Source organism: Flavobacterium cyclinae, from assembly GCF_021172145.1.
Taxonomy (GTDB): domain Bacteria; phylum Bacteroidota; class Bacteroidia; order Flavobacteriales; family Flavobacteriaceae; genus Flavobacterium; species Flavobacterium cyclinae.
Genome location: NZ_CP089095.1, coordinates 864,137 through 979,479, shown reverse-complemented (window position 1 = coordinate 979,479; position 115,343 = coordinate 864,137). Strand labels below are relative to the sequence as shown.

Annotated in this window: 117 protein-coding genes, 3 tRNA genes and 2 rRNA genes (2 of these 122 running past the window's edge); 47 read left to right on the top strand and 75 right to left on the bottom strand. The window is 31.2% G+C overall.

Annotated elements, in window-relative coordinates:
- The 5 genes from LOS86_RS04665 to LOS86_RS04645 all read right to left on the bottom strand — a co-directional run.
- Positions 1-160: ribosomal RNA gene (locus LOS86_RS04665) — 23S ribosomal RNA — on the bottom strand; it reaches 2,721 nt to the left of the window's first position.
- A gap of 134 nt (positions 161-294) precedes the next feature.
- A tRNA-Ala gene (locus tag LOS86_RS04660) sits at positions 295-368 on the bottom strand.
- Positions 369-460: 92 nt separating this feature from the next.
- Positions 461-534: transfer RNA gene (locus tag LOS86_RS04655), tRNA-Ile, on the bottom strand.
- Between the two features lie 91 nt (positions 535-625).
- Positions 626-2,141 (bottom strand): 16S ribosomal RNA (locus LOS86_RS04650).
- The 16S and 23S rRNA genes sit together here with 2 tRNA genes alongside, the layout of an rRNA operon.
- A gap of 339 nt (positions 2,142-2,480) precedes the next feature.
- A complete protein-coding gene (locus LOS86_RS04645; RefSeq protein WP_231843470.1) occupies positions 2,481-2,780 on the bottom strand; it encodes a hypothetical protein in 300 nt (99 codons plus the stop codon).
- A gap of 416 nt (positions 2,781-3,196) precedes the next feature.
- Between LOS86_RS04645 and thrS the strand changes: the two genes are divergently transcribed.
- The 4 genes from thrS to rplT all read left to right on the top strand — a co-directional run bounded on the left by thrS (position 3,197) and on the right by rplT (position 6,499).
- Complete coding sequence (gene thrS, locus LOS86_RS04640; protein WP_231843469.1) at positions 3,197-5,137, top strand: threonine--tRNA ligase; 1,941 nt, start codon at positions 3,197-3,199, stop codon at positions 5,135-5,137.
- Between the two features lie 82 nt (positions 5,138-5,219).
- Positions 5,220-5,714 (top strand): translation initiation factor IF-3, encoded by a 495-nt coding sequence (gene infC / locus LOS86_RS04635; protein WP_231843911.1) that lies wholly within the window; start codon positions 5,220-5,222, stop codon positions 5,712-5,714.
- A gap of 102 nt (positions 5,715-5,816) precedes the next feature.
- Positions 5,817-6,014, top strand: coding sequence for a 50S ribosomal protein L35 (rpmI, locus tag LOS86_RS04630; protein WP_026726127.1), 198 nt, complete (start codon positions 5,817-5,819; stop codon positions 6,012-6,014).
- Between the two features lie 140 nt (positions 6,015-6,154).
- Positions 6,155-6,499: a 50S ribosomal protein L20 gene (gene rplT, locus LOS86_RS04625; protein ID WP_231843468.1), complete on the top strand. Its 345-nt coding sequence runs from the start codon at positions 6,155-6,157 to the stop codon at positions 6,497-6,499.
- 149 nt (positions 6,500-6,648) lie between these two features.
- Here rplT and LOS86_RS04620 read toward each other — a convergent pair whose 3' ends face one another.
- Both LOS86_RS04620 and LOS86_RS04615 read right to left on the bottom strand, forming a co-directional pair.
- Entirely contained in the window at positions 6,649-7,137 is a 489-nt protein-coding gene (locus LOS86_RS04620) for a hypothetical protein (RefSeq protein WP_231843467.1), read from the bottom strand.
- 60 nt (positions 7,138-7,197) lie between these two features.
- Positions 7,198-7,995 (bottom strand): hypothetical protein, encoded by a 798-nt coding sequence (locus LOS86_RS04615; protein WP_231843466.1) that lies wholly within the window; start codon positions 7,993-7,995, stop codon positions 7,198-7,200.
- Positions 7,996-8,160: 165 nt separating this feature from the next.
- On the opposite strand from LOS86_RS04615, the gene rlmF reads away from it, so the two are divergent.
- A complete protein-coding gene (rlmF, locus tag LOS86_RS04610) occupies positions 8,161-9,066 on the top strand; it encodes a 23S rRNA (adenine(1618)-N(6))-methyltransferase RlmF (RefSeq protein ID WP_231843465.1) in 906 nt (301 codons plus the stop codon).
- A gap of 252 nt (positions 9,067-9,318) precedes the next feature.
- Positions 9,319-9,777 (top strand): DUF1569 domain-containing protein, encoded by a 459-nt coding sequence (locus tag LOS86_RS04605; protein ID WP_231843464.1) that lies wholly within the window; start codon positions 9,319-9,321, stop codon positions 9,775-9,777.
- Between the two features lies 1 nt (position 9,778).
- Here LOS86_RS04605 and LOS86_RS04600 read toward each other — a convergent pair whose 3' ends face one another.
- The 9 genes from LOS86_RS04600 to tgt all read right to left on the bottom strand — a co-directional run bounded on the left by LOS86_RS04600 (position 9,779) and on the right by tgt (position 19,817).
- On the bottom strand, positions 9,779-11,056 hold the full coding sequence (locus tag LOS86_RS04600) for an asparagine synthetase B (protein WP_231843463.1): 1,278 nt from the start codon (positions 11,054-11,056) through the stop codon (positions 9,779-9,781).
- Between the two features lie 351 nt (positions 11,057-11,407).
- Positions 11,408-12,073, bottom strand: coding sequence for a response regulator transcription factor (locus tag LOS86_RS04595; RefSeq protein WP_231843462.1), 666 nt, complete (start codon positions 12,071-12,073; stop codon positions 11,408-11,410).
- Entirely contained in the window at positions 12,073-12,867 is a 795-nt protein-coding gene (locus LOS86_RS04590; protein WP_231843461.1) for a sensor histidine kinase, read from the bottom strand. The genes LOS86_RS04595 and LOS86_RS04590 overlap by 1 nt, the downstream gene beginning before the upstream one ends.
- A gap of 621 nt (positions 12,868-13,488) precedes the next feature.
- Positions 13,489-13,797 carry a hypothetical protein gene (locus LOS86_RS04585; RefSeq protein WP_231843460.1) on the bottom strand — a complete coding sequence of 103 codons (309 nt, stop codon included), beginning with the start codon at positions 13,795-13,797 and terminating at the stop codon, positions 13,489-13,491.
- Between the two features lie 108 nt (positions 13,798-13,905).
- On the bottom strand, positions 13,906-15,453 hold the full coding sequence (dnaB, locus tag LOS86_RS04580) for a replicative DNA helicase (protein WP_231843459.1): 1,548 nt from the start codon (positions 15,451-15,453) through the stop codon (positions 13,906-13,908).
- A gap of 143 nt (positions 15,454-15,596) precedes the next feature.
- The gene (locus LOS86_RS04575) at positions 15,597-16,550 is read right to left on the bottom strand and encodes an acetyl-CoA carboxylase carboxyltransferase subunit alpha (RefSeq protein WP_231843458.1); all 954 of its coding nucleotides are present in this window, start codon (positions 16,548-16,550) and stop codon (positions 15,597-15,599) included.
- A gap of 63 nt (positions 16,551-16,613) precedes the next feature.
- Entirely contained in the window at positions 16,614-17,507 is an 894-nt protein-coding gene (locus tag LOS86_RS04570) for a DMT family transporter (RefSeq protein ID WP_231843457.1), read from the bottom strand.
- The gene (locus tag LOS86_RS04565; protein WP_231843456.1) at positions 17,494-18,582 is read right to left on the bottom strand and encodes an LptF/LptG family permease; all 1,089 of its coding nucleotides are present in this window, start codon (positions 18,580-18,582) and stop codon (positions 17,494-17,496) included. Before LOS86_RS04565 ends, LOS86_RS04570 begins: the two co-directional genes overlap by 14 nt.
- Positions 18,583-18,686: 104 nt before the next feature.
- Positions 18,687-19,817 (bottom strand): tRNA guanosine(34) transglycosylase Tgt, encoded by a 1,131-nt coding sequence (gene tgt / locus LOS86_RS04560; protein ID WP_231843455.1) that lies wholly within the window; start codon positions 19,815-19,817, stop codon positions 18,687-18,689.
- Positions 19,818-20,347: 530 nt separating this feature from the next.
- Here tgt and LOS86_RS04555 point away from each other — a divergent pair.
- The 3 genes from LOS86_RS04555 (at position 20,348) to LOS86_RS04545 (ending at position 23,531) form a co-directional block, all read left to right on the top strand.
- Positions 20,348-21,193, top strand: coding sequence for a transketolase (locus tag LOS86_RS04555; protein WP_231843454.1), 846 nt, complete (start codon positions 20,348-20,350; stop codon positions 21,191-21,193).
- Between the two features lie 57 nt (positions 21,194-21,250).
- Positions 21,251-22,204: a transketolase family protein gene (locus LOS86_RS04550; RefSeq protein WP_231843453.1), complete on the top strand. Its 954-nt coding sequence runs from the start codon at positions 21,251-21,253 to the stop codon at positions 22,202-22,204.
- 187 nt (positions 22,205-22,391) lie between these two features.
- Complete coding sequence (locus LOS86_RS04545) at positions 22,392-23,531, top strand: T9SS type A sorting domain-containing protein (protein WP_231843452.1); 1,140 nt, start codon at positions 22,392-22,394, stop codon at positions 23,529-23,531.
- Between the two features lie 33 nt (positions 23,532-23,564).
- On the opposite strand, the gene menD is transcribed toward LOS86_RS04545, so the two are convergent.
- Positions 23,565-25,217, bottom strand: coding sequence for a 2-succinyl-5-enolpyruvyl-6-hydroxy-3-cyclohexene-1-carboxylic-acid synthase (gene menD / locus LOS86_RS04540; protein WP_231843451.1), 1,653 nt, complete (start codon positions 25,215-25,217; stop codon positions 23,565-23,567).
- A gap of 77 nt (positions 25,218-25,294) precedes the next feature.
- Here menD and LOS86_RS04535 point away from each other — a divergent pair, with 77 nt between their 5' ends.
- Positions 25,295-25,789 carry a GNAT family N-acetyltransferase gene (locus tag LOS86_RS04535; RefSeq protein ID WP_231843450.1) on the top strand — a complete coding sequence of 165 codons (495 nt, stop codon included), beginning with the start codon at positions 25,295-25,297 and terminating at the stop codon, positions 25,787-25,789.
- A 67-nt stretch (positions 25,790-25,856) separates the two neighbouring features.
- Here the strand turns inward: LOS86_RS04535 and LOS86_RS04530 are convergent, their stop codons facing one another.
- From LOS86_RS04530 to LOS86_RS04520, 3 genes are all read right to left on the bottom strand, one after another.
- Positions 25,857-26,450: a glutathione peroxidase gene (locus LOS86_RS04530; protein ID WP_231843449.1), complete on the bottom strand. Its 594-nt coding sequence runs from the start codon at positions 26,448-26,450 to the stop codon at positions 25,857-25,859.
- A gap of 91 nt (positions 26,451-26,541) precedes the next feature.
- Entirely contained in the window at positions 26,542-29,700 is a 3,159-nt protein-coding gene (locus tag LOS86_RS04525; RefSeq protein WP_231843448.1) for a cytochrome c biogenesis protein CcsA, read from the bottom strand.
- 105 nt (positions 29,701-29,805) lie between these two features.
- Positions 29,806-30,537: a biotin--[acetyl-CoA-carboxylase] ligase gene (locus LOS86_RS04520; RefSeq protein WP_231843447.1), complete on the bottom strand. Its 732-nt coding sequence runs from the start codon at positions 30,535-30,537 to the stop codon at positions 29,806-29,808.
- 85 nt (positions 30,538-30,622) lie between these two features.
- On the opposite strand from LOS86_RS04520, the gene rsfS reads away from it, so the two are divergent.
- The 9 genes from rsfS (at position 30,623) to LOS86_RS04475 (ending at position 37,858) form a co-directional block, all read left to right on the top strand.
- Positions 30,623-30,994 (top strand): ribosome silencing factor, encoded by a 372-nt coding sequence (rsfS, locus tag LOS86_RS04515; RefSeq protein WP_231843446.1) that lies wholly within the window; start codon positions 30,623-30,625, stop codon positions 30,992-30,994.
- Between the two features lie 7 nt (positions 30,995-31,001).
- Positions 31,002-32,948 carry an ATP-dependent zinc metalloprotease FtsH gene (ftsH, locus tag LOS86_RS04510; protein WP_231843445.1) on the top strand — a complete coding sequence of 649 codons (1,947 nt, stop codon included), beginning with the start codon at positions 31,002-31,004 and terminating at the stop codon, positions 32,946-32,948.
- A gap of 103 nt (positions 32,949-33,051) precedes the next feature.
- A complete protein-coding gene (locus LOS86_RS04505) occupies positions 33,052-33,657 on the top strand; it encodes an LUD domain-containing protein (protein ID WP_231843444.1) in 606 nt (201 codons plus the stop codon).
- A gap of 2 nt (positions 33,658-33,659) precedes the next feature.
- Positions 33,660-34,466 (top strand): phosphatidate cytidylyltransferase, encoded by an 807-nt coding sequence (locus LOS86_RS04500; protein ID WP_231843443.1) that lies wholly within the window; start codon positions 33,660-33,662, stop codon positions 34,464-34,466.
- A complete protein-coding gene (locus LOS86_RS04495; protein WP_231843442.1) occupies positions 34,456-35,109 on the top strand; it encodes a phosphatidylserine decarboxylase family protein in 654 nt (217 codons plus the stop codon). Before LOS86_RS04500 ends, LOS86_RS04495 begins: the two co-directional genes overlap by 11 nt.
- 6 nt (positions 35,110-35,115) lie before the next feature.
- Positions 35,116-35,397, top strand: coding sequence for an acyl-CoA-binding protein (locus LOS86_RS04490; protein WP_231843441.1), 282 nt, complete (start codon positions 35,116-35,118; stop codon positions 35,395-35,397).
- Between the two features lie 12 nt (positions 35,398-35,409).
- Entirely contained in the window at positions 35,410-36,183 is a 774-nt protein-coding gene (locus LOS86_RS04485; RefSeq protein WP_309508785.1) for a superoxide dismutase, read from the top strand.
- A gap of 34 nt (positions 36,184-36,217) precedes the next feature.
- A complete protein-coding gene (locus tag LOS86_RS04480) occupies positions 36,218-36,769 on the top strand; it encodes an STM3941 family protein (protein ID WP_231843440.1) in 552 nt (183 codons plus the stop codon).
- A 546-nt stretch (positions 36,770-37,315) separates the two neighbouring features.
- Positions 37,316-37,858, top strand: coding sequence for a DUF4468 domain-containing protein (locus LOS86_RS04475; protein WP_231843439.1), 543 nt, complete (start codon positions 37,316-37,318; stop codon positions 37,856-37,858).
- A 164-nt stretch (positions 37,859-38,022) separates the two neighbouring features.
- Here the strand turns inward: LOS86_RS04475 and carB are convergent, their stop codons facing one another.
- Both carB and rpmH read right to left on the bottom strand, forming a co-directional pair.
- On the bottom strand, positions 38,023-40,878 hold the full coding sequence (gene carB, locus LOS86_RS04470; RefSeq protein ID WP_231843438.1) for a carbamoyl-phosphate synthase large subunit: 2,856 nt from the start codon (positions 40,876-40,878) through the stop codon (positions 38,023-38,025).
- 168 nt (positions 40,879-41,046) lie between these two features.
- Positions 41,047-41,208: a 50S ribosomal protein L34 gene (gene rpmH, locus LOS86_RS04465; protein WP_007136275.1), complete on the bottom strand. Its 162-nt coding sequence runs from the start codon at positions 41,206-41,208 to the stop codon at positions 41,047-41,049.
- Between the two features lie 166 nt (positions 41,209-41,374).
- Between rpmH and LOS86_RS04460 the strand changes: the two genes are divergently transcribed.
- Positions 41,375-41,890, top strand: a complete 516-nt coding sequence (locus tag LOS86_RS04460; protein ID WP_231843437.1) for a DUF2892 domain-containing protein — start codon at positions 41,375-41,377, stop codon at positions 41,888-41,890.
- 44 nt (positions 41,891-41,934) lie between these two features.
- Here the strand turns inward: LOS86_RS04460 and LOS86_RS04455 are convergent, their stop codons facing one another.
- Genes LOS86_RS04455 through LOS86_RS04445 form a run of 3 tightly spaced genes read right to left on the bottom strand, consistent with a single transcriptional unit; the run spans position 41,935 to position 43,867 of the window.
- A complete protein-coding gene (locus LOS86_RS04455; protein WP_231843436.1) occupies positions 41,935-42,303 on the bottom strand; it encodes a sulfite exporter TauE/SafE family protein in 369 nt (122 codons plus the stop codon).
- 7 nt (positions 42,304-42,310) lie between these two features.
- On the bottom strand, positions 42,311-43,189 hold the full coding sequence (locus LOS86_RS04450; protein WP_231843435.1) for a lytic transglycosylase domain-containing protein: 879 nt from the start codon (positions 43,187-43,189) through the stop codon (positions 42,311-42,313).
- Between the two features lie 15 nt (positions 43,190-43,204).
- Complete coding sequence (locus tag LOS86_RS04445; protein WP_231843434.1) at positions 43,205-43,867, bottom strand: alpha/beta hydrolase family protein; 663 nt, start codon at positions 43,865-43,867, stop codon at positions 43,205-43,207.
- A gap of 52 nt (positions 43,868-43,919) precedes the next feature.
- Between LOS86_RS04445 and LOS86_RS04440 the strand changes: the two genes are divergently transcribed.
- Positions 43,920-44,201 carry an N-acetyltransferase gene (locus LOS86_RS04440; RefSeq protein ID WP_231843433.1) on the top strand — a complete coding sequence of 94 codons (282 nt, stop codon included), beginning with the start codon at positions 43,920-43,922 and terminating at the stop codon, positions 44,199-44,201.
- 48 nt (positions 44,202-44,249) lie between these two features.
- On the opposite strand, the gene mtaB is transcribed toward LOS86_RS04440, so the two are convergent.
- Positions 44,250-45,578 (bottom strand): tRNA (N(6)-L-threonylcarbamoyladenosine(37)-C(2))-methylthiotransferase MtaB, encoded by a 1,329-nt coding sequence (mtaB, locus tag LOS86_RS04435; protein ID WP_231843432.1) that lies wholly within the window; start codon positions 45,576-45,578, stop codon positions 44,250-44,252.
- A gap of 832 nt (positions 45,579-46,410) precedes the next feature.
- Here mtaB and LOS86_RS04430 point away from each other — a divergent pair.
- Positions 46,411-46,710 (top strand): hypothetical protein, encoded by a 300-nt coding sequence (locus tag LOS86_RS04430; RefSeq protein WP_231843431.1) that lies wholly within the window; start codon positions 46,411-46,413, stop codon positions 46,708-46,710.
- On the opposite strand, the gene LOS86_RS04425 is transcribed toward LOS86_RS04430, so the two are convergent.
- Both LOS86_RS04425 and LOS86_RS04420 read right to left on the bottom strand, forming a co-directional pair.
- Positions 46,711-47,886: a GlmU family protein gene (locus LOS86_RS04425; protein WP_231843430.1), complete on the bottom strand. Its 1,176-nt coding sequence runs from the start codon at positions 47,884-47,886 to the stop codon at positions 46,711-46,713.
- 142 nt (positions 47,887-48,028) lie between these two features.
- Positions 48,029-48,280: a type B 50S ribosomal protein L31 gene (locus LOS86_RS04420; protein ID WP_231843429.1), complete on the bottom strand. Its 252-nt coding sequence runs from the start codon at positions 48,278-48,280 to the stop codon at positions 48,029-48,031.
- Positions 48,281-48,508: 228 nt separating this feature from the next.
- Here LOS86_RS04420 and LOS86_RS04415 point away from each other — a divergent pair, with 228 nt between their 5' ends.
- The 5 genes from LOS86_RS04415 to LOS86_RS04395 all read left to right on the top strand — a co-directional run bounded on the left by LOS86_RS04415 (position 48,509) and on the right by LOS86_RS04395 (position 54,454).
- Positions 48,509-49,036 carry a DUF4199 domain-containing protein gene (locus tag LOS86_RS04415; RefSeq protein WP_231843428.1) on the top strand — a complete coding sequence of 176 codons (528 nt, stop codon included), beginning with the start codon at positions 48,509-48,511 and terminating at the stop codon, positions 49,034-49,036.
- Positions 49,037-49,040: 4 nt separating this feature from the next.
- Positions 49,041-49,982, top strand: coding sequence for a glycosyltransferase family 2 protein (locus tag LOS86_RS04410; RefSeq protein WP_231843427.1), 942 nt, complete (start codon positions 49,041-49,043; stop codon positions 49,980-49,982).
- Between the two features lie 64 nt (positions 49,983-50,046).
- Positions 50,047-51,774 (top strand): phospho-sugar mutase, encoded by a 1,728-nt coding sequence (locus tag LOS86_RS04405; protein WP_231843426.1) that lies wholly within the window; start codon positions 50,047-50,049, stop codon positions 51,772-51,774.
- The gene (locus LOS86_RS04400) at positions 51,775-53,607 is read left to right on the top strand and encodes an ABC transporter ATP-binding protein (RefSeq protein WP_231843425.1); all 1,833 of its coding nucleotides are present in this window, start codon (positions 51,775-51,777) and stop codon (positions 53,605-53,607) included. It abuts the gene before it with no gap.
- Positions 53,608-53,752: 145 nt separating this feature from the next.
- A complete protein-coding gene (locus tag LOS86_RS04395) occupies positions 53,753-54,454 on the top strand; it encodes a hypothetical protein (RefSeq protein WP_231843424.1) in 702 nt (233 codons plus the stop codon).
- Between the two features lie 242 nt (positions 54,455-54,696).
- On the opposite strand, the gene LOS86_RS04390 is transcribed toward LOS86_RS04395, so the two are convergent.
- Genes LOS86_RS04390 through LOS86_RS04380 form a run of 3 tightly spaced genes read right to left on the bottom strand, consistent with a single transcriptional unit; the run spans position 54,697 to position 59,614 of the window.
- Positions 54,697-55,410 carry a hypothetical protein gene (locus tag LOS86_RS04390; RefSeq protein ID WP_231843423.1) on the bottom strand — a complete coding sequence of 238 codons (714 nt, stop codon included), beginning with the start codon at positions 55,408-55,410 and terminating at the stop codon, positions 54,697-54,699.
- 43 nt (positions 55,411-55,453) lie between these two features.
- Entirely contained in the window at positions 55,454-57,922 is a 2,469-nt protein-coding gene (locus LOS86_RS04385) for a carboxypeptidase-like regulatory domain-containing protein (RefSeq protein WP_374107584.1), read from the bottom strand.
- Positions 57,923-57,931: 9 nt separating this feature from the next.
- Positions 57,932-59,614, bottom strand: a complete 1,683-nt coding sequence (locus LOS86_RS04380) for a M23 family metallopeptidase (RefSeq protein ID WP_231843421.1) — start codon at positions 59,612-59,614, stop codon at positions 57,932-57,934.
- Between the two features lie 192 nt (positions 59,615-59,806).
- Between LOS86_RS04380 and LOS86_RS04375 the strand changes: the two genes are divergently transcribed.
- The 3 genes from LOS86_RS04375 (at position 59,807) to rny (ending at position 62,172) form a co-directional block, all read left to right on the top strand.
- Positions 59,807-60,097: a hypothetical protein gene (locus LOS86_RS04375; protein ID WP_231843420.1), complete on the top strand. Its 291-nt coding sequence runs from the start codon at positions 59,807-59,809 to the stop codon at positions 60,095-60,097.
- Between the two features lie 7 nt (positions 60,098-60,104).
- Complete coding sequence (locus tag LOS86_RS04370) at positions 60,105-60,398, top strand: cell division protein ZapA (RefSeq protein WP_231843419.1); 294 nt, start codon at positions 60,105-60,107, stop codon at positions 60,396-60,398.
- Between the two features lie 211 nt (positions 60,399-60,609).
- Positions 60,610-62,172: a ribonuclease Y gene (rny, locus tag LOS86_RS04365; protein WP_231843418.1), complete on the top strand. Its 1,563-nt coding sequence runs from the start codon at positions 60,610-60,612 to the stop codon at positions 62,170-62,172.
- 173 nt (positions 62,173-62,345) lie between these two features.
- On the opposite strand, the gene xerD is transcribed toward rny, so the two are convergent.
- The 5 genes from xerD to LOS86_RS04340 form a co-directional block, all read right to left on the bottom strand.
- Positions 62,346-63,245 carry a site-specific tyrosine recombinase XerD gene (gene xerD / locus LOS86_RS04360; protein WP_231843417.1) on the bottom strand — a complete coding sequence of 300 codons (900 nt, stop codon included), beginning with the start codon at positions 63,243-63,245 and terminating at the stop codon, positions 62,346-62,348.
- Between the two features lie 79 nt (positions 63,246-63,324).
- The gene (locus tag LOS86_RS04355; protein ID WP_231843416.1) at positions 63,325-63,954 is read right to left on the bottom strand and encodes a porin family protein; all 630 of its coding nucleotides are present in this window, start codon (positions 63,952-63,954) and stop codon (positions 63,325-63,327) included.
- 29 nt (positions 63,955-63,983) lie between these two features.
- Positions 63,984-64,484, bottom strand: a complete 501-nt coding sequence (locus LOS86_RS04350; protein ID WP_231843415.1) for a hypothetical protein — start codon at positions 64,482-64,484, stop codon at positions 63,984-63,986.
- A gap of 115 nt (positions 64,485-64,599) precedes the next feature.
- A complete protein-coding gene (locus LOS86_RS04345) occupies positions 64,600-65,229 on the bottom strand; it encodes a porin family protein (RefSeq protein WP_231843414.1) in 630 nt (209 codons plus the stop codon).
- Between the two features lie 146 nt (positions 65,230-65,375).
- The gene (locus LOS86_RS04340) at positions 65,376-66,002 is read right to left on the bottom strand and encodes an outer membrane protein (protein WP_231843413.1); all 627 of its coding nucleotides are present in this window, start codon (positions 66,000-66,002) and stop codon (positions 65,376-65,378) included.
- A gap of 385 nt (positions 66,003-66,387) precedes the next feature.
- Between LOS86_RS04340 and LOS86_RS04335 the strand changes: the two genes are divergently transcribed.
- The 5 genes from LOS86_RS04335 (at position 66,388) to LOS86_RS04315 (ending at position 71,637) form a co-directional block, all read left to right on the top strand.
- On the top strand, positions 66,388-66,942 hold the full coding sequence (locus LOS86_RS04335; protein WP_231843412.1) for a porin family protein: 555 nt from the start codon (positions 66,388-66,390) through the stop codon (positions 66,940-66,942).
- 75 nt (positions 66,943-67,017) lie between these two features.
- Positions 67,018-67,431, top strand: coding sequence for a type II 3-dehydroquinate dehydratase (aroQ, locus tag LOS86_RS04330; protein ID WP_231843411.1), 414 nt, complete (start codon positions 67,018-67,020; stop codon positions 67,429-67,431).
- A gap of 600 nt (positions 67,432-68,031) precedes the next feature.
- A complete protein-coding gene (locus LOS86_RS04325) occupies positions 68,032-68,403 on the top strand; it encodes a GxxExxY protein (protein WP_231843410.1) in 372 nt (123 codons plus the stop codon).
- Between the two features lie 292 nt (positions 68,404-68,695).
- Entirely contained in the window at positions 68,696-71,161 is a 2,466-nt protein-coding gene (locus tag LOS86_RS04320) for a DUF5686 and carboxypeptidase regulatory-like domain-containing protein (protein ID WP_231843409.1), read from the top strand.
- A 56-nt stretch (positions 71,162-71,217) separates the two neighbouring features.
- Positions 71,218-71,637 (top strand): hypothetical protein, encoded by a 420-nt coding sequence (locus LOS86_RS04315; protein ID WP_231843408.1) that lies wholly within the window; start codon positions 71,218-71,220, stop codon positions 71,635-71,637.
- A 73-nt stretch (positions 71,638-71,710) separates the two neighbouring features.
- Here LOS86_RS04315 and LOS86_RS04310 read toward each other — a convergent pair whose 3' ends face one another.
- The 6 genes from LOS86_RS04310 to LOS86_RS04285 all read right to left on the bottom strand — a co-directional run bounded on the left by LOS86_RS04310 (position 71,711) and on the right by LOS86_RS04285 (position 75,389).
- Entirely contained in the window at positions 71,711-71,983 is a 273-nt protein-coding gene (locus LOS86_RS04310) for a type II toxin-antitoxin system YafQ family toxin (protein ID WP_231843407.1), read from the bottom strand.
- Entirely contained in the window at positions 71,983-72,168 is a 186-nt protein-coding gene (locus tag LOS86_RS04305) for a hypothetical protein (protein ID WP_231843406.1), read from the bottom strand. Before LOS86_RS04305 ends, LOS86_RS04310 begins: the two co-directional genes overlap by 1 nt.
- A gap of 69 nt (positions 72,169-72,237) precedes the next feature.
- Positions 72,238-73,005 carry a sulfite exporter TauE/SafE family protein gene (locus LOS86_RS04300; RefSeq protein WP_231843405.1) on the bottom strand — a complete coding sequence of 256 codons (768 nt, stop codon included), beginning with the start codon at positions 73,003-73,005 and terminating at the stop codon, positions 72,238-72,240.
- A 71-nt stretch (positions 73,006-73,076) separates the two neighbouring features.
- Positions 73,077-74,387, bottom strand: coding sequence for a UDP-N-acetylglucosamine 1-carboxyvinyltransferase (gene murA / locus LOS86_RS04295; protein ID WP_231843404.1), 1,311 nt, complete (start codon positions 74,385-74,387; stop codon positions 73,077-73,079).
- A gap of 8 nt (positions 74,388-74,395) precedes the next feature.
- Entirely contained in the window at positions 74,396-75,097 is a 702-nt protein-coding gene (locus tag LOS86_RS04290) for a DUF4290 domain-containing protein (RefSeq protein WP_231843403.1), read from the bottom strand.
- A 7-nt stretch (positions 75,098-75,104) separates the two neighbouring features.
- Entirely contained in the window at positions 75,105-75,389 is a 285-nt protein-coding gene (locus LOS86_RS04285) for a DUF493 family protein (protein ID WP_231843909.1), read from the bottom strand.
- 126 nt (positions 75,390-75,515) lie between these two features.
- Between LOS86_RS04285 and LOS86_RS04280 the strand changes: the two genes are divergently transcribed.
- The 5 genes from LOS86_RS04280 to LOS86_RS04260 all read left to right on the top strand — a co-directional run bounded on the left by LOS86_RS04280 (position 75,516) and on the right by LOS86_RS04260 (position 80,060).
- The gene (locus tag LOS86_RS04280; protein WP_231843402.1) at positions 75,516-76,055 is read left to right on the top strand and encodes an AAA family ATPase; all 540 of its coding nucleotides are present in this window, start codon (positions 75,516-75,518) and stop codon (positions 76,053-76,055) included.
- A gap of 36 nt (positions 76,056-76,091) precedes the next feature.
- Positions 76,092-77,978, top strand: coding sequence for a RecQ family ATP-dependent DNA helicase (locus LOS86_RS04275; RefSeq protein WP_231843401.1), 1,887 nt, complete (start codon positions 76,092-76,094; stop codon positions 77,976-77,978).
- Complete coding sequence (gene fmt, locus LOS86_RS04270; protein ID WP_231843400.1) at positions 77,978-78,925, top strand: methionyl-tRNA formyltransferase; 948 nt, start codon at positions 77,978-77,980, stop codon at positions 78,923-78,925. The genes LOS86_RS04275 and fmt overlap by 1 nt, the downstream gene beginning before the upstream one ends.
- 176 nt (positions 78,926-79,101) lie before the next feature.
- Positions 79,102-79,377, top strand: coding sequence for an HU family DNA-binding protein (locus LOS86_RS04265; protein ID WP_008256752.1), 276 nt, complete (start codon positions 79,102-79,104; stop codon positions 79,375-79,377).
- Between the two features lie 122 nt (positions 79,378-79,499).
- Complete coding sequence (locus LOS86_RS04260; RefSeq protein ID WP_231843399.1) at positions 79,500-80,060, top strand: YqgE/AlgH family protein; 561 nt, start codon at positions 79,500-79,502, stop codon at positions 80,058-80,060.
- Here LOS86_RS04260 and LOS86_RS04255 read toward each other — a convergent pair.
- Complete coding sequence (locus LOS86_RS04255) at positions 80,053-80,892, bottom strand: aminotransferase class IV (RefSeq protein ID WP_231843398.1); 840 nt, start codon at positions 80,890-80,892, stop codon at positions 80,053-80,055. The two genes, LOS86_RS04260 and LOS86_RS04255, sit on opposite strands and share 8 nt — an antisense overlap.
- A gap of 52 nt (positions 80,893-80,944) precedes the next feature.
- Positions 80,945-81,337, bottom strand: a complete 393-nt coding sequence (locus tag LOS86_RS04250) for an START-like domain-containing protein (RefSeq protein WP_231843397.1) — start codon at positions 81,335-81,337, stop codon at positions 80,945-80,947.
- A 154-nt stretch (positions 81,338-81,491) separates the two neighbouring features.
- Between LOS86_RS04250 and LOS86_RS04245 the strand changes: the two genes are divergently transcribed.
- From LOS86_RS04245 to LOS86_RS04215, 7 genes are all read left to right on the top strand, one after another.
- A tRNA-Met gene (locus LOS86_RS04245) sits at positions 81,492-81,565 on the top strand.
- Between the two features lie 67 nt (positions 81,566-81,632).
- The gene (locus tag LOS86_RS04240; protein WP_231843396.1) at positions 81,633-82,856 is read left to right on the top strand and encodes a tyrosine-type recombinase/integrase; all 1,224 of its coding nucleotides are present in this window, start codon (positions 81,633-81,635) and stop codon (positions 82,854-82,856) included.
- A 124-nt stretch (positions 82,857-82,980) separates the two neighbouring features.
- A complete protein-coding gene (locus LOS86_RS04235; RefSeq protein WP_231843395.1) occupies positions 82,981-84,057 on the top strand; it encodes a helix-turn-helix domain-containing protein in 1,077 nt (358 codons plus the stop codon).
- Positions 84,054-84,554 (top strand): PIN domain-containing protein, encoded by a 501-nt coding sequence (locus LOS86_RS04230; protein ID WP_231843394.1) that lies wholly within the window; start codon positions 84,054-84,056, stop codon positions 84,552-84,554. Before LOS86_RS04235 ends, LOS86_RS04230 begins: the two co-directional genes overlap by 4 nt.
- A gap of 246 nt (positions 84,555-84,800) precedes the next feature.
- Positions 84,801-85,496 carry a multiubiquitin domain-containing protein gene (locus LOS86_RS04225; RefSeq protein WP_231843393.1) on the top strand — a complete coding sequence of 232 codons (696 nt, stop codon included), beginning with the start codon at positions 84,801-84,803 and terminating at the stop codon, positions 85,494-85,496.
- A complete protein-coding gene (locus tag LOS86_RS04220) occupies positions 85,471-86,646 on the top strand; it encodes a ThiF family adenylyltransferase (protein WP_231843392.1) in 1,176 nt (391 codons plus the stop codon). The genes LOS86_RS04225 and LOS86_RS04220 overlap by 26 nt, the downstream gene beginning before the upstream one ends.
- Complete coding sequence (locus tag LOS86_RS04215; RefSeq protein WP_231843391.1) at positions 86,630-86,986, top strand: ubiquitination-like system serine protease family protein; 357 nt, start codon at positions 86,630-86,632, stop codon at positions 86,984-86,986. Before LOS86_RS04220 ends, LOS86_RS04215 begins: the two co-directional genes overlap by 17 nt.
- A gap of 277 nt (positions 86,987-87,263) precedes the next feature.
- Here LOS86_RS04215 and LOS86_RS04210 read toward each other — a convergent pair whose 3' ends face one another.
- The 31 genes from LOS86_RS04210 to LOS86_RS04060 all read right to left on the bottom strand — a co-directional run.
- Complete coding sequence (locus LOS86_RS04210) at positions 87,264-87,806, bottom strand: hypothetical protein (protein WP_231843390.1); 543 nt, start codon at positions 87,804-87,806, stop codon at positions 87,264-87,266.
- Positions 87,807-87,808: 2 nt separating this feature from the next.
- Positions 87,809-88,846, bottom strand: a complete 1,038-nt coding sequence (locus LOS86_RS04205) for a hypothetical protein (protein WP_231843389.1) — start codon at positions 88,844-88,846, stop codon at positions 87,809-87,811.
- Complete coding sequence (locus LOS86_RS04200; protein ID WP_231843388.1) at positions 88,843-90,540, bottom strand: restriction system-associated AAA family ATPase; 1,698 nt, start codon at positions 90,538-90,540, stop codon at positions 88,843-88,845. Before LOS86_RS04200 ends, LOS86_RS04205 begins: the two co-directional genes overlap by 4 nt.
- 7 nt (positions 90,541-90,547) lie before the next feature.
- Positions 90,548-92,329, bottom strand: a complete 1,782-nt coding sequence (locus tag LOS86_RS04195; RefSeq protein ID WP_231843387.1) for a restriction endonuclease subunit S — start codon at positions 92,327-92,329, stop codon at positions 90,548-90,550.
- A complete protein-coding gene (locus LOS86_RS04190; RefSeq protein WP_231843386.1) occupies positions 92,326-93,903 on the bottom strand; it encodes a type I restriction-modification system subunit M in 1,578 nt (525 codons plus the stop codon). Before LOS86_RS04190 ends, LOS86_RS04195 begins: the two co-directional genes overlap by 4 nt.
- 5 nt (positions 93,904-93,908) lie before the next feature.
- Positions 93,909-94,283 carry a hypothetical protein gene (locus tag LOS86_RS04185; RefSeq protein WP_231843385.1) on the bottom strand — a complete coding sequence of 125 codons (375 nt, stop codon included), beginning with the start codon at positions 94,281-94,283 and terminating at the stop codon, positions 93,909-93,911.
- On the bottom strand, positions 94,283-97,075 hold the full coding sequence (locus LOS86_RS04180) for a type I restriction endonuclease subunit R (RefSeq protein WP_231843384.1): 2,793 nt from the start codon (positions 97,073-97,075) through the stop codon (positions 94,283-94,285). The genes LOS86_RS04185 and LOS86_RS04180 overlap by 1 nt, the downstream gene beginning before the upstream one ends.
- Positions 97,076-97,105: 30 nt before the next feature.
- The gene (locus LOS86_RS04175) at positions 97,106-97,900 is read right to left on the bottom strand and encodes a nucleotidyl transferase AbiEii/AbiGii toxin family protein (RefSeq protein WP_231843383.1); all 795 of its coding nucleotides are present in this window, start codon (positions 97,898-97,900) and stop codon (positions 97,106-97,108) included.
- Complete coding sequence (locus LOS86_RS04170) at positions 97,897-98,712, bottom strand: type IV toxin-antitoxin system AbiEi family antitoxin domain-containing protein (RefSeq protein ID WP_231843382.1); 816 nt, start codon at positions 98,710-98,712, stop codon at positions 97,897-97,899. Before LOS86_RS04170 ends, LOS86_RS04175 begins: the two co-directional genes overlap by 4 nt.
- A gap of 183 nt (positions 98,713-98,895) precedes the next feature.
- Positions 98,896-99,309, bottom strand: coding sequence for a hypothetical protein (locus tag LOS86_RS04165; RefSeq protein WP_231843381.1), 414 nt, complete (start codon positions 99,307-99,309; stop codon positions 98,896-98,898).
- Between the two features lie 8 nt (positions 99,310-99,317).
- Positions 99,318-99,851, bottom strand: a complete 534-nt coding sequence (locus LOS86_RS04160) for a hypothetical protein (protein WP_231843380.1) — start codon at positions 99,849-99,851, stop codon at positions 99,318-99,320.
- Positions 99,852-100,106: 255 nt separating this feature from the next.
- Positions 100,107-100,295, bottom strand: a complete 189-nt coding sequence (locus LOS86_RS04155) for a hypothetical protein (RefSeq protein ID WP_231843379.1) — start codon at positions 100,293-100,295, stop codon at positions 100,107-100,109.
- A gap of 4 nt (positions 100,296-100,299) precedes the next feature.
- Complete coding sequence (locus LOS86_RS04150; protein ID WP_231843378.1) at positions 100,300-101,250, bottom strand: relaxase/mobilization nuclease domain-containing protein; 951 nt, start codon at positions 101,248-101,250, stop codon at positions 100,300-100,302.
- 4 nt (positions 101,251-101,254) lie between these two features.
- Positions 101,255-101,593, bottom strand: coding sequence for a plasmid mobilization protein (locus LOS86_RS04145; protein ID WP_231843377.1), 339 nt, complete (start codon positions 101,591-101,593; stop codon positions 101,255-101,257).
- 146 nt (positions 101,594-101,739) lie between these two features.
- Positions 101,740-102,231, bottom strand: a complete 492-nt coding sequence (locus tag LOS86_RS04140; RefSeq protein ID WP_231843376.1) for a hypothetical protein — start codon at positions 102,229-102,231, stop codon at positions 101,740-101,742.
- On the bottom strand, positions 102,228-102,986 hold the full coding sequence (locus tag LOS86_RS04135; RefSeq protein WP_231843375.1) for a hypothetical protein: 759 nt from the start codon (positions 102,984-102,986) through the stop codon (positions 102,228-102,230). The genes LOS86_RS04140 and LOS86_RS04135 overlap by 4 nt, the downstream gene beginning before the upstream one ends.
- Before the next feature lie 719 nt (positions 102,987-103,705).
- Positions 103,706-104,431: a DUF4339 domain-containing protein gene (locus tag LOS86_RS04130; RefSeq protein ID WP_231843374.1), complete on the bottom strand. Its 726-nt coding sequence runs from the start codon at positions 104,429-104,431 to the stop codon at positions 103,706-103,708.
- Positions 104,432-104,467: 36 nt separating this feature from the next.
- Positions 104,468-105,145, bottom strand: a complete 678-nt coding sequence (locus LOS86_RS04125; RefSeq protein WP_231843373.1) for a DUF4339 domain-containing protein — start codon at positions 105,143-105,145, stop codon at positions 104,468-104,470.
- Between the two features lie 9 nt (positions 105,146-105,154).
- Positions 105,155-105,829, bottom strand: a complete 675-nt coding sequence (locus LOS86_RS04120) for a hypothetical protein (RefSeq protein ID WP_231843372.1) — start codon at positions 105,827-105,829, stop codon at positions 105,155-105,157.
- A gap of 60 nt (positions 105,830-105,889) precedes the next feature.
- Complete coding sequence (locus LOS86_RS04115; protein WP_231843371.1) at positions 105,890-106,657, bottom strand: phospholipase D family protein; 768 nt, start codon at positions 106,655-106,657, stop codon at positions 105,890-105,892.
- Between the two features lie 61 nt (positions 106,658-106,718).
- The gene (cap12, locus tag LOS86_RS04110) at positions 106,719-107,654 is read right to left on the bottom strand and encodes a CBASS system CD-NTase-associated NAD(+) hydrolase Cap12 (protein ID WP_231843370.1); all 936 of its coding nucleotides are present in this window, start codon (positions 107,652-107,654) and stop codon (positions 106,719-106,721) included.
- Positions 107,654-108,685 carry a nucleotidyltransferase-like protein gene (locus LOS86_RS04105; RefSeq protein WP_231843369.1) on the bottom strand — a complete coding sequence of 344 codons (1,032 nt, stop codon included), beginning with the start codon at positions 108,683-108,685 and terminating at the stop codon, positions 107,654-107,656. Before LOS86_RS04105 ends, cap12 begins: the two co-directional genes overlap by 1 nt.
- Positions 108,686-108,811: 126 nt before the next feature.
- The gene (locus LOS86_RS04100; protein ID WP_231843368.1) at positions 108,812-109,666 is read right to left on the bottom strand and encodes a hypothetical protein; all 855 of its coding nucleotides are present in this window, start codon (positions 109,664-109,666) and stop codon (positions 108,812-108,814) included.
- Between the two features lie 10 nt (positions 109,667-109,676).
- Positions 109,677-109,922 (bottom strand): hypothetical protein, encoded by a 246-nt coding sequence (locus tag LOS86_RS04095; protein WP_231843367.1) that lies wholly within the window; start codon positions 109,920-109,922, stop codon positions 109,677-109,679.
- 172 nt (positions 109,923-110,094) lie between these two features.
- On the bottom strand, positions 110,095-111,918 hold the full coding sequence (locus LOS86_RS04090; protein ID WP_231843366.1) for a DUF262 domain-containing protein: 1,824 nt from the start codon (positions 111,916-111,918) through the stop codon (positions 110,095-110,097).
- Complete coding sequence (locus LOS86_RS04085) at positions 111,918-112,724, bottom strand: hypothetical protein (protein ID WP_231843365.1); 807 nt, start codon at positions 112,722-112,724, stop codon at positions 111,918-111,920. The genes LOS86_RS04090 and LOS86_RS04085 overlap by 1 nt, the downstream gene beginning before the upstream one ends.
- A gap of 62 nt (positions 112,725-112,786) precedes the next feature.
- Positions 112,787-112,966: a hypothetical protein gene (locus tag LOS86_RS04080; RefSeq protein WP_231843364.1), complete on the bottom strand. Its 180-nt coding sequence runs from the start codon at positions 112,964-112,966 to the stop codon at positions 112,787-112,789.
- Positions 112,967-112,976: 10 nt separating this feature from the next.
- Entirely contained in the window at positions 112,977-113,216 is a 240-nt protein-coding gene (locus LOS86_RS04075) for a hypothetical protein (protein ID WP_231843363.1), read from the bottom strand.
- Between the two features lie 410 nt (positions 113,217-113,626).
- Positions 113,627-113,788 carry a hypothetical protein gene (locus tag LOS86_RS04070; RefSeq protein WP_231843362.1) on the bottom strand — a complete coding sequence of 54 codons (162 nt, stop codon included), beginning with the start codon at positions 113,786-113,788 and terminating at the stop codon, positions 113,627-113,629.
- 101 nt (positions 113,789-113,889) lie between these two features.
- Positions 113,890-114,681: a GLPGLI family protein gene (locus tag LOS86_RS04065; protein ID WP_231843361.1), complete on the bottom strand. Its 792-nt coding sequence runs from the start codon at positions 114,679-114,681 to the stop codon at positions 113,890-113,892.
- 3 nt (positions 114,682-114,684) lie between these two features.
- Positions 114,685-115,343: the 3' portion of a carboxypeptidase-like regulatory domain-containing protein gene (locus tag LOS86_RS04060; RefSeq protein ID WP_231843360.1), read on the bottom strand. Its footprint extends 268 nt past the window's final position; the window shows 659 of its 927 coding nt (coding positions 269-927); its start codon lies beyond the right edge, outside the window; its stop codon occupies positions 114,685-114,687.

Below are 115,343 nucleotides of genomic sequence, written 5' to 3'. Positions count from 1 at the left end.
CCTATCGGTGTACTATGTCTTCAACATAGTGGGTTGCCCCATTCGGATATCTACGGATCAATTCGTGTGTGCCAATCCCCGTAGCTTTTCGCAGCTTATCACGTCCTTCTTCGCCTCTGAGAGCCTAGGCATCCCCCATACGCCCTTATTTTGCTTATGTGCCGCCTATTTCTATTTGCATAAAAATAGGACTTTCTTTATAAATACGTGATAAATCACGCATCTACTGTACTTTCTACTTTTTAAATGTATTGTATCTCAATATGTCAATGAACTTTTTTCCTTTCGGAATCGTGGAGAATATCGGAGTCGAACCGATGACCTCCTGCGTGCAAGGCAGGCGCTCTAGCCAGCTGAGCTAATCCCCCGTTTTTTTAGTGTTCAGTTAACAGTTATCAGTTAACAGTACTTCAAACGGCTACTCAACCTCTAAAATTTCCTTTAAACAAACTTAAAAAAGTAGTCCCGGGCAGACTCGAACTGCCGACCCCTACATTATCAGTGTAGTACTCTAACCAGCTGAGCTACGAGACTCTGTTTTCTTTGCTTATTCTTATTTTTTAAATTAACAGCGAGAGTAATATTTCCCTTTCAACCAAAACCTTGCGGCTCAAATCTTCTCTAGAAAGGAGGTGTTCCAGCCGCACCTTCCGGTACGGCTACCTTGTTACGACTTAGCCCTAGTTACTAGTTTTACCCTAGGCAGCTCCTTGCGGTCACCGACTTCAGGCACCCCCAGCTTCCATGGCTTGACGGGCGGTGTGTACAAGGCCCGGGAACGTATTCACCGGATCATGGCTGATATCCGATTACTAGCGATTCCAGCTTCACGGAGTCGAGTTGCAGACTCCGATCCGAACTGAGATAGGTTTTGTAGATTCGCTCCTGCTCGCGCAGTGGCTGCTCTCTGTACCTACCATTGTAGCACGTGTGTGGCCCAGGACGTAAGGGCCGTGATGATTTGACGTCATCCCCACCTTCCTCACAGTTTACACTGGCAGTCTCGTTAGAGTTCCCGACATGACTCGCTGGCAACTAACGACAGGGGTTGCGCTCGTTATAGGACTTAACCTGACACCTCACGGCACGAGCTGACGACAACCATGCAGCACCTTGTAAATTGTCCGAAGAAAAAACTGTTTCCAGTCCTGTCAATCTACATTTAAGCCCTGGTAAGGTTCCTCGCGTATCATCGAATTAAACCACATGCTCCACCGCTTGTGCGGGCCCCCGTCAATTCCTTTGAGTTTCACACTTGCGTGCGTACTCCCCAGGTGGGATACTTATCACTTTCGCTTAGCCACTCAACTTGCGCCGAACAGCTAGTATCCATCGTTTACGGCGTGGACTACCAGGGTATCTAATCCTGTTCGCTCCCCACGCTTTCGTCCATCAGCGTCAATCCATTGTTAGTAACCTGCCTTCGCAATTGGTATTCCATGTAATATCTAAGCATTTCACCGCTACACTACATATTCTAGTTACTTCACAATAATTCAAGCCTTACAGTATCAATGGCAGTTCCATCGTTGAGCGATGGGCTTTCACCACTGACTTATAAGGCCGCCTACGGACCCTTTAAACCCAATGATTCCGGATAACGCTTGGATCCTCCGTATTACCGCGGCTGCTGGCACGGAGTTAGCCGATCCTTATTCCTACAGTACCGTCAAGCTCCCACACGTGGGAGGGTTTCTTCCTGTATAAAAGCAGTTTACAATCCATAGGACCGTCTTCCTGCACGCGGCATGGCTGGTTCAGTCTTGCGACCATTGACCAATATTCCTCACTGCTGCCTCCCGTAGGAGTCTGGTCCGTGTCTCAGTACCAGTGTGGGGGATCTCCCTCTCAGGACCCCTACCCATCATCGTCTTGGTAAGCCGTTACCTTACCAACTAACTAATGGGACGCATGCTCATCTTGTACCGTTGGAACTTTAATATAACCAACATGCGAAGGTTATATACTATGGGGCATTAATCCAAATTTCTCTGGGCTATTCCCCTGTACAAGGTAGATTGCATACGCGTTACGCACCCGTGCGCCGGTCTCAAAGGAGCAAGCTCCTTCTACCCCTCGACTTGCATGTGTTAGGCCTGCCGCTAGCGTTCATCCTGAGCCAGGATCAAACTCTTCATCGTATATTGTTTTGATAGTATTAACTATCTTGTTTTATTCGATTCAAGTCGCTAGGTTGTTTTCAATTTACTCGAAAAATCTTACTCTCTCTTATTTTCAAAATTACATCACTGTAATTTTGTGCTGTCAATTCAATATGTCTATGAACGTGTCATTCTTTTTTTAATCTCGCCACTGTTTCAGTTAGCGGGTGCAAAAGTACAACTCTTTTTTAATCTGGCAAGCTTTTTTGAAAAAATTTTTTGATTATTTTTTCCTGACCACTCACTCATTATTTTTAAGAACTTGTACATCCCGATTCTTTCGTTTCGGGTCGGCAAAGATACTACCTTTACTTTTTATTATCCAAATCTTTTTTTAACTTTTTTTAAAAGTTTTTTTGATTTGTTTAATACCCCAGTTTGTGTGTGAACTTCTGCTCTAATGCGGGTGCAAAAGTAGAAATCTTTTTTGTTCCCACAAGGCTTTTTTATTCTTTTTTTGTTCTTTTTTTTCATGTTTTTCTTAACGTTCTGATAATAAGGATTTAATATAGGAATTTTTTTTACATCCCCCTTGCCCCCTTCAAAGGGGGAATGCTTTCTAAGAAGGATTCGTTTATTTTGTCTTATACTATATATATGTATGGTTTCAGGTTTCAAGTTTCAGGTGTGGGCTTAACTGTGTTAAGCAAAAGCCTGCTGCGCAGGAGATTCCTACTTCGTCGGAATGACAGAACAAGGGCAAGAACAAGAACAAGTTCTATGGCAAGGACAATTATTTTCACTTCGCTCAAATGTTAGCCTACTTGAGTAGGAGATTTCTCGTGAACTCGAAATGACATAATGGTTTTAAAAATGAAATAGTCTTCTGGAATACAATACGTCTTCTCTAGCCCCGATGGGAGTGGCATCCTTTTACAAACCTGACAGGTTTGTAAAAGATATAGCGGACAGCGGGATTATTAGTCTTTATGGAATGCAGAATGGCTGCTTCTAATCTTTTTTAACATTATACCTTATATATATTGTATGGATTTTATTATTCGTTTATATTTGCACCTTATAAATTTTAAACAATGATAAAAGTTACTTTACCCGACGGGTCGGTTAAGGAGATGGCTCAAGGAGTTACTCCGATGGATGTTGCGAAAAGCATTAGTGAAGGTTTGGCTAGAAACGTGATTTCGGCTTCTTATAATGGTACCACTATTGAAACGACGACGACCTTAACGACGGACGGTACACTTATATTATATACATGGAATGACAAAGAGGGAAAAAAAGCTTTTTGGCATTCGACTTCTCACGTGATGGCGCAAGCTTTGGAAGAAATTTTCCCTGGTATTAAATTAACACTTGGACCTGCGATTGATAATGGTTTTTATTACGACGTAGATTTTGGTGATAAAAAAATTACGGATGCCGATTTCAAAAAGATTGAAGACCGTGTGTTAGAAATTTCGAGAGAGAAGCATGAATTTAAAATGCGTTCGGTTTCTAAAGCAGAAGCATTGGAGGTTTATAAAGATAATGAGTACAAAACAGAATTGATTTCGAATTTAGAAGACGGAACGATTACGTTCTGCGATCATTCGAACTTCTTTGATTTGTGTCGTGGTGGTCATATTCCGAATACGGGTATTATCAAAGCGATGAAAATTTTATCGGTAGCAGGTGCTTACTGGAGAGGTGATGAAAAGAATAAGCAGTTAACTCGTGTTTATGGAATTTCGTTCCCAAAACAAAAAGATTTAACGGATTACCTTGAATTATTAGAAGAAGCAAAACGCCGTGATCATAGAAAATTAGGAAAAGAATTAGAATTATTCCATTTTTCACAAAAAGTAGGTCAAGGGTTACCATTATGGTTGCCTAAAGGTGCTGCTTTACGCGATAGATTAGAGCAATTCTTGAAAAAAGCACAGAAAAAAGCAGGTTACGAACAAGTAGTTACGCCTCATATTGGAATGAAAGACTTGTATGTGACTTCTGGCCACTATGCTAAATATGGAGCGGATAGCTTCCAACCAATCAATACTCCTGCGGAAGGCGAAGAGTTCTTGTTAAAACCCATGAACTGTCCACACCACTGTGAGATTTACAATGCAAGACCTTGGTCATACAAAGATTTACCAAAGCGTTATGCTGAATTTGGAACGGTGTATCGTTATGAGCAATCGGGTGAATTGCATGGATTGACTCGCGTTAGAGGATTTACTCAGGATGATGCGCACATTTTCTGTACGCCTGATCAATTGGATGCGGAGTTCAAAAATGTTATTGACTTAGTATTATATGTATTTGGATCTTTAGGATTTGAAAACTTTACGGCTCAGGTATCGGTTCGTGATTTAAACAATCCAGATAAATATATAGGTAGCGTTGAAAACTGGGAAAAAGCTGAAAATGCAATTATCAGTGCTGCGAAAGATAAAGGATTAAATTATGTGATTGAAGCTGGTGAAGCGGCTTTCTATGGTCCGAAATTGGATTTCATGGTGAAAGATGCTTTAGGCAGAAGTTGGCAATTAGGAACCATTCAGGTAGATTACAACTTACCTGAGCGTTTTGAATTGTCTTATAAAGGTGCGGATGACAAGTTACATCGCCCTGTTATGATTCACCGAGCGCCTTTTGGTTCGATGGAACGTTTTATAGCTATTTTATTGGAACACACAGCAGGAAATTTCCCAATTTGGTTGATGCCAGAGCAGGCTATTATCTTGTCTTTGAGTGAGAAATATGAAAATTATGCGAAAAAAGTTTTAGATTTGCTAGAAAATCACGAAATTCGCGCCCTAATTGACAACCGAAATGAAACAATCGGTAAGAAAATTAGAGAAGCGGAGATGAACAAATATCCGTTTATGCTGATTGTTGGCGAGGAAGAAGAGAAAAACGGAACCATTTCTGTGAGACAACGCGGACAAGAAGGAAAAGGAAATGTATCGGTTACTATTGAGCAATTTGCTGCAATGATAAACGAAGAAATCAATAAAACATTAAAACAATTTTAAGTTTAACTAAAATCTTAAAGCCATAGCAATTAGAAACAACAGAGGTTTTCAACCTCGCGAAGAGAAAAAAGCAGCGCACCGTATCAACAATTTGATTCGTGTACCTGAAGTACGTTTAGTAGGCGAAAATATTGAGCCTGGAGTTTACAAAATAGCAGAAGCCCTTCGCTTAGCTGAAGAGCAAGAAGTTGATTTGGTAGAGATTTCTCCAAATGCTGAACCGCCGGTTTGTAAATTGATGGATTATGGTAAGTTTTTGTACCAACAAAAGAAGAGAGAAAAAGAGCTTAAAGCAAAATCTACTCAGATTGTAATTAAGGAGATCCGTTTTGGACCTCAAACAGATGAGCATGATTATGAGTTTAAGAAAAAGAATGCCATCAAATTTTTACAAGACGGTGCTAAATTAAAAGCCTTTGTATTCTTTAAAGGACGTTCGATTATCTATAAAGAGCAAGGACAAATTTTATTATTACGTTTAGCTCAAGAATTGGAAGAGTTTGGAAAAGTTGAAGCGATGCCAGTTTTAGAAGGAAAACGTATGATTATGTACATTGCTCCGAAAAAGAAAAAGTAAGCAGTTAGCAGTCGCAGTATTCAGTAATTACTCTGTAAACTGAAAACCGAGACTGATAACTAAAAAATAATAAGTAAGATAGATTATAAATACAGGAAGAAAATGCCTAAAATGAAAACTAAATCTAGTGCTAAGAAACGTTTCAAAGTTACTGGCTCTGGAAAAATCAAAAGAAAGCACGCTTTTAAAAGTCACATTTTGACTAAAAAATCTAAAAAGCGTAAATTAGCTTTAACTCACTCAACTTTGGTTCACCCAACAGATGAGAGAAGTATTAAACAACAATTGAATATTATTTAATTTGTTGTTGGTTAAAATCAATTAATAACCCTGGAGTGGGCTGAATGAAGAACAAAGTTAAAAGTACAAAGTATAAAGTATGATGTTCTACGTTTAAAAGTGTTGAAAAACCGCCTTACTACAAAAAAACATTTAAAATTATGCCAAGATCAGTAAATGCTGTAGCATCAAAAGCTAGAAAAAAAAGAGTATTAAAACAAGCCAAAGGTTTCTTTGGAAGACGTAAAAACGTTTGGACTGTAGCTAAAAACGCGGTAGAAAAAGCAATGGCTTATGCTTACCGTGATAGAAAACAAAACAAAAGAAACTTCCGTGCATTATGGATTATGCGTATTAACGCTGGTGCTCGTTTACACGGAATGAGTTATTCTCAGTTTATGGGGAAATTAAAAGCTAACAATATCGAATTGAACCGTAAAGTTCTTGCTGATTTAGCTATGAATCACCCAGCAGCTTTCGCAGCTATCGTTAATAAAATTAAATAATTACGTCTAACTCAGTTTATCTTACTTATATATCAAACCCCGATGAAAATCGGGGTTTTTTATTTGTAGTGTGTTTGGATTGTGGGTACGGAATGCAATTCCGCGCTATCGGGTATGGAATTCTGCGATGTAAAGCCACTAATTGCTTGCTATTCTACCAATGAAAAAGCATTAATAACAAGCATTCCGTTACCAATTATATCTTTTACTTGTTGTAAATCATCATATTCTTTTCCTTGATAATCATTTTGGGTAAGTAATCGAATTTCTTTTATTGCACCCAATTCAAACTTAACTTTTGAAATTTTTGAACTATCTATTTGAATATTATTTATAACAATACGGTCTATCGTAGTATTATATTTTTTCTGATTTAATAAATCATTTAAAGAAATGAAAATTGTGTTTTTATCTTTTCTTATTATTTCAACCTTTTTACTCGATTTGTTTTTATACACATTCAAGATATTATCACTGTTTAAATATGTATTTGTCAAATCAATTAGATTATTATCCAAATAAATCGAAAAGCCATTTTGTTCAAGTTCGGATATTTCAAATTGTAAGAAATTGATTTTTTTTATAGAACAAGAAAACAATGTAACTACAACTAATAAAAATAAAATTCTTTTTTGCATGATTTTGTTTTGATTGTGGCACGGAATGCAATTCAGCATTATCGGTTATCGAGTTTTGTTTTACTCTTCATATTTTATAAATTCAGTTGTCACATTATTCATAAAAGCTATTATAGAATTTATTGATTCTTCAATATTTAAATCTAACATTTTATCTATCGTGTCAAAATATACTTTTAAATCGTCTTCAGCATTTGTTTTTAGATGAATTATGTTTTTTCTATTGTTATATAAATTTAGTAGGCTCTCTTTTTCATTTGTTAGTTCCTCCCAAAATGTTTGATTGTTTTTTATTTCAGGAATGATTTTTTCTAATTTTTCTCTAAATGAAACTGAGCCACTTTCAATCTTCTTTTTAGAGAAATTAAATTCTCTTTCTTTACCGTTTTCCTTTCTAATCGTTTTATATTTATAATCATTAGGAATTATATGATTTAAGAATGCCTCAAGAGATGAGACAAGCATTACGATGCTACTTGATCGATATTTTATATAATGATTATAACATTCGTGAGTTCCATTTTCTTCAATATCCAATATAAATATGTCATCTCCAAGTTTTTTCCCACATTTTGGAAAATTAGTTTCTTTAATTATTTCAGATTTATTAAAATGTTCAATAGCTACACTCAAAAATAAGTGAACAGGATTTGGAAAAGGCGCAACATAAAGATTATCCAAATATCTAACTGGTCTTGAACGAATAACTCTTTCTTCTCCGTTTTTGAATTTAACAACCATTATTAATTGATTAGTTAATTCGCTTGAATCAGACTTTTTTACAGATTTTTTTTCGACATCAGAAAATGCCTTATTTGTGATTTGAAGATTTGGATAAGGTGGGATTTTTATTTTCAAAATTTGATATTTAATTGGCTAAAACTTATCATATAAATATACAACCTATATTATTGTACCACTTCAAATATAAGAAATTTAATTCAAAACACTAAAAACCTTCCTAAAACACAATCATTCATTATTCCCCAGAATTCAATACCTTTACACTTTAAAAACATTACTTTGAATACTACCAAAACCATCACTGGATTTCATCCGAAAAACAAGCACCACGGCAAATACGATTTCAAAACTTTAATTGCGGCTAATCCTGATTTAGCACCATTTGTTGCGGTAAATGAATTTGGCACCGAAACGATTGATTTTGCGAATCCTGATGCGGTGAAAATGTTGAACAAAGCGTTGTTGTTGCAGTATTATGGTTTGAAGAATTGGGATATCCCAAAAGGTTTTCTTTGTCCGCCTATTCCAGGACGAGCAGAGTATATTCATCAAGTTGCCGATATTTTAGAAGATACGTATGGCACGCTTCAAACGAATCATAAAATTCGCATTTTAGATGTCGGAATTGGAGCGAATTGTATTTATCCGATTATTGGTGTTTCAGAATACGATTGGCGTTTTGTGGGTAGCGAAGTCGACAAACAAGCTTTTGAAGCGGCTCAGGAAAACATCAATTCGAATCAGAAATTGAAAGAAAACGTTACGTTGCGATTACAAACATCCAAACGAAACATTTTCAAGAACATCATTCTTCCAGAAGATAAATTTGACATGACGATTTGCAATCCGCCTTTTCACAGTTCAAAAGAAGAAGCGAATAAAGGCACCATTCGTAAAAATAAAAACTTAGGTATTGAAGATTCGAAGAAACCAACGCTAAACTTTGGTGGCGTGAATTCCGAACTTTGGTGCGAAGGTGGCGAATTGACGTTCATCAGTAATATGATTTATGAAAGTGTGCATTTTAAAGCACAAGTCAAATGGTTTTCGTCGTTAGTTTCTAAAAAAGATAATTTGAAACCGTTGCTATCGCATCTTAAAAAAGTAAAAGCTACATATCAAATTACAGAAATGAAACATGGAAATAAAGTGAGTAGAATTTTGTTTTGGACTTTTAAAGAGTAATAGGTTAAACGTTTCTATAGTTCTCGATACATTTTTCTTTTATAAATCTAGGGATTTATAAAAGAAAAACACTCGAAATGACGATAGTGGAATTGCGTTTTTAATGGTTAAATAAAAAGGCAAATGAGAATAAGTAAAAGGTATTAAAGCGTTTCTGATAGTTCTCAATACATTTTGTTCTTAAAAATCTAAGGATTTACAAACACAAAACACTCGAAATCACATAAGAATAATACAGTAACAACTAACATTATGCAGGAATTACACAAGCTTTTAGATCAATTAGAATCGGATATTGCGTCTTTTGATAAAGTGAATTTAGCGGTTTCTTCGGGAAGTGTGGGTTGGCATATGGCGCATAGCTTAAAAACGATTGACCAAATTGTTTCGGCTTGCAAACATTCGAACCCAACGGAATATCAATGGCGATTTAATTTTAAACGTCTTTTGATTATGTCAATCATGAAAAAAATTCCGAGAGGAAAAGCAAAAGCACCAAAAATCGTTAGACCTGAAGGTGACATTTCTCCAGAAACTTTGAGTTTAGATTTTGTAAAAGTGAGAAAAAATCTAAATGATTGGGATAAATTGGACAAAAATGCTCATTTTCCACATCCTTTTTTTGGGGTTTTAAATAAGAAGGAAACAGAGATTTTTTTAGTATTGCACACCAAACATCATGTAATGATTGTGAAGGATATTTTGAAATAACTTACGTTTTCAGCTTTTTCTTTCTAGCCGCTGGAAACAAAACATTATTTAGAATTAAACGATATCCAGGAGAATTTGGATGTAAATCTAAAACCGTTGGTGCATCTCCTACTCTATGTTGGTAATCTTCTGGGTCGTGACCACCGTAAAAAGTGAACATTCCTTTTCCTTTGGTTCCGTGAATGTAGCGAGCTTCACCGTTGATTTTACATTCGCCCATTACTAAGACATTCGATTTTATTTTTTCAGCATCAAAAGCTGTTGTTTGCCCCATGAATCCTTTTACCAATTGGGTGTGATTTTGACACAACATCGTTGGAATTGGATCCCATTTTGCCGAATATTCCATTAAAGTAAAATAGTCTTTATCCATTGAAAAAGCGCCTTTTCCATGTTCTTCGGTAGTATCAATATCAGAAAATTCATAAACCATTGGATTACGAACTAAAGTATAATCTTTAAACGCAAAGGTATTGGAATAATCAATTTTAGCTTGATAATTGGCATCGGAATCATCGCCGTCAAACATGGGTTCGCAAATATCAACTCCTTCTGCTGAAAGTGCAATATCAAAACTATCGGTTGCTGAACACATGGCAAACATGAATCCGCCACCGATTACGAAATCTCTAATTTTCTTTGCTACTGCTAATTTTTCTTCAGATACTTTGTTATAACCCAATTTCTTTGCTAAAGCTTCAGCCTCTGCTTTTTGTTGGATGTACCACGGCATATTGCGATAATTCCCAAAAAACTTTCCGTACTGACCTGTAAAATCTTCGTGATGTAAATGCAACCAATCATATAATAATAGTTGGTCTGACAATACTTCCTCATCGTAAATTTCGGTATAGGGAATTTCGGCATAGGTTAACACCATCGTTACGGCATCATCCCAAGGTTGTTTGCCTTTTGGCGTATAAACGGCAATTTTAGGTGCTTTTTCTAATACAACCGTTTCCATATTTTGTGATGGCGAACTAATATCTTCTAAAATAGAATTCGCAGTGGCATCTGATAAAACTTCAAAAGTAACACCTCGAATTTGACATTCTTTTCTTATTTCTGGGGCATCAGGTAATAAAAACGATCCGCCTCTGTAGTTTAACAACCAACTTACTTTGTAACTTTTATCTAAAGCCCAATAGGTAATGCCGTATGCCTTTAAGTGATTTTGTTGTCCTTCGGCTTCCATGGGTAATAAAACGAAAGAAGCTCTACTCGAAAAAGAGCAAAGAAAAAAGAATACTATAATTAAGTTGAGACCTTTAAATTTCATGAAATACAAAATATAATTTACTAATTTATAACATTTTTGGAGATATACATTTATATAAATGTTAAAGTCGCACCCCCGTAAAAATACCTGGTTACCCCCGTAAAAATACCTGGTTTAAAAATCAGGTATTTTTACTCTTACACAGAAAGTTTTTTTAGTATAGTTTTGACATGTATTAAATAATTGATCTAAATGAATTCAAACAATTTGCCAATTTCGCTAATAAACACTAAAGAAATGAAAATATTAAAAAAAATCGGATATATTGTACTAGGAATTACTATTCTAGTCTATTTCATTTTAGTATTTTATTTCTATAGAAGTTACTAAAATATTCTTTTATAAACATCATTAGTTATCCAGAGTAATGATTTTATTTTGAATAGCAAATATGACCAATCCTGCTACATTTTTAGAATTGGTTTTTGTTAAAAGATTATTTCTGTGACCATCAACTGTTCTAACGCTTAAGTTCATCATTTCAGCTATTTCAGTTGAATTGTGTTGCTTACATATTAATTCCAATACTTCCTTTTCTCTTTCTGTTAAGAAATCTTCATCTAATACTGTTTTTGATGATACCGTAGATATCATGTTTTGATGAATTACTTCCATAACCAATTCATTATAATAAAATCCTTTTTGAGCAACTTCATTTACAGTTTTTATCATGTCTTTTGGAGATGCATTTTTAACTAAATATGAAGCTGCACCCACTTTTATCATGTTGGCAATAAATGATTTGGTATTATAACTGGTTAAGGCAATAATTCTAATATTAGGAAAGTCTTTATGAATTATTTTAGTTGCTTCCACACCATTTATCAATGGCATTTTCAAATCCATCATAATAATTTGAGGAAGTTCTGAAGTTGTTTTTAAATGTTCTACTAATTCAGCTCCGTTTGAAGCTTCGAAAATAACTTCAAAATTAGGCTCGCGTTGAAGTAGAAAATAGATTCCTTTTCTAAATAATTCTTCATCGTCTGCAATAATAATTTTGATTTTGTTGCTCATTAGTCGAAATTAAATTCCATTTTTACTCCTTCATTGGGTCTTGAATAAAAGTTGAAATCGCCTCCTAAAAAGTTTATTCTACTTTCAATATTCTTCATTCCCAAACCTTTACTATTTTCATTGTTAGAACTATCAAACCCTAGTCCGTTATCAATGTAAGTAAAGTTTTTTCGTTGTCCGAAGGTAGTAAAATGAATTGAGATTTCAGTAGCTTTTCCATGACGAATTGAATTATTTAACAATTCTTGAAGTATTCTAAATATATGCAAATGTCTTTCAACAGGATAGTTTTCAAAATCGATATGATTTTCATAAGAAACTTTTACAGAACGTGTACTGTTATATTCTGCTACTAATTCTTCAATTCCGGCATGAAGTCCAAATTTTTCTAAAACCGGAGGCAATAAATCATGAGCAATTCGTCTAGATTCTTCTAACGCTTTTTGAGTTAACTCTATAATATTGTTAGTGATATTATTTTGCTCATCTTCATTTAAATTTGGGGTTTGTAGTAAATGACTATTTAATGAAACTACATTAAGCTTTGAGCTAATATCATCATGTAAATCTTGGGCAATACGTTTACGTTCTTCTTCTTGTGTAATTAAAACCGAATGTAATAGTTCTTTTTGATGTTTTAATTCTAAATTTTTCTTTTCAATTTCAATCAGAACTACCTTTTTTCTAGAAAAATAAAAAAACAGTATCAATACCAAAAACATTGTAATAAAAGCAAGTAGAATAAAAAACACTACTTGAATTATTTCTTTATTTTCTAAGCTAATATTATTCATTTTTATTAAAATAAATTAATTTCCATTGATAAAAGAAAAAACCAAATTTAATATACTGCAATATAATATTGATGTTATACATGGCCGAATTAAACTCATTGATTTTTAAAACATCAATTAATTTAAAGAGCAGAAAAATAAATGTACTCGTAAATAAATAAAATAACAAACCTAAATTGATAAAATAGTATTTTGACTTACCTCCTATTCCATTATATAAATGCATGGTTGAGTATATGATAATAGGAATTGTAGTTAAATATGTTTCAAGAAGACTGTATTCAAAAAACAAATTAGGATTAAAAATATAACGAGTGATTAAGAAAATAGGAAGTACAATTAATGTTATATAAACAGAATAGAGTTGGGCTTTCGTTTTAAGCAAATAAGAATAAAAGTAACTTAAAACAATGAATTGGAATAAGTCATAAAAATGTGCTGTAAAAACATTATAAATTTTAAACCAATTCCACAAATTTGAAGAGATATAATCTATAAATAGTACTCCAAAAATATAAAACGTAAAAACTTTATAGGCTTTTTCATTTTTGAAAAAGCCTATAAAATATAGCAAACATAACAGTGCTGAAGTTAAAAATAAATATTTTGGTTCAAACAAAATTATGGATTAAAAATAGGACTTGTTGGGTCACAAAAAGTTGGACATGGACAGGTTCTATCATATATTAAATGCGTATCATCAATTAAATCTTTTCCATCTTCATCAACACCAACAAAAATTAATTTTTGAGTTCCTGATTCATCTACACCCATATAAGCTCTTACATCTACAACACCTTCTGTTGCTAATAATTCTGATAATGCTTCACCAGGAATTAAATGACCTTTTGCTAATTCTGTAGGAGGATTTGTTCTCCAAGATTTTACCCAATTTTTAGCATCACTTAGGGAAATTGAATACTTTGACATAATTTATAGTTTTAAAATTTAAACATAAATGTAGTAAAAAATTTATAATAAATAACTATTTAAGATAATTTTATGTAATCTATTTCAAACAATTCCCAAATAAAACCTTTAAAAAGGAACATCTGAATCATCATCATACGAATTCATTGTGCTTCCAAATGCTTCGTTTGGTGTTGGTAAATTTGGTGTTATAAATGGATTCGTTTCATCTAAATTCATTTTTGAAGGTAACGAATCAAAAGGAGTACTAAAATCATCCAAGTTGTCAAACTTACCTAAACTTCCCACAAATTTTAATCGAATATTATCTAATCCACCATTACGGTGTTTTGCCACGATAAATTCAGCTTGACCTTGCGTTGGAGAGCGCTCTTCGTCATCCCATTCGTCAATTTTATAATATTCTGGGCGATAAATAAACGATACGATATCGGCATCTTGCTCAATAGCTCCTGATTCCCTTAAATCGGAAAGTAATGGGCGTTTACTAGAACCACGAGTTTCAACAGCACGCGATAACTGAGAAAGAGCAATAACTGGAACATTTAACTCTTTTGCCAAAGCTTTTAAATTTCGAGAAATGGTTGAGATTTCTTGTTCACGATTTCCGCCTCCTTTTCCATTTCCACCAGCTGTCATTAACTGAAGGTAATCAATAACAATCATTTTGATTCCGTATTGAGAAGAAAGTCGTCTTGCTTTTGCACGTAAATCAAAGATTGACAATGAAGGAGTATCATCAATGTATAATGGCGCTTTTTCCAAGTCTTTCACTTTGATAGACAATTGCTCCCACTCGTGTTTTTCTAATTTACCTGTTCTTAATTTCTCAGATGATAATCCGGTTTCAGAAGAAATCAAACGTGTTATTAACTGAACTGACGACATCTCTAATGAGAAAAAAGCAACAGGCGCACCATAATCAATTGCCATATTTCTTGCCATTGAAAGCGTAAACGCAGTTTTACCCATACCAGGACGAGCGGCCACAATAATTAAATCAGAAGGTTGCCAACCTGAAGTCAATTTATCCAAATCGTGAAAACCTGTTGGGATTCCACTTAAACCTTCTTTACCAGCAATTTCCTCAATTCGTTTTTTTGCTTGAATTACTAAACTTTGTGCCGTTTCTGAACTTCGTTTGATGTTACCTTGTGTAACTTCGTATAATTTAGATTCCGCTTTGTCTAATAAATCAAATACATCCGTTGACTCATCATACGATTCTTCAATAATTTCACTTGAAATTTTAATTAAACTTCTTTGAATGTACTTTTGAAGAATAATACGTGAGTGAAATTCAATATGAGCAGAAGATGATATCTTTTGTGTCAACTGAATTAAGTAAAAATCGCCTCCAGATAGTTCTAATTTTCCGTTTTTCTTTAATTGAGCCGAAACGGTTAATAAGTCAATTGGTTGGGTTTCATTAAACAATTGCACAATTGCTTCAAAAATGTACTTATGTGCGTCTTTATAAAAGGCATCTGGTTGTAAAATATCAATTACTTCATCAACCCCTTTTTTATCAATCATCATGGCACCAAGTACTGCTTCTTCAAGGTCTAAAGCTTGAGGAGGTAACTTTCCTTTTTCTAAATTGATAATTGTAGTTTTATCTACTTTTATCGGGTTTATATTTCTGACATTTTCCATATTGCTAAGGTACTCTTTTTTTATAAAATTTTAAATCGAGTTCTTAATATCACACTGTTAATAACTTCATTTTTTTGTTGATAAACCAAAAAAAATCCGAAACTTTTAGCTCCGGATTTTTTGTATTATTTAAAAATAAGCGACTACTCTTTGAATTCACCCATTTTACTATACTTATCCATTCGCTGAGCTACCAATTCTTTTGTTGATAAATCTTTTAATTCATTATAAGCTTTGGATACATATTCAGCTACCGTTTTAAATGTAGTTTCTTTATCATAATGAGCACCACCAAGAGGCTCAGGGATAATATCATCAATTAACTTTTGCTTTTTCATGTCAATTGACGTTAATTTTAAAGCTTCAGCAGCTTGTTCTTTATATTCCCAACTTCTCCATAAAATAGACGAACAAGATTCAGGAGAAATTACAGAATACCAAGTATTTTCTAGCATGTACACTTTATTTCCAACACCAATTCCTAATGCGCCTCCAGAAGCACCTTCTCCAATAATGATTGAAATAATAGGTGTTTGTAAACGTGCCATCTCAAAAATATTTCTTGCAATAGCTTCACCTTGTCCTCTTTCTTCAGCTTCTAAACCTGGATAAGCACCTGGAGTGTCAATTAATGTTAACACTGGAATATTGAATTTTTCCGCCATTTTCATTAGACGTAAGGCTTTACGGTATCCTTCTGGATTGGCCATACCAAAATTTCTATATTGGCGCATTTTAGTATTCACTCCTTTTTGCTGACCAATAATCATGAAAGATTGTCCGTTAATTTGACCTAATCCACCTACCATGGCTTTGTCGTCTTTAAAATTTCTATCTCCAAAAAGCTCTAAAAAAGTACCTTTTGTAAGATTTTCAATGTATTCTAAAGTATAAGGACGGTTTGGATGACGTGATAACTGTACACGTTGCCAAGCAGTAAGATTTTTGTATATTTTCTTTTTAGTTTCTTCTAACTTTTTTTCAATTTGTTTGCATGTATTCGAAACATCAACATCTGATTCTTGCCCAATGATTTGACATTTATCTAATTGGTCTTCAAGCTCTTTAATTGGTAATTCAAAATCTAAATATTCCATAATCGGTTTATTTGGTTTGTGTTTGATTTTACAAAGATAAAATTTTCAATTAACTTTAATAATTTAATCCGTAATAAGTTGTTTCTTTTTCTTGCTTTTTACTATTCCATTAGCAATTACAGTTATTAAAATAAGTAATGCCCCCACGTAAAATAAAGGGGTCATTTCTTCTCCATCTTTGAAAATCATCAATGCTAAAATGATTCCATAAATGGGTTCTAAATTTATGGTTAACATCACTGTAAAAGGACTTAAATATTTCATCACTTTTACCGAAGCCGAAAAAGCATAGGCGGTACAAATAGAAGACAACAAAAACAACCATATTAGATCATTAATTGAAATGGCAAAAAATGCGGGAGAAAAACTTCCTGCAAAAAATAAATAAATACTTAAAAAGAAAACACCACTTGATAATTCGTATAAGGAAATAATATTGGGACTATATTCTTTAGCGTATTTTCCATTAATAACCGAAAATAACGCGGATAAAAAAGCAGAGGTAACAGCCAAATAAATCCCAGATTTATATTTTGTTTCTACATTAAAAATGATACTTAAACCTGCTATTACTATAAGACCGAAAACCAATTCATACCAAATAATTTTTCTCTTATAAAAAATGGGTTCTAAAATTGAAGCGAAAAAAGCACCTGTAGACAAACAAGCTAATGTTATAGACACATTAGAAACTTTAATAGCTTGGTAAAAAGTAAGCCAATGAGTTGCAATAATAATCCCAGAAACAACAAAACCAATGAATACATTAAGTGGAACTTTTACTTTTTCTTTGCTTAAAACCACCACTATTGTCATTATTGTTGAAGCAAAAAGCATGCGATACCAAACTAAATCTAAAGCTTCTAAAGAAATTAGTTTTCCTAGAATTGCGGTAAATCCCCAAATAAAAACAATGAGATGAAGATGTAAATAGCTTTTTAAATTATCGTTTTGCATTGCGAAGTAAATAAGCTGCTAATATTCCAAAAACTACATTTGGAAACCAAACAGCAATAAAAGGTGGAATACTTGATTTTTCCGCTAGTGTTCCAAAAACTTTATCAAAGAAAATAAAGGTAAATGCAATAACTATTCCTATTGCTAAATTGATTCCCATTCCTCCTCTTCGTTTCATGGAAGAAACTGCTACCGCTATAATCGTTAATATAAAGGCAGAAATTGGCAAACTAAACTTCTTGTAAAAAACAACTAAATAGGTATTCAAATTGCTATTTCCACGTTCTCTTTCATTATTGATAAATGAATTTAATTGCCCAATTGTCATAGTTTCTGCAACATAAATAACTGGCGTTAAATCATCAGGTTTAAAGTTGTATTTTAAATTTAACTTTTCCTTGCTTTCAATATTATCGTTATCTGTTCCTACTATTCTTTTGTTATAGGTATACAAAGTGTATTCTTTGGTTTTTTCATTGTATTTAATTCTACTAGCAGTAACTTTTTCAATTAATTTATTATCAATTATTTTCTCATAAGTAAAATTAAATCCGGTTTGAGAAATATAGTTGTAATTACTCACATATATATTTTCTTCTAATTTTCCATCTTTTTTAATTTGTCTGAAAATATCGGAAGTCTCTCGAGTTTGCGAATTTCCTTTTAAGTTTTGATATCTAAAATCATTAAATCCTTTACTGGCTTTTGGCACTAAGAAAAAACCCATTAACAAAGCAAAAATGGATACAATTACAGCACCATAAATAAAAGGACGTAAAAACCTACCAAATGAAATTCCCGAACTTAAAATAGCAATAATTTCAGTGTTATTTGCTAGTTTGGAGGTAAACCAAATAATAGATAAAAATAAAAATATAGGGAATAATAGATTGGCAAAATAAATAGTAAAATCGCCATAATAGATTAAGATATCCTTTAATGGAATTTTCTTCTCAATCATTTTATTTACCTTTTCCGATACGTCAATGGTTATCCCAATAGGAATAAACATAAGTAGCATTACCGAAAAAGTAACTAAATATCGTTTTAAAATGTAAGTATCTATTATTTTCATATTTCAAGAGAAAAGAGATTAGAAAAAAGAGAATAGACTTTTTTACTTAATCTATATCTCATTCTATATTCTTTGTTCTATATTCTTTATTCTATATTCTCAAATTATAAACGTTGATTCATTTGAATCACCATTTTGTCTTTCCACTCTCTGAATGTTCCTGCTACAATTTGTCTTCTTGCTTCACGCACTAACCACATGTAAAAACCTAAATTGTGAATCGTAGCGATTTGTTTTCCTAAGAATTCATTTGCTGCAAAAAGGTGTCTTAAATACGCTTTTGAATATTCGGTATCTACCCAAGTGTGACCCATTTCATCAATTGGAGAAAAATCAGCTTCCCACTTTTTATTTTTAATGTTTATAGAACCATGAGCTGTGAATAACATTCCGTTTCTGGCGTTACGTGTTGGCATAACACAATCAAACATATCAATACCTAACGCGATATTTTCTAAAATATTGATTGGTGTTCCTACTCCCATTAAATATCTTGGTTTGTCTTCAGGAAGAATAGCCGTTACTACTTCTGTCATTGCGTACATTTCCTCTGCTGGCTCTCCTACTGAAAGTCCTCCAATAGCATTTCCTTCAGCCCCTACATTTGCAATATATTCTGCCGATTGTTGACGTAAATCTTTAAATGTACTTCCTTGGACAATTGGAAAAAACGTTTGTTCGTATCCGTATTTGAAAGGCAATTTATCCAAATGGGTAATACAACGATCTAACCAACGATGTGTCATGTGCATTGAACGTTTTGCATAACGATAATCGCATGGATAAGGTGTACATTCGTCAAATGCCATTATGATATCAGCCCCAATACTTCTTTGAATTTCCATTACATTTTCTGGCGAAAAGAAATGATACGAACCATCAATATGCGATTTGAATTTTACTCCTTCTTCTTTAATTTTTCTTCTCCCGGATAACGAATACACTTGATAACCACCTGAATCGGTAAGGATGTTTCTATCCCAATTCATGAATTTATGCAAACCTCCAGCTGCTTCTAAAATTTTGGTTTGAGGTCTTAAATATAAATGATAGGTATTCCCTAAAATAATATCTGGGTTTATATCTTGTTTTAGTTCGCGTTGGTGTACTCCTTTTACAGAGGCAACAGTTCCTACAGGCATAAAAATTGGGGTTTCAATAACACCATGATCTGTAGTTATTTTTCCTGCTCTAGCTTTACTTTTTGGGTCTTTTGTAATTAAATCAAACTTCATATTGTGCTTTTACGAACGGCAAAGATAAATTAATTTCAATTGTAGTTTTAGAATTTAGGATAAAATTAGAAAAATCAAGTTCAAGTACAAGTTCAAGTACAAGTTCAAATTCAAGTTCAAGTTCAAGTTCAATTTCAAAAATCAAATTAAAATAAAACAATTATAACTTTCAACTAGTAACTGCTAAGATTTCTGAAATACCGATTGAAGTAATGAAAGAAATCTTAAAAATTCATACAGGCAAGCGTATAAAACAGATTCACTAATGCAATGAGGGTATTTTTATTTTATAATTTCAATAAAACCTTTGTGTCTTTCCGACTTTGTGAGCAAAAAAATGCTGCAATCTCTGCATCTCTGCATTTCATTTCACTCCCAACTCCCAACTCCCAACTCCCAACTCCCAACTCCTAACTCCCATCTCCCATCACCCTCCAAAAAACAATTCTTAATAACTTCTAATAAAATGATTTGTACCAGCAAAAAAATAGAATTACTTTTGCAACCAATTAACTTATACATCTTTGATAATGTCTAACACGCAACAACTACAAGATTTTACAACACAAGTTCGAAGAGATATTCTTCGTATGGTACATGCCGTAAATTCGGGTCACCCAGGAGGTTCTTTGGGATGTGCTGAATTTTTGGTTACCTTATACCAAGACGTTATGAAACGTAACGAAGGTTTTGATATGAACGGAATGAATGAAGATATTTTCTTCTTATCAAACGGACATATTTCACCTGTTTTTTACAGTGTTTTAGCTAGAAGCGGTTACTTCCCAGTAGCAGAATTAGCAACATTCAGAAAATTAAATTCAAGATTACAAGGTCACCCAACGACTCATGAAGGTTTACCAGGAGTTCGTATGGCATCTGGTTCGTTAGGACAAGGTTTGTCAGTAGCGGTTGGTGCTGCACAGGCTAAAAAATTGAATAACGACAATCATTTAGTATATGCCCTTTTAGGTGATGGAGAATTACAAGAGGGACAAAACTGGGAAGCTATCATGTATGCTTCTGCAAAAAAAGTAGACAACTTAATTGCAACAATCGACTTGAACGGAAAACAAATCGACGGAACTACAGACGAAGTTTTAGCGATGGGAAGCGTAAAAGCGAAGTTTGAAGCATTTGATTGGATTGTATTAGAAATCAAAGAGGGAAACAACATTGACGCTATCAAAGCTTGTTTAGCTGATGCAAAATCAAAATCAGGTAACGGAAAACCGGTTTGTATTTTATTGCATACCGAAATGGGTAACGGTGTTGATTTTATGATGCACACACACGCTTGGCACGGAAAAGCGCCAAATGATGAGCAATTAGCAAAAGGTTTAGCACAGAATGTTGAAACTTTAGGAGACTATTAATCAGTAATCAGTGTTCAGTTACAAGTATTCAGTAGAATACCATTAAATTTAAAACAAATGAAAAAATATATCAACCAAGGCAGCAAAGATACCCGTTCAGGATTTGGAGCTGGAATGACTGAATTAGGTCAAAAAAACGAAAACGTAGTAGCACTTTGTGCGGATTTAATTGGATCATTAAAATTTGATGATTTCAAGAAAAACCACCCAGAGCGTTTCTTCCAAATCGGAATTGCCGAAGCGAATATGATTGGAATTGCAGCTGGATTAACGATTGGTGGAAAAATTCCTTTCACAGGAACTTTCGCTAACTTTTCTACAGGAAGAGTGTATGACCAAATTCGTCAATCTGTAGCTTATTCTGATAAAAATGTAAAAATTTGTGCTTCTCATGCTGGATTAACACTTGGAGAAGACGGAGCAACGCACCAAATCTTAGAAGACATCGGTTTGATGAAAATGTTACCTGGGATGACCGTTATCAACACTTGCGATTATAACCAAACCAAAGCAGCTACATTAGCTTTAGCTGACCATCATGGTCCTGCTTATTTGCGTTTTGGTCGTCCTGTAGTACCTAACTTTATGCCAGCAGACGAGCCTTTCGTAATTGGAAAAGCGATTATGCTAGACGAAGGAACTGATGTTACGATTATTGCTACTGGACATTTAGTTTGGGAAGCGTTAGTAGCAGCAGAAGCTTTAGAAGCAAAAGGAATTTCAGCAGAAGTAATCAACATTCACACGATTAAACCATTAGACGAAGAAGCGATTTTAAAATCGGTAAAGAAAACAGGTTGTGTGGTTACGGCTGAAGAACATAATATTATAGGTGGTTTAGGAGAAAGTGTTTCTAGATGTTTAGTTCAAAACCATTTAGTTCCACAAGAATTTGTGGCGGTTAACGACAGCTTTGGAGAAAGTGGCACACCAGACCAATTAATGGAAAAATATGGTTTAAACAGCGCAGCCATTATTGAAAAAGCAGAAAAAGTAATGAAAAGAAAGTAATTCACTTTTTTTATAATATAAGGTCCTCAAATAATTGAGGACTTTTTTTTGTTTAAACCTGAATAATCTCATCATTTATTCGTAAATTAGTAGTATTAATTTAGTCAATTAATAACTTACTATTTACTCCTACAATAACAATTTTAAATTTCATTTCTGATTTTAAACCAAACAAATTACCTTGAAAATGAAATACAAAATTTCACTTATTGTTGTCTTAAGTTTCTTTTTGGGTCAATCACAAACTGCAACTTCTATTACGAATATACAAACTCCTAATTTAGATGAAACTTCAGGTTTATTGTTTTATAACAACAAGCTATTCACATTTAATGATAGTGGAGGTCAAGCCGAAATATATGAAATAAACAGCTCTAATGGATCTATAGTAAGAACTATTACTATCAATAATGCTACAAATGTTGATTGGGAAGACATTACTCAAGATGCAACTCATATCTACATTGGTGACATAGGGAATAATAACGGTAATAGAACCGATTTAAAGATTTATAAAATATCGAAAAGTGATTTTGACGATGCCGATAATATTGCTACTGCGGAAACAATTTCTTATTCTTATGCGAATCAAACTACTTTTAACTCGTTACCAAATAACAACAATTGGGATGCAGAAGGACTTATTTCTTTTGGCGACAAGTTGCTAATCTTTACAAAAAATTGGGTAAACAACATGGTAAATGTGTATTCAATTCCTAAAATAAGTGGAAGTTACAGTGCCCAATTTGTGAGTACTTACAACACAAATGGATTAATTACTGGTGCCGATATTTCATTTAATGAAGATGTCATTTACCTTACAGGCTATAGCAGTTCTCAAGCTCCCTTTATGTATACTATACACAATATTTCTGCATCAAATTTGGATATTTTCTCTGGAAATGTTTCTCCAAAAATCACCAATATTGTACCGCTTGGAAATCAAGTTGAAGCTATTTCATTATTCGAAATCACGCCTACAAAACATCGCTTGTACATTTCAAATGAAAAATACACTTTTACTTCAGGGCCAATCTCAATAACATTTCCTGCTAAATTATGGTTTATTGAATTAAATGCCGATACTTTTTTGAGTTTGGAGGATATCGCAAATAACCATTTTGTACTTTATCCTAATCCATGTGAAACAGCCATAAATAGCTCTGTAATAATTGATGAAGTAACTATTTATGACAATTTTGGAAAAATCATATTTCAAAATAAAAATGTAAATTCGATCTCATTAGAAAACCTTGTTGCAGGCGTTTATTTTGCTCAAATAAAACTAGAAAACCAATTTTATTTTAAAAAAATAATTAAAAAATAACGACTCTTTTTATTTAATCAATTCATTCGAAGATTACTTCAACCTTTTAAAGAATTCTAATAAAACGCCATTATTCTCTTTTTCTGGAGTGAAAATTTCTAAAATGCTTGGTTTTTCATTTTGGTTTAGGAATGCAGAATATTGTAGCTGTAATGTCGTTTCATCATTCGCTGAAAAGTAATCCAATCCATACATTTTAGCTAAATGTGAAGCGTTTAATTGGTGAGAAGTTTCAAAATAAGTGTTAAACGTTTCCGTTTCTTGATGTCCAGGTAAAATTCTAAAAATACCACCACCGTTATTGTTTAATAAAATGATTTTGAAGTTTTTTGAAATATAATTGTTCCACAAAGCATTACTATCGTATAAAAAGCTAATGTCACCTGTAATCAAAATCGTTGGTAAATTTGTCACAGATGCAGCTCCAATGGCTGTCGAAGTACTTCCATCTATTCCACTAGTACCTCGATTACAAAATACTTGTATACTTTTTTCTAAATCAAATAACTGTAGGTAACGTATAGCCGAACTATTACTAACTTGTAATTGGATGCTATTAGGTAAGTTTTGGCAAATAAAATCAAACACTTTAAAATCAGAAAACGGAATGTTTGCGGTGTATTCTTTATGTTTCGCTTCTCTATCTTTCCAAATAGTTGCAATACTTGATTTATAGGTGCTTTCAATGGTGTTTTCAGTCAACAACTGACTCAAAAACGTATTGATTTTAGTTTCAAAATGATTCGTAAGCGCTCCAAAAGTGTCATACGCTCTTAAATCGTCCACATGCCAATGATGTACTGGTTTGTATTTTCGCAAGAAGGCTTTGATACGTTTCGAAACTACCATTCCACCGAAAGTCAACAAAATTTCAGGTTGAAACACTTTGAAATCATCCTCTGTAAATGGCGTAATCAAAGTATCAATTTGGTCAATGAAAGTTGGATGATGTAAATTTGATGTTTTTTCTGTTAAAACTACCACACTTGGATCATTCGCTAAAATATCCAAATGCTTTTGCTCTACTGAATTGGGAAACAACTCTCCTACTAAAACCAATTTCTTCGTCGCTTTGTTCCAAGTCTCTTTTGAACTAGCTCCTAATGAGAAATGCTTTTCTTTGGTAGTAAAATCGATGATTTCAGGTTGAACTTGTAATGCTGTAACCGTTTCATACAAAGGTTCTTCAAAAGGTGCATTGATATGAACTGGCCCTTTTTGGGCAACCGCAACATGAAACGCCTTTTGAATGTGATTGTCATTTTCAGTTGATGCGTTTTCTTGCAAATTAGCATTGTATAAACTGTGATTGGCAAAAACATTTTCTTGACGAATGGTTTGTCCGTCACCAATATCAATCTTACTTTGAGGTCTATCGGCAGAAATGACTACTAGAGGAATTTGGCTGTAAAAAGCTTCTGCCACCGCAGGATAATAATTCAAAACTGCAGAACCGGAAGTACAAACAATAGCAACAGGTTTTTGAATTTGTTGGGCGATTCCCAAAGCAAAAAAAGCAGCACAACGTTCGTCAGCAATACTATAACATTTGAAAAACGGATTATTAGTAAATCCGATCGTCAAAGGGGCATTGCGCGAACCTGGTGAAATTACGATATGTTGGACTCCTTTTTGTTGGCAAATTTCAATTATGCTTTGCGCTAAAGGAATTTTTGGATACATCATTTTAAAAAATAACTGAACTACAAAGTTACGAAGTTGAAAAGGTTTTTAGTACTTTTACCTTGTAATTTCTTTGCGAAATGGAGATAAAAATTAGAGACTACCAAAAAAACGATTGCCCTGCTATTTTAGATATCATCAACGATGCTATTTTGAATTCAACTGCATTATACGATTACAATGTGCGAACTTTAACAACTCAAGAAACTATTTTTGAAGAAAAACTTCAGAAAGGTTTCCCTATAATTGTTGCCGAAATGAATAATGAAGTTGTAGGTTTTGGTTATTATAGCGAATTTCGTTTCAGAGAAGCTTATAAATTCACAGTAGAACATTCGGTTTATGCGAATAAGAATGTTATTGGTAAAGGCATCGGAAAATTATTATTAACCGAATTAATCGAAAAAGCTAAACAACAAAACCTTCACACGATGGTTGGCGTAATCGATTCTGAAAACACAAACAGCATTGATTTTCACAAGAAATTTGGTTTTGAGGAAGTTGGGTTTATTAAAGAATCAGGCTTTAAGTTTAATAAATGGTTGCACTCGGTTATTGTTCAGAAAATGCTTTAAAATTAATTGCAGTTCTCAGTCGTAGTCAATAAAAACTGAAAACTGCGACTGAAAACTGACAACTAAACTATTTTCCTTCAATCCAATTTACGATTTCTGCATCAGTAGGTAATGTTCTTGGTGAAACTACTTTTACTAATTCGCCATTTTCATTGATTAAGTATTTCTGAAAGTTCCATTGCACTTCGCTGTCTTCTAATCCATTTTTAGCTTTTTGAGTTAAGAATTGATATACAGGATGCATATCACTTCCTTTAACCGAAATTTTTGCCATCATAGGAAATGTTACCCCATAATTTTTTTGACAAAAAGTAGCAATTTGCTTATTAGTACCGGGTTCTTGTGCTCCAAAGTTGTTTGCTGGAAAACCTACGATTACGAAGTTTTTGTCTTTGTATTTTTCGTAAATTTCTTGCAATTGTTCGTATTGCGGTGTTAAGCCACATTCAGATGCGGTGTTAACTACCAATATTTTCTTTCCTTTTAGTGTTGAAAAATCGAATGAATCTCCACTCAAATCTTCTACTTTGAACTGATAAATGGTTTCCTTTGCCATAGAAGTTGTGATTGCTGTTGGAGTAGTCGTTTGTTTCTTTTGTGCCTGATTTTGACAACTAAAAAGCAATGCTACTACTGAAAACAAGGTTACTAATTTCTTCATCTCTTTTTTTATTTCAAATTTAGGATTTTAAAACGCAATTTTTGATAAACATTTCTTAAAAAAAAATGGTCGCTAATTAGCGACCAAATTCTTATTTTTTATAATACTTTTTATATGGAAAATAAGCCAATGCTGCTATTATCAATACTCCTAATAAAATATAAATGTAGTAGGTAACATTTTGTTTTTCTCCTGAAGCATAACTGTGTAATCCGCTTAAGTGGAAGTTAACTCCAAAATACGTCATTAAAATTGAAGCAAAAGCTAAAACGCTCATAACGTTATAAATCCATCTTCCTCTTAAAGCAGGCACAAAACGAGCGTGAATTACAAAAGCGTACACCATAATACTGATTAACGCCCAAGTTTCTTTTGGGTCCCAACCCCAATAGCGTCCCCAACTTTCATTTGCCCATTGTCCTCCAAGGAAGTTTCCAATCGTTAACATAACCAAACCAACCGTTAACGCCATTTCGTTGATGAAAGTTATCTCATCGATGCTTAATTTCATTCTTTCTTTATTCTTTTCATTAGTGAAAATCATCAAGAATAAAGCAACTAAACCTAAAACCATCGCTAAAGTAAATGGTCCATAACTTGCCACGATTACAGCAACGTGAATCATTAACCAATACGAATTTAAAACCGGTTGTAAGTTTCCAATCGAAGGATCCATCCAATTCCAATGTGCAATCATTAAAATCATCGAAGTTACAAATGCTGTAGATGCAACCGTAAGCTTTGATTTTCTACCAAATGCCAAACCAAAGAACATTGTTGCCCAAGCTACATAAATCATACTTTCATATGCATCACTCCAAGGCGCGTGACCTGAAATGTACCATCTAATTGCCAGTCCAGCTAAATGAAGTGTAAAAAATACACCAATTAAAATATGAAAAATAGAAATGGTAGTTTTTATAAATTTTGAATTATCAAATAATTGAACAATACAGAAAGCCAACATTAATACACCTGCTATCATATACAAGTAATATAATCTCTTGAAAATATCATATTTATTGTATGTGATTTCAGAATTGATTTTACTTTCTGGAAGCATTACTGCACTTCCGTATTTTTTTTGATATTCTGTAAGCCCTTTCAACAAACTACTTGGTAATTTATAATCTTCATTTTGAGATGCTTTTTCTAAAGCATTCAAGTAAAACGGCATGACATTTTTTATTGAATCCAAAGCGGTACCTGTAGGTTGATTTAGTTCTAAATAAGAAACCCATTTATTTGATTTATCACCTGGCACAGGAAAAACTTTCAAAATTTGACCACTTAAAGCCGAATATAATAGGTTTACTTTTTTATCTGCTTCAATAAAATCTTTTTGAAATTGATTAGGAACAGCTTCACTGTAAGCAGATTCTAAATATTTTGATAACTTATAACTTCCTGCTTCATCAAAAAAGGAAATTAAAGGTGCATATTTAACATCTTTTTCTATCCCAATTATTTTTCGAATACTATCATTTCCTCTTTTTAAGTAGATGATCGGTAAATTATACCAATATTGAGGAAACTGGGTCATCGATAAAAAAGCTTGGTCAGAGTTCATTCCTTCATATGTATCGCTTTTTGACACCTTACGTAATAATTCGGAAGAAAACGTATTGATAGGTTTCATACGTCCGTTATCTTGAATAACAACTTTACCAAACTCACTTGCGTGCTCTTCAGAAACTTCGTATTTCTTTAATAATTCTAGAATCTCTTCCTTTTTAGGTTGGTGATTGTGCTCTTGCGCAAATGTTACTGTTGAAAATAAAATTAAAAATACACTTAACAAACTTGCTTTTTTAGCTTTCACTTTATCTAATTTTTCCTTTAAACTCGAAAATCGACTGTTTTTAGTAAATAAAATAGCCATTAAACCAAAATACAGCAAGAAATACCCAATATAAGTCATCCAAGTTCCCCAAAAATCATGACTAACAGATAAATGGGTACCACTTTCATCTGGATCAAATCCTGCCTGAAAGAATCTAAAACCTCTATAATCTAGAATATGATTCATGTAAACACTGTCTTTAAAAGTTTTTCCTTGCTCTGCATCAATTACTTCAATTTTACTTTTAAATGCCGAATAACTTTTCTCTGTTCCTGGATATTTATCTGCAATAAAGTCATCTAATTTTACCGTAAATGGTGTATTGTAAATTTTACTTCCAAAGAAGATCGTAAATTCTAAATCCCCAATTTTAACACTTTGTGGTACACCTTGTTTTCCTCTTGAACCAATTAGTGTTACTGTTTCTTCTTTTCCTTGTGTTTTGATTTTTACTTTTAGCGCATCATCTGTTTGCTTATCTTTGAAATCGTTATTTGATTTGAAAGTTAATTCTCCGTTAATCGCAGGTTCTGGGAATACAAACTGAGCTCCTCCTATATTATATAAGGAACGTAACATTAATGGTTGTACCGAATCTTTTACAACTTTACCTTGTAATTTATCTGCCATTCGCATAAAATCCCCTTCAAAAGGAGTTTGAATAGTGTAAGCTTCTGCAATTTTTGTAATGTTAATTGCTCCTTCTGTGTATTTATTAAAAGCAAAAAGTACGTTATGTAAATTTTGAACTTCGCCTTCTTTTAAGTAATGTTCGTGACGCGTTCCTCCACTCGACTCCACCATTTTAATCATCAATTGTCCCGTTTCAGATGGTACAACTGTTTCAGAAGCATTCATAATAAATTCTTGATGTTCCACTTCAAATGGAATACCACTAAATTCCCCATCAATCGAAAAATGATTACTTGCAAACATGTTCAAAAAGGAATCATCTTGAACTTCTGGTGCTAAATACAACCCTTTTTCAAAAGTTTTACGACGCATTTGACCTTCATGTTTTCCATCCACTAAAACAGTTAAATAAGGTTTATCAGAATAAATTACTGTACTCGATTCTCCCTCCTTTATTAACATCATTCCTTCGTAGCTAATATAACGTGTAACAAAAGCTCCAACGATTATTAAAATAAAAGAAAGGTGTAAAATTAAAGTAGCCCAATTTTCTTTTTTGTGTAATTGATAGCGTTTGATATTACCTAAAAAGTTAATTACAAAAAATACCATTATAACTTCAAACCAAACCGCATTATAAACAATTAGTCGAGCAGTATCTGTATTATAAGCATCTTCTATAAAAGTTCCTGCAGCCATGGCTAAAGCAAATAGAATAAACAAAACAGCCATTAAACGTGTGGAAGATAACAGGGATAGTATTTTTTTCTCCATGAGATAATTTTGGAATTCAGATTTTTATTGGTACAAATGTACTTAAAATCAAAAAATAATTTGATAATTTAACAAAGGTTTGAGGATTTACAACCTGTTTAACGTTTAATACAACATTTTAATTTCCTTTATATCATAAAAATGAATTGAATCATCTTCTTGTAAAACCGCTAATTTACCATCGCGAGTAACTTCTTTAATTTTACCCACAAATCGGTTTCCATCAACAGATTCAAAAGTTGAAACCACCTCTTTCTTAAACAAAAACGAATGATAGAGATCCCAAAAATATGTTTCCCCTAAAATTGGTAACTGATTTAAATTATGTTCTAATTTATTAATTATTGACACCAGAATTGCTTCTCTGTAAAAAAATTTATTCTCTAACAAAAATAATGAGGAAGCTTGAGGTAAATTTTCAAATTGGGATTGATTTATATTCAACCCAATTCCGATAATGGATTGTACATCATTAGAATTTTTAAAAGTATTTTCTATTAATATGCCACCAATTTTTTTATTTTCTGCCAAAATGTCGTTTGGCCATTTAATGAAAAAATTCAAATCACTTACTAATTGTAATGCCTCAACAATACTAAGTCCTACAATAATATTTAGTGTAAATAAACTAGAAAATTCTTTAAGTTTTTGATTATACAAAACACTAAAAGTCAAGTTATTACCAACCTCAGACAACCAACCCGAACCTCTTTGACCTTTACCATCAGTTTGAAATTCTGTACTAACAACGGTAAAATTTTCACAACTTTCTTGAGAAGAAAGTTCTTTCAAAAAATGATTAGTTGAACCTATGGCATTGAGTTTGATTATTCTCATAAATAAACAACAAAATTTAATCTTATGTTAAGGTTCAAAAATAATGACAAAAAATGATACCTTTGCATAAAATGATAAATATTACATGACGAAAAAAAATACGAATAATGATGATTTATTAGCACTTATCATCAAAGGAATTGAAGACGTAAAGGGAAATGATATTAACATCCTTGATTTAAGGGAAATAGAAAACACTGTTTGTGATTATTTCGTAATCTGTAACGGTAATTCAAATACACAAGTTAATGCTATTGTGGGCTCAGTTCAAAAAGTGGTTTCTAAAGAATTAAAAGAAAAACCATGGCATGTAGAAGGAGAACAAAATGGCGAATGGGTACTAATGGACTATGTAAGTATCGTAGTACACGTATTTCAAAAACATATTAGAGAATACTACAACATTGAAAGTTTGTGGGGAGATGCTAAAATAACTACCATAGACACTAATTACTAAAAATTTTATGGCACAAAATAATAATTCTGGCTTTAAGTTTAGTCCGTGGATGAGTATTGTACTTGTCTTGACTATTTTTTTTACCATTCAACTTTTTACTGATGGAATTGATTTAAGCAATCCTGGAAAAACTAGTCTTTCTAAGTTTAATGAATTTTTAGAAGCAGGCCAAGTAGATAAGGTAACTTTTACCAATACAAAAGCTACTGTTTACTTAAAAAAAGAAGCTTTACAAGATAAAAGACACGAAAAAGTAAAAAATGATATCACTAAGAAACTAAATGTTAAAGGACCTCATTATTACTTTGAAATTGGTGATTTAAGAACTTTTCAAGAATCATTAGCAAAAGCAGATGCTGCAAAAAAAATCAACTCTTATGAAAAAGAGCCTGAAAGCATGTGGGGTGAAGTATTATCTATGCTTTTACCTATCATCTTATTTATAGGGATTTGGATTTTTATGATGCGAAGAATGTCAGGTGGTTCTGGTGGTGGCGGAGGTCAAATATTTAGCATTGGAAAATCGAAAGCTAAATTATTTGATGAAAAAAACGATACTAGAGTTACTTTTGAAAACGTTGCCGGATTAGAAGGTGCCAAAGAAGAAATTCAAGAAATTGTTGAGTTCTTAAAAAATCCAGAAAAGTATACTTCAATTGGAGGTAAAATCCCAAAAGGAGCTTTGCTAGTAGGACCTCCAGGAACTGGAAAAACATTATTAGCAAAAGCAGTTGCAGGTGAAGCTAAAGTACCTTTCTTCTCTTTATCAGGTTCTGATTTTGTGGAAATGTTTGTTGGAGTTGGTGCCTCTCGTGTAAGAGATTTATTCAAACAAGCAAAAGAAAAATCGCCTTCCATCATTTTTATAGATGAAATTGACGCCGTAGGTAGAGCTCGTGGAAAAAACAACATGACAGGTGCTAACGATGAAAGAGAAAACACATTAAACCAATTACTAACAGAAATGGATGGTTTTGGTACTAATTCAAATGTAATTGTTTTAGCAGCCACCAACCGTGCCGATGTTTTAGATAAAGCTTTATTACGTGCTGGTCGTTTTGACAGACAGATTTATGTTGATTTACCAGACATTAGAGAACGTAAAGAAATATTTGAAGTGCATTTAAAACCTTTGAAAAAATCAGAGGAATTAGATACTGAATTTTTAGCGAAACAAACACCAGGATTTTCAGGTGCTGATATTGCCAATGTTTGTAACGAAGCTGCTTTAATTGCTGCTCGTAAAGATAAAAAAGCTGTTGACAAACAAGATTTCCTTGATGCTGTTGATAGAATTGTAGGAGGTTTAGAAAAGAAAAATAAAATTGTAACGCCAGAAGAAAAACGTGCCATTGCTATACATGAAGCAGGTCACGCAACGGTAAGTTGGATGTTAGAACACGCTGCGCCATTAGTTAAAGTAACAATTGTTCCGCGTGGACAAAGTTTAGGTGCTGCTTGGTATTTACCAGAAGAGCGTTTAATTGTTAGACCAGAACAAATGTTAGACGAAATGTGTGCAACCATGGGAGGTCGTGCAGCAGAGAAAGTAATTTTTAATAAAATCTCAACAGGTGCATTAAGTGATTTAGAAAAAGTAACGCGTCAAGCTAGAGCAATGGTAACGATCTATGGTTTAAATGACAAGCTTGGAAACATTACCTATTACGATTCGTCTGGACAATCTGATTATAATTTTTCAAAACCTTATTCAGAGGAAACAGCTAAAGTAATTGACACTGAAATTTCAAAATTAATCGAAGAGCAATACGAAAGAGCAATACATTTATTAGAAACTAATAAAGAAAAATTAACTCAATTAGCGGATATTCTGATTGAAAAAGAAGTGATTTTCAAAGACGATTTAGAAAATATTTTTGGTAATAGACCTTTTGACAAAGAAGTAAAAACTACTACTGAAATTACTACTGAAAACACTACAACAGAAGAATAGACTTATCAACAAATTAATTTTAATAAAAATCTTAGTTCTGTATGTTTAGAACTAAGATTTTTTTTATCTTTGATTTTCACAGTTAAAAACCTAATAAAGATACATGAGTCTTTTTAGAAAACTATTTGGGACATCATCAGAAGAGGAAGACAAAGACAAAAAACAAGAAGTTAAGAGTCCTTATACTCCTGATATCTCTTTACCTATAGACGAACAGTTCACTTTCAATTTTAAAGAAAATGGAGGTAAATTTATCTATTGTGAAAATTTAGATGAAATTTCAGAAAATTTCGAAAACATATTAGCTGAAAATGATTGGTTTGAATGCAACGCACAATGCTTTGACAATCGATTACTTTATTTATTAAACGAAAATAAATTAACGTATGACGATTCATCAAACCCGCTATTTTTTCTTTCATCATGTGAAAATTTAATTGCAGATGAAGGTTCAATATTATTTTCTTCTTATCAATTTAAACATTTTAAACCAAACGAACTTCCTACAAACATGATTGTTTTTGCTACTACGAGTCAAATTGTAAACAGCAAAAGTGATGGATTGAGGCGAATAAAAAGCACTCACGAAAAAAATTATCCTTCTAATATTACTACCATAAAATATTTTGAAGAAGTAAAAGAACAAGATTTTCTTCACTATGGAAGTTGCCATAAAAATCTTTACCTACTTCTTTTAGAAGATTTATAATAATGAACGAAACGCTAAAAAGAGCATTATCTGGGGCAGTTTATGTAGTATTACTATTGGGCTGTATATCGTATTCAAAAGAGGGTTTGGCTATTCTTTTTGGCGCTTTTTTAGTGATTGGAGTTTACGAATTCTGTAAAATGTGCGATTTAAACTTATACGTAAGTATTCCCATTGCTGGAGGTTTATATTATTACTTATGGAATAAGAATATAGACGTAAACATAAATACAACTTTAACAGCAATTTCAATTATTATCTCAATAAAATTACTTTTATATTTATTCAACACAAATAAAACTCATTTCAAGGTTTATACCCGATATTTTCTTTTGTTTGGCTATATAATTCTTCCTTTTATCTTAACTAATTATGTAGCAATGGGAGTTAAAGGATATAATCCAAAAATCCTTATTTCAATTATAATTTTAATTTGGACAAACGATACTTTTGCTTACTTAGTTGGAAAAAACATAGGAAAAAATAAACTATTCCCAAGTGTTTCTCCTAAAAAAACTATAGAAGGTTTCGTTGGTGGATTAGTATTTACTGTAATCGTAGGCACGTTATTAGCCAATTATTACATTATGGCTTCTATGCTCTATATCTGGATTGTAATTGCCGCTATAGTAAGCATTTTCAGTACATTAGGCGATTTGATAGAATCGAAACTTAAGCGGGTAGCTGGCATAAAAGATACTGGAAATATAATGCCTGGTCACGGAGGTATTTTAGATCGACTAGATAGTATTATATTTGTAATTCCATTTATTAACTTATTTTATTTAATTTTATATTATGTTTCATAAAGAAGGTTCAAAAATCATTTTCATTACGCTGCTTTTAGTAGTTGCAATTATTTTCTTATCTGATGCTTTTGTTTCTATAAATTGGTTACGTACTGTTTTATATTTATTTGCATTAGTAATATTATTTTTGGTTTTACAATTCTTTAGAAACCCAAAACGAATTGCAGATAATAGTGATAATCATATTTTAGCGCCTGTTGATGGAAAAGTAGTGGTTATTGAAGAAGTATTTGAACCTGAATACTTTAAAGACAAACGCTTAATGGTTTCCATCTTTATGTCACCAATTAACGTTCATGTTACTCGTTATTGTGTAAATGGAGTTGTAAAATACAGCAAATATCACCCAGGAAAATACTTAGTAGCTTGGCATCCAAAAGCAAGTGAAGAAAACGAAAGAACTACCGTTGTTATTAATAATAGAATCTATGGTGAAATCTTATACCGACAAATTGCAGGTGCTTTAGCGAGACGCATTGTAAATTATGCTCAAGAAGGAATGCGCGTGGTTCAAGGTAAAGATGCTGGATTTATTAAATTTGGTTCAAGAGTAGATATTTACTTACCATTAGGTACAGAAATCAACGTAAAATTAGGCGATAAAGCTATCGGAAACAAAACCGTTATTAGTAAAAAAGCATAAAAATAAATGAGCGAAAAGGATTTAAATACACTATTTAATGAAGCATTTGCTAATGCACAATTGATCCCACAAGAATCAGTGCCTCAGGATATGCAATTGGTATTGTATGGTTTGTACAAGCAAGCTACTTCCGAAACAACAACTCCTTTAATGTTTCAAAATCCACAAGACATTATCAATGCTTTCAAACTAAATGCTTGGATGCAAGTTAAACACTTAACTGTAGAAGAAGCAAAAAGTGAATACATCCGAATCATCAACAAATTATTAAAAGAACGAAATCTTTAAAATAGTACTGCCATGAAAAAGTCATTATTATGGGTAGCTTGTGTATCACTAATGATGACAAGCTGTAAAAAAGAAAATGAACTTATTGAAGTTAAAATCCCTGAACCTGAAGTAGAAAACACCATTTCAGCTTTAGGAAATCCTGCTGATGTAAAAGTAACAGAAGGCGGTATTTTCCAAATGCGCGGATTAAAATATGCTTATGATGCTCTAGAACCTCATATTGATGGCAAAACAATGGAAATTCATTATTCGAAACATCATTTGGGCTATGCCAATAAGTTAAACAAAGCGGTAATTGGAACTGATTTAGAATTAAAAACAGTTGAAGACATTCTAAAAAACTTAGACGTAAATAATAAAGACATCCGAAATAATGCGGGAGGTTACTATAATCACAACTTATTTTTCGAGATTTTAAATCCAAATGGTGGCGGAACTCCAACAGGTGCTCTTGCCGAAGCCATTACAACCGAATTCGGTTCGTTTGATAATTTACAAAAAGAAATAACAGATGCTGCTGCAGGTCAATTTGGAAGTGGATGGGCATGGTTAGTAGTTACTCGAGATGGAAAACTAGCCGTTACCAGCACTGCAAACCAAGACAATCCTTTAATGCCTAATGCCGAAGTTAGAGGAACACCTATCTTAGCTATTGATGTATGGGAACACGCTTATTACTTAAACTACCAAAACAAACGTAACGAATATTTAACCGCTATTTTCAACATAATCGATTGGAATGTGGTAAATATTAAATACGAAACGGCTATAAGTAAGATTTAGTTGGTAAAATTAAAATATATAAAATCAAATAATTATGTTTCAAAAGGAAATTCAATATAAATTTTCTCCTTTAGCAATTATTGTAAGTTTGATTATTTTTCTTTTTCTTTTTATAATATTAGTGATTATTATAGTTGCTCTATTTAGTGTAAAAGCATACTTAGCAATTATTTTTCTAGGATTTTTACTTTTTATAATATCTAACGAAGCTATTCCAAATCTTTTTCGATTTTCAAGACACTTAATCAAAGGTAAACCAGCACTTATCTTAACCGAAAAAGAATTAATTGACAATGTGAATAACATAACATATTCTTGGACAGAAATAAAAAAAATAAAGTATCAATTTAATTATCCTGCAAATCACATTTCAATTGAAGTCAAATCTCCATCCTTCTTTTTAAAAAAAGAAACAAATTCATATAAACGTTTGATAATGAAATTGAATGCCAAATATTTTAATGGAACTTTTTCATTAAAACCTATGTTAATTAGTTGTAAAAAAAGTGAGTTAGTAAAAAATTTAAATATTTATTTAAAAAAAGGAAATATTGAAAATAAATATGAAAACAAAAAAATCATATAGTAAAGAACTTATAATTAGATAAATAGCCCACAAAAGTCTCACTATTTTAAAATTCAGCTTAAACAATAAAAAATCAAAAGGTTGCAGACCTAAAAAATTCCAAACTAATCTCTAAACATGCACAAAAAAGTTAGACACAATTTGGATCATGTTCAATTTAGATTGAGATTTCTATTTCTATTACTTAATTAAGTACATTTTTTTTTTGAGAACAAATCGTAGAACTGATCGTCTTTTAAATCTTCTATAAATAAAGTACTTTATCCTTATGATTTCATATCTGGATCTAATGCTTTATTTACATTTGGAAACTTACTAAATGCTAAATTGCATCACCATTAAATTTCGGATTAAGATCAAAACCCACTGTTATAGGTCTTTTAAAAAATCTAAAACAAGCTTTAAAATTATAATAATTCAAAATTACTTGTTTCAATTAATGATAGGTTAAATTGAAAAGCTTATTTATTTTAAAGTTTTTTTATTTTAAAAAAATTATATTATCATTGTATTCTACTAACTAGTATTTAACCAAACTCCATAAATATGAAAAAAATCCTTTTATTATTAGCATTCACCACGTTCACAATGAATGCCCAAGAAAAATTTGATTTCCCATTGAATGAAAACGGGCAAATTATCTTCTCGGAAGTAGTATCTGCGGAAGGAAAAACCAAAGATGACTTGTTTTACAACTCTAAAATGTTCTTTGTAAATATCTATAAAGAAACACAGGATAAGATTAAGCAAGACAAAGAAGCTTTGTCAGTTACTGACACCCAATATTCTTTCATGACGATCAAGGCAAACGGAAGCGAGACAAAAGTCAAATTATTTTATACTATTTCTATTATGTCAAAAGATGGTAAATACAAATACGAAATAAAAAATATCTTTATCAAGTCTAATGCTGAAACAACTGTAGAGAAAATGTTTGATAAATTGGCTTCCGAAAAAGCAGTTGATAATCCAAAATTAATGGAAAATCTTAAAACATATTATGCAGAGATCAATTCTACAATTGAAACTATTAAAAGCAACATTAAAAAAGAAATGGCAAAAGCTAGTGCAGCAAAAAGCGACTGGTAGTTTGATTATAATATATATGCTAAAAGCTTCATTAATTTGAGGCTTTTTGTTTTTTAAATGGCAATGTATCGTTCGAAGTGTAAATTGAGTAACTCGATTCGCAGAATTGTATTCCATACCAAAATAAAAAAATCCTAATCTTTCGATTAGGATTTCTATTTTTATTACTTCGTTAAGTACATTTTTCTTCTTGAGTACAAATCGTAGAATTGATCGTCTTTTAAATCTTCAATAAATAAAATACTTTCTCCTGTTGATTTCATCTCTGGACCTAATGCTTTGTTTACATTTGGGAACTTACTAAATGAGAATACTGGTTGCTTAATTGCATAACCGTTTAATTTTGGATTAAAAGTAAAATCAGTTACTTTATTGTGACCTAACATTACTTTTGTTGCATAATTTACATACGGTTCACCATACGCTTTTGCAATAAATGGAACGGTACGAGAAGCTCTTGGATTCGCTTCAATAATATAAACCGTATCGTCTTTTATAGCAAACTGGATGTTAATTAACCCAACCGTTTTTAAAGCTACCGCAATTTTTTTCGTATGATCTTTGATTTGTTGCATTACAAACTCACCTAAATTAAATGGTGGTAATGTTGCGTTACTATCTCCAGAATGCACTCCACACGGCTCTATGTGCTCCATAATTCCTATGATGTACACATTTCCATCCGCATCACAAATAGCATCCGCTTCTGCTTCGATAGCGCCGTCTAAGTAATGATCTAACAACAATTTGTTATTTGGAATATGCTTTAAAATCTCGATTACGTGCTCTTCTAACTCTTGCTTGTTGATGACAATTTTCATACCTTGACCTCCTAATACATAAGATGGTCTCACCAAAAGTGGAAAATCCAAAGTATCAGCTAATTTTACAGCTTCTTCAGCATTTTCAGCTACTCCAAATCTTGGGAAAGGAATATTTAATTCCGTTAACAATTCTGAGAATCTTCCTCTATCTTCTGCTAAATCTAATGCATCAAAAGATGTTCCGATGATTTTGATTCCGTATTTCGATAATTTTTCTGCTAATTTCAAAGCCGTTTGTCCACCTAACTGAACGATTACACCTTCTGGTTTTTCGTGTTGAATGATATCGTAAATATGTTCCCAAAAAACTGGCTCGAAGTATAATTTATCGGCTGTATCAAAATCGGTAGAAACCGTTTCTGGATTACAGTTAATCATGATGGTTTCGTAACCACATTCTTTGGCAGCCAGAACCCCGTGAACACATGAATAATCGAACTCAATTCCTTGTCCAATTCTATTTGGTCCTGAACCTAAAACCACTACTTTTTTCTTATCGGTAACGATACTTTCGTTATGAACATATTTGGTCCCGTCAGCTTTTTCAATTTCGGCTTCAAAAGTTGAATAGAAATAAGGTGTTACTGCTTTAAATTCGGCAGCACAAGTATCTACTAATTTGTAAACACGTTTGATGTTTTGCTCTTCGCGCAACTTATGCACTTGACTTTCCAAACAACCCATCATATGAGCAATTTGACGGTCTCCGTATCCTTTTTGTTTCGCCTCTAAAAGCAACTCTCTTGGTAATGTATCTACTTTATAATTCGAAATTTCTTTCTCTAAATGGAATAATTCTTCGTATTGTTTCAAGAACCACATGTCAATTTTTGTAATCTCATGAATTCTGCTTAACGGAATTCCCATCGCAATAGCATCATAGATTACGAAAACTCGGTCCCAACTCGCGAAAGTTAATTTTTCGATGATTTGTTCGTAGTTTTTATAACCTTTTCCATCTGCTCCTAACCCATTACGTTTGATTTCAAGCGACTGGGTAGCTTTATGAAGTGCCTCTTGGAACGAACGTCCAATTCCCATAACTTCTCCTACCGATTTCATTTGAAGTCCTAGCGTTCTATCAGAACCTTCAAATTTATCGAAGTTCCATCTTGGTATTTTTACAATTACATAATCTAACGTTGGTTCGAATAAAGCCGAAGTTGATTTTGTAATTTGATTTTGTAATTCATCTAAGTTATATCCTAAAGCTAATTTCGTTGCTATTTTTGCAATTGGGTAACCTGTTGCTTTTGAAGCTAATGCCGAAGAACGCGATACACGTGGATTAATTTCAATTGCTACGATATCTTCTTTATCATCTGGTGAAACTGCGAATTGTACGTTACACCCACCAGCAAAATTTCCAATAGAACGCATCATTAAAATGGCCATATCGCGCATTTTTTGGAATGTGGTATCCGATAAAGTCATTGCAGGTGCTACGGTAATCGAATCTCCAGTATGAATTCCCATTGGATCCATATTTTCAATAGTACAAATGATTACTACGTTATCGTTTTTATCGCGAAGTAATTCTAATTCGTATTCTTTCCAACCTAGCAAAGCCTTATCAATCAACACTTCGTGAATTGGAGAAGCCTCTAAACCTCTTGTTAGTAAATCGTCAAAATCTTCTTTCTTGTGTACGAAAGCAGCTCCAGTTCCTCCAAGAGTAAACGAAGGACGAATTACCAAAGGAAAACCAAATTCTTGTGCAATTTCTTTTCCTTTTAAGAAAGAATTAGCTGTTTTAGCTGGCGCTTGTGGAATTCCAATTTGATTTAAAAGTACTTTAAATTTTTCTCTATCTTCGGTAATGTTAATGGCGTTGATGTCAACCCCAATTAAACGTACTCCAAAATCTTTCCAAATTCCTTTTTCTTCCGCTTCTATGGCTAAATTAAGTGCTGTTTGCCCTCCCATTGTTGGTAAAACAGCATCAATTTGTGGATGCGCTTTTAAAATTTCGATAATTGATTTAGTAGTAAGTGGTTTTAAGTAAACATGATCTGCCATTGATGGATCCGTCATGATGGTAGCAGGATTCGAGTTAATTAAGATAACTTCTATTCCTTCCTCACGAAGTGAACGAGCGGATTGAGAACCTGCATAGTCAAATTCGCAAGCTTGACCAATAACGATAGGTCCAGATCCAATAATTAAAACCGATTTAATTGTAGTGTCTTTAGGCATTGTGTTGTTGTTTGTTGTGGGTTGTAGTTATATTGCGACTATAAAATTACTAATTTTCAAAGGGTTGCACTAAAATGCATTTTAAAACTTATCAAATTTTATAAACAGTTTAAAAAAAAGCCGCTACTAATAAAAGTAACGGCTGATATATTGTTTTAAGCTAAAACATTATTTTTTGTGTCTTGGTTCACAAGAAACAGTTAATTTATGTCTTCCTTTAGCTCTTCTACGAGCAAGCACTTTTCTTCCATTTGCAGAAGCCATTCTATCCATGAAACCGTGCTTATTTCTTCTTTTTCTTTTTGATGGTTGAAACGTTCTCTTACTCATTGTAGTATCTTTTAAAATCTATAAATAAAATTCTTTTTTAAACTCGTAGGTTTCCTTTCCTGAAAACCGAGTGCAAATATACAAAGACTTTTTTCATTCGCAAGTACTTTTTTAAAAATATTTTTAATTGATTTTATTACCTTTGCATCAAACAAAAAATAAATATATGTTTCACAAAAATATCAAATTAGTTTTAGCTGCCTTAATCATAGCATTCGGAATTTATCAATTCACAGAAAACAACATTGGAAACGGAATATTCTTATTATTATTCTCTACCATTTTTATTTTCTTATATTTTAAAAATGAATTTATTTTATTAGCCTTTTTAAAATTAAGAAAGCAAGATTTTCCTGGAGCTCAAAAATGGTTAGCTCATATTAAAAATCCGGAAGCCGCATTAGTAAAAAAACAACAAGGTTATTTTAACTATTTGCACGGATTAATGGTATCGCAAACCAATTTAAATGAAGCTGAAAAATATTTCAAAAAAGCGATTTCATTAGGCTTATCAATGGATCAAGATTTAGCTTTAGCAAAATTACAATTAGCTGGTATCGCCATGACAAAAAGAAGAAAAATGGAAGCTACTAATTTATTAAACGAAGCTAAAAAATTAGACAAGCAAAACATGTTAAAAGACCAAATCAAAATGATGAAGGACCAAATGAAGAAAATGTAATTCCTCATTTTAAAAAAATGAAAGCACCTTAAAGGTGCTTTTTTTTATTTTCCTAATAACATCTTTCCTGCTATCAAAAGTAAAATTAATCCAAATACTTTTTTAAGCATTTTTTGATCTAAACCTACTGCTATTTTACTTCCAAAATAACCTCCAATCACAAAAAACAAAGCTATAATTCCAACATATCGCCAATCGATAAAACCTTCTTTGTGATACGTGTAAACAGCAACAGCAGTAACTGGCACTACCAAAACCGCCAAACTCGTTCCTTGTGCTTGATGTTGGTTAAATCCTAAAAGTAAAACTAGCAAAGGAACCATAACAACTCCTCCTCCTACACCAACAAGACCACTTAAAATTCCTGCTAGCACTCCAATTAAAACTAACGATAAGACAATTTGAATATCCATTTTGCGCTTATTGTTTTTGATATCCAGAGGTTGGGATTTCGATTTCATATTTTTTTCCTGTAGTATTAGTTAATTTTTTATCACGCAACCAAGGGTTATGAATTTTAAGAATCTTATAATTTACACCTTGACTTTTAGCAAAATTGGCCAAATTCGTAATTGAAGAATCTACGATAATTGTTTTTGTTGGAACTGAATAATACAAAGCTTCTTTTGGAATACTAAAGCCGTATTTATTTGAATTAGTCATAATCTCTTTTAAGGCTAAAATTCTAAAAACATATCTAGAAGTTTCTTCTGTAAGTAATAAATCATAATAATTATCAACTTGTTGTTCTTCTAGTCGTTTTGCAATTCCATTCATACCTCCATTATAAGAAGCTGCAGCTAGTGTCCAAGTTCCAAATTTTTCCTTTGCACTTATTAAATATTTGCAAGCCGCTTCGGTTGATTTTTCTAAATGATAGCGTTCGTCAACCTCATCATTAACTTCCATGCCTTTTTCTTTAGCCGTAGCTGGCATAAATTGCCAAACACCTCTTGCTCCTGCTGGAGATACTGCATTTACTAGACTACTTTCAATTACTGCTAAATATTTAAAATCATCAGGAACACCATATTTGGCTAAAATTGGCTCAATGATTGGAAATACTTTATTCGCACGTTTGATAACCAAAGTCGTATTGGTATGATAATTCATATTGGTTACCATTTCTTTATCCAATCGTTCTTGAACATCCGCCATGAAAGTAGGCACTTCTTCACCTGAAAAGTCCATTTTTGAGTTATAGCCTACTGGCGAGTATTTTGTATCATCTGAAACTACTCCATAAAGCAAGAAACTTGCTAAAAATACAACTGTTGCTAAAATTACAATCTTCTTCATATGCTTTTTCATTTTTTAATCGTTTAGAATTAATTTTGGTAAATTTTCATTCAACCACTTGAATTTATTAATAATCATGATGTGAGTTCCGCCTTTTACCACTATACATTTTTCGATGTTCTTAATTGGGAAAACCTCATCCGCATCGCCGTGAATGTGAATTACGGATTCGTTAATTTCTTTTTGCTTCCAACACAAAATAGTTTCAATAGCCCAATCTAAATACTGTTTATCGCGAACCGACAAATATTTTTCATACAATTTTAAACGTTTCGCTACAATATTATCGCCAAATGCATATTTAACCAATTTTTCAATATCAGCCAAAAGTTGGGTTGGAATTAACTTATACGCCTTTGTGGTCTTCGCAACTTTAAACCGCTGCGGAAACTCGGTATTTGATTTTACGCTTGAAATGATAATTACTTTACGAACTTTCGTTTGCTTGGCCATTTCCTGAACCAAAACCCCTCCAAAAGAAACCCCAACTAAAACTGGATTTTCATGCTGAATTTTATCGGTCATTCGTAGTGCGTAACTTTCGATACTTTCTTTATCATTAGGCAAAAACCATTCCAAAAAGTGCATTTCAAATTGGTCTTCTGGTAATTTTATGTTTTCAAAAATTGTTGGACTTGCAGCCAAGCCTGGCATAAAATAAATTGGAATCTTACTCATTACCATTATTTTAAAAAAGTTTCGTAAATTCGCACCTAAATTGAAAGGCATCATGGAAATCAAAGATAATGAACTTTTAAGACAATTTGAAATTATTACCGAAACTGGATTGGTTTCTATTGAATATTCTATTCAAGAACGCAAGTTGTTTTTGACTAAATTTTGCAGTAATAACAATGAAGATGAAGAATTACACAATGAATTCATCAAAGCTGTTTTAGAAATTGCAGAAAGCAAAAAACTAAAAGTTGTTCCAACTCACGCAAAATTCATTAGTTTCTTTAGAAAAAATCGAAAATTTCAAGAGATGTTGCCGCCTGGAATTAAGATTTAATTTTCAAAACTCATATAAACAAAGAATCCCGAAATAATCGGGATTTTTTTATGCTTCAACGTTTAAAAATTCTATTCTTACACTTCCTTCTTCATCAATTTTTTTCAACTGAATGTCGTGCAAGGTATTGACCAATTCAGGATTCCAAGGTGTTTTTACTTTTACGTAATTTTCGGTAAATCCGTGAATGTAGCCTTCTTTATTTTCACTTTCAAAAAGAACCGTTCTATTCGTTCCAATTTGACTTTCGTAAAACGCTCTTCTTTTCTTAACGGAAAGTCCTCGTAACATTTTACTTCTTTTTGAACGCACATTCATTGGCACTACTCCATCCATTTCAACTGCTTCGGTATTATCTCTTTCCGAATAAGTAAATACGTGTAAATAGGAAATATCTAAATCATTTAAGAAATGATATGTTTCTAAAAAATGCTCATCCGTTTCTCCTGGAAATCCAACAATAACATCAACTCCAATACAAGCATGAGGCATTACTTCACGAATTTTAGCAACACGTTCCGAATATAATTCACGCATATAACGACGTTTCATTTTCTTTAAAATAGCATTAGAACCTGATTGCAATGGAATATGAAAATGCGGAACGAATGTTCTACTTTGTGCAACGAATTCAATTGTTTCGTTTTTCAATAAGTTAGGTTCGATGGAAGAAATTCGTAAACGCTCGATTCCTTCTACTTCATCTAAGGCTTTTACTAAATCTAAGAAAGTATGTTCGTGCTTTTTATTTCCGAATTCTCCTTTTCCGTAATCGCCAATATTTACTCCAGTTAAAACAATCTCTTTAATTCCTTGCTCTGAAATTTCTTTAGCGTTTTTCAATACATTTTCCAATGCATCACTTCTAGAAATTCCTCTAGCTAATGGAATCGTACAATAGGTACATTTATAATCGCAACCGTCTTGAACTTTTAAAAAGGCACGAGTTCTGTCGCCAATGGAATAACTTCCTACATAAAAATCAGCTTCTTCAATTTCACATGAATGAACTTCACCCATGTCATTTTTCGACAAGTCGTTGATATAATCGGTGATTTTGAATTTTTCTGTAGCACCTAAAACCAAATCTACTCCATCAACTGCAGCTAATTCTTCTGGTTTTAATTGAGCATAACAACCAACTGCAGCAACAAACGCTTTATCATTCAGCTTCATTGCTTTTTTTACAATTTGCTTGAATTGTTTATCGGCATTATCAGTAACCGAGCAAGTATTAATTACATAAATATCTGCAATTTCTTCGAAATCCACACGTTCAAAACCTTCATTTTGAAAATCACGTGCAATAGTGGACGTTTCTGAGAAGTTTAATTTGCATCCTAAAGTGTAGAATGCGACTTTTTTCTTGTTTTCCATAAGTAAAACTCAATTAATGAAATCGTTGTCAAAAAATTGAGATGGACAAAATTACAAACATTATTGATAAAAGCCAAAATAAAAAGGCTAGACGATTAATCTAGCCTTTTAAAAATTTTTACATTCCCCCTACAGAACTAAAAATTTCTTTCTATGAGTTAAAATTACAAACAATATTTTTCAGAAGTTAACCAAAATAGACAACCGTATTATTTTAAGTAATAAGTGGTAAGAGTATATATTTATCCGTTTTAAAACCAGAATTAAATTAAAAAGGCTAGACGATTTGTCTAGCCTTTTAAAATTTTTACATTCCCCCTACAGAACTAAAAATTTCTTTCTATGAGTTAAAATTACAAACAATACATTTCTGCAGATAACCAAAATAGACAACCGTATTATTTTAAGTAATAAGTGGTAAGAGTATATATTTATCCGTTTTAAAACCAGAATTAAATTAAAAAGGCTAGACAATTTGTCTAGCCTTTTAAAATTTTTACATTCCCCCTACAGAACTAAAAATTTCTTTCTATGGGTTAAAATTACAAACATTACATTTCTATTGATAACCGAAATAGATAAGTGTACGGATTTAGGTAATAAGTGGGAATATAAATAATAAATCAAGTTTTATTAAAATGAAAAAGGCTAGATAAATCTAGCCTTAACAATTTTTAAATTCCCCCTACAGAACTAAAAATCTCTTTCAATGGAGTAAAAGTAAATAGAGAAGTTACTTCAACAATAATTAAATAGACAAGTGGGAAAATGTAGGTAATAAGTGGGAAAATGTAACTTTATTTCATATTAAACGTATAACTACAAAAAAAATATGGCTGGAGAGGGTTCAATGATGCATGCTATAAAAAGCTTAGCTTATAACAAATTATTAAGAGGTAATCGAAATCGTCTAAATTGGAAGGATTATAAAATCAACGATTCAACTCCTGGACACGACCCTATTAAATCAACTCCAGAACAATTGGAAGCAATTCGTTTTCGTATGCAATCAAAAAACAAAAAAAGAAAGAAACGTCAAATTCTATTAGCGTTTCTTTCCATTATTGTTGCGATTTTATTGATTTATATAGTTAGTAATTTGAATTGGGTTGGAATACAGCCCGATTTTTAATTACTCTTTTCTATATTTTTTAGTCTCTTCAAAAACATGCTCTAATATCTTTGCATCTTGTTCTGAGAATTCCACATGACGACGACTCATCACTATTTTAGCTGTTTCAAATGCTTTTTTAGTTATATAAGTCGTAAATCCTGAAGCACCACCCCATGAAAAACTCGGAACAAAATTTCTTGGAAAACCTGAACCAAAAATATTTGTTGAAACACCCACTACCGTTCCTGTATTAAACATGGTATTAATACCACATTTACTGTGATCCCCCATCATCAAACCACAAAACTGCAATCCTGTTTTAGCAAAACCCTCCGTTTCATAACTCCACAAACGTACTTCTTCGTAATTGTTTTTTAAGTTGGAATTATTAGAATCGGCACCAATATTACACCATTCACCTAAAACTGAATTTCCTAAAAACCCATCATGTCCTTTGTTAGAATAACCAAATAAAACCGAATTATTTACTTCGCCACCAATACGACAATGTGGTCCAACAGTAGTGGCTCCGTATACTTTTGTTGCTAATTTTACTTGTGCTTCTTCACACAAAGCAAAAGGTCCACGAATAACAGAACCTTCCATGATTTCAGCATTTTTACCAATGTAAATTGGCCCAGTTGATGCATTTAAAGTTACAAATTCTAACTTTGCTCCTTCTTCAATAAAAATATTTTCTGGAGCAATTACATTAACACTTTTTGGAATGGGTTGAGAAAATCGATCTTCCGTTAATAATTCGAAATCTTCACGAATAGCTGCATCATTTTTTGCAAAAATATCCCAAGTATTTTCAATACGTAAAACGTCACCTTCGTATTCAATTAATTCATATTCATCAAAATCGATATCTTCTTGTGTATCATTGGTATGGAAAGCAATGATTTCTTCTCCAAAAAGAATCGCTTCTTTCGGATTCAAATTTTGAACCATATCAATTAAAATAGGATTAGGCAAAAAGGAAGCGTTAATCATAATATTTTCTTCCATTTCCACCATTGGATATTTTTCCATGAGATATTCCTCAGTCAGCGTAGTGGTTGTATTACCTAAATATTTCTCCCATTTTTCACGAATTGTTAAAATCCCAATACGAATATCAGCTACAGGACGCGTAAAAGTAAATGGAAGTAACGCATTGCGAACAGTTCCGTCAAAAAGTATATAGTTCATATTTTTGTTTTTTGTTGAGACAAGTCAATGACTTGTCTGTACTATAAGTTTTTTCAAATTGTAAATTCAAAAATACAATTTATTCCATAAAAAAAGCTTCACATTTTGTGAAGCTTTCTTATTATTTTTAAAAAGCGAAAAATTATTTAGCTTTTTTAGCGTATTTGCTGTTGAATTTATCGATACGACCTGCAGTATCAATAAGTTTAGATTTACCAGTATAGAATGGGTGTGACGTTCTAGAAATCTCCATTTTATAAACAGGATATTCAACTCCTTCGTGAACAATTGTTTCTTTAGTTTCTACTGTTGATTTTGTAATAAACACATCCTCGTTTGACATGTCTTTGAAAGCTACTAATCTGTAATTTTCTGGGTGAATACCTTTTTTCATTTTGTAAATCTTTTTATTAAACGATTATAACTTGTTTCGCGGCTTTAAAACTATAAAGGTGTAAACAACTTATAACCTTTTGGTTTATAAACTTTTTAATTTGAGAGTGCAAAATTACATTTAATTTTTAATTTACCAATGTTTCTGTAACTTTTTTTTATTTTTAAACTCTAATCTTACAACGATTAGAATTCTTATATTTGTAAATTAATTAAACCAAAACAAACTATGAACGAAATTATCAAAAAAAACGGAATTAAATTTGGAGTAATCAGTGGCTTATTTAGTGTTTTTTACGTATTAATATTATACATTATTGATTACAAACTATTCATTAACATTTGGTTAGGACTAGCAATTTTATTAGGCTTTTTAGCTATTGGTATTTTTCAGTTATCAGAATTAAGAAAAAACTTAGGAGGCTTCATGACTTTTAAAGAAGGTTTTAGCGGTTATTTTGTGGCTGCTCTTATAGGAATATTAATTTCTACTACTTTTTCAATTGTTTTATTTAATGTTATTGATACAGAAACAAGAGATTTAATACATGATGCTTTAATTACGTTCCAAGTAGAAAATCTTCAAAAATGGAATGTTCCTTCTTCTGAAATAAAGAAAGTAGTTGAAGGTATGAAAGAAAATCCACAATTTTCTACAACTGGTCTACTTTATGGAATACTAAAATCATTATTAGGATCAATTATTTTTGGGTTAATCCTTGCCGCAATTTTCAAAAAAAACAAACCTGTATTTTAAGTAAATGAACTTATCCATAGTTATCCCATTATTAAACGAACAAGAATCGTTGCCTGAATTACACAATTGGATTGTAAAAGTAATGCAAGCGCATAACTACTCTTACGAAATCCTTTTTATTGATGACGGTAGCACTGATGCTTCTTGGGAAGTTATCTCTAATTTATCGAAAGAGAATCAAAATGTAAAAGGAATTCGTTTTCTAAGAAATTACGGAAAATCGCAAGCTTTACATGCCGGTTTTGCTAAAGCACAAGGTGATGTAGTAATTACTATGGATGCCGATTTACAAGACAGTCCAGATGAAATTCCAGAATTATTTCGTTTAATTTCTGAAGATAATTATGATTTGATTTCAGGTTGGAAGAAAAAACGTTACGATTCAGTTGTAGCAAAAAACATTCCTTCTAAATTGTTCAATTGGGCCGCTCGAAAAACTTCGGGAGTCAAATTGAATGATTTCAACTGTGGATTAAAAGCTTATAAAAATATTGTCATCAAAAACATCGAAGTTTCAGGTGAAATGCACCGTTACATTCCGGTTTTAGCAAAAAATGCTGGATTTGGAAAAATCGGTGAAAAAGTCGTGATTCATCAAGCTAGAAAATACGGAAGTTCTAAATTTGGAATGAGCCGTTTTATCAATGGATTTTTAGATTTAATTACGATTTGGTTTTTATCCACTTTCGGAAAACGACCCATGCACCTTTTTGGTTTATTAGGTTCTATTATGTTTGTGATTGGATTTTTATTTGCGTTCTACTTAGGAATCGATAAATTATTTATCAACACAACTGGAAGATTAATTACTGAAAGACCGCAATTTTATTTGGCATTAACCGCAATGTTAATTGGAACACAACTATTCTTAGCCGGATTTTTAGGTGAAATAATCTTAAGAACCAAAAACAACGAAGAACGCTATAAGATTTCAGAAGTATTATAATTTAAGGTCACAAATTGTGACCTCAAGTTTAGTTTCAAAATAAATATCATTATCAAGATTAAAAATGCATATCGAACAAAGTATTTTAAACAAAGTAAACGAGTGGTTAACCCCAACATTTGACGAAGCAACTCAAGACGCAATAAAAGAAATGATGACTTCTGCTCCAAAAGAATTAGAAGAAAGTTTCTATAAAAATTTAGAGTTTGGAACGGGTGGAATGCGTGGCGTTATGGGCGTTGGAACTAATCGTATCAACAAATATACATTAGGTAAAAATACGCAAGGTTTATCGGATTATTTACACAAATCGTTTCCAAACGAACAGTTAAAAGTAGCTATTGCTTACGATTGCCGTCACAATAGTAATACATTAGCTAAAGTTGTAGCTGATGTTTTTTCGGCTAACGGAATTAAAGTGTATTTGTTTTCGGATATGCGTCCAACTCCCGAATTATCATTTGCAGTTCGTTACTTAAATTGTCATGCAGGAATTGTTTTAACTGCATCTCATAATCCACCAGAATACAACGGTTATAAAGTATATTGGCAAGATGGTGGCCAATTAGTACCACCACAAGATGCTGAAATTATCAAAGTAATCGAAGATTTAAAATACAGCGATATCAAATTCGAAGCGAATAACGATTTAATTGAATATATCGATGCTGAAGTAGACGAAGCTTTCGCAAAATCTACGGTTGAAAATGCAAGTTTTAATACACCAACAGAAGCTAAAGCGAATTTAAAAATCGTTTATACTTCATTACACGGGACTTCGATTAAAGCAATTCCAAACGTTTTAGCAAAAGCGGGTTATACCGATGTAAATATTGTTCCAGATCAAGCGGAACCAAATGGAGATTTCCCAACCGTAGTTTCTCCAAATCCAGAAGAACCAGAAGCGTTGTCGATGGCAATTGCATTGGCTGAAAAAATTGGTGCCGATATGGTAGTGGGAACCGATCCTGATTCTGATCGATTAGGTGTTGCGGTTCGTGATTTAGATGGAAAAATCAAATTATTGAACGGAAACCAAACCATGGTTATCATGACCGCTTTCTTATTAGAACAGTGGAAACGCGCCAATAAATTCCAAGGAAATGAATTCATTGGTTCGACTATTGTTTCTACTCCAATGATGTTGGAATTAGCAGCCGCTTATGATGTAGAATGTAAAGTAGGATTAACAGGTTTCAAATGGATTGCAAAATTCATTAAAGATTTCCCTAATCAGAAATTTATTGGAGGTGGTGAAGAAAGTTTTGGTTTTATGGTGGGCGATGCCGTTCGTGATAAAGACGCGGTTGCTGCTATCTTATTGGTGAGTGAAATTGCAGCACAAGCAAAGGCTTCAGGAAGTTCGTTATATCAGGAATTATTAAATTTATATATTGATTTTGGTTTCTATAAAGAGCATTTAATTTCGATTACCAAAAAAGGAATTGAAGGAGCAAACGAAATCAAGCAAATGATGATTGATTTACGCGAAAACCCATTGAAAGAAATCAACGGTCAACGTGTAATTTGCATCGAAGACTATCAAGCTTCTAAAGGAAAAGACTACATGAATAATGAAGAATTTGACATTTTAATTCCAAAATCCAATGTATTAATTTACTATTTGGAAGACGGAAGCAAAATTTGTGCAAGACCAAGTGGAACCGAACCTAAAATTAAATTCTATTTCAGCGTAAATGGAGTTTTAGACGCGATTGAAAACGCTGAAACAGTAGAAAAAGAATTAGACAACAAAATTGCTGGCATTATTTCGGCAATGAAATTAAACTAAATGGACGAAAATTTTAAAAAACTTATTCCTTTTGCAAAAAAGTACAAGTATAATGTGGCGGGTAACATATCCTTCAATATTTTGTATGCTCTATTTGGAACATTAGGAATGGTCTTTATAATGCCAGTACTTTCGGTTTTATTTGACGAAAGAAAAACAGCTAAAGTTGAACTGCCTAAATACGAAGGAATATTTAATGCATTAAGCAATTGGCAAGAATATATTGCCTATTATGTAAACGAATATTCAACTGAATATGGAATTCAATATGGATTAATGCTAACTGTAGCCTTAGTATTAGTAACTTTTCTATTAAAAAACTTATCTAATTATTTAGCATTACAACACTTAACAAAAGTTAAAACCGGAGTGTTGCGTGATTTACGTGAAAAAATGTTCAATAAAATTGTTTCATTACCTGTTTCCTATTATTCTGAAAAAAGAAAAGGTGATGTAATGGCTAGAATGCTTGGCGATGTAAACGAAGTTCAAAATTCTTTTTTTATGGTTTTAGAACTTATCGTTAAAGAGCCATTAACCATTTTATTTTCTTTAATTGCGATGATATCCATCAGCTGGAAATTAACCGTTTTTGTATTTCTTTTTATTCCTGTTTCAGGATTTATTATTTCAAAAATTGGTAAAAGCTTAAAATCAAAATCAACTAGAGCCCAACAAGAAAATGGGTATTTAATTTCGATTGTTGAAGAAAGTTTAGGTGGTTTAAAAGTAGTTAAGAGTTACAATGCTGAAAAATATTTTGCTAAAACTTTTAATGATTCTATCAATCGTTTGTACCAATTAACAATCTCGATAGGTAAGAAAAACAATTTAGCTTCTCCTATGAGTGAATTCATGGGAATCTTAGTAATTGGTGTGTTATTGGTTTACGGAGGAAATCTAGTTTTAGTTGAAGAATCTTTAAAAGGATCCAATTTCATTACCTATATAGGTTTAGCTTACAATATTTTAACTCCAGCTAAAGCCATTTCAAAAGCTTCATATCAAGTTAAGAATGGTTTAGCGGCTGCCGAACGTGTGTTTGAAGTTTTAGAAGTAGAAAATACGATTACCAATAAAGAAAATGCAATCGTAAAAGAGACTTTCACAGAGAAAATCAGCATTGAAAACATTAACTTCGGATATGCTGAAGAAAATGTTCTAAAAAACTTCTCTTTGGAAATTCCGAAAGGTAAAACAGTGGCATTAGTTGGGCAATCTGGTTCTGGAAAAAGTACGATTGCGAATTTATTGACTCGTTTTTATGACGTGCAAGAAGGAACCGTAAAAATTGACGGAATCGATATCAAAGATATGAAGTTAGAATCACTTCGTGATTTAATGGGATTAGTAACTCAAGATTCGATTTTATTTAACGATACGATTAAAAATAATATTCGTTTAGGAAAAGAAGATGCAACGGATGAAGATATTATTGCCGCTTTAAAAGTTGCTAACGCTTATGAATTTGTAAAAGATCTACCTTACGGAATTGAAACCAATATTGGTGATGCTGGTGGAAAACTTTCAGGAGGACAAAAACAACGCTTATCAATTGCGAGAGCCGTTTTGAAAAATCCACCCATCATGATTTTGGATGAAGCAACTTCTGCTTTAGATACGGAAAGTGAAAAATTCGTTCAAGTAGCGTTAGAAAATATGATGCAAAACCGAACATCAATAGTAATTGCGCACCGATTATCTACGATTCAAAAAGCTGATAAAATTGTTGTAATGCAAAAAGGCGAAATCGTTGAACAAGGAACGCATGACGAATTATTGGCTTTAAACGGGACGTATTCGAAGTTGGTAATGATGCAAAGTTTTGAATAAAAGGATGAGTTGGGAGATGGAAGTTAGGAGTTTAGCAAAATAAATTAATCTCATTTTAAGATTTTTTAGATTATGTAAATTTCTTAAATCTGTGTTCCAAAGCTTGAATTTTGAAATTGAATTTGATTTTTGAACTTGAAAAATTATGTACGTAAACCATCCCAATATTACCTTACCTGATGACAATGACACCATTGTTTGGAAGTATTTGGACTTGTCTAAGTTTTTAGACATGCTGTTTTCGCAACAGTTGTTTATGTCGCGTTCAGATAAGTTTGAAGATCAATACGAAGGCACCTTTTCGGAACCTACTTTTGAAGAAATCAAAAAAATTGCCGCTAATAATCCGAAGTTTTTGGATTACTATAAATCACATCGCGAAAAAGTAGTGATTAGCAGTTGGCACATTAACGAATACGAATCGTTTGCAATGTGGCAAATTTTCACTCAAAATACTGAAGGTTTAGCCATTCAAACTACAATTGGCAGACTAAAAGAAGCCTTACAACCTGAAAGACAAACCGAACAATATATCGGTGCTGTAAATTATATCGATTACAAAAAAGAGTTTATTCCGTTTGAAGATACGTTTTTCCCCTTTTTGTTTAAGCGTAAAAGTTTTCAATACGAAAGAGAAATTCGAATTATTTCTGACGTTTCAGCTAATGGTATAAAAATCGATAACGGCTTAAAAGTCGATGTTAATTTGAACCAATTAATCGAAAAAATCTACATTCATCCAAAAAGCGAAAACTGGTATAAAAAATTGGTAATCGAGTTGGTTTCGAAATTAGGTTTTGATTTTGAAATTGAAAAATCGGATTTAGAGAGCGATATTTTGATTTAGAGTTGGAATGCGGATGAAACGGATGCATTACATCGCGGATTAAGTCGGATTTTCTTTCATTATTTTAATGTCGTCCCTATGGGACTTTATTTCTATTTTACTTTATTGTTACCAAAATATCGTTCCTATCGGAACTTAAAACAAATGCAAATTTACTTTGGAATTTAAAAATGCCGTTAGGTATGTAATATTGGTAAAAAGGTATCTGCAGTAACTAAAATCCCGTAGGGATGACATTTATATTAATTCGGTGTATACACTTCTACTTTCCACTCATCCGCTAACAAGTTTACGAAGTGATAATGTACTTTATCATTTTTATCAAAAGCACCGTTTTTGTTGATATCTTCAATACATCTAAAGTACAAACGATTTTGAGCTTCGATTACATTCCAATCAATTAACTCTTTGAATTCTTCTGATAGTTTGGTAAATTTTTCACCAGTAATATTGCTCAAATACAACGAACGAATATCATTTTGATTAATTTTTCCATCTTTATTAGTATCGGAATCCACTAAAGTATATACCATGATTTGCTTTTTCGTTTTAGCAGCAATTCCATCTAAAAAAGTAGCCGTTTGGATTTGGATTTTCTTATCTGTTAATGGTTTTACAGTAGTGGAATCGATGTGTTGAAAATTCAAATTATCCAAATAACCTGTAATTTCAAATCGGTTATAATTAGATATCGCATAACTTACCTGATTGGTTTTGCTACTTCCATACACTTTACTATTGGAATCATACACCCGAACATCACCAATAGGATGAATCAAATACTTGGTTCCTTCCATCAAAATTGGTAAATCGGCCACTTTTATAGATGACGTATCTTTAACTTCGGCTTCTACCTTAGTTTTTCCTTCTTCGTAAATCACTTTTGGAGTTTCCGTCTCTTCTTTACAACTCATTAATGTTGCAATTAAGCTAAAAGTAAAAAGAATACGCTTCATTTGTTTGAATTTTATAGTCAAATATACTAAAATTAATATTGGCTTACAATCGAGCCACTAATTTGATATTGAAAACACGAGTCGTCATATAGTTTGGAATTCCGTATTGCGATTTTGTATATACATCTCGAACCCAAGTATTTGTAATCGCATTTTGATTGTTAAACAAATTGAAAATTTCCAATCCTAATGAAAATTCGTTGAACGATTTTAACCAGCGTTTTGAAGATTTAATTTTCTCATCTTTAAAGACATAAGAAAATCCAACATCAGCTCTTCGATAATCATTTAATCGTAATTGATAAGCATATGGATCTGCATAAGCAGGAGAACCACCTGGTAAACCAGTATTATACACTAAGTTCAAATACAATTGTAAATTTGGGATATTAGGCATGTAATCTTGGAACAACACACCAAATTTTAATCTTTGATCGGTTGGGCGTGCAATAAAACCTTTTCCATCCTGATTTTCTTCTGTTTTTAGATATCCGAAACTAAACCATGATTCTGTTCCTGGTACAAATTCTCCATTCAAACGTGCATCAAAACCGTATGCGTAAGCTTCTGCATTATTATTGGCTCTATATCGAATACGAACATTATCAATTGTGTACGTATTCACATCGGTAATGTTTTTATAATATGCTTCTGAAATCAACTTAAAAGGTCTATTCCACATTTTAAAACTGTAATCATTACTTAACACCAAATGAAATGATTTTTGCGCTTTGACATTGGTTTGAACCACACCTTCATAATCTCTAAGTTCTCGATAAAATGGGGGTTGGTGATACAAACCTCCTGATAATCGGAACATCATATCTTTACTCCAATCAGGTTTAAAAGCAAATTGAGCTCTTGGTGAGAACGTTATTTGACTATCGCCATCAGGTCTACCATCCGCTTGTACTTGCCATTGATGCGCTCTAACACCGGCATTTAACCAATATTCATGTGTTCCTATTTTTCCTTTGTAATTCCATTGAGCATAACCCGAAAATCGATTGATCTTAGTGAAATTAGTTGCTCTAACATTTTGATAAGGAGCTAATGGTCCCACATAAGGATTATAAGGTTGGTCATTTTGGTAATCTAAAATTGGATTTGGCAACGAAAAACCAGCTGAATCTACAACTTCCCATTCTACAATTCTATCACGAATATCTTCTTTCGTAAATTTAGCACCCCATTCTATTTGCGATTTTTCATTGATATCGTGAAAACCTTTTACTTCAGCATTAACAATTAAGGCATCTAAATCGTTACGTGCGTGATTCAATTGCGAACCTATTCCTCTTGTAAAAACAACATCACCAAAAGTTTCAGAACCAATATTAGCATCTACTTCGCCCAAACGATATTGTGCCAAAATATCATAATATTCTTGTTCTTGTGTATGATACCCTGAAAGGATAAACTTCAATTTATTTTTCTCATTGTATTGATAAATCGCTTTTCCAGCACCAAAAAACGTCAAATATTGATCTTTTTCTTGCCCTTCGTAAAACACTAACAAAGCAATTGGTTCATCGATAGTTCCAAAGTTAGTTTGACGTGTTAATGGCTGATAATTGTATTTGTTTTGCGAAATATTACCTAAAAAACTAAAATTCCACTTGGTAGAAGCGTTAAAATTCAAGAGCGATTGCACATCAAAAAATGTGGGTCTAAAATTGGTTTCCGTTTCCTGACTGTTCACTAACAAACTATTATCTCGATAACGAACCCCTGTAATATTGCTCCATTTTTGATTTTTAGAAACACCTTCAACCGTAAGGCTTCCACCTAAAAAACTTGCTTCTAAACTTGCACCAAAACGCTTTGGGTTTCGATAAGTAATATCTAAAACAGAAGATAATTTATCTCCATATTTAGATTGAAAACCTCCAGCAGAAAAATCTACATTTTGTACCATATCCGTATTGGTAAAACTCAATCCTTCTTGTTGTCCTGAACGAATTAAAAACGGACGATAAACTTCGATTTCGTTTACATAAACCAAGTTCTCGTCATAATTTCCACCACGAACTGCATACGAAGTACTTAATTCGTTATTAGAATAAACTCCGGGTAGTGTTTTAATGATATTTTCAATACCTGGATTAGCGCCTGGCATTTTACGAATGACAACAGGATCAATTGTTGTAACTCCTTCGATACGTTTTTTACTATTAGCAGTTACCGTTACTACTCCAAATTCTTCAATTTTTGAATTCATCACCGGATTTAACTCAAAATCTTCATTAGGTTTTAAATTAAGTTCAATTGTAACTTTCTTTAATGAAACATGGGAAAAAGTAATGGTTACTTTTTTATTGGCTTCAATTTCTAAAATATAGAACCCATTTTCATTGGTTACAGTTCCTTTATCGCCTACTTTAACTGTTACATTTTCTACTGGATTATTAAATTCGTCTAAAATAACCCCTTTAACTCGGGCTTTTTGAGCTGAAACTGAGAAGGAAATTAATCCAATAATGAATACAAAAAATATATTTTTCAAAAGAATTCGTTTTAATTATCTAAAAAAGTAAGATTCAAAGGTAGTAGAATTTTGCAAATTATCAGTAACAACTAACTTGAAATCGTTTTTACCTTCAACGCAAATAGCATCATCTAAATTGTGTACCAACTTTTTTGTTTTATAATCATACTCCATTAAAATCCATTTTCCGTTTATGTAAGCATTGTAGGTATCAATTCCTGAATGCAAATCAGAAATAGAAACACTAATTGTTTTTTGCTCTTTAATAGTCTTTCCTTCTACAAAATTTACATTATAAATTCTTGGCGGTGTGTTATCTTGAGCCAATTTAAACTTACCTAAAGTCTTAGTTTTTATAGAAAATGTATTTCCTTTTCTGTAGGTTTTGTTATATTCTAATTTATAACCTTCTAAAGTTGCAATGTATGTTTTTGCCAATTGCTCTTCTGTTAAACCTTGTACGTTTGTAAACGATATGGTTATATTTTTGTGCACAGGAACACTATCATCATGCAAGGTTAAAATATCGCCGTTAACATCGAAATTTATATAAAAGTCATGGTAAAAAGCATTTTCAGGAATTTGTACTGAAACATTATTTTTTTCAAAAATAGATTCGTTTTTTGCTTTGATAAAATATGGAGTTTTTGGGTACGTTTTTTCAATTTTAGCTTCTTGACGCGCAAACTCTATAGGCACAGTAATTTCGACTTTATTACCATGAAAATCATACAGTTCTACTCGATACAAATAATTAGCAGCAGGTTGCACTCGAATGGTTCCGTCTTTTTTATTTCCTGCTACTATTGAAAGTGGATAATTTGTTAATTGAAAAAGCTTTTGAACCCGTTGTCCCATGAGATGAAAACGTTCATAATCGATAAAATTATTAATATAACGCGATTCATCAAAAGCAAATCCATCAAAACCATATTGGTACTGTAAAACACCATTTAAGTAGGCTTTTACTTTATACAATCCGTTTTTATTATAGGCATTGGTACAAAAATCATATGCATTAATCCCAAAGGCAATTCTACCATCAGCCCTAACTTTTGTTCCTAAATAAGTGCCATCGGTTTGTTTTGTAAAAGAAATGTTGATGGGTAATTGCGAATTATTAACCGTTGTTGAATCTAACGGATAGGCAACAAGACCTTGAATAATAGGTTTTCTTTCGTCTTTAATGATTTTTTTAAATCCGAAATGCAACGGATTCAAAATTTCTTCCGATTTGGTATTACGAAATTCAAAATGCAAATGAGGAGCTCCGCTACCTCCTGTATTACCTGTAAATGCTATTATATCGCCTTTTTTTACGGGCAATTCTGTAGGATACAAATAAATTTCAACCTCATACGATTGTTCTTCGTATTGTTTTTTCTTTATAAAATCTTGAATAGCTCCATTGGCTTTTTGTAAATGCCCATAAACCGAAGTATAGCCATTAGGATGCGTAATATAAATAGCTTTTCCGTAGCCAAAAGTTGAAATTTTAATACGTGAAACATAACCATCTCCCGCAGCATAAACAGGCAATCCTTCAACTCCTTTAGTCTTAAAATCAAGTCCCGAATGAAAGTGATTACTACGCAATTCACCAAAAGAACCCGAGAGATCTAAAGGTATGTCTAACGGAGATTGAAAATAATCTTCTGGATATTGCTGTGCAAAAAATAAAATTGGAAAAAAAAGTAGGGCTAATACAAATTTCATCGTGCTGCTGTTTGTTGCTAAAATAATAAAAAAACTCATCAAAATAAAACAAAAACCATACCTAATAATAACGATTTAATTTCCAAATAGTTAGAAATAATAAAAATTAATTCATAAAATTTAGTAAAAAGTATTGCTATTTTTGAATACTAATGCTAACTTTGTGAAATAATGAAATGAAATTTATCATTAATGAACGGATTATCTGAATTAATTGATTCTCTAGAAGTTAAATTTTTTAAGTTGAATCAAAAATTAACTCAGCTTGAGAAAAAAAATCAAGAGTTAGAAACGGAATTGTTGCTTTCTAAAAAGAACCAACAAGTTCAACTTGACGAAATTGATGCTCTTAAGAAGCAAGTAGATACTCTAAAAATGGTAAATTCATTACTAGGCAGTGAAGAAAATAAACGAGAAACAAAACTCAAAATAAATTCATTAATCCGAGAAATCGATTATTGTATAGCACAACTTTCAGATTAGAAAGCAAATGAGTGAAAAACTGAAAATTAAAATTTCAATAGCAGATCGTGTGTATCCATTAACCGTGGATCCATCACAAGAAGAAGGACTTAGAAGTGCTTCAAAAAAAATAGATGCTATGATAAAACAGTTTGAACAAAGCTATGCCGTTAGAGATAAACAAGATGTTTTAGCTATGTGCGCTTTACAATTTGCAGCACAAGTAGAGCAAAAACAAATATCGAATTCTCAGGACAATGAAATCAATTTAAAAAGATTAGTTAATCTTGATAAAAAACTGAGCGAGTTACTCTCTAAATAAAATACGTTCTTACATAATAAATAAAGATACTGCCTACATTAGTATATATTTGATAAACTCAACACTAACAAATTAAACGAGTGAATCTTTGCAACTATAACAGGCCCTTAAGTGGGAAGTTTGAACTGCAGGTTAGCTTAAATCTTGTATAACAGAGTTTATACAAACACCTAATGTAGGCTTTTTTTATATAATTTTTTTAACAAACATAATGGATATACTAGGTATAATAATTGGAATTGTCGTTGGTCTTGCAGGAGGTTTTGGAATTGCTAAATTTTTAGAAAAAAGCAATGTTTCTAACCTTATTAAGAATGCAAAAAAAGAAGCAGCTTCGATTTTAAAAGACGCTAAAACTGAAGCTGAAGCCGCTAAAAAAGATAAAATTTTACAAGCAAAAGAAAAGTTTTTAGAACTTAAAGCGGAACACGAACAAGTGATTTTAGCACGTGATAAAAAAATGGCCGAAGCCGAAAAAAGAACACGTGATAAAGAATCGCAAATCTCTAACGAACTTGCTAGAGCCAAAAAAGCAGCTGATGAAGCGGAAGCTAAAATCAACGATTACAACAATAAAATCGAATATTTAGACAAGAAACAACAAGAAATTGACAAACTTCACAGAAGTCAAGTGGAGCAATTAGAAGCTATTTCTGGTCTATCTGCTGAAGAAGCTAAAAATCAATTGGTGGAAAGCTTAAAAGCTGAAGCTAAAACAAATGCTATGTCGTTCATCCAAGATACTGTGGAAGAAGCTAAAATGACAGCACAACAAGAAGCTAAGAAAATCATCATCAATACGATACAACGAGTTGGTACTGAAGAAGCAGTTGAAAACTGTGTTTCTGTATTTAACATTGAATCAGATGATGTAAAAGGTAGAATCATTGGTCGTGAAGGTCGTAACATTAGAGCTTTAGAAGCTGCAACTGGAGTTGAAATCATTGTGGACGACACACCAGAAGCTATCATCTTATCGTGTTTTGATCCTGTGAGAAGAGAAATTGCTCGTTTAGCATTACACAAATTAGTAACTGACGGACGTATTCACCCAGCACGTATTGAAGAAGTGGTTGCTAAAACTGCAAAACAAATCGATGAGGAAATCATTGAAACAGGTAAACGTACTGTAATTGATTTAGGTATTCACGGATTACACCCTGAATTAATCAAAGTAGTAGGTAGAATGAAATACCGTTCATCTTACGGACAAAACTTATTACAACACTCTAGAGAAGTAGCTAAGTTGTGTGGTATCATGGCTGCTGAATTAGGCTTAAACGTTAAATTAGCAAAAAGAGCTGGTTTATTACACGATATAGGAAAAGTGCCAGATACAGAAAGTGAATTACCTCACGCTATTTTAGGTATGCAATGGGCTGAGAAATATGGTGAAAAAGAAGAGGTTTGCAACGCTATTGGAGCTCACCATGACGAAATTGAAATGAAGTCATTAATTTCTCCAATTATCCAAGTTTGTGATGCTATTTCTGGAGCACGCCCTGGAGCAAGAAGACAAGTTTTAGATTCTTACATCCAACGTTTAAAAGATCTTGAAGATATCGCTTTCGGATTTAATGGAGTTAAGAATGCTTATGCTATTCAAGCAGGTAGAGAATTACGTGTTATTGTAGAGAGTGAAAAAGTATCAGATGAAGCAGCGGCTAACTTATCATTTGATATTTCTCAAAAAATTCAAACGGAAATGACATACCCAGGTCAAGTAAAAATCACGGTTATCAGAGAAACTAGAGCGGTTAATATTGCGAAGTAATTTTTAGTCGCAGTTGACAGTCGCAGTTGACAGTCGCAGTTGACAGTCGCAGTTGACAGTCGCAGTTGACAGTAAATACTAAAAAAGGGATTTTCAATTTTTGAAAATCCCTTTTTTTATGCCTCAAACTGAGACTGTGACTAAAAATTGCGACTGTCAACTGTGACTGGCAACTATTTACGTGGATGATAATTATTCAATACCTCAGAAAGGAATTTTCTATCCAAATGCATATACACTTCGGTTGTAGTAATGGATTCATGACCGAGCATTAATTGAATCGAACGTAAATCGGCTCCATTTTCTAATAGATGCGTTGCGAATGAATGACGAAACGTATGCGGACTAATGGTTTTATTTAAATTGATTTTTACCGCTAAATCTTTAATAATAGTAAAAACCATGGCTCGTGTTAATTGTCTTCCTCTCCTATTCAAAAACAAGGTGTCTTCATGTCCTTTTTGAACAGGATAATGCACTCGAATTAAATTCACATAAGAAGTAATATATTTAATGGTAGACTGACCCACCGGTACAAATCGTTGCTTGTTTCCTTTTCCTGTGATTTTAACAAAACCTTCTTCAAAAAATAAATCGGAAATTTTTAACCCTACTAATTCCGATACACGCAAACCACAACTGTATAGGGTTTCTAACATTGCTCTGTTGCGTTCACCTTCAGGAGTTGATAAATCTATGGCTGCAATTAAAGCGTCAATTTCTTCTGTAGCTAATGTATCTGGAAGTTTTCGACCTGTTTTTGGAACTTCAATTAATTCTAGTGGAGTATCTTTTCGATAATCTTCAAAAACCAAATAATTAAAAAAGCTTTTTAAACCCGAAATTATTCGCGATTGACTCCTAGCATTTACTTTTGAAGCTATTTCATAAATAAATTGCTGAATGGTTTCTTCTGTTATAGTAATTGGCGTAACTTTTATATCGTGTTGGTTTAAAAACAAAACCAACTTTTCGATATCAAAAGAATAATTTTCTATAGTATTCTTAGAAAGCCCACGTTCTAAACGCAGATAATTTTGATATTCTTTTATATAGGATTGCCAAGTACTCATGTATCAAAAATAGGTAATTTACAGGAATAAAAAAATCCCGAGCAATGCTCGGGATAATTTCAAAAGTATGAACTATAAATTAAAATTTATATCCAAAAGAGAATTGCACAACTCCATTTTTTAAATCTGCACTTGAACCACTTGCGTTGTTAATATTAGTTAAACCAACATTGTAGCGTGCTGATGCAAAAAATTGAGATGTAAATTCATAACCCAACCCAAAATTTAAACCAAAATCAACAGATTTTAAATTATCTTTAATATCTACATCTCCAGAAAATGAATCCGTAATACCCATAAAAGTTTCTGTTTCTTCTATATCACTTTTAGCACTTAAAACAAATCCAATTTGTGGACCTGCTTCTAAAAACAACTTTTCTGTTGCAAAATATTTTGCCATTAATGGCACGTTTAAATAATTAATTTTATTGTCCTCTTTGTAACTATAAGAATAATCTACAGCACTCTCAGAATAATCAATTTTCACTCCTTGCATAGAAAACAATAACTCTGGTTGAAAAGCAAACTTATCTGTTAATTTAACTTCAACAAAAGCACCTAAATGAGCTCCTATCAATGGCTTATTATTTTCAATATCACCTGAAACATTAGAGATATTTAAACCTGCCTTTGCTCCATATTTAATTTCTTGAGCTTGAGAAACTCCAAATACTACTAGTGCAAGAGCACTAAAAATCATTTTTTTCATAAAAATATAATAGTTAAATAAAATACATTTTAAAGAAGAGTTGCTGCGACAGCTCCTCCTAATAACACAACTCCTAAAGTTACTAACCATCCGGTATTTTTCTTTTTCTCTTGAATTACTGGCTGATATGTATCCGCTTTTTGCAAATAACTAGGTTTTACTTCTAATAATTTTAAATCTTTTTCTTCAATAGGTCTAAAATTATTATAGGTAGCTGGCCAACCTTTAACTGTAAGCTCAGTTTTACCATTTTTAGTTACAGTTTCAAAAGTAGGTTCCACCAAAACATCTGCATCTTGCTCTTTCAATAATTTCCTTACTACATTGTTTTTAGCATTTTCTAAAGACTCAATTCCATTGAAAGTAGTAGTAACCTCAACTTTTTCAGGTTTAACATTTAAATCTACCACAACTGGTTTATGAATAACACCAGGACCTACAACATCCATAGACTTTGCCGTACCAGACTTTGTAACTGAACAAGACGTTAAAATTATTCCTAAAAAGGCTAAAAATGTAATTTTTCTCATAATTTCTGAAATATTAAATTTAATACCACAAACTTAGAATGAAAAAAACGACTTTGTTGTACGGAAATCCGTAAGGAAAATCCCTTTTTTTATGTATTAGTTGATATGCTTAAAACTAGAATCTAAAACCTAATCCTAATTGGAATACCGAATTTTTAATATCATCACCGTCTCCTGAATCTCCAATTTGTGTTAGACCTCCTTGATATCTTGCATTAGCAAAAATTACATCTGAAAACTCATAATTCATACCTAAAGCAAGTCCAAAGTCTGTTGATTTTACAATATCCTTAATATCTTCCGTTTCTGAACCATATCCAGCAACTTCTACTTTTACCTTAGCAGCGGTTAAAAAACCAACATAAGGTCCGGCTTCTAATGAAAATTTTTCTGCCACTTTATATTTAAACATAACAGGAACATTAATATAATTAAACTTCAATGTAGCCTTAACATCATATAAACTACCTTCAACAACCAATGGGCCTTCTGACTTTGAACCTTGTGCAGAATACAAAAGTTCTGGCTGGATAATTAATTTATCTGTAACTGGAATTTCAACAAACAAACCTACATTGAAACCTACATAAACTGTAGCATCACCTGCATCATCACCACTAAGGTTGGCAAAATTAATTCCACCTTTAGCACCAAATTTCACATCAGATTTTGATTGCTCCTTCTCTTGAGCACTCATAAAGCCAAAAAGCATAATAGCCACGGCTGACAAAATAACTTTTTTCATAAATATATTAATAAATTAAAGGTCAAAGGTATTTAAAAAAGAAAGAAATTTAATACGTAAAACCATTTGGTTTTTAAATTATTTTACTTATAAAACAAAAAAAATCCCGAGCAATGCTCGGGATTTCTTATAATATTTGTTACAAATTAGAATTTGTAGTTAACTCCGAAAGTTACTGCAGTCCAATCACCTCCAAAATTAAAAGTATTTGTTGAATCAACACCTGATCCACCACCATTATCGTTAGAAGAGTAACCTAAAACACCTACACCAGCTTCTAAAGAGAAGTTAGAAGATACAAAATAATTCATACCTAAACCTAAGTTTACACCAAATTGTTTAGTTTCAAATGAATTTCCTGGCACAACATAATCTCCAATTGTTTGATCAAAATAAAACTCACTGTCTAAAGTCATGTAATCAAAAGCCAATTCTCCAAATAAAGAAAATTTAGATGCTGGAGTAAAATAATAACGTCCAAAAGCTCCTAATCCGAAACCTGAATTAGTAGCATCTGCAGCACCATTGTCAATTTTGTTTGATGAATAACCTAACATACCACCTACAGCAATGTTTTCAGTTACGAAATAACCTACTTTAGGAGCAATAGTAAAAGCATTTTCTTTAAAATCTCCAGTTTTAGCAGAGCTGTAAGTAAATGCTCCTGATACGAATACATCACCTTTTGCGAAACCTTCGTTACTTTTTTCTTCTTGTGCGTTAGCAAAACCAAAAGCTAATAATGCTACAGCAGATAATAAAACTTTTTTCATGTTTAGTTTAAATTTAAAGTTAATGAGGCAAATTTATAGTATTTTTTATTACAAAATATCTTTTTTTGTTATGTTATTAACAATTTTATTAACAATCGAAATATAAAATGTTAATAATCAAGCGATTAAAAATTCAAAAAATCAATAATTTAAAGTTTTTTTAATACTTTTTATCATCGATAAAAATAAGAATCATTTACAACTAATTGAAAATCAACACTATTTAAAATCTAAAAAAAAGACATTTTACAGTAAAAAATACTAAAAAGCGTTAAAAAACGTTAGTTTAGTCAAGAAACCTACTCAAAAAGTTTAAAATTAGATTAATTTTATACCTAATTAAGGTAGGTGGTACACCCCATATATAAAATTAAAATTTGATAGTATGAGAAAAACAATCGCAACCCTCATTTTACTTGTTCTAGGAACAGGTATTTCACAAGCCCAACTTTTAAAGTTTGGTGTTAAAGCCGGAGTTAACTTTGCCAATTATACCGGAGGAGATGTTTCGGGTATGGACTTTAAAACCATAACCAGTTATCATGGCGGTATGATCATGGAAGTTAAACTATTTGAAAACCTAGCATTGCAACCCGAACTTTTATATTCTACACAGGGTTCTGAATTAAAAGGATTAGGGGATCAAATCAAAAATGAATTGGGCTACATTTCTATTCCAGTGTTAGCGAAGTTTTATTTAACTTCAAACGAACTAAGTTTAGAACTAGGTCCGCAAGCTTCATTTTTAGTTAGCGAACGTAATGAAGTAAGTTCTAATGACACCAATTCATTTGAGTTTGGTTTAGCAGGTGGTTTAAGTTATAAAATCACCAAAAGTATTTTTGTTTCCGGACGATATGTAGCAGGTTTAACAGAAGCCAAAAAAGATGCTGATGTAAAAAATTCGGTAATTCAGTTTTCTGTTGGGTATTTATTTTAATTTTAAAACTCACAATATTTTATTAAAACCATTCCTATAAAGAATGGTTTTTTTAATTTTACAAAAACATTTCTTATGAAGATTATCATCATCAATGGCCCTAATCTTAATCTATTGGGAAAAAGAGAACCAGAAGTATACGGTAATGAAACTTTTGATTCCTATTTTGAGAAATTACAATTACAGTTTCCTACAATTTCATTAGAACATTTTCAAAGTAATATTGAAGGCGAACTGATTTCTAAAATTCAAGAGGTTGGATTTACTTATGATGGTATAATCTTAAATGCAGGTGCTTATACTCATACTTCAATAGGTATTGGTGATGCTGTTAAAGCAATCACAACTCCGGTTGTGGAAGTTCATATTTCCAATACTTTTGCTCGAGAATCTTTCCGCCATCAGTCTTATATTTCTCCTAATGCTAAAGGAGTTGTTATTGGTTTTGGATTGATGAGTTATGAATTGGGGATAAGGGCTTTTGAGTAGCGTTGCACTTTTTTACACAGAGATACACAGAGGGTTTTTAAATGCTTTGTGGTAATTGAGATGATGAGGACGTTGCACTTGGTTTTACACCGAGATACACAGAGAGAATGAGATTCACAGAGTGTTTTTTTTATATGCTTTGTGGCAAATGAGATAAAGAGGGCGTTGCACTTGGTTTTACACCGAGATGCACAGAGAGAATGAGATGCACAGAGTGTATTTTTTATATGCTTTGTGGTAATTGAGATAAAGAGGGCGTTGCACTTAATATTTGAAATTTGGTGCGTTGCAATTGGTTTTACACCGAGATACACGGAGAAAATGAGATTCACAGAGTGTTTTTTTTATATGCTTTGTGGTAATTGAGATAAAGAGGGCGTTGCACTTTATATTTGAAATTTGGTGCGTTGCACTTGGTTTTACACCGAGATACACGGAGAAAATGAGATTCACAGAGTGTTTTTTTTATATGCTTTGTGGTAATTGAGATAAAGAGGGCGTTGCACTTTTTTGTTACACAGAGATACACGGAGGTAAATGAGATGATGAAGGCGTTGCACTTGGTTAATTAAAGAATATTTATAAAATTTAAATAATATTATGGAAGTAGATAAGTTAACGGAACAAGTAATTGGTTTAGCTATTGAAGTTCATCGGCATTTGGGACCAGGATTATTGGAATCTGCTTATCAGGAATGTTTGTATTATGAATTAAGTAAAGCTAATTTGAAAGTAGAACGAGAAAAAAAACTTCCTATTTCCTATAAAGAGATTAGAATTGATCATGGATACAGAATTGATTTATTAATAGAAGATAGATTGGTAATAGAATTAAAGGCGGTTGATGTTATTACTGATGTTCACAAGGCTCAAATTATTTCTTATTTAAGGCTTGGAAAATATAAAACTGGATTACTAATTAATTTTAATACAAAATTATTATCTAAGGGAATTACAAGATTTTCCGTGTAACAATAATTATCACAAAACGTCTAAAGTATAACGCCCGAAGCTTCGGACTCTGTGTGAAAAATAAGTGAAACGTCCGAAGTTTCGGACTCTGTGTAGCTCTCTAAAGACAAAGAAAATCAAAAAAAAGCTCGGTGTAGCTCTGTGTAAAAAATAAGTGCAATTCGAAAAAAGTGAAACTCCCGAAGTCTTGGACTCTTTGTGAAAAATAAGTGAAACGCATCTCGGTGTAACTCTATAAAAATAAAGAATATCAAAAAAAGCTCGGTGGAGCTCGGTGTAAAAAAACAACAACATGAAACATCAAATTACCCTACTATTATTATTCATCGCAAGTATTTCTTTTTCCCAAATAAAAGGAACTGTAAAAGACAAAGATGGAAACCCATTACCCTTTGTGAATATCTATATTGAGAATACTTATATAGGTACTACTTCAAATGAATTGGGAAAATATGAATTAAACACTACTGAAAAGAAAAATGTGCCTTTAATTTTTCAATATTTAGGATTTAAAACCCAAAAACATATCTTAAATATAAATAGTTTTCCTTATGAATTTGATGTAACGTTAGAGGAAGAAGATTTTCAATTAAAAGAAGTGCTTGTAGTAAATGGCGAAAATCCGGCTTATGAAATTATTCGAAATACTATTAAATCGAAAAAGAAAAATGCTGCTAAAACAGATAAGTTTGAAGCTGATTTTTATTCTAGAGGTATTTTTAGAGCGAAGGATATACCTAAAAAATTCATGGGTGTTGAGATTGGTGATTTAGACGGCAACTTAGATTCAACACGTAGTGGTATTATTTACCAATCGGAAACGGTTTCTAAAATTAAATTCCAAAAACCTGATAACTTAAAAGAAGAAATCATTGCTTCTAAAATTGCAGGAGACGATAATGGTTTTAGCTACAACACAGCTTTGAATACCAATTATGATTTTTATGAGAACTATGTAGATTTAGGAATTAACATGGTTTCTCCTATTGCTGATAATGCTTTTAATTACTACAAATTCAAATTAGAAAGCACTTTTTATGATGATAGAAATCAATTAATCAATAAGATTTTAGTAACTCCAAAACGCGATAAAGAACCTGTTTTTGAAGGTTACCTTTATATTGTTGAAGATACTTGGGCTATATATGGAGTTGACTTTGACATCAAAGGATATCGCATGCAACAACCGATATTAGAGACAATGAAACTGACTCAAAACTTCAGTTACAATTCAGAAAATAAGATTTGGGCCAAAAACATTCAAGCTTTGGATTTTCAAGCAGGTATTTTTGGAATGAAGTTCACAGGAAAGTTTACGCACGTATTTACTAATTACAACTTTAAAGAGGCATTTGAAAAGAAAACCTTTGGAAAAGAGGTTGTTACTTTTGCTGAGAATGCAAACAAAAAAGAAGCTTCGTATTGGGAAGAAAATCGTCCGGTTCCATTAACAGAAGAAGAAACATCCAATTATGTAAAAAAAGACAGCATACAAACCATTCGAAAATCGCAAGTATATTTGGACTCGATTGATGCTAAAGGAAATAAATTCAACTTATTGAAATTAATAACTGGTTACACGTATAAGAATTCGTATAAAAATTGGAATTTCAACTATCAAGGTGTAACCAATTTAGGGTCGTTAAGTTTTAATACCGTTCAAGGTTGGAATTTAGATAGTGGTTTTTCATTTAGAAAATGGAATGAAGAAACAGGTAAATTTACTTTAATTTCTTCTACCTTCAATTATGGTTTTGCCGAAGATCGCCTTCGTGTTAACGGTCGTTTTTATCACCGATTTAATAATCGAAACAACGCTTACATTAGTCTATATGGAGGAAGTGCTATAAGTCAATTTAATCCGAGTGAACCAATTAGCAATACGATAAATACTGTTGCTACTCTTTTCTTTAAAAACAATTACATGAAATTGTATAATAAAGAGTTTGCTGAAATTAATTATGGTAGAGAAGTTACTAACGGAATTTATGCAAATGGAAAATTATTGTATGAAAACCGTCGTGCTTTATTCAACAACACGGATTATACCATGATTAAAAACGATGATTTGTATTTATCAAACGATCCGTTACAACCTGACAATAACTCTTCAGTTCCTTTTGAGAACCATCACATTATGAAAGCTAGTTTTGGAACGCGCATACATTTTGGACAAAAATACATATCGCGCCCTGACGGAAAAATCAACATCCAAAACGACAATTATCCTATTTTAAGTTTTTACTATGAAAAAGCTTTTGGAGCAAGCAATAGTAATTATCATTATGATTTAGTAAGTGCCATTGTAAGCTACAATAAAACGATAGGAAATAAAGGGGATTTTGGCTTACGTTTTAAAGCCGGAAAATTCTTTAATGCTGAGAATATTTCGTTTGTAGATTATAAACATTTTAATGGAAATCAAACGCATGTTAACATGATGAACAATTCATTGAATGCATTTAATTTATTACCTTATTACAGTCACTCTACGAATGATGCGTATTTGGAAACGCATTTAGAACACAACTTTAAAGGCTATATCATGAATAAGATTCCGTTACTAAACAAATTGCAATGGAATTTAATTGGTGGATTTCATCAGTTAAACATCCCTAACATGAAACCCTATCAAGAGTTTACTGTTGGGTTTGACAACATTGGTTTTGGTAAATTTAGATTCTTACGAATTGATTATGTAAGAAGCTACCAAAATGGTTATCAAGGTGATGGTGTAATGTTTGGGTTGAAGTTTTAGGATTTATTACCAATTATTTTATACTTTAGTAGTACTAACCAATACAAGTATAAATTATGACAAAACCAAGCATTTCTTTTTGGGTAATTAGTGTAGTTGCCCTATTGTGGAATTTAATGGGTGTAAGCCAATACATTCAACAAGCGTATAATACAGAATCGTTCAGAGCGATGTACACCAGTGAGCAATTGTTATTAATGGATGCTACACCGGCTTGGGCTACAGCAGCATTTGCAATTGCTGTATTTTCAGCTGCATTAGGTTGCATCTCATTATTACTGCGAAAAAAATGGGCTTATTCGTTATTTATAGTATCGTTTATTGCCATAATTGTTCAAAATATTGATGGTTTTATGCGTTATAGCTTTTCAGACTTTGACAGTTTTGCATTATCCATGACAATTATGATACCTTTATTTGCTATCTTTTTAATATGGTATAGTAAAAAAGCAATAAGTAAAAACTGGATTTCCTAAAAGTTAGTACGAGCACCCACAAGGTGCTCTTTTTATTTTATAAACACATCATATCCAAAACGAAATAAAAATACTAAAACAAATCGCTATGCGTTCCTGTATCCAATAATAGTAATATTAATTCAGTATCGTTTTGTTTCCAAACTAAAAGCCAATCTGGTTTTATGTGACATTCCCAACAATCCTTATAATTTCCGGATAATTTATGCGGTTTATATTTTTGTGGTAACTTACCTTCTTTTTGGAGTAAGTCAATAACTACTTGCAATAAAGACAAATCATAATTTCTCTTTTTACAAAGTTTTAAACTTTTATCAAATTTGTTGGTTGTAGTAATAGTATACATTAACCCAACACTTTTTTGAAAAGGTCATCAGTATTTTTATACTTTTTCACTTTCCCCTTTTTTTCATCTTCAAGTGCTTGATCTAAACCTGATACTTTTTTAAAAACTCCAAGTGAAAGAACATATGCTATCGTTTTTTTTGCAATTGGGTTTCTTGCATCGAATCTTAATGTTATTTCTGCCATGATTATAGTATTTAAATACAAATATACAAAAATCGTGCTAGTTAATTTAATTCTTTATTAAATGATAAATTACTTCAAAAAGACATCATATCCAAAACGAAGCAACGCTAATCCTACTACAATTAAAAAGAAAACACGAATAAATCCGTTGCCTTTAGAAATAGCCAATCTAGCGCCTAACCACGAACCGGTAACATTACAAATTGCCATGGGAATAGCAATCGTCCAGATGATTTTTCCTTTTAATACAAATAAGGTAATAGAACCAATGTTGGTTGCCAAGTTGACTAATTTTGCATAAATATTAGCCTGTAAAAAATCGAAACCCAAAACCGCAATAAAAGCCATGATTAACAAGCTTCCAGTTCCTGGTCCAATGAATCCATCATAAAAACCTAAGAAAACACATATAATACTTCCGTAGATATAGGTTTGCTTCTTTGAAAGTTTGTTGATTTGAAATTGACCAAAATCTTTTTTAAAATAGGTATAAATTAAAAGAAGTACTAGAATAACAAAAAGCAGGGGTTTCATAAAATCGTTTTGCATTACATTGAGCAAACTCGAACCTATATAAGCAAATGCAAAAGAAATTATAGCTATTACAATGAATAGCTTCCAATTTACTTTTGCCGATTTTAAATAATGGTATGTTGCCATACTAGTTCCACTAAAACCTGGGATTTTTAGCGTTCCAATAATAGAGGCAACAGGTAATTTAGGTAATAAAATTAAAGCTGCAGGTGTTTGAATTAATCCACCACCACCAACTATAGCGTCTATAAAACCCGCTATGAAGGACGCGATGCAGAGAAAAATGATAATGTAAGTCTCCATTTTTTTAGTAATCAGTCTCAGTGTTCAGTCTCAGTAATACTGCTTACTGCGACTGAACATTGAACACTAAATTATACTCTTACAATATTAGCTCCGATAGCGCGAAGTCTTTCGTCGATGCGCTCGTAACCTCTGTCGATTTGTTCGATATTTTGAATGGTTGAAGTTCCTTTTGCTGTTAAAGCGGCAATTAATAATGAAATTCCGGCTCTAATATCTGGAGAACTCATAGTAGTTGCTTTTAGTTGCGATTGGAAGTTATGTCCCATAACCACTGCTCTGTGTGGGTCACATAACATAATTTTTGCTCCCATATCGATTAATTTATCTACGAAGAACAAACGGCTTTCAAACATTTTTTGGTGAATTAACACATCTCCTTTAGCTTGAGTTGCTACAACTAAAACGATACTTAACAAGTCAGGTGTAAATCCTGGCCATGGAGCATCGGCAATAGTTAAAATTGAACCATCGATATCGGTTTTGATTTCATATCCGTCTTTATGTGCAGGAATGTAGATATCATCGCCTTTTCTTTCAAGTGTAATTCCTAATTTTCTAAATACGTTTGGAATTTGCCCTAAGTTATCCCAACTCACATTTTTAATCGTAATTTCGCTTCTTGTCATAGCTGCAAGACCAATCCAAGAACCGATTTCAATCATATCCGGTAAAATTCTGTGTTCGCAACCGCCTAAACTTTCCACACCTTCAATTGTAAGTAAATTAGACCCAACACCGGTGATTTTCGCACCCATCGAATTTAACATTTTACACAATTGCTGTAAGTAAGGTTCGCAAGCTGCATTATAAATCGTTGTTGTTCCTTCTGCTAAAACGGCAGCCATTACAATATTAGCCGTTCCGGTTACCGAAGCTTCGTCTAACAACATATAAGAACCTTGTAATCTTCCGTCGATTTCCACTCCGTAGAAATGGTCTTCTCTTTCGTATCTAAATTTAGCACCAAGATTAATAAAACCTTCAAAGTGCGTATCTAAACGACGACGACCAATTTTATCACCTCCAGGCTTAGGAATGTATCCACAACCAAAACGTGCTAATAGCGGTCCTACAATCATAATTGAACCTCTTAAACTTCCACCTTCTTTTTTGAAAGCTTCTGTTTTTAAGTAGTTTACATTTACCTCATCGGCTTGAAACGTATAATCACCAGGTCCATTTTTTTGAATTTTAACCCCTAAGTTTCCTAAAAGTGTAATTAATTTATTTACATCAATAATATCTGGAATATTGGTAATTCTAACTTTTTCAGAAGTTAATAAAACCGGACACAAAACTTGTAAAGCTTCATTTTTTGCTCCCTGAGGGGTTATATCCCCTTTTAATGGTTTTCCTCCTTCAATTTTAAATGTTCCCATGCAACTGCCTATTTTTTAAATGTATTTTTGTTTTGATTGTTTTTATTCATGTGCCCTTTATTGTTGTTATTTTTCTTAACAATTCCGGGTTTATTGGAACTAAATTGCGTTTTATTGGATACTTTCTTGTTCACTTTCATCAAATCGTGTGTATTAGAAAGCTCCTCATTGGATTTAGAAAGATTTAATTTACCTCCCGAAAGTTCTAATAAATGTTCAAAAATTACTTCGTCTGTAACCGTATCTTTGTTCCAACTCAAGTAACATTTTTTCATGTGATTTGCAATTACTAAAACTAAAGCATTTTTTAATTCGCTTTCTTCCCAGCTATTCGCTACATCAATCATGTATTTGATGTTGTTTCCGTAAAAACGATATTTTGGGAAATTTTGTGGATATTGTAATCGCTCTGGTTTTTGAGATAACAATTCTTTAGACGGAATAGGATACGGAGAATCGACATCCAATTTAAAATCAGACATGATAAACAATTGATCCCATAATTTATGTTGAAAATCCAATACATCACGTAAATGTGGATTCAAAGAACCCATTACCGAAATAATGTATTTTGCTGCTTTGTTTCGCTCGTCACGATCTTCAATAGCCGTGGCTTGATCGATTAATTTTTGCAAATGTCTTCCGTATTCTGGAATAATTAAATGCGGACGTTGCGAATTATATTCTAAGTTGCTTACTTGTTCTTGCATGTTTATTTTATAATGAAATGATGCCTTCAATATCCGAAACCTCAATGTATTTATCAATTACACTTTGCGGATTTTGCATGTTCACACTTACTGAAACGCTTGTAAATTTACCTGTTTTTGACTGTTGTGTCGTAATAACAGCTCCCATATTATTAAAAGCAGCTTCTACTTTTGCAATACTATGTGCGTTAGAAGGCATGATAAATTTATATAAGTATTCTGAAGGCCAAAGTGTTGAATTTGATAACTCTTCTTTTAATCGTATGTAAAATTCTTCTGTTTTCTTATCCATCATCATTTCGTATTTGAATTAGCAAATATACTTTTTTATGTTCAGAATTGTATTGTAGCAACTTATAATTTTTTAAGTTGATTAGATTTTTAAAAAAACTTACTTTTGCGCCTTAGAAATTCCAATATGAATAAAGAAATTGTGGTTTTAATAGGTGGACCAAGTTCTGGAAAAACCACCTTAATCGAAGCATTAAAAGCAAAAGGACACACTTGTTATCCTGAGATTTCTCGTGAAGTAATCCGTGAAGCTCAAGAACAAGGAATTGAACAATTGTTTCTCGAAAAACCACTTTTATTTAGTGAATTATTATTAGAAGGCAGAAAAAAACAATTCCATCAAGCTTTAAATGAAGAAGCCGATGTTGTTTTTTTAGATCGCGGTATTCCAGATGTTTTGGCTTACATGCATTATATTGGCGATTCGTATCCTTCCTTTTTTGACAAAGCGTGTCAGGATTATAAATATAGTTCGATATTTGTTTTACCCCCTTGGAAAGAAATCTATGTTAGTGATGCCGAACGTTATGAGAACTACGAACAAGCCGTTTTGATTCACGAACATTTAATAGAAACTTACAAAAAATACGGTTATTCGATTACAGAAGTTCCGAAAGATACGGTGGAAAATCGTGTAGCTTTTATTATGAAACATCTTAATCAATAATTTTTTATACTTTAGTGTTTCTAAAAGCCCAATCTAATGTCGGAAGCCTTACAAATTCTTCAAAAATACTGGAAACACGATAGTTTTAGGGAACCTCAAGAAGCCATTATTCAATCGGTTTTAGATGGAAATGATACGTTTGCTCTATTACCAACAGGCGGAGGAAAGTCGGTTTGTTTTCAGATTCCAGCCATGATGCTTAATGGCATTTGTTTGGTGATTTCGCCTTTAATTGCATTGATGAAAGACCAAGTTCAAAATTTACAAAGCAGAAATATAAAAGCGATTGCTTTAACAGGTGGGATTTCACAAGATGATATTATTGATATTTTAGACAATTGCCAATTTGGAAACTACAAATTCTTATACCTTTCACCAGAACGTTTACAACACGATTGGATTGTAGAACGTTTGAAACAATTACCTATTAATCTTATTGCAATTGATGAAGCACATTGTGTGAGCCAATGGGGACATGATTTTAGACCTGCTTATTTAAAAATTTCGGCTTTAAAAACGCACTTCCCTTCTACTCCATTTTTAGCCTTGACTGCAACAGCAAACAAAAGAGTTCAGGAAGATATATGTACACATTTAGCGTTGGTAAATCCGAAAGTTTTTACCAAATCATTTACTCGAGAAAACTTGGCTTATCATGTGATTAAAACCGAGGATAAACTTTTCAAAATACAGCAGATTTTAACCAAAAACCCGCAATCTTCTATCATTTATGTTCGTAATCGTAAATCGTGTATTGAAACATCAAAACAGTTGAATCAATTGGGATTTACAGCTACCTTTTATCATGGCGGACTCCCATCAAAGGAGAAAGAAAAAAACATGCAATTGTGGTTGGAAAACAAATCGCAGGTTATTGTAGCCACGAATGCTTTTGGAATGGGAATCGACAAACCCGATGTAAAAACAGTAATTCACATTCAACTTCCAGAAAATATTGAAAATTATTATCAGGAAGCCGGAAGAGCGGGTAGAAATGGCGAAAAAGCGTTTGGGATAATTGTCACAAACCCTACAGATATTGGTTACACTAAAGCCCAATTTATAGATGTTTTACCTGATAAAAAATTCGTAAAAGACGTTTACATCAAGCTGAACAATTACTTTCAAATCGCTTATGGTGAAGGTTACAATGAAAGCTTTGCTTTTAGTTTGAATCAATTTTGTGCACAATATCAATTTCCGATTTTAAAAGCATTCAATAGCTTGCAATTTTTAGATCGTCAAGGCATTATTACCTTTCAGAGTGAATCTACTGAAAAAATTAGTTTGCAATTTATCATCCCAAGTAAAGAAGTAATTCGTTATATCAGTTTGCATCCGCATGACGAACCCATTATTACTGCTATATTAAGAACTTATTCCGGAATTTTTGATGTGGAAACCACTATAAATCCGCATTTGATTGCTAAAAAAGCAAATACAACCGAAAAACATGTGGAAGAAGTAATTGATAAATTGGCTGCGAGTCAGTGCATTCTTTTGCATGCAAAAAACAATGACAGTTCGATTACTTTTAACGAAGCACGTGAAGACGACTTAACCATCAATCGAGTGGCTAAGTTTTTAGAACATCAAAACAAATTAAAGGAAGAGCAATTCCAAAGTGTTGTGAATTATATTACTAATGATGATACGTGCAAAAACAAAATGCTACTTGCCTATTTTGATGAAATCTCAAAGGATGATTGTGGCATTTGTTCGTACTGTATTGCAAAAAATAAAACCCAACCAAAAGAAGTACCCCAATTAATTCTTCAATTGCTTGAAAAATGTCCGATGAATTCGAGAGAAATTGAAAACCAACTACACATTTCTTCAGAAGCCACTATCTTTGCCCTAAAATTATTATTGGAAAATAATAAAATTAAAATTAATTCAAACAATCAATATTACCTTATATAATGGAAAAACTTCGCATTGTATTCATGGGAACCCCCGATTTTGCCGTTGGGATTTTAGATACCATTTATAATAATAACTACGAAATAGTAGGTGTAATAACTGCTCCAGACAAACCAGCCGGTAGAGGACAAAAAGTAAGCATGAGTGCAGTTAAAGAATATGCTTTAGAAAAAAACTTACGCTTATTACAACCTACCAACTTAAAATCGGAAGAGTTTTTAAACGAATTAAAAAGTTTAGAAGCCAACTTACAAGTGGTAGTTGCCTTTAGGATGTTACCTGAAGTGGTTTGGAAAATGCCAAAATTAGGTACATTCAATTTACACGCTTCTTTATTACCAGAATATCGTGGAGCCGCACCCATAAATTGGGCTATTATTAATGGAGAAACCAAAACCGGTGTTACCACTTTCTTCATTGATGATAAAATTGATACAGGCGCCATGATTTTAAGCAAGGAAACAGAAATTGGAGCTAGCGAGACAGCGGGCGAATTACATGATCGTTTGATGCATTTAGGAAGTACAACCGTTTTAGAAACACTTCAATTAATTGAATCAGAAAAAGCAACAACCACATTACAAGAAAATAATCCTGATGTTAAAACTGCATACAAGTTAAATAAAGAGAATTGTAAAATAGATTGGACCCAATCAGGAGAGACGATTTTTAATTTAATCAGAGGATTATCTCCTTATCCTGCTGCTTGGACCTATATTCAAGATGGAGAAAACGAATGGAACGTAAAAATTTACTCGGCTAGTTTTGAAGAAAAAGCACATTCGGATGCTATCGGAAAAATTTCTACCACTAAAAAAGAAATTTTTATAGCAGTTAAAGATGGCATTTTAAAAATTGAAAGTTTGCAATTTCCTGGAAAGAAAAGAATGTTAGCACATGAATTACTTAATGGTGTTAAGTTATCAGAAAACGCAATAGCGCTGTAAGCCTTGAAAACACTATATTTAAGGGTAAAATTTAAAAAAACAAACAATGTTATTAACATTTACCCCATTTTATTAACATTTTTATCGAAAAAAAAGACAAACACTTGCACAGGTCAATAATACCGCTAAATTTGTGATAAATAATTAAGTTTAACCAATTAAAAATAACTTTAATCATGAACAAATCAGAATTAATCGATGCAATGGCAGCTTCTGCTGGAATTACAAAAGCAGCTGCTAAATTAGCTTTAGAATCATTTTTAAGCAATGTAGAAGGAACTTTAAACAAAGGTGGAAGAGTTTCTTTAGTAGGTTTTGGTTCTTGGTCAGTATCTAAAAGAGCTGCAAGAGATGGAAGAAACCCTCAAACTGGTAAAACTATTAAAATCGCTGCTAAAAACGTAGTAAAATTCAAAGCTGGTGCTGAATTAGAAGGAGCAGTAAACAAATAATATTTTTGTTACAAAAAATAGAGAGTCCCGATGCAAATCGGGACTTTTTTTTTACACTTTATCGATTTTTTTTTGATTTTGTATGAATTTTTTGCTAACTTACATTCACAAACTATAGAAATATGATAACAACGCTACCCAAAAAAGGTCATTTGTTAATAGCAGAACCTTCCATGTTAGGTGATGTTTCTTTCAATCGCTCTGTAGTACTTTTAGCAGAGCATAATAGTGATGGTTCTGTAGGTTTTATATTAAACAAACCTTTAAGCTATACTATAAATGACTTGTTACCAGAAATTGAGGCAACCTTTAAAATTTATAATGGCGGCCCTGTAGAACAGGATAATTTGTATTTCATACACAACATCCCAGAAATCATTCCTAATAGCGTAGAGATTTCTAACGGAATTTATTGGGGTGGTGATTTTGAAGCCACAAAAAACCTCATAAATGAAGGAAAAATTACCAAAGAGAATATTCGTTTTTTTCTTGGCTACAGCGGATGGAGTTTCAATCAATTAGAAATGGAAATGCAAGAAAATGCCTGGATAATTTCTGAAAACACTTCTGAAAATAATCTATTAGCTAAGGCTAGCACAGCTATGTGGAAGGAAAAAATAATAGAACAAGGGGGCGACTATGTCTTGTTTTCTAATTCTCCTGAAAATCCAATGCTTAACTAAGACGGATTTTAGCATTTAAACGCTTTACTACTTCCGATGCAAATTCGGTTGTGTATTCTTTTTTTCTGTATTTAGTAATGGGTTGAATACCTGAAATTACATTGGTTAAAAACAACTCATCTGCTTTTTGCAAATCGAAAGGTGAAATAGAAATTTCATTCACTTCAATTCCTTCTATTTTTTTTAAAATTTCTAATACTTGTTTGCGCATAATTCCATTCAAACATCCGTCAGAAACAGGTGGTGTGACCACTACATTTCCTGTTTTCATAAATAGATTGCTTTGCAAGGCTTCTACAACATTTTTTTCATCATTAAGTACCAAACAATTATCATAACCATTTTCGCTAGCAAAAATACTTCCTGTAATTTGAAGCATTTTATTATTGGTTTTTAGAGCAGATAACAATTGCTTTTGAATGTAAAAATCTTTGTATAATTCTACTTCGTAGTTTTCTTTTCCAATACTATACAAATCGGAACTTAAAGGCGAGGCTGTAACGATAAACTGAACATTTCTTGACTTTGGCAAATAAAATCCTTCTGATTCTCTATATACGGAGAAACGAACACGATATGAATTATTTTTTTCAAGAGAAGAAATTAGCGTTACTATTTGGGATTCAAAGTATTCCATAGTAAAATTCATAGGAATTTCCATTCGGCATATTCGCATAGAAGCCATCAATCTAAAATAGTGATCCTCAAGAAACAATACTTTGTTGTCCATTACTTTGATAGTTTCAAAAACACTATCTCCAAATAAAAAACCTCTGTTATTTTCAATTGAAATTGAACTGCTCTCCTGAATATTTCCGTTGTAATTTACCATAAAAAATCCCGATTTAAAAATCGGGACAAATATAGTTGATATTATCGAGTTTTTAAACGGAACCTAATACATGTTTTAGGTCTGAAATTTGATTTTCCCACAAAAGTTTTGATTCTTCCAATTCATCAGAGTGAGCAAAATCGGATACTACTATGGAAACATCTTTAGTGATTTCATCTTCTATAATTTTCATTTCGAAAAAATAATCTGTTTCATTGCCGTCTTCGTCTAACCATTTGAATTTAATTCTTTCCCCTGTTTTTTTAGATGCTAATCTTGCTTTTTCTTCAGAGTCATCCCAAATAAAAGTAAAAAATTCACCTCTAGAATTTACATTATCAGCAAACCATTCTGATAATCCAGAAGGAGTAGAAATATATTGATATAATAATTGTGGCGAAGATTGTATAGGAAATTCTAATTCGTACTTTACTTTTACACTCATAGTCGTTTTTATTTTTCAGATTCGAAATATATATAGAATTAATCTAATAAACAAAAAAAATATTTTAATTTATTTTAGTGAAAAAATATTTGCAAACAAAAGAATTAGTTTTATATTTGCACCCGCATTCAGCAAGGATGTAAGACCAACATTTGGCGAGGTAGCTCAGTTGGTTAGAGCGCAGGATTCATAACCCTGAGGTCACGGGTTCAACTCCCGTCTTCGCTACAAGTTTTTTAAAAATCAAAAAGTTAGATTTTAAGCAGGATTAGAGCAATTTAATCCTGCTTTTTTTATGTCAAAAATTTTACGATATTTGAAAAATGAACACGGTTTTGAACACGATTTTGAACACGCTTTGAAAGAAAAGAAAAAATACTCCGAACCAAAGATATATGATGCTAATGGTGATTTAGCAAAGCGCTGGTATGTGTATTTTTCTTTTCGAAAGAAGTCAGATGGACCACTTGAAAGATTTCCAAACAACATTTATGCTCCTCAACACTTAGAAAAAAGAGAGAGATTGTTGTGGCTAAAAACCATGCAAAGAAATTTGTCACTTCTTTTAAAAGACGGATTCAATCCATACAATCCTGAAAATAAATTCAATTTTGAAGAAGAATCTAATAGTAAATCCATTAAAGAAGCTTTTGAATTTGCTTTAAATATCAAAAAAAGCACATTAGCTGAAACCTCTTATAAAGGTTTAGAAGGAAGAATTCTACGTTTTGAAAAATGGCTAAACGAAAATGGTTTTAAAAATAGATTGGTATCTTCTGTCAATAAAAAAGTAATTACAACCTATCTAAATGAAGTTTTAATTGCTACCTCAGCTAAAAACAGAAATAATACTAGAACCGATATTAGTTCAATCTTTACGGTTTTGGCAGATAATGAAATCATATCTGATAATTTTATTCACAAAATTCCAGTTTTAAAAAGTAATCCTGAAAAGAATAAATCTTACACTAGTTCAGAGGAAACTAAAATATTTGACTATTTAGATAAGAATAATAAGTTACTTTCCTTGTATGTCAAATTCATTTCATACAACTTTTTAAGACCTGTAGAAGTTAATCGTATTACAATAGGTGATATAGACTTAAATGACAAAATTTTAAAGATTAAAACTAAAACAGGCTTCAAATTAAAGCGAATTCCTCAAGTTCTAATTGATGAAATACCTGATATCACTAAATACCCTAAAGATACATATTTATTCGGAAGAAAAGATTTCGGACAATACTGGGAAGCTACAGAAACTAGCAGAAGAAATGATTATTCTGATTATTTCCTAGAAGTTAAAAAGAAATTCAAATTAGGCAAAGATTACGGATTGTATAGCTTTAGACATACTTTTATAACGAAGCTTTACAACACCTTTATTAAAGAAATGACACCAGAGGAAGCCGAATCCAATATCATGGCTATAACGGGGCATACAAGTAAAACGGCGTTAAGAAAATACTTAAGGGAAATAAATGCATATATTCCTGAAGATTATTCAAGATTTTTGTAAAACAAAAAAGAAACCTAAAGTTTAAAAAAATATTACTTGTTAATAATTATTTTGAATCTATTTGTTGACAAATAATATTTTTTTTGTATTTTTGTCAACAAACTGATAGTTTAAATCTTTAATTATGGAAAATGTATTTGCAAATAGACTACAATCTGCCAGAAGAATGGCGGGTTTGTCTCTTCAAGGACTCGCCGACAAACTAGATAATCTAGTTAGCAAGCAGTCTTTGAATAAATATGAGCAAGGTGTCATGAAGCCAGATAGTGAAGTTTTAATTGCATTGGCTAACTCATTAAATGTTTCTATAGATTATTTTTACTCGGTGCCTAGTATTAAAGTTGAATTTGAGAATATTGATTTTAGAAAATACAGTTCAAAGCTGTCTAAAACCGAAGAAGCTTCTGTTATTGAAAAAGCTAAAGATTGTTTTGAAAGGTATTTTGAATTGGAGGATATTCTTCAGTTAAATGAGAAGTATGACTATTTTACTTTTGACAAAGAAATTAAGACTGCCGAAGATGCTGAGGATGCTGCAAAAAAACTGCGAGAAGAGTGGAATTTAGGATATGACCCAATACCGGATGTTGTTGAAATGCTTGAAGATAAAGGTTACAAAGTGATTGATCTTTTAGTTAATGATGCTTTTGATGGTATGAAAGCTACTGTTGGAGATAGAAAAATTATTGTATTAAAAAAGAGTATTAATGCTAATGATGATGTGGTTAGAAAACGATTTACAGCATTGCATGAATTGGCACATCATGCATTGACTTTCTCAAAAGATTTGAAGCATGCAGAAGAAGAAAAATTATGTCATGTCTTTGCTTGTGCTGTACTATATCCAGAAGAAATGGCTAAAAAAGAGCTGCATAAACAACGTTTTCACTTCTATCAAAAAGAGTTAGAAATTATAAAAGAACGTTGGGGAATATCGTTTACTGCTATTTTTCATAGAGCACATCGATTAGGTATCTTGAACGATTTTATTTTAAGAAAGTTCCATGTTGGCTATAAAAAAAGAGGTTATCATGTTCCTAATAGTGAACCTGGTAGGTACAGAAGTAAAGAAGAACCAACCCGAATGGAACGATTGGTGTATTTGGGTTTGGCAAAAGAAGTTCTGACAATTAATGAAGCGGCTTATTTTTCAGGTATAACAGCTTGGCAATTGCGTGGTAAAATGAAATTATTGGTATGAAATTAATTATTACAGATGTAAGTGTACTATTTGATCTCTATCAGTTGGAGATTTTACCAGAGTTTTTTGCTTTGAAAGCAGAAATCTCTACCACTTCATTTGTATATAATGAAATTGTAATAGCGAATCAGGTTGTTGAGTTTGAAGTTTATAAAAGGTCACAAAAGTTAAATGTGATTATGTTAACTGATGAAGAGCAAGATGCAGTAAATCAATTTGCAACAAAGAGAAACCTCAAATCATTACCAGATAAAACAATGCTTTGGAAATCAATTCAACTTAACTGTGCATTACTTACCTGTGATAGAAAATTGAAATTAGAAGCTAAAGAACACGGTATTGAAGTTCACGGTAGTATTTGGGTTATTGAGAAATTGGTAGAAGAAAATATATTGTATAAGTCTAAAGCCATTACTCTGTTAGAGGAACTCAAAACAGTTAATGATAGATTACCAATTGAAGAAATAGATAAGATAATTAAGAAATTAAAAATATGAGCTGATAAATAAAAAAACCCAATCGAACTTGGCGGTACGGATTGGGTTATAGGGAATTAAGTTGCGTGACTTTAAAATACTTAGGCTTATCACCTCAGTATCCCTCTATTTTGTTGTGTAAAACTACTATGTTTTTTGAGAAAAACAAATTTTTTAGCAACAAAACCGCTTGAAACTCAAATCTCCAAGAGTTTTTAAAGGAATAGGAGTGTTAAAATATTTTAAAAAATTAAAAAATAAAGTATCATGAATACACAAAAAGATGGTCAGAATGACCACAGTAAAAGACCTTCGTTAGAATTAATTATTGAAGGCAAAAAGTTTGAATGGTTTGAGCAGTTTATCACCGGAAAACAACTGAAAGAATTGAGAGGACTTCCTCTTGATTATGAATTATTCTTAGATATAGTTGAACCTTGGAAAGATGACGCTATTTTGAACGACGAAACTGTTGACTTGGCAAGACCAGGAATTGAGCAATTTTACATCAAGCAGAAATTAAAGTATTCTATTGATGGAAAAAACTTTGAAACTGATAAGCAGTATATCAAAGGTTCTCAAATTAGAAGACAGGGAAATATAGCAGCTGATTTCCAAATCTACTTGGATAATAAACAACCTTGGGAAGACGATTTAATTGAGGACGATGAAATCGTAGATTTAGCTAGACCTGGCAAAGAAAAATTCTACTCTAAAAAGGAAGTTACTGAATTTATTATCATTGTTAATGGTAGAGAAAAGCAGTGGAACCAAAAAACAATAAGTTTTAAACAAGTTGTTGAATTGGCATTTGGGAATTATCAGGAAAATCCAAATACAGTTTATACTGTAACCTATGCTAAAGGTCCTCATCAAAATCCTGAAGGCAGCATGGTTAAAGATGATAAAGTTTTTGTAACTAATAAAATGGTTTTCAATGTTACAGCAACTAATAAATCATAGTCCCGACCTTAAAAGGTTACAAGATGAAGGTTATGAACTTGAGGTTAAAGGTGGATATTTACTTATCCACCATATACCTTATGTAACTCATCTTAGAGAAGTTAAATATGGTATTTTGGTTAGTGAATTGTCATTGGCTAATAGTCAAAGGACTATTAAACCAAGTACACACGTTATCAATTTTATAGGTGAATATCCTTGCAATGCTGATGGTAGTATCATCACAGCTATTCAACATTCCAATCAACAAAACCTTGGTCATGGAATTGTGATTAATTTTTCTTTTTCCAACAAACCACAAAGTGGTTATGTTGATTATTATGAAAAAGTATCTACTTATAGCAAAATTCTAAGTTCACCGGCTAAAAACATTGATCCGTTAGTTACTGAAAAGACTTTCAGAATTAGAGAAAACGCAATTGATACTGATGTTTTTCAATATATTGATACTAATTCCGGTAGAGCGAAAATTAATCTTATTAATGAAAAAGTTAAAGGTCAAAAAATTGCTATAATTGGGTTGGGTGGAACAGGTGCATACATTCTAGATTTACTTTCAAAAACTCCTGTGAGTGAAATTCATCTTTATGATGGCGACGTGTTTTCGCAACATAATGCATTTCGTTCTCCTGGAGCTGCTGGAAAGGAAGATTTAGACACTGTGCCATCAAAGGTTGACTATTATTTTAATCAGTATTCAAAAATTCATCAAAAAATTACTGCACATCACAGTTATGTTTCAACAGATAATATGAAAGAACTATCAACGATGTCTTTTGTGTTTATATGTATTGATAATGATGTTTCCAGAAAGTTGATTATTCAATTTTTGTTAAAAAGCAATATTCCATTTATAGATGTAGGTCTTGGTGTAAATGCGTTAGATGATTCTTTGATTGGTACTGTTAGAGTTACAACTGGAACTCATGAAAAACATAATCATTTAGCTGATAGAATTCCTTTTGTTAATGAAGATAATAACGATTATAACACTAACATTCAAATAGCTGAGTTGAATTGTTTGAATGCCGTTTTAGCAGTTATTAAATGGAAAAAGCTATGTGGTTTCTATCAAGATCTACGAGAAGAGCATCATAGTACTTACTCTATTAATGTTAATCAATTGACAAGTGATGAAGTTACAGCATAAGTTTGTAGAGTTTATTCCAGAAGTATTGGAAGATGGAATATTATATATTTCGCTTACTTATTGTACAGCCATACACAAATGTGTGTGTGGCTGTAACAATGAGGTTGTTACTCCTTTTTCACCAACGGATTGGAAAATGACTTTTGATGGAGAAACCATTAGTTTATCTCCTTCTATTGGCAATTGGAATTTTACATGTCAATCTCATTATTTTATTAGAAAAAGTAAGGTTGAATTTGCTAGAATTTGGTCGTCAGATGAAATAAATGACGGAGTTCAAAAAGATGAAAAGAAAAAGAAAAACTTCTTTTTTAAAAGGAAAAAAAAGAAGAAAAGATAAGTCTTTATGCACAAAAAAAACGGGTAAATAAGACCTGTTTTTTTTTGTTTTTACATTTATGTAGGTCACAGGTTTGAATCCTGAAAAGGTCCTAAGGCTTATGAAATAAGAAAAGTTTGTGACACACTAAAATTAGTGGGTCAAAAAAAGTTAAAAAAAGGTTTTTTTAAAAAGGGAAATTAATGGTGTATCATTTTTAGCGGCTAATAAAATCGCCACTACATCTGCTAGAATTGATATGATACTTTCTAAATTCATAATGTAAATTTAAACAAAATTAATTACATCTAACAGGATTTGTTTTTTTGTTATTTCCCCAGATACATAAAAAGTTTTCAATTTCATATGGTTCAAGAATTTGTAGTTCTTTTGGAAACTTGTTTTTTTCTTCAAATCTATCTTTAGGATTTCGATTGAAGATTTTTTTATATCCTTTTAAAACTCCTGCTTGTAAATAAACATTTTTGGGATATACTTTCTTTTGGAAACCAATTCTTAAAGCAGTATCGTAACTCCATAATTGTCCAAGTCTAAAGATTTGTTTTGAAACTTCATTTGTTATTTCTAGTATTTCTTCAAAACTTCGACAGTTTCTCAAGTCGTTTTCTCTTTCTTTTAATGATTCATAACCACTATAAGCAACTTTGTAACCAACCCTTCTTTGATGACTAAACATTTTATTATCATTTGTTGGATCAATAGCCTTTGCTGCTTTTTCAATAGTTTCTTTTAAATCGAAATTTTCAAAAGCCGTTTTTACATTTTGTAAATGTTTTCCATTCGCTTCTATATATGTTTGAATATCTTCTTTTAAATTCATTATTAAAATCTTGAATATTTTTTGGATTCTTCTCTAGCTTTTAAGTCAAAGTCATTAATCAAAAAACCTATTGCTTTTTTTTCTAAAGTTTTTCTGTTTTTAATTGATCTCAAATAACTGTTTGCTCTTTTTTTTGGTTCAGGGATGTCATTGACACAATCTTTATCACACATGTATTCGTTGTAGAACCCATACCATTTTATTATTCTACCAGATAGATGAGTCTTATGCCTGCTTTCAATATTATAAATCATTTTCCAAGCGGTTATTTCATCGGTTTTGTTAGTAGCACATGAGTAATTAATATTCCATAATATTTTTGATAAATCAACATGATTTGTATTAATGCTCAACTCAATTTCAATTTCATTATTGTTTTCATCAAAAGGATAAAATACTTTTCCTGAATAACTTAAAATATCTTTATTGCTTTTGATTTCAATTGAATTGCAATCAATACAAATAGGAACAAGATTTTTGAAATTTATAGATGATAATGGATAAATATCTTTTGGTAAGTAATGATCATATTGGTCGGTTTTTTTATCTTCATAAGTTTTCATCTCTACTATACCGCATGCAGGACAAAATTCCAAATCATTTGTAGCATGTTTTTTAAATCCATGGTAGTGACTTTTTCTATCACCATATTTCTCTTTAAAAATTGCGCCCTTTAAAACATCATTATAAAGTTTTAAAAATAATGTTTTAGTTAATTCTCTAACTTCAATAGGAATATCATCTTCTTTCCATGGTTTTAATGTACCGTTACAAATTGCTTCAATATTATTGCTACGTCTAATAGCTTCACAAAAAGCTGTTTTTTTTGGTTGTTTCCAATCTTTAACAATATCATAGATGTCTTGTAAATTTTTCTTTAAAATTCCCGTATGTCTAGAAACTAAATTATCATAAAATTCTTTTTCAAATAGATTTTCAGAAAAATCACCTGTTTCATATTCAATGGAGTTAAAAAAAGCGATTATAAATTGATGTAATTTATTATGAGGACTATCAAAAAAAGTATATGTATTTATCATTCTTTATCTTTTTTTATTTTTTCTTCTTTTAATAATAATGTTCTAAATAACAACGTTTTTTCGACAGAGTCGCCTAAAAGCCTAGAATCCTCTTTTGCTTTTTGAATTTTTTCAGGACTATCCAATTTTCGTTTTTTTATTTTATTTATTTCTTTATTAGAATAATCTCCTTGGCTTTCATTTTTATTAAAGATTTCTTCAGTAAGAATATTTACCGAAGTTCCAAAAGTATTTAACCTTTTTTGTGCTGCGGTTTCTACTTTTAGTTTTCCAGATTTTTCTCTATTAAAAATATATACATTGTTTGGTTTACAATCTGAAATAATAAATGGAGAATGAGAAGTAATAAAGTGATCTTGCTCTTTAAAGACAACTTGATTGTTCGACATTATAAGATTAATCATTTTAGCTCGCCATTCTGGATTAAAATGCGTTTCTGGTTCATCTAATATGAAAAAAGTATCATTTTCTTGCATTAAACGTAAGGTTCCAATAACATGTAACAATTGATGTTCACCATCACTTAAATTTTTATATGGAACAGGTTCAACAACATTTGTTTTAATGAAATTGATATTATCAATTTTAAAAACTAAATTTTCTATCGCTGGTTTTGGTATAAGGTCACTTAAATTAGTTCCTCTTGATGCATTTTTAATACTATTTCTATTTGTTGGACTTGTGCAATGTATATTCATTAAACGCAATAAATACAATAATTTGAATATTTCAAATGGTCTGTTAAAAGTTTTTTGAAATGCACTTCTAACAGTTTTGTCTGTAAAAAAATTTAAAATAGTAATTCTTGCACTTTTACTTCTTGATGTATTTTTTTCAAGTTCCTCTCTATTATCATAATATGAAGTAGCGCATTGTTTTAACTTTTCAATACCAAGATTTATTTCAGATGGAAATTCAATTGGTTTTCCATCATAATTTCTATATCTTATTGTAATTGAAAATGAGTGTAATTCATTAATCTTGAGCTTAGTGTTAAACTCTTTTTCGTCTTTCCATTTGAATTCTTTATGATCATTAAATAAATAGTTAGACAAAACAACTAATTCATTAGAATTGTAATCCATAAAAAACATACGGTTAACATTTGTGTTGCTTACAAAATTATCTTCGCTTGTGCTTTTTATAAATTGGTCGAAATAGTAATAATCTAGTTTTATAAACGGATTACTAATTAATTCATTTTGTCCACTACTATATCCTATTACATTATTTGGTAAGATTTCTTTCCAAATCGATTCATTTAATGGATAACTATTTTTAAAATTTGAATATTGCGATACAAACATCGCTAAATCTTTCCCAATCTCTTTTCTACAAATAATTATTACATCTTCATTTTTATTCAACAAGGGAAGGTTTTGTTCAATAATTCTACTATATGCAAATAGCCATTTGTTTTTGCTAATTTTATAATGAATTTCAAAACCTACGTCTTTATATCTTGTATCAAGATCTAGCTTTTCTTTACCTTCAACAATTGTTTTGAGTTCTAAAAAATAGAATATCTCACTTAACGCCTCAAGTGTATTGGATTTTCCACTGCCGTTTAAACCAACTAGACAAATTGGGTCATGAATGTCTATTTCAGTATAATTATCTTTTCTAAAATTTAATTCAAATCCTTTTGGTAAACCTCTAAAAGAACTAAATAAGGTAAGTTTCAAAAGCTTCATAATTCTTTTACTTATTATATTTTAACCAAATGCGTTCATCTCCAAAAAAAATCTCATTTTTGTCTTCTTTTAATTGAAGTAATCTATTTTCTTTTTTATTACTCAAAAAATGCTGTGTTAGTTTTTTCTCAGCAATAAGTTTAAAAATAAATTGTTGTATTTGTTTATAGCTATACTTGAATTTTTCTTTGATTAATAGGGTTTCAAAATCTTCAAATGTAAATCCCTCTTTTCTCTTAGAAAAGACTATTTCAATTAATTCTAAACCTTCCGTTTCATCAAATTCTAATCTTTCAAATTCTCCCAGATCACGCATAGAAGACCAAGTGGATTTTTTCTCTTCATTTAAAGTTGATGTTATTGACTTAATACTTTCAAACGATTTCATTGCAAGTGACAAAGATTCTGGAATTTGATACGGCTTTAATTTTTGAAAAGGAGTAGCAATTTTATTAATTGTTTCAATTTGTTTCAATAAAGCTTTTGGTATCATATTATTGGCTATATCAATGCTTTTTTGAATATCTGTCGTTTGTTTGATAAATTGCTGCATTGATTTGGTTAGCTTGTTTTCTAAACTAATATCTAAACCTCTTTCTGCTTCAACTTTCTTTTCAATTTCATTTATTTGAGCACTGACATCTAGTTTACTTAAATCTAATTCTCCTTTAAATGCCTTTTGACTAAGCGAACCAAATAATTTTTCAAGTTCATTTAAACTCGCTTCAAATTGCTCTTTAACATTTTCAGCTTTTTCTACTATTGAAGCAAATTTGTTTTGGAGTTTTAATTGTGGTTTTGGAACTTTTAATTCTCTTAATATTCCTAAATTAATATTTTTTTGTGCTGATGATGGTGCATTATATTCAAGGATTTTTTGAAAAAAACTGAATAGAAAATGAACATAAATTGCATTAGATTCTTTTTTGTTAGAATTAAAACCAACAACACTATCAGGAAAACATGCTTTAAATGTTAATATACTTGTTTGAGCAATGTTGGCGGCAATAGTAATTAACAATGTCCCTTCATCCCATAATTTGCTTTGTTTTAGACCTAATTCTGAATATGTGTTTTTATATTCCTTAATAAATAATCCAGCATTTGATACTTCACCAGTTTGAATAAGAGGATAAATGCCACCTAACAATTCAGGTGCATTTCTAGGTCTATTTTTAGAAACACCTCTGTCTAAACTCCCTAATTGAGAAAGTTTTACCATTTCCCATTTTTTTTCATTTTTAACTGGATCCCCAAACATATCCAAAAAAGTACTTCTTAGAAAATCATCCAATAGATCAATACTATCTTTACGTTTTTGGATTAAAGTTTCAACTTTTGTTAATACTTCTGCAATGCGAATTTGGTCAGCTAAGTTTTCAGGAATTGGTATTAATAAACTCTCTAATGATTTTCTGTGGATATGTGGAATTGTAGCGCCAGTAGAATTCTTCTTAAAAAAATCACTTTTAGTTTTTAAAAATAAACCTAAATATGTTGAGTGATATTTGTTGTCATTAATAATTTTTAACTGTGCCAAAGTACTACCTAAATAACCTTTTTTTCCATAACCTACAGTTCCTACATTTGCACCATCCCAAGCTATTAAAATATCTTCTTCATTAATTAAAAGTCCATTAATATCATTAGTATATTTTATATTATTGTTATTTCTTAAATCATCAATTTGAATAACTCTGATTGAATCATTATCAGGATTTTCTAGGATATTATTTTTTTTTCCTTTTTGAATTGTGAAAATTTTATTTAGTTTCTCAAACTTCATCATAGGATATTATTTAGTTCTTCAATTTCACTTTTAATCAATTCTTCCAATTTTGATAATTTTTCCAAAATTAATTTAGGTTTATCATATTTGATTTCCTTATAAATTTTTTCTTTGTATTTGCTTAAACTTAAATCATAATCATTGTCTATAATTTCCTGTTTAGGTACAAAGAAATTTTGTTTGGAACGGTCTGTTTCTTTTTTAGGATTTCTTTTCTTGTATTTATCAATGATAACATGTAAATCTTCAAAATCGCGGTCTCCATTTGGCAGCGTTTTAGGATTACGCTTATCGTCTAAACTCCATCCATCGCCTTGCATTTCATAAAACCAAACGTCTTTGGTTTCGCCTCCTTTTGTAAATAACAAAATTGCAGAGGCTACACCTGCATATGGTTTAAAAACACCGCTTGGCATGGCTATTACCGCTTTTAGTTCACATTTGTCAATTAATAATTTTCTAACGGTAATAAAAGCTTTTCCACTTCCAAATAAAACCCCTTGAGGTATCACTACTCCAGCTGTTCCTCCCATTCGAAGCATTTTGTATATTCGCTCTAAGAATAACAATTCACTTTTGGTAGAAGAAACCGTAAAACTTGGGTTTAAATCTCCTTTATCCATACTACCAGCAAATGGTGGATTTGCCATTACGACATCGTAAAAATTATCTTCGTTATAATTTTTACTTAAAGTATCTTTATAGTCGATTTTAGGTTGTGTAATGCCATGCATCATTAGGTTCATCAATCCAATACGAATCATCGTTGGGTCAATGTCAAAACCATAAAAAGTTTCTTCGTTCAGTATTTTTTTGGCTTGTTCGTCAACCAACTTATCTGCAAGTGTTCCTCTAACAAAACCATTGTCATCTTTTTGTTTGTAAGCATCACTTGTAAATTCAGTAATAATGTACTTATAAGCAGCTAAAAGAAAACCTGCTGTTCCACTTGCAGGGTCGGCAATTTTATGGCCTAATTTTGGTTCAACTAATTCTGTAATTAGTTCAATAATATGTGTCGGCGTTCTAAATTGTCCATTTTTCCCAGAGCTACGTAATGAGTCTAAGAGATATTCATAAAAATCTCCCTGCGCATCAATAAAACGGTTTTCTTTTTCTAATTCCTTGTATATTTCATCAATTGTTTTAACTGCTTCCGTTAACATTCTTCCGCTAGGAATTAAGAAAGCAGCATTAGCCATGTGCTTTGTAAAAAATGAATTAGCGTCATCAAGCTGTTTAATAAAAGGAAATACCTTACTTTGTATATGAAGAAGCATATCGTCACTTGGTAATTTTGTAAAGTAACTCCAGCGAAGTGATTCTTTATTTACAGCATTTTCTTCATTTTTTTCATCTACACCTGGTGGAAAATATTTTCCAGAAAAAATGGATTTATATTCTTCCCCTAAAAAATCAGCATTGCTCATTTTTCGTTTATCGGTTTCGTCTAATTGCTTCATGAATAGCAAATAGGTGATTTGTTCTATCGCGTTAAGTGGATTTGATATACCACCGCTCCAAAATTTATCCCACAGCGTTGCAACTTTACTTTTTAATATTGGTGTTAACATTTTTATTAATCGTTTTTGTAATTTTTATAATTTGTTGGATTTGTCCAAAACTCAAAGCATTTTGCAATTTGTTGGTTTTCCCATTCTTTGTCTGCTTTTAATTCTTGCCATGGAATTCCTAATAATCCTTCGCATAGTTTATAAAACCCATCGCCTTGTTCTCGCATTTTATCTTTATGAGTTACCAGGCTGCTTAATAAAGGTCTTCCTTTTTCGTGTTCATGTATGGATATTTCACCTAACCAATCACCAATTAAACTTCTGTCTGATGCGTCAGCAAAATTGAGGTGTAATTGTAATTGTTCATTTAACTGTGAGTAAGTACAGGTTGTTTTAAGACGAGCAAACTCAATTAATTTTAATCTGATTTCTTTATCCATTATGCAGCTAATTTTTCTATGAATACAATTATTTCATTTATCTCTGCATTTGAAAAGACACCTCTAATGCCATCCGGATGAATTCTAGTGAATGGAGCATTGATTAAATCTCGTTTTTCTACTTCACCCTTTTCAATTAGGAATGATTTTAAAAGATTTAAAAATTCTAATTGACGGCTGTTTAAATAACTGTGCTGCTCAATAAATAAATCGAAAGATTTCGAAACAGTATCAGGAAAAGCTTCTAACACTTCAATTCCTAAAATGTGTTTTATGAATTGTACTAATTGTGCTTTTCTGTGGTTGTAAACTCTTCGTAGCAAATCTACGGTAATAAATGGTTTTTCGTTGTGTAAATCTTCTGCTAATTGTTTCGCTTCTTCCTCAGTAATATCCCTACCTGATTTTAGCTTTTGTAACAAAGGATTTGCTTTGACCAATTCATTTACTTTTTGTTCTACCATTTCACGGTATTTTGCAATACTAAGTGACTCATGCTCTGGACCAAACTCTATGTATTCTTTGTTATGTAATACATCTTTAAAATTATATTTAGCTGTCCCTAATGGCACAACCAAACTTTCTCGGAAATACATTAATGGGCATAATTTTTCAATTAACTCATCAAAGTCTGTTTCTTTAATTTTTGACCAATAATGATTGGTTTGAGCTTGTCGGATTAATTTTTCTTCTTTTGCTACTGTATTTACCGTTAAAGGTAACTCAGATATTTCTTCTATAATGCTGTCTTTTAAGGCTTCAAACTTATCTTTTTCATCTGCTAAACGAGCTAATGAAACTTCAACAATATCTTTTTCAAATCGCATTGCTTTAAAATCAACATTTGAAATTGTTCTTAAAAGAGGTTTTACTACATTTCTAAGAAAATCAATTTTATCTTGAGTTAATAGATTCCAGAAATTTTCATCTTCTAATCTTTGAAGTTCATGCTTAGCATCTAAAATAACTACTGAATTTTGAGGTAAATTTTCAATTTGTTTGCGAAGCTTTAGACTTTCATTTTTAATAATTTCACTTTCATTTAGTTCTATAGCTTTTTCAATTTTATCTAAACGAATTCCAAATAAACGAACAGGTAATGGAATTTGACTTTTAATCTCTTTTCCTTTTGGATTCAATTTGAAGTAATCAAAATTATCCCAACAATCTAGAATTAAAAAGTTACTCTTTTCAGAACACCATGGTTTCATCTTACTTGGTTCAAGTAAACGAGTTCCACGACCAATCATTTGCCAAAATTTAGTATATGAATAGACCGGTTTTGCAAATACTAAATTAACTAGTTCACGAACATCAATACCAGTATCTAACATATCCACACTGATAGCAATTCTTGGCATATCTTGATGCGTAAATTGGTCTAGTAATCCTCCTTTTCCATAAACTCTAGGGTCATCACTAACAAGTACTTTTGCTAATTCTCCATTGTACTCAGGATACAAAGCATCGAATATTTCTTCAATCCTTCTAGCATGCGCTTTCGTCATACAAAAGAAAATAGTTTTACCTGGTAAAACACCATTAGCGTCTTTGATTGATTCCTCCATGAATTCACGAACGATCAAAGCATTAGTTCCTTTATTAGAAACCTTTTTTTCTAAATCAGTTCCTTCAAAATTAATCTCTTCAATTTCTTTACCTTCTAAAATTAATTTCTTTTGGTCTTCTAATGATACCGTTCTTTTGCTAATTCCATCTTCTTGAAACTTTGTTTTAATTTTCATAACCTGAAAATTGCTCAAGTAAGGAGGGATATTGTTTACCGCTTCTTCATAAGTGTAGGCAAATGTTGGTAATCCGTCTTCACATTCAAAAAGCTGAAACGTATTATGATCAATTACATCAGTAGGAGTTGCTGTCAATCCTAAAGTAATTGTATTGAAATAATCTAAAATTTCTTGATATGTGTTGTAAATACTTCTGTGACTTTCATCTATTATAATCAAATCAAAAAAGTGAGGAGACAATGATTTTTCTTCATTTCTTATAATATTCAGCATCGTTGGATAGGTAGAAATATAAATCCTTCTATCTGCTGAAATTTCTTTTTCTCCTTGATTAGGCCATCTTGGTTCATTAGGCAAGTGTTCTTTGAATGCTTCTAAAGTTTGATCTCTTAGTGCAATTCTATCTACTAAAAATAAAACTCGTTCTGCCCAACCCGATTTCATAAGTGTTTCAACTAATGCAATACAAGTTCTAGTTTTACCCGTTCCTGTTGCCATGATTAGTAAAAACTTACGCCTTCTTTTTTCAATGGCTTCCATAACAGCTCTAATAGCTGCAATTTGATAGTCTCTACCTGCGATTTTTGTATTAATTAATTCACCAACTAGAGATTTACGCGCTTTTTTGATATATAAATATCGCTCTAAATCATCACGAGTTGGAAAACCATAAACTTTTTTAGGTGGATAGTTTTCTAAATCCCAATAATAAATATCATTGCCGTTAGTGTAAAAACAGAATGGTAGTAGTCCTGTTTTCTTTTGTATGTTATAACAATATTGTTTGGCTTGTTCTCTTCCTATTGCAGCATCAACAGCTGATTTTTTAGCTTCAACAACAGCTAATGGCTTACCATCTTTACCTAGCAAAACATAATCACTATATTGATGTCCAGCGTAAGGAGTTGGAGCTTCTTTTACTAGATTTTCATCAATAATAATATCGAATTCTTCTACTACTTGAGTTCTATCATTGATATTCCAACCCGCTTGTTTCAAGCGATTGTCTATGATTTCTTTGCGAGTATGTTTTTCGTTTTTCAAATTATTTTATTTATAATTTAATCTTACAATTTAGATATTGTTGATTATTTTATCTTTGATAAGTTTATAAGCCAAATCATTATCATACTCAACCTCTGGTCTTAAAATTGTAAAGATGTCGTTTCTAAATTCAGCATCTTGCATTTTTTCTTCCATATTTGCTATAAACATTTTACTAGTTGGGTTAATACCATCCGAAAAATTAATGTATTCTTTGTAGCATTGAATTAACCTATTCGTGTCAATTTCAAGTTTTGTCAATGCAAAGTCCAAATCAAATAAATCTCTTCCTTTTCTTCGTTGGTATAATGCTCTTAGTTTTGTTCCTAATAATTCTTCAATCTTATAGGTGTTTATCATGCATTTTCCAGAAAACCATCCATTATTAACTTCAAAAGGTACTTTTTGAAATCCCAATACCGTAAAATGCTCTCTACAATTGATTTCAATTTTCAATCGCATTTGAATTATTGGCTGTATTTCGGTTTCAAATTTATACGTTGCCGTATTGTTGTGAATACTCGTCTCAATATTTCTCTTTGTTCCTAAAAATGTTGCTAATACTATTCTTATTCTAGCTAGTATAGGTTTTATTGGACCAGGCTTTATTTGTACTAAGTCTATATCTTCTGAATATCGCGCCTGAGGTTTTAAGAATAACTTATGTAAAGCTGTTCCGCCACGAAAAGCAAGATTTTCATTCAGAAATGGATCGGCAAATATTTCTACAATTGCTCTTTCAATAATTAAGTCTTGTTCTACTTGTCCGTTTTCTGGCCAAGGAGCAAACTCGCGCCACTCTTCTATGTATCTTTTTGGAATCATAAATCACTTTCGATATTAATATTATTTATAATTCGCCATTTGGTATTTGTAGTTCCTTTTTTATTCTTACCTGGCATTAAAGGTATATTCGTTCCTTTTTTATCTGCGATTGTATTATAAACGGCATGGCTTAGTTTATCATTTTCAAGTTCATATTCTAATAAATACCCTAATCGTTGTACTGCTGCAATTTGCGAATAGTTTTTAGCTGTTTTAGTTAATATACTTGGTTTGATTACTTCAACTAATTCTTTTAAAATTGTAATCACACGATTCATTCCTAATTTATCTACATAGTAGAGTAAATCTAATGCGGTTAGTTCTGGAGAAGAAACATTAATATAACCTGCTTCGGTTTTTACTTTTTTAATATCTTCTTTGTTCCACTCATTTTTTACTAAAAAGTTTATTTTTAGTTTTTTGTTTTTAATATCCCGTAAAGCTGGTTTTTCTGTTATCACAAATGTTTCCATTGATTGTTGATGTGACGCTCCATGAATAGCAGCTGCGGAGATTAAACCTAAATAATAGTTTTTATTTAGTGACAACATCATATCATCCAAATACATATTACTCGGAATTACACCATATCTCGAATACTCTGCTGGGAGTATTGTATAGAAGCCTTTCCGAATTTGAACGATTTTATTTTTTGCTTTTAAGCGGTATAGATTTTGAAGCAATGCTTTATCTGTTACTTCTAATTTATCTTTAAGTTCTTCTAGTGTAAATGCATATCTTCCTTTAGCTCTAACGCTATCAATATACTCTTCTAAATAATTATATGTTAGAATTCCTGATTTCACTTGCATATTTTGTTTGCTATCTACTACACAATGTGTAGTGTTACGCAAATATAATATATTATAAACTAAATAGTTTATTTATCATTAAAAAAATAAACTAAATGGTATATTTTATGTTAGCATTAGAGTCTCATTATAATGAAATATAGCAAAGATGTTTATTACTTCATGCATAAAAAAACCTTGAAATCAATTTTTCAAGGTTTTTGCTTTCTGAATGTAATAACCAATTAAATTCAAATAAATTTCTCTAATATTTTCTTCATTAAACTCTAAATGAGGATATTCTTCTTGATTTTCCGTTGGGTCTTTGGAATCAATTAGTTCCTTTAAGTTTTTAATGTGAAAGGATATTGTGTTTTTAGTTTCCCAATTCTCATATATTTCTGACCAATTTTCTTCTAAAGCCTTATAAATAAAGTCTATGATTTCTGATTTATAATTTGAAACAACAAATCCGTAAAAAGAAATTTCATCCAAAGATAATTTATTGTTAGCTTGAAGAAATTCTTGATGTAGACCTTCAACAAAATCTTCATCAACTGTCAAATCTGGTCTGAATTTCCAGAACCAATTTAGCACATCATTTTTTTCAATTTCCATATTAAATTCTATTTAAAAGTTGGTTCTTTGAAACTACCTAATCTATCAATTATGTTATTATATTCTATTTTGGAAATAATTTTTGAATCTGAAAATTCATAATAAAAAATAAATTCAAATTGTAAAATAAAATACATGACTAGGGATCTACTAAATTTTGCTTCCTCTCTATAATTTAATAAATCAATTAGAATTTTATTTTGGATTGATAATGTATTTTTTTCATCTGGTAACAAACCATTTTCTAGCAAATTACCAATAGTCAAAGTACTAATGAAAATATCATTATTAAAAATAACATTAAACAAATGTTCTCTTCCTTTGGGTGACAATTCTTTTAAATAAAAGTAAACTCTTTTTGTAAAAAAGTTATCCTCTATTTCAGTTGGATTAGTTGTATTAATTGCCTCAATAAAATTATCCGATAATTTTTCATAATTAGATTCAAAATCTAGAGAATCAGAACTATCAAATAATAATAAATTAACTAATGGAAAAAGTACTTCGTACTCATGTGCTGGGTTTGATTTGATGTTTTTCATATGTGCTAAAAAAATGCGTGAGACAATAGCCAGCAGACTCAGAGGCACTAGGAAGCCCGACATCCAGAAGACTACGCCCACGCAAGTATTTTGCACAGGCGTAAGTCTATTAAATTTGGATGTCTTGTACGGAAGTTCCTAGTTTCCTGAGTTCCTATTTAATAGCTTACGCGATTAATATTATTTTTGTTATTGTAAAATTAGATTATTCTTTTGAAATAAAATTATTGTTTAATTAAAATTAAAGTTTATTTTCTAAGGGTATCTTTTTAACTTTTTAAGTAAATATTCTGTTGCTTCAGCGTCTGTAATTAAATGTTTCTTTTTATTTTGTTTAGGTTTAGATTTCAAAGTAGGCTGAACCCCCATCATTTTATAAAAACGAGCTACTTCCGATTCCGAAAGGGTTTGAATTATATTATAAAGAGTTTCAGCTTTTAACATTTAATTATCTTCTAAATCTAAATCTTGGTTTGTTTTTTATTTCTTCGTTAGCTGGTCGATTTTGTTTGATATTTTCACTTGATTCTCTGTTATGAGTTCGTGAGATTTTACTAATAAGTTTTTCATCTCCAACTGTTTTTGTTTTAGCTGCTCTAATTCCAGCATTATCTTCTGGAATAATAGAATAGTTTCTGTTTTGTTCATCTGTTATTATTTTAATTTTGATATTATTCCAAGAAAAGTTTTTATGTATTTTACTTCCTTTGTAAAAAGTCCCTTTATATTCAAATGATATTCCTGATATAAATCCTGTTGTTAAACTTTGATTGATTTTGACATTGACTCCTTTTAATTTGAGCTTATCAATAAAATCTTTCATCAACAAATTTTGATTTAGAATTTCTATTAAAATATTTTGTAATTCTAAACGTTCTGGAACATCACCAGTTCGTAAACATTTTTCTATTTCACCTTTTGATAAAACATTAGATTGTTCCTTTCGAACGAATTCCGTTAAGTTGTATTTCTGTTCTAATTTTCTAATTAATGCTTCACTTCGTTTATAATCATGTGAATCGCTTACTACATCACCAGAATACTTGACTCGATTTGCAACTATATGGATATGAGAATGATACCTATCGAAGTGTTTATATATTACGTATTGACTATCTTTGAAACCCATTCCTACAAGGTAATCTCTTGCTAAGTTTGCGAATTTCTCATCAGATAATTTATTTGCGTCCTCATAGGGTAAGTTCAAGCTCACATGATAAACTGCTTTTGATAAGTTGGGCTTAAGCTGCCGAACCACGTTAAACTCTTTGGTTTGTTTTATAACCGAACTAGATGCTAAATTGGAATCCAATATAATAGCTTCACCTTTATCTACTTTGTTTTGATTGTATTTCAAAACATTACAGAAATCAACCCCCTTTATCTGCTTGGATATCATGTATTTATGCTAATAATTGATTTTTAATTTCGTTTAATTGTTTGTGTAAATTCGATAATTCACTTTCCAATCCTTTTAAATTAGGATTTCCTTGATTTACTCTTTTTGACATTTGATTGATGTTGTTTCCAATTCGAGAAAGTTCAATAAGCAAATCTCTTTGTAATCCTGACATTGTGAATTTTGGCAACTGTTTTTGTAAAGCTCTTCGTCTAATATATTCTACTAAATTTAAACCATTGGCTTTTGCTATTTCCTCTAATTGAACTTGCTCATTTAAAGTGACTCTTAGGTTAATTTGAAATAACTTGATTTCATCTAATTTCTTTCTTGGTCGTGCCATACTTTCTATTTTTAATTTGAATAATTATTGGGTCAAATTCAAAATAAGAAACCCACTTAAACTTGTTCAACAGGACAAATTTAAGTGGGTGTAAAAAGATAAACTAGAGTTAGAAAACAGGTTAGGTGTTCTCTAAAATAAAGTTCCTAAGATTTTATCCTATCATATAACTTAACAAGGTGACTAATTGCTTCATCATCATAAATATATATTTTAGGAAATGCTAAAAGGTGTTCTAATGCAGCTCTGTAATGATTCAAACTATGCATATCATTACCATAATATTGAAATGGATTTTTAGGATGAATAACTTCTGGGTGATTAAATTTAGATTTATCACGGTTTGTGAATTTAAATCTTTCTTTTGCAAGAATTTCAATTTTTTCAATATCTATGTCTGCTTCAGAGTAGGATGTCAGTTTATAATACTTCTCTTGTAAAATAACCAACAATCCATTTCTTCTCCATAAACTGACCACAATTCGAAAATCCTTTAATTTATCTGCAATATCCATCATATCTTTAAAAAAGATAAAAAAACTATCGGGATCAAAAACCTGATTATGTCTTATAATTTTATAATCCTTTCTATAATAAGGTTTCAAAATATTCAAAATTTCTTGTAGATTATAATTCATATTCCTAAACCTCTATTTAATTTCCACTTTTTATTAAGACTTTTATTTAATACTTCTCCATAGATATTCAGATTATCGGACAACTTATACATATTTTCTTTTACAATAAAACTCACTAATCCAAGCTGTAATGCATTGATATTGGTTTTAAATAAATATTCATCTAAAACAAAAGATAATAGTAATCCTTCTTGAGTTGATAAATTTGAATTTGAATCTGTAATTTGTTTAGCTATTGTTTTTAAAGGGTACTTATCTTTTTTTAGAGCATCGTTAATCTGGATGGAATTCAAATGATGTTCATTAAAATTTAAAACTTTAGTTGAAAAATTTTTCAAAAAGAATCTACCATATTCTATGCTTCTAAAATTCATATCACTAATGAGATTTCTCTCAACAAAGTCATCTAGATTGTCATTCTTGAAAATCATATTCATATCGTAATCTTGATTTGCTAATGATAGTAATTCTTCCTTTTTAAAGCCATCTAAATTTTCCAATAATTGTCTTCCAAAATCTCTTGTAATATTAACTAAATCATCATCCTCAAATATTACTTTTTTATAAAGCTTTTTATCTTGAGTAACACTATCATTGAAATGAAATTGAATTGAAAAAAATACTGATAGCACAGATTTTAATTCATCTAATGATAATTTAATCGCCAATTGATCTTTTATTTTTATTTGTTTATCAATTACATTTTTTAATGTAATGTGGTTGTAATCTTTAAATTCTAAGGCAAATAATTCCATGTTTTTATCAAAATTTTATTGTTTTATTTTGGATAAAAATAGAAATTAGAAATGAATAAAAAAGCTTTTTAGACAAAAAAAATAAACATAAGTAATTGATATAGAATAATTTAATATTTCAAGAGGTAATATAGAGAATTTAGATATTTTTTAAATTTTATAACTTTAACTTTTTTAAAATCAATAATTTACTCTTTTAAATTTTATTTAAAAAAGTATCAGAAAATTAAAATTTCTAACAATTAAAATCAATATTATTCTGTCAATTAATATCAAAATAAAATAAAAATTTGGCTCTGCTAGTCTATCAATCTCAAACGGGGTGTGGGGTGCAACCCTGCCAAGCCATGTGACCAAAGGGAGCGTTTTTGCTATCAAAAACATGGCTTGCTTCATGACAACTAATTTTTTTTCAAACTCATTTATAAATAAAACTAAATTATAGAAAAGATTAAAAAATGAATTTTCCTATTCATCGAAATTTGATTTTCAATAAGTTTCTTAAGGGTAAAGAAAACTGTTTTTTTATAATTATAAGAAATTACAACGGGTTTGAGAAATAATTAGAAAATATACATATATACATATATACATATATACATATATACATATATACATATATACATATATACATATATACATATATACAAAAATATATTTTTGTATTAGTATATTTTTGTATTAATACATTTTTGTATTCCTTTATGCTAAATGGAATTCTATTCCATTTCTCCCCACTTAGGATTTAATCTTTTCATTTCCTTTTCTAGCTCGGCTATGCTATTTTGCCAAAATGAAATATTTTCTTGAGCTAAAGCAATTTCATTCGCTCTTTGATTTGAACTTCTCAAAAACTTAAATGCTGTGACATCAACTAGTTTTTTGTTAGCTTTCCTAAGTTCTTCATGAGCAATGTTCATTTCAGAAACTATTTCATCTATTCTTTTTTTTCTGGCTTTTTCTCGTTCTCTCTCAATTCGTTCTTGTTCCAAGCGTTCTTTTTCGGCAATTATTTGTTTTTGCTTGGCAATCTCTTCATTTTGAATTTTCAACTGCTCGTTGTAAATTTCAGTTTCTTTATTTTCTCTTTCAATCGCATCTTTTTGAAAGCTTTGTATCATTTTAAATGTTAATGAAAGAAGCAAAACGAATATTCCAATAGATATAAAAAATGTTTTTTTTCTTAATCCCAATATCTTTTCTTCCTGCTCATTATTAACTTCAGGATGTGCTTTATTTATTGGTGGTGGTGATGATAATGTTTTAATTGGAGGTGGAATTGAAACAAAAATTGACTTTAATTCTTCTATCTCTTCAGCATTATTCCAATCTTCTAATCCTTCAAACCAGACTTTAGTAGCTCTATCTATTTTTTTTGTTTTTAGTTCATCTAAATTAAATGGCCCTTGTTGTTCGCCGTCAATGAATAAAAAAAAGGTTTTCATCAGTATTAATATTTTTTTATTAAATTTTATTTTCGATTATTTTTCACTTGCACTTATAACTTCCCAGCCTAAACTACTGACATTTCTGTAAGCTTTTACTTTTAGTTTAAAACTTTGTTTGCTATTAGGTGGATAAAATTCATATAGTGTATAATCCTCTGATCCAATCAATGTGTTAGTTTTACTATAAAAATTTACTCTGACGGTAACATCTTTGTAGGTAGTTACAGTGGCTGTATTAGCAATAGAACCATCAATTTTAATTTTATCACCTATAAAATTTTCCCTGTAAGTTCCATCAGCTTGTAAATAATTTAATGGGCTTGCTGCTTCAATTTCTTGAATAGTCATGACACTTTCTTGATAAGTCGATGACGAAGATTCATTGTCTATAAACTTCGAGACGATAGAAATCCCAAAAATCACTAAAAAAATGATAATTATTATTCTAACAATTTTATAAATTCTCCAATAAATACTATTTTTTATATCTGATGATGGTTCTTTATTAGGAGCATCAACTTTATTTTTTTTTAATGGTGGTGGTAAAGTTGGGAAAAGATTTCTTAATTCCTCTACAGTTCCGGCTTCTTTCCAATCTTCCATACCTTCACACCATATTGGTGTATTTCTAGTAATACTTTTTTGATTTAATTCCTCAAAATCAAATGGTCCAATATTGTTAGTACCATCGTGTAAATAGTATTTTTTCATTTTTATATTTTAAACGTTAGGCCAAATTTTCTTTATTTCTAAACACATACTTTCAATCTCTTCCAATGCTCTTTCAATTTTTTTTGGCGCAGAAATTATACTATTAGCGAATACATCAAGCGAAAAACATAACTCAGGTAAAACAATTATTTCATCATCTTCAAAAACTAAATCAAGATATTGATAAATACAAGTTGCTACATACTTTGATTGATTTTCATCAAACAGTTCTGATTTAGAAACATGTAATTTTAGCCCACCTAAATACCATTTACCGTCAATAAAAACTTTAATAATTAAATCTGGAGAAACTAATATTTCAACATCAGACATAAAAAATGATCTGATTTTTTGTTTTGGAAGTATTTCATATCGATTTTCTTTTAAAATGGCGGGTAAACTCATTTTGATATAACGCTCCATAGCATCAATAGAAACTGACTTATCATTTTTTTTCCAAGGTGTTTCAGGATTCCTTTTCTTCAATTCTTCAATACCTTTCAAGATTGGAATAATGTCACCACCATTACTTATAGCTTTTGATATCCTAGCTTTTGCCATAGCATAACGTCCAACCAAAATCGGTGGTGGATTTTTTTGTTGTTTAATAATAGCCTTTTTTCGAGCTTCAGATACTTTTGAAAATGTGGCTAATTGATTTATAGAAATTTTAAATTCTGCCATGATTATGTAGTGTTACATTCTTTAAAAAATTAAAACTGAAAACATTTTATTCATAATAATTTAATTTATCTCCTCGGCAAATAATTCTTTTCCAAATAAATTAATATGATGATTAGGCAAAGTTGAACTGAAAAATAAATCATTAAACTCTTTAATGATTTTGTCTACAGATTCTTGATCGGTAATTTTAATGATAGTTTCATAATTATATTTCATACCACTTTCAGTAAAATTTAACGATCCTAAATACGCAATTTGATCATCGATAATATAAATTTTACTATGTAAAAATATTCCTTTATAGTAATTTTTATAAGTAGGAGAAATAAAAACTTTAAAGGGAAATAATGACTCATATTTATAATCGAAAATTCTTTTTTGCAGTATTTTTTCTTGATATAGTTTACGAATCATAATAGCTATTACAAGAGGAATTATTCCATAAAAAAGCTTAATACCCCAATAAAAGTAGGCCGTAAGAAGAAATGCAATCACATATCCTGCAATTCCAAATAATAAAAAACTACACCATTCTATCCACTTATTTCTTGTTTTTTCAGCCTCTTTGTTTACAATTCGATGCTGTATAATTAATTTTTTCAAAAAATTAAGATGCAAATTCTTATCTTTAATTTTATCAGTAGTTATTAATTGAACATCAACATTTTTATTATGAAGAGAAACTAATTCATTTACATATGGAGATGACAAATAAGGTGATACGATTTTTAATGTTTTTTTGGCATTTTTAATATCATTAATGACCTCTTTGCCGGTGTCTTGTCCTAGGTAAATATTACCATTTGTGACACTAATTGTAGTACTCATTTAATAATTTATAAAGTTCGTAAATTACATTATTTTTTGGCATTGACTTTTCTCTCGTTCATCATTCTTCTTGTATTATTTTTACCAGGTTTCTGCAAAATGCGTCATTGTCTACAAGATTTTGTAATGTTGTTTGAAAATTTCTTAACTCTCTTTCTTCAAGAAGTTTTTGTTGAGAAGTTTTACCGATATATCCTTTACGCATAAACATCTCAATAGCTTTGTCAATACCTCCCAAGGTTGTTGGCATATCATAAAGTTTCAAAATGTCTTTACTTTCATTATCATATGTTACAAATACAGGGAAATTTCTGCTTGAAGTTTCAAATTGAATTTCTTTTAAAGTTTTAGATTTAAAATATACAGTAGCACGTTTCTTAATATCTGCATCAAGGTCTTTAGGTATTACTATGTTCAACTCAAATTTATTGAAACTTGAATCATCTACAACTATATCAGATTTTAAATGTATTGATTCGCATACAATAGAAACAAAGTTGTAGAAATATCCAATAGCTAGAACTGTTGAAGGCAGTAAACCCAATTCACCAAGTATAATTTTTTCATCAATTGTTTTTGAAATCCGCTCAATCTCGTTGTTCAAGGTAACTGAATTTGAAAGAGGAATAGCTCTTTCAAATTGAGGAACTGTAATACCAAGCAAATCCGTTGGAAGTTTTGCCTCTTTTTCTTGGATAACAAAAGCACGTGATGGACCAAGACGTCCAAGAAACAAACCAAATTCAAAGATAACATTGTCTCGGGGTGTTTCAAATGAATTATCTCGAATAGTTGAAAAATCATCCTTTGTTGCAACGAGAATTCCAAAGTCAAATAGACTAGCTTCTTTTAGTAGAGTATATAAAAAGCTCTCGTTAAATTTAAAAATATCATCTGTCCACAAGTAACACTCATATTTTACTGCTAGTTGTGATTTAATATATTCTGCTATTTCAAGCCCTTCTTTCGAGGAACCAATAAATATCCTAGTTTTCATTATCCGTAAATTATATTTTCATCAATTCTTTTAAATTGTATTCTTAATTCTTCTGTAATATCTTCAATAAGTTCATCAAGTTCAAGTTTTAATTTTTTAAGTTCAATTATTTTAATTTCGCTAGTTCCAAATACATTCTCTTTACCATTGGGTGACATTAAACTTTCTCTATAAAACTTGTTTGTGATAACCTTTTCAAGCTGTTTAGATCCTTCATTTAATAATAACAATTCTTGATATTTAGGTTTGTTCAATAAGTTATTATCCATTGCGTATACTATACTTGTAATTTCAAAACTTGATAATTTTATTTCATATTCAGCGTCAACTTTTAGTGTTTTTAAAAGCCTAACTAATTTAGCAAGTCCACCCGAGACAAGATTATTTTTTGATTTTACATTAGTAATATGCATAAAGGGATAATCTTTTTGTCTCGAATGGTTCTCTTTGTCGTAAATATGAATTCCTCGATATTTTTCATTAGAAGTTGTCTGATAATCTTCTGTATTTACCCAATTTGCAGGAACTACATCAACTTTTCTTTTTGGATTTGTTGGAAAAACTTGGATTGATTTTGCTTTAGAATTATCAACTTGATTATATGTTGAATTTAAAACGTTGTAACATTCTTGTCTTAGTTCCTTTAAATCAGCTAAAGGATCACCATGATAAGGATTAGAAGGTGTTAGAGGGAGTTCCATACTATGATACTTTTCCGTAAACACAAGGATATCAATATCGCTATGAAGTTTTATATGTGTATCTGTCTCTACTGAACCTTGGTGACGATATTCAACGGTTAGTCCTTTGTTAATAAGACCTTTAGTTAAATTATTCCTTATGTTTTCAGAAGCCAAGTATGTGTTTCTTGTGTAGCTTGGATCAATTGGACTCATGGATTCAAGAGCATACTTTACGCTTTCACCAATTCTAATATCAGAGAATGATTTTGATAACACAGCTTTTTGTAACTGTTCATCTAGCCTTCTATTCTTTAATTTTTCAAGTCTTTGAGTGTAGTTTTTTTTCATATTATTTAGTAACATTTGTTAAACATGCTGGTAAAATTTTGTCAATAAGCGAGTAGCTTGATTTTGGAGAACAAAAGTAGATGCAGGGTTTAAACCGAAATTGAATCAGAATCCTATTATGTTATGTTATTTAAATCTGTCACGTAAGAGCCGTTTAGTCCATTCTTCATCAAGATTAGTAAGTCTAGTTTTTTTTATTCCTCTCCAATTTTTCCAAGAACTATATTCAGCTTTTCGTAAAAATCTTGATAATCTGATTGCTTGATAAATATTAATTATGCCTTTCAATCTTATCGTTTCATCAAAAATTCTTTTTCTATTAAGACTTCCTGTTTTATCTTTGGCTAGGGCTGCACTTTGAGTGTCATAAGGCGGTAAATCTTCAAGTCTTACTGCTTCTGCCCACAACAAATCTATTAAGATTAAACATCGTCTTCTAAGTCCATTGTGATATACAAGCCAATCCTGTACTTCAGTCCTTATATATTTGTGCTGTTCTGCTGTTTCGTTAGTCTGATAGGAGTTTTGATACTCAGGCTCTAATAATTGTCTTAACGGCCTGCTTTGTCTTAGAAATTGAGTTCCAAAAATTGGATATATGTCTGCAATATTTAAATGCCCTTGCAAAATTCTTGTGGAAATTTCACCTAATACACCACAAACTTTTTGAATGCTGTCCAATGCCCAAATTGTTGGTGTCCCAAGTCTGTGTTTTTCTATTTCAATTTTGAGATTGTTTATTGATACGTCATCTAAAACCTGATAATATTCCCCATTTTCTCTTCCAATAAAAATCACATTACCCCAATATTTCTTTAAGCTATGCCATAATTGTCGATATTGCTCGGTTAAAGCAATTCTAGCCTGTTTCTTTTGTGAATACAAAACGAATATTTGAACCAGCCCAACTAGCACCAAAAGCACAGTCGCGATTGCTGTCAGAAAGTTTGAATTATTAGGGTCAAATATATTTTGGCTCATTATTCAAATTTTAATTAATAAATTTTAGTTTTTTATATCTGTCAATATTTATATTGTATTCGTCATTGAGTTCTTGAATTCTTTTCTTGTCAAACTCTGGCAAGTCTTGGTTATTTTCTAGACAATCCTTTATTTTTACTGTAAAACTATCAAGCTCTCTACAGATATTTGCTAAATTATCGTTGATTGTAATTTCTTCTTGTTTCTTTAAAATTTCTTCAAGTTGTTTTGCTAAAATTTCTCTGTAGTCTTTCATTTTGTCTCTGTATTTATTTTAAGTGACACACAAGTTCCCTAGGCTTTGCGATGTTGAGGATTTAGAAGTACTTATCTTGATTTTGGCATTGATGTTAATCTGAAAGCCAAATGTATAATTTAGCTTTGTAGCCATCATTTTGACAAACCTCTGTTGTTGACAGTGTTTTTTTTTAAATGTTTTCAATACTCCAAATTTCTTTAATCAAATTATTGATGGCATTAGTTCTATCATCAATTCCTTCTTTAAAATTTGCTAATGCTTTGAAACCTTTTTGAATTAAAAAATCTTGGTCATTTATGTTGTTATAGTAGTTATTAGTTAAGCAATTAGATAGCTTTAATTCTTTCTTAAGCACATTAACTTTACTGATTTTTTTATCAGGCATAAACTCAATAGATACGGGATTAGGAATTAAAATAAAATTACCTAATTTTTTTTCAGTTGCATAATATGTTTCTTCATTTTCAAAATGACTACTATACTTGTTGTATTCCCAAATAATAGGAGTAAGTACGAATCTATTATATTTTCTAGTCGCCATTAAATCATTCATTTCAATATTTTGGTTGGAGTAAATTTTGTTTTCTACATATAAAGTACAACGAGCAAATAAATAATGAATGAATTTTCTATTTCCATTGTTGAAGAAAAACTTATCAACTTCATTTATACTCTCTTTACTTGTTAAAAGTCTTTCTCTCAAAATTGTTCTTAATTCTTCAACTGACTTATTTCTGATATCCTTAACTAAAGTGTAAATTATGTATCTTAAAAATGATTGAGAACTACCTTTATAATTTATTGCTCTTGTAACAATCAAAATATCAATGAATGTTGAAACTGCTCTTAGTTTTTCTTGTATGGTTTCCTCATTATCAAGTTTGTTTACAGATGACATTAATAAAGGATAACTTAATGATGAAGCTATACCCCAATAAGATGTTAAATACAATCTTTCAACTCCTTCTGTATAATTGTTTTCATAAGTTTTGATTTTTTCGTATAAAGTAGAATAAAATTCAAAGTCGCCTTTTATAAAATAGTAGAACTGGTCAGCGTTAGATAGCCCGATTTTTTTATGATTATCTTTAACCCATGTATGAAATCTTGTTCCTATTTTTTCAAAATCTTCATTTTCAGCACCTCTTGCACCACTTCTTATGGTGTCTGCGTATTGACTTCTTAACCATGCTCTAATGAACTCCAAATCTTCTTGTGTTGAGTATTTATGAAGATTCGATATCTTTTCTTTCCAAATTATATTTAGTTCATCAATTTTTATTGGGTCTTTTAAGTGCGTTAATAAATAACCTTTTAACATTTCAGTAGGAGTAAGATTTAATCCTCTATCATTCATTGTTTCAAAGATTGTATAAGCATTTTCATCACTATATGCTAAGATTTCTACAAAAACTACTTTTTCCTTTAGCCACTCTATGAATAAAGGCAACTTTTCGTTTTTCAGTTCTTCAGAGAAAATATTTGAAATATCTGTATATCTTTCATACATATTTCTAATTGATTCGTCAATCTCATTACTTAAGTCATAGTCTTCACTATTAAAAAGTGCTTCTAAAATTTTTGTTCTATCGGGTACTTCTATATTATAGGTTTTACGACCTCCTTTTTTAGAATAAATCAAAGGAATTATATCTTCTGGGTCATTACTTTCCTTTTGAAGATTATTAAGATAAATTAATAGTAATGTTATTGAAGTTAATCTTTGCTGACCGTCAACAATTGATCGAATGCTTCCTTTTTCGCAAATTACAACAGGGCCTAAGTAATAAGAATTATATTTACTATTGATGTCTTGAATTGTATCTCCATTGTCATAGTTTGACAAAAAAGAGGCCTCTAAATCAACTAGTAATTGTTCAATATGTTTATACTCCCATTTATATTCTCTTTGAAAGTAATCTACAATGTATTTGTTTTGTAGCAATTCAAAAAGTTTTCTAGCATTTGCTTGTATGTTGTTACTTAAACTCATTAGTCTAGAGATTTTATTAATTGTTTTAACATGTAAAAAGCTGGTTCGTAAATTTTTAAATTATCCTTACTCGGTTGTATTTCACCGTGAAAAAGAATACAACGAATATTGTAAAGAATTTCTATAATTGCGTTTGATAGTAAAAGAGTATCATTTTTAAATAAAACTTGAGATATTGTATTTAAAGATTCATTTTTTCTATCAACTATTAAGGACTCTTTTAATTTAGGATTAATAGCTTCAAACCCTTCAAGAATAACATCTTTTTTTTGTTGTGAAAGTGCCATAAAATTAACATCTGAAGTCAAATGTGTTTTATCATATTTTGTATGATTATATAAAAAAATATTACTACCTCCTGCATTAAGTATGTCAATTCTAATGCGGTAATTGTTTGGTGGTGTTGGAGTAATAATTTCGACTTTATAATTGTGATTTCTGTGTGCTTTTACAAAAGAAGTTTTAGGATTAACTCTATAGTTTAAAGATTTAAAGCTTATATTTTCAATAGCATTGGGTACTTTATAACTTTCTAAATAATTATGAAGTTTAACTAAATTACTTTGAAAAATAGTTGAATCTTGATCGCTATTTTGAAGTAAAGCAATTATTCTAGTTTTAAATAAATTATTGTCCGATTTCATTTCTTCTAAAATGGGACGGTCTTTATTTTTATGATGAGGATAATTGTTACAATACCAAGCATTAAATGGCAACCAAGATTTTATAAATAAAATTGGATATTCAAAGTCTCCATTCGCAATAAGTAACCATCTGTCTTTGTGGTCTACAAAATTATTTGCCATTTATTATATTTATTCTTTTAACGTCTATTTTTTACATTGCTCATAACTAATAAATATTACATTTACTTTCTACTTCTTTTTGTTGTATAAGTAGTACTCGGACTCTTTTTAGTTTCCGATTTAGTTACATATCTACCTGTTTTAGCACTTCTGTGTTGGTTGTAAGTTTTTGATTTTTTTTCTTGTGCATTAACTAAAACTGTAAATACAGCTAATAATGTGATTATAAGTAGCTTTTTCATTGTTATTATATTAATAAGTTGTATATAAATGACTTGTACAAACGCCACAAACAGGTCTACCTATTTTGGCAATTTCTAACCTAGCTTCTTTTTCATTTAAACATTGAAATTTATTACCTACACTTTCTGATTTTATCATTTTTTCACAAATTGATAAATTCTGAGAAGTACACGGCTCTTGAGAAAAATCTCCTTCAAATAAATGATATTCTTCAGTATCTTTTCTTCTTTTTAGGGTATATGCTTTCATAAACTAAAATTTGTAAGCAAATTAAAATTTTGAAAAATAGTATTTTACGGTTTTAAAGGGTATTGTTTACGGTTTATAGAAACATGATTATTTTCTAAAATATCTCTAAATTGATATAATAATCTTTCTAATAAGCGTAAATCTTCGGTAATGATATCAGTTCCTGTAATTTTCTGTTGGAAGTTGATCTGTTTATTATAGGATGTTTGAAGACTATTTGGAAGTTCAATATCTAAAAGCAAATTGTCTTCTTTGCCTTGTGTTGATGATACTGTTTAAAATTTTCCTTCAAAAACACCAAACTACTTATCAGAGTAATTTTAGCTAGTCAAAATATTTATTTTTGTTTTTTCGCTGAAATATTCTTTTTAGAACTTTACATCCATTTTAATAATTGAAGTTCTGATTGATTAATTTCTTTTTGTCCATCCAAAATTAGAAACATTTTCAATTATTGCTAAAGTGTTTTTAATATTTACCTTGTATTCAATTAAAATGACATCAATTATACTAGGAATTTTGGCAACTAATTTATCAGTTAGAATTATATTGAATATAGCATCCACAGTCATAATTATACCTAGTAATTCAACTATCTAGAACACTAAAAACAAGAGAAATAAAAGGATTAATCTTTTTTTAAGTTCACAATTCTATTTTTATTGGAATAAATTTAGTCTTCCATTTGTTTTATTTTTTCTTCAACAATTTTATTATAGTTATTTGGAGAAATAAGATTTCCCTTTGGAAAATCAATCTTGATTTCTTTACCACTAAGTATTATTTTACTACATTGAGTTATAGTTTTTCCATCATTAACTTCTAAAATTAATCCTGGTAATCCCCAGTATTTATCAGGCCCCATGCTAACAGGTATTTCTGTGGTATACCAAACAGTGATAATTTTATCCTCAGGAATAATTGGTTTCATGAAATTAGTCTTATTCTTTTCGTATTCTATAAGTTCTGCTTCATAATTTGTAATTTCTTCTTGACTAGGTTTTATTATTAATTTAGCACTAAAACAATTATAGTCTCCAATTTTTTTTGTTTGATTTAAAAGTTGCCATTCAAATTTTTCCAAATCGTCTTCTATAAAAAAATACTTACCCAATAAATCTTTCTGAATTATACTTTTTTGAGATTTTAAATTTTTAAAATATTTTAAATCAATACCATAAGGAGACCATGAATTATCTATATTTTCTTTATCTATATTAATGGTTTGATTTTCTTGATAAATGGACAAATATTGATTAAAATTTAAAACATAATTCTTTTGAAGTTTTTGCTTCATTTTGTCTTCAATAAATTTTTTCATTACAGGATCCATATTAGGATCTGAAAAAGCTTGTTTTTTAAACTCTTCTTCATTCAATTTAGTTATATATTCTGCTCTTCCACTAAAGTTTTGAGCACTTAAACTATTCCATAGAAATAGCATTATTAAAATAACTCTATACATACATTACTCTTTTTCAAATTTAACACTTAAATCTATTTTTAATCTATCTAAAAAGACCCCTTTTTTATCTCTTCCTTTAAAAGATTTAAAATTCCAATTGCCAATATTCCTATATCTAACCCAACTTTCATTATTAATTGGCTTTCGAATTCTATCAAAATTCAAAGATGGTGCAGTTATTGCTCCAGCTAATTTTGGATTTTTATATTTTGTATTTATTACTTCAACACCTATACATATACCATTATCAGGAAATGGAATATTTAAATCTTTAAGATTTATTTTTAAGGTGTAACTTTTATTCTGAGGAATTATTAATATTGGTTTATCATAGATTTCGTTACCTGGTTTTTTAGTCTTTTCATCATATTCATAAAATTTAATATTAAAATCCGTTATGTAATCAACTTTACATTCTTTACATGATTTTGTACCATCTTTTACCTCATTTAATTCTAATGAAATGATTTCCAATTTCCCTCTAATTTTTGAAGGATTAGAAACATAAACGCAATGTTCTGTCCCAAACTGAAAAGAAAAATAGTTTGATTCCTCTTTTTTACTATGATCTTTTATTTTTTTTACAGCTGTATAATTAACTTTTTTACTTACAATTATAATCTCATTTAGTTTTTCTACTGCTTCTGTTAAGTCTATCCTTA

Coding starts and splice junctions, on each gene's coding strand:
- thrS (WP_231843469.1), top strand. CDS start 3,197: ATGATAAAAGTTACTTTACCCGACGGGTCGGTTAAGGAGATGGCTCAA.
- rpmI (WP_026726127.1), top strand. CDS start 5,817: ATGCCTAAAATGAAAACTAAATCTAGTGCTAAGAAACGTTTCAAAGTT.
- rplT (WP_231843468.1), top strand. CDS start 6,155: ATGCCAAGATCAGTAAATGCTGTAGCATCAAAAGCTAGAAAAAAAAGA.
- LOS86_RS04620 (WP_231843467.1), bottom strand. CDS start 7,137: ATGCAAAAAAGAATTTTATTTTTATTAGTTGTAGTTACATTGTTTTCT.
- LOS86_RS04605 (WP_231843464.1), top strand. CDS start 9,319: ATGCAGGAATTACACAAGCTTTTAGATCAATTAGAATCGGATATTGCG.
- LOS86_RS04600 (WP_231843463.1), bottom strand. CDS start 11,056: ATGAAATTTAAAGGTCTCAACTTAATTATAGTATTCTTTTTTCTTTGC.
- LOS86_RS04595 (WP_231843462.1), bottom strand. CDS start 12,073: ATGAGCAACAAAATCAAAATTATTATTGCAGACGATGAAGAATTATTT.
- LOS86_RS04590 (WP_231843461.1), bottom strand. CDS start 12,867: ATGAATAATATTAGCTTAGAAAATAAAGAAATAATTCAAGTAGTGTTT.
- LOS86_RS04585 (WP_231843460.1), bottom strand. CDS start 13,797: ATGTCAAAGTATTCAATTTCCCTAAGTGATGCTAAAAATTGGGTAAAA.
- dnaB (WP_231843459.1), bottom strand. CDS start 15,453: ATGGAAAATGTCAGAAATATAAACCCGATAAAAGTAGATAAAACTACA.
- LOS86_RS04575 (WP_231843458.1), bottom strand. CDS start 16,550: ATGGAATATTTAGATTTTGAATTACCAATTAAAGAGCTTGAAGACCAA.
- LOS86_RS04570 (WP_231843457.1), bottom strand. CDS start 17,507: ATGCAAAACGATAATTTAAAAAGCTATTTACATCTTCATCTCATTGTT.
- LOS86_RS04565 (WP_231843456.1), bottom strand. CDS start 18,582: ATGAAAATAATAGATACTTACATTTTAAAACGATATTTAGTTACTTTT.
- tgt (WP_231843455.1), bottom strand. CDS start 19,817: ATGAAGTTTGATTTAATTACAAAAGACCCAAAAAGTAAAGCTAGAGCA.
- LOS86_RS04555 (WP_231843454.1), top strand. CDS start 20,348: ATGTCTAACACGCAACAACTACAAGATTTTACAACACAAGTTCGAAGA.
- LOS86_RS04550 (WP_231843453.1), top strand. CDS start 21,251: ATGAAAAAATATATCAACCAAGGCAGCAAAGATACCCGTTCAGGATTT.
- LOS86_RS04545 (WP_231843452.1), top strand. CDS start 22,392: ATGAAATACAAAATTTCACTTATTGTTGTCTTAAGTTTCTTTTTGGGT.
- menD (WP_231843451.1), bottom strand. CDS start 25,217: ATGATGTATCCAAAAATTCCTTTAGCGCAAAGCATAATTGAAATTTGC.
- LOS86_RS04535 (WP_231843450.1), top strand. CDS start 25,295: ATGGAGATAAAAATTAGAGACTACCAAAAAAACGATTGCCCTGCTATT.
- LOS86_RS04530 (WP_231843449.1), bottom strand. CDS start 26,450: ATGAAGAAATTAGTAACCTTGTTTTCAGTAGTAGCATTGCTTTTTAGT.
- LOS86_RS04525 (WP_231843448.1), bottom strand. CDS start 29,700: ATGGAGAAAAAAATACTATCCCTGTTATCTTCCACACGTTTAATGGCT.
- LOS86_RS04520 (WP_231843447.1), bottom strand. CDS start 30,537: ATGAGAATAATCAAACTCAATGCCATAGGTTCAACTAATCATTTTTTG.
- rsfS (WP_231843446.1), top strand. CDS start 30,623: ATGACGAAAAAAAATACGAATAATGATGATTTATTAGCACTTATCATC.
- ftsH (WP_231843445.1), top strand. CDS start 31,002: ATGGCACAAAATAATAATTCTGGCTTTAAGTTTAGTCCGTGGATGAGT.
- LOS86_RS04505 (WP_231843444.1), top strand. CDS start 33,052: ATGAGTCTTTTTAGAAAACTATTTGGGACATCATCAGAAGAGGAAGAC.
- LOS86_RS04500 (WP_231843443.1), top strand. CDS start 33,660: ATGAACGAAACGCTAAAAAGAGCATTATCTGGGGCAGTTTATGTAGTA.
- LOS86_RS04495 (WP_231843442.1), top strand. CDS start 34,456: ATGTTTCATAAAGAAGGTTCAAAAATCATTTTCATTACGCTGCTTTTA.
- LOS86_RS04490 (WP_231843441.1), top strand. CDS start 35,116: ATGAGCGAAAAGGATTTAAATACACTATTTAATGAAGCATTTGCTAAT.
- LOS86_RS04485 (WP_309508785.1), top strand. CDS start 35,410: ATGAAAAAGTCATTATTATGGGTAGCTTGTGTATCACTAATGATGACA.
- LOS86_RS04480 (WP_231843440.1), top strand. CDS start 36,218: ATGTTTCAAAAGGAAATTCAATATAAATTTTCTCCTTTAGCAATTATT.
- LOS86_RS04475 (WP_231843439.1), top strand. CDS start 37,316: ATGAAAAAAATCCTTTTATTATTAGCATTCACCACGTTCACAATGAAT.
- carB (WP_231843438.1), bottom strand. CDS start 40,878: ATGCCTAAAGACACTACAATTAAATCGGTTTTAATTATTGGATCTGGA.
- rpmH (WP_007136275.1), bottom strand. CDS start 41,208: ATGAGTAAGAGAACGTTTCAACCATCAAAAAGAAAAAGAAGAAATAAG.
- LOS86_RS04460 (WP_231843437.1), top strand. CDS start 41,375: ATGTTTCACAAAAATATCAAATTAGTTTTAGCTGCCTTAATCATAGCA.
- LOS86_RS04455 (WP_231843436.1), bottom strand. CDS start 42,303: ATGGATATTCAAATTGTCTTATCGTTAGTTTTAATTGGAGTGCTAGCA.
- LOS86_RS04450 (WP_231843435.1), bottom strand. CDS start 43,189: ATGAAGAAGATTGTAATTTTAGCAACAGTTGTATTTTTAGCAAGTTTC.
- LOS86_RS04445 (WP_231843434.1), bottom strand. CDS start 43,867: ATGAGTAAGATTCCAATTTATTTTATGCCAGGCTTGGCTGCAAGTCCA.
- LOS86_RS04440 (WP_231843433.1), top strand. CDS start 43,920: ATGGAAATCAAAGATAATGAACTTTTAAGACAATTTGAAATTATTACC.
- mtaB (WP_231843432.1), bottom strand. CDS start 45,578: ATGGAAAACAAGAAAAAAGTCGCATTCTACACTTTAGGATGCAAATTA.
- LOS86_RS04430 (WP_231843431.1), top strand. CDS start 46,411: ATGGCTGGAGAGGGTTCAATGATGCATGCTATAAAAAGCTTAGCTTAT.
- LOS86_RS04425 (WP_231843430.1), bottom strand. CDS start 47,886: ATGAACTATATACTTTTTGACGGAACTGTTCGCAATGCGTTACTTCCA.
- LOS86_RS04420 (WP_231843429.1), bottom strand. CDS start 48,280: ATGAAAAAAGGTATTCACCCAGAAAATTACAGATTAGTAGCTTTCAAA.
- LOS86_RS04415 (WP_231843428.1), top strand. CDS start 48,509: ATGAACGAAATTATCAAAAAAAACGGAATTAAATTTGGAGTAATCAGT.
- LOS86_RS04410 (WP_231843427.1), top strand. CDS start 49,041: ATGAACTTATCCATAGTTATCCCATTATTAAACGAACAAGAATCGTTG.
- LOS86_RS04405 (WP_231843426.1), top strand. CDS start 50,047: ATGCATATCGAACAAAGTATTTTAAACAAAGTAAACGAGTGGTTAACC.
- LOS86_RS04400 (WP_231843425.1), top strand. CDS start 51,775: ATGGACGAAAATTTTAAAAAACTTATTCCTTTTGCAAAAAAGTACAAG.
- LOS86_RS04395 (WP_231843424.1), top strand. CDS start 53,753: ATGTACGTAAACCATCCCAATATTACCTTACCTGATGACAATGACACC.
- LOS86_RS04390 (WP_231843423.1), bottom strand. CDS start 55,410: ATGAAGCGTATTCTTTTTACTTTTAGCTTAATTGCAACATTAATGAGT.
- LOS86_RS04380 (WP_231843421.1), bottom strand. CDS start 59,614: ATGAAATTTGTATTAGCCCTACTTTTTTTTCCAATTTTATTTTTTGCA.
- LOS86_RS04375 (WP_231843420.1), top strand. CDS start 59,807: ATGAACGGATTATCTGAATTAATTGATTCTCTAGAAGTTAAATTTTTT.
- LOS86_RS04370 (WP_231843419.1), top strand. CDS start 60,105: ATGAGTGAAAAACTGAAAATTAAAATTTCAATAGCAGATCGTGTGTAT.
- rny (WP_231843418.1), top strand. CDS start 60,610: ATGGATATACTAGGTATAATAATTGGAATTGTCGTTGGTCTTGCAGGA.
- xerD (WP_231843417.1), bottom strand. CDS start 63,245: ATGAGTACTTGGCAATCCTATATAAAAGAATATCAAAATTATCTGCGT.
- LOS86_RS04355 (WP_231843416.1), bottom strand. CDS start 63,954: ATGAAAAAAATGATTTTTAGTGCTCTTGCACTAGTAGTATTTGGAGTT.
- LOS86_RS04350 (WP_231843415.1), bottom strand. CDS start 64,484: ATGAGAAAAATTACATTTTTAGCCTTTTTAGGAATAATTTTAACGTCT.
- LOS86_RS04345 (WP_231843414.1), bottom strand. CDS start 65,229: ATGAAAAAAGTTATTTTGTCAGCCGTGGCTATTATGCTTTTTGGCTTT.
- LOS86_RS04340 (WP_231843413.1), bottom strand. CDS start 66,002: ATGAAAAAAGTTTTATTATCTGCTGTAGCATTATTAGCTTTTGGTTTT.
- LOS86_RS04335 (WP_231843412.1), top strand. CDS start 66,388: ATGAGAAAAACAATCGCAACCCTCATTTTACTTGTTCTAGGAACAGGT.
- aroQ (WP_231843411.1), top strand. CDS start 67,018: ATGAAGATTATCATCATCAATGGCCCTAATCTTAATCTATTGGGAAAA.
- LOS86_RS04325 (WP_231843410.1), top strand. CDS start 68,032: ATGGAAGTAGATAAGTTAACGGAACAAGTAATTGGTTTAGCTATTGAA.
- LOS86_RS04320 (WP_231843409.1), top strand. CDS start 68,696: ATGAAACATCAAATTACCCTACTATTATTATTCATCGCAAGTATTTCT.
- LOS86_RS04315 (WP_231843408.1), top strand. CDS start 71,218: ATGACAAAACCAAGCATTTCTTTTTGGGTAATTAGTGTAGTTGCCCTA.
- LOS86_RS04310 (WP_231843407.1), bottom strand. CDS start 71,983: ATGTATACTATTACTACAACCAACAAATTTGATAAAAGTTTAAAACTT.
- LOS86_RS04305 (WP_231843406.1), bottom strand. CDS start 72,168: ATGGCAGAAATAACATTAAGATTCGATGCAAGAAACCCAATTGCAAAA.
- LOS86_RS04300 (WP_231843405.1), bottom strand. CDS start 73,005: ATGGAGACTTACATTATCATTTTTCTCTGCATCGCGTCCTTCATAGCG.
- murA (WP_231843404.1), bottom strand. CDS start 74,387: ATGGGAACATTTAAAATTGAAGGAGGAAAACCATTAAAAGGGGATATA.
- LOS86_RS04290 (WP_231843403.1), bottom strand. CDS start 75,097: ATGCAAGAACAAGTAAGCAACTTAGAATATAATTCGCAACGTCCGCAT.
- LOS86_RS04285 (WP_231843909.1), bottom strand. CDS start 75,389: ATGGATAAGAAAACAGAAGAATTTTACATACGATTAAAAGAAGAGTTA.
- LOS86_RS04280 (WP_231843402.1), top strand. CDS start 75,516: ATGAATAAAGAAATTGTGGTTTTAATAGGTGGACCAAGTTCTGGAAAA.
- LOS86_RS04275 (WP_231843401.1), top strand. CDS start 76,092: ATGTCGGAAGCCTTACAAATTCTTCAAAAATACTGGAAACACGATAGT.
- fmt (WP_231843400.1), top strand. CDS start 77,978: ATGGAAAAACTTCGCATTGTATTCATGGGAACCCCCGATTTTGCCGTT.
- LOS86_RS04265 (WP_008256752.1), top strand. CDS start 79,102: ATGAACAAATCAGAATTAATCGATGCAATGGCAGCTTCTGCTGGAATT.
- LOS86_RS04260 (WP_231843399.1), top strand. CDS start 79,500: ATGATAACAACGCTACCCAAAAAAGGTCATTTGTTAATAGCAGAACCT.
- LOS86_RS04255 (WP_231843398.1), bottom strand. CDS start 80,892: ATGGTAAATTACAACGGAAATATTCAGGAGAGCAGTTCAATTTCAATT.
- LOS86_RS04250 (WP_231843397.1), bottom strand. CDS start 81,337: ATGAGTGTAAAAGTAAAGTACGAATTAGAATTTCCTATACAATCTTCG.
- LOS86_RS04240 (WP_231843396.1), top strand. CDS start 81,633: ATGTCAAAAATTTTACGATATTTGAAAAATGAACACGGTTTTGAACAC.
- LOS86_RS04235 (WP_231843395.1), top strand. CDS start 82,981: ATGGAAAATGTATTTGCAAATAGACTACAATCTGCCAGAAGAATGGCG.
- LOS86_RS04230 (WP_231843394.1), top strand. CDS start 84,054: ATGAAATTAATTATTACAGATGTAAGTGTACTATTTGATCTCTATCAG.
- LOS86_RS04225 (WP_231843393.1), top strand. CDS start 84,801: ATGAATACACAAAAAGATGGTCAGAATGACCACAGTAAAAGACCTTCG.
- LOS86_RS04220 (WP_231843392.1), top strand. CDS start 85,471: ATGTTACAGCAACTAATAAATCATAGTCCCGACCTTAAAAGGTTACAA.
- LOS86_RS04215 (WP_231843391.1), top strand. CDS start 86,630: ATGAAGTTACAGCATAAGTTTGTAGAGTTTATTCCAGAAGTATTGGAA.
- LOS86_RS04210 (WP_231843390.1), bottom strand. CDS start 87,806: ATGAATTTAAAAGAAGATATTCAAACATATATAGAAGCGAATGGAAAA.
- LOS86_RS04205 (WP_231843389.1), bottom strand. CDS start 88,846: ATGATAAATACATATACTTTTTTTGATAGTCCTCATAATAAATTACAT.
- LOS86_RS04200 (WP_231843388.1), bottom strand. CDS start 90,540: ATGAAGCTTTTGAAACTTACCTTATTTAGTTCTTTTAGAGGTTTACCA.
- LOS86_RS04195 (WP_231843387.1), bottom strand. CDS start 92,329: ATGATGAAGTTTGAGAAACTAAATAAAATTTTCACAATTCAAAAAGGA.
- LOS86_RS04190 (WP_231843386.1), bottom strand. CDS start 93,903: ATGTTAACACCAATATTAAAAAGTAAAGTTGCAACGCTGTGGGATAAA.
- LOS86_RS04185 (WP_231843385.1), bottom strand. CDS start 94,283: ATGGATAAAGAAATCAGATTAAAATTAATTGAGTTTGCTCGTCTTAAA.
- LOS86_RS04175 (WP_231843383.1), bottom strand. CDS start 97,900: ATGATTCCAAAAAGATACATAGAAGAGTGGCGCGAGTTTGCTCCTTGG.
- LOS86_RS04170 (WP_231843382.1), bottom strand. CDS start 98,712: ATGCAAGTGAAATCAGGAATTCTAACATATAATTATTTAGAAGAGTAT.
- LOS86_RS04165 (WP_231843381.1), bottom strand. CDS start 99,309: ATGGAAATTGAAAAAAATGATGTGCTAAATTGGTTCTGGAAATTCAGA.
- LOS86_RS04160 (WP_231843380.1), bottom strand. CDS start 99,851: ATGAAAAACATCAAATCAAACCCAGCACATGAGTACGAAGTACTTTTT.
- LOS86_RS04155 (WP_231843379.1), bottom strand. CDS start 100,295: ATGTTAAAAGCTGAAACTCTTTATAATATAATTCAAACCCTTTCGGAA.
- LOS86_RS04150 (WP_231843378.1), bottom strand. CDS start 101,250: ATGATATCCAAGCAGATAAAGGGGGTTGATTTCTGTAATGTTTTGAAA.
- LOS86_RS04145 (WP_231843377.1), bottom strand. CDS start 101,593: ATGGCACGACCAAGAAAGAAATTAGATGAAATCAAGTTATTTCAAATT.
- LOS86_RS04140 (WP_231843376.1), bottom strand. CDS start 102,231: ATGAATTATAATCTACAAGAAATTTTGAATATTTTGAAACCTTATTAT.
- LOS86_RS04135 (WP_231843375.1), bottom strand. CDS start 102,986: ATGGAATTATTTGCCTTAGAATTTAAAGATTACAACCACATTACATTA.
- LOS86_RS04130 (WP_231843374.1), bottom strand. CDS start 104,431: ATGAAAACCTTTTTTTTATTCATTGACGGCGAACAACAAGGGCCATTT.
- LOS86_RS04125 (WP_231843373.1), bottom strand. CDS start 105,145: ATGAAAAAATACTATTTACACGATGGTACTAACAATATTGGACCATTT.
- LOS86_RS04120 (WP_231843372.1), bottom strand. CDS start 105,829: ATGGCAGAATTTAAAATTTCTATAAATCAATTAGCCACATTTTCAAAA.
- LOS86_RS04115 (WP_231843371.1), bottom strand. CDS start 106,657: ATGAGTACTACAATTAGTGTCACAAATGGTAATATTTACCTAGGACAA.
- cap12 (WP_231843370.1), bottom strand. CDS start 107,654: ATGAAAACTAGGATATTTATTGGTTCCTCGAAAGAAGGGCTTGAAATA.
- LOS86_RS04105 (WP_231843369.1), bottom strand. CDS start 108,685: ATGAAAAAAAACTACACTCAAAGACTTGAAAAATTAAAGAATAGAAGG.
- LOS86_RS04100 (WP_231843368.1), bottom strand. CDS start 109,666: ATGAGCCAAAATATATTTGACCCTAATAATTCAAACTTTCTGACAGCA.
- LOS86_RS04095 (WP_231843367.1), bottom strand. CDS start 109,922: ATGAAAGACTACAGAGAAATTTTAGCAAAACAACTTGAAGAAATTTTA.
- LOS86_RS04090 (WP_231843366.1), bottom strand. CDS start 111,918: ATGAGTTTAAGTAACAACATACAAGCAAATGCTAGAAAACTTTTTGAA.
- LOS86_RS04085 (WP_231843365.1), bottom strand. CDS start 112,724: ATGGCAAATAATTTTGTAGACCACAAAGACAGATGGTTACTTATTGCG.
- LOS86_RS04080 (WP_231843364.1), bottom strand. CDS start 112,966: ATGAAAAAGCTACTTATAATCACATTATTAGCTGTATTTACAGTTTTA.
- LOS86_RS04075 (WP_231843363.1), bottom strand. CDS start 113,216: ATGAAAGCATATACCCTAAAAAGAAGAAAAGATACTGAAGAATATCAT.
- LOS86_RS04070 (WP_231843362.1), bottom strand. CDS start 113,788: ATGACTGTGGATGCTATATTCAATATAATTCTAACTGATAAATTAGTT.
- LOS86_RS04065 (WP_231843361.1), bottom strand. CDS start 114,681: ATGTATAGAGTTATTTTAATAATGCTATTTCTATGGAATAGTTTAAGT.